Below are 111,054 nucleotides of genomic sequence, written 5' to 3'. Positions count from 1 at the left end.
GACATGATAGATATCATCTCGAGTTTGGCCCGGCACATGCCGGAATGGCGCCAATCCTAGGTCTGCGGGAGTTTTGCGGCCAATGCTGTTGCACGCTAACCTATGCACAAACGGCATAATGGTCGATGTGACGCCAACAGCTATTCGAGCGTGTGCCATTTTGGTGCATGCCTGGAGACCCTTGATGAACCTTGAAAGTAAATGGCTGGAAGACTTCAGTGCGCTGGCCGCTACCCGGAGCTTTTCGCAAGCGGCCGAGCGCCGTTTCGTGACCCAGCCGGCCTTCAGCCGGCGTATTCGCAGCCTGGAGGCGGCGTTGGGTCTGACCCTGGTCAACCGTTCGCGTACACCCATTGAGTTGACGGCTGCTGGCCAGTTGTTTCTGGTGACGGCGCGTACTGTGGTCGATCAGTTGGGCGAGGTACTGCGCCATTTGCATCACCTCGAAGGTGGGCAGGGCGAGGTCATTCAGGTGTCCGCGGCGCACTCTCTGGCACTGGGCTTTTTCCCGCGCTGGATCGCCCAATTACGCAACGATGGGCTCAATATCGCGACACGTTTGGTTGCAACTAACGTTGGCGATGCGGTGCATGCCTTGCGTGAAGGGGGTTGCGATCTGATGTTGGCGTTCTATGACCCGGATGCCGCGCTGCAGATGGATGCGGAAATCTTCCCGTCGCTGCACTTGGGGCATACCGAGATGCTCCCAGTCTGCGCGGCGGACGCGGACGGCAAGCCGCTGTTCGACCTCGAAGGCGAGGGCAGTGTGCCGTTGCTGGCGTACAGCGCCGGGGCATTCCTCGGGCGCTCGGTGAACCTGTTGTTGCGTCAGCGCAACCTGCGCTTCACCACAGTCTACGAGACGGCCATGGCCGACAGCCTCAAGAGCATGGCGCTGGAGGGGCTCGGTATCGCCTGGGTGCCACGGCTATCGGTAAGGGCTGAGTTGGAACGGGGGGAACTGGTGATTTGTGGTGGCAGCCAGTGGCACGTGCCACTGGAGATCCGCGTGTATCGCTGCGCGCTGGTGCGCAAGGCCAATGTTCGATTGCTCTGGCGCAAGCTGGAGCAGGCTGCGGCAAACTGATGTCTTTGTGGGCTTCCTACACCGTTTAGCTGCAAGCGCTACACGATGAAGAGGCGATGGCTGAATGCCGGGCGCTGGCATGACTTGTAGGTTATGTCGACGGCTTCTTCACGCCGCGCCTGTCATTAGGACGGGCGCACTCTTCTGAAAGGATTTCGGAATGCTCTATAAAAAATACGATCTTTACGAAAAGTACGGGGACTTTGACAAGTACGAGAAAAAGCCCGTGTTCATCTACCTGTTCTGCCACGATGATCTCGATGAAGGCTATCGACCGATCATCTACCGCGACTATCTGAAGGACTTGATGTATGAGCTGGAGCAGGTATTCCAGCGTGAAATCATTGTCGAGCTTCACTATGCCATCCCGGGCGTGACCGACTTCAGTTACAAGACCGAACTGGGCAGCGAGCGATCGAGTCTCGATGAGTTCGCCTCGCGCGGAGCAACGTTTGCCCAGGAGAACGATCTGTCCTATCGCCACAACTATCGTTATGGGCTCATCACCCAGGACGGGATCTCCAGCAGCGTGCATGGCATGGCCCAGGTTGGCGGGAATTTTTTCCTGGCGTCCGTCCAGGGTTACCAGCATATCGCTCATGAACTGGGCCATACATTCAACGCCTCACATGAGCATGCGGAAGTGACGTTTGGCATCCCGCCAACACAAACCTACATGCATGAAGCAAACAATCCGCTCTATGCGAAGGACTACAGATTCTCTGACGTCAATCGCGGCCGTATGGCCGATTTTCTCGCATCGGTAGAGTAATACCGGGTACAAAAGCAATGCGCCCTTGCTGCACTGACTAATGGTCGGCAAGGGGGCTTTCTTCTGGCTGCTTTACGGTATACTGCGCGGCCCTTGGCCGGTCCCACCTGCCAATGAATTCGCATAACAAGCCACGCCGGTCGTCCCGCGTGGCTTGTTGTTTTTTGACGCGCCTGAAGGCGCCCAAGAGAAGAGGCTCGACGATGAGTGCACTGGTTGGCGTGATCATGGGCTCCAAGTCCGATTGGTCCACCCTTAGCCACACCGCCGATATGCTGGAAAAACTCGGCATTCCCTACGAAGTGAAGGTGGTCTCCGCCCATCGCACGCCGGACCTGCTGTTCCAGTATGCCGAAGAAGCTGAGGGCCGTGGCATCGAGGTGATCATCGCCGGTGCAGGGGGCGCAGCCCACCTGCCGGGCATGTGCGCTGCCAAGACTCACCTGCCGGTTTTGGGTGTGCCTGTGCAGTCCTCGATGCTCTCGGGTGTCGACTCGTTGCTGTCGATCGTGCAGATGCCAGCCGGTATTCCGGTGGCAACCCTGGCTATCGGCAAGGCCGGTGCGATCAATGCCGCGTTGCTTTCAGCGAGCATCCTGGGGGCCAAGCACCCTCAGTTCCACGCCGTGCTGAAGCAGTTCCGCGCCGAGCAGACAGACAGCGTTCTGGACAATCCAGATCCACGCCAGGCCTGAGGTCACGAGCATGAAAATCGGTGTAATCGGTGGCGGCCAGTTGGGCCGCATGTTGGCCCTGGCAGGCACTCCGCTGGGCATGAATTTCGCTTTCCTTGACCCTGCACCGGACGCCTGTGCTGCGTCGTTGGGCGAGCACCTGCGCGCCGATTACGGTGACCAGGACCACTTGCGCCAATTGGCCGACGAAGTCGATCTGGTAACGTTCGAGTTCGAAAGCGTGCCAGCCGAAACCGTCGCGTTTCTGTCGCAGTTCGTACCGGTTTACCCAAGCGCCGAATCCCTGCGTATTGCGCGTGATCGCTGGTTCGAGAAGAGCATGTTCAAGGACCTGGGTATTCCAACCCCATCCTTCGCCGATATCCAGTCGCAAGCCGACCTCGACGCCGCGGTGGCCAGCATCGGCCTGCCTGCAGTGCTGAAAACCCGTACCTTGGGTTATGACGGAAAAGGCCAGAAAGTACTGCGAACTGCAGCCGATGTAGTGGGTACTTTCGCCGAACTGGGTAGCGTGCCGTGCCTGTTGGAAGGCTTTGTGCCATTTACGGGTGAAGTCTCGTTGATCGCCGTGCGCGCCCGTGACGGTGAAACCCGTTTCTACCCGCTGGTCCACAACACTCACGAGAGCGGCATCCTGCGCTTGTCGGTTGCCAGCAGCGAGCATCCATTGCAGGCGTTGGCGCAAGACTACGCCGGGCGTGTACTGAAGCACCTCGACTACGTGGGTGTGCTGGCGTTCGAGTTCTTCGAGGTGGATGGCGGCCTGAAAGCCAACGAAATCGCGCCGCGGGTTCACAACTCCGGGCACTGGACCATCGAAGGCGCCGAGTGCAGCCAGTTCGAGAACCACCTGCGCGCCGTTGCGGGCCTGCCACTGGGTTCGACCGACAAGGTCGGCGAAAGCGCCATGCTCAATTTCATCGGCGAAGTGCCGGCGGTGGAGCAGGTCATCGCTATCGACGACTGCCATCTGCATCACTACGGCAAAGCCTTCAAGGCCGGACGCAAGGTTGGCCACGCCACCCTGCGTTGTGCCGACAAGGCCACGCTCGAGCAGAAAATCCAGCAGGTTGAAGCATTGATTTCCGCTTGAGCGGAACCTTCCTGCTCCCGCGTCCCTCTGATGGCAGGATGCCAAAGCGCTGACTAGGCTTTGGCCAATGCACGCACTTCAGAGGGATCGCCATGGGCATCATTGGAACTATCTTCATCGGCCTGGTCGTGGGTCTGCTGGCACGCTTCCTCAAGCCAGGCGACGACAACATGGGCTGGATCATGACGATTGTGCTCGGCATCTGTGGATCCGTGGCTGCCACCTATGGTGGCCAGGCCTTGGGGATCTACCATGCTGGCGAGGGGGCAGGGTTTTTCGGCGCGCTGGTCGGTGCGATTGTGCTGCTGCTGATCTTCGGTTTCATCAAAAAGAACTGACGTCAGGCTAGAATGCTCGGCAACTTACGTTCCCCTTGTTGCCGAGTTTTTCATGCGCCGTATTTTCCTGTGTGCTCTCCTGTTTTGCAGTGGCCTGGCCCATGCCGAGTTGCCGGAAACCGACTGGTTGGAGCTGATGCCCAAGTCGGACCAGAAGGCGCTTGAGGAAATGCCCGAAATTGACCACAACTCTCCCGAAGCCAATGGCACGTTCAGCAACAAGGGCGGCTTGAAGCAAAGCAAGGGACTGCCAGCGGTGATGTACTCGAGCAAGACCGTTGCGTCCATGAACGGCAAGCACATCCGCCTGGGTGGCTATCCGGTACCTCTGGAAACCGATGCCAAAGGCAAAAGCACCTTGTTTTTCCTGGTGCCCTACCCAGGTGCCTGCATTCATGTGCCGCCACCGCCACCGAACCAGCTGGTACTGGTGCGTTACCCCAAAGGCTTGAAACTGGACGATATCTACACGCCGTTATGGGTTACAGGCACGTTGACGGTCGAGAAGGTCAGCAACGACCTGGCGGATGCAGCCTATGCGCTGGACGCCGGGCAGGTACGGGTGGTGACGGACGCTGACCTTTGATGGCGTTGGCAAGCCAACGCCCACAGTAGTCCGGGTTTAGAGCGGCTCGCTGCCGATACTCAGGCTCAAGGTGTGACGGGCGCCTGGTGCCAGTTGCACGAGATCGTCCCAGACATTCGCCGTCTCGATGCACAGCATGCGCTGCCAGCCATCGTTGGCCATGTCGATCAGCTCGGCGGCGCGGTCGGTCCAGGGGTTCCAGATGACGGCCGAGCGCGAGCCACTGCTGCGCAACAGGATGCGACGGTTCCAGGCCGGGTCGACAATGCTCAGTTGCTCAGGTGCCTGTAGGTAGATGCGGTCGGTTTCCCCGGCAAAACCCAGGTCGCCCTGTTGGTTGCGCTGCTCCCAGTTGGCCAGCGTTTCGATGTAGTTCAGCCCGGCCACGCCTTCGACCCGAACCTGGCGTACATCACTGACCGCGAAGTAGCTGTGCAGCGCCTGGCTGATGGTGACGGGGTCGCTACCCAGGTTTTCGCTGCACAAGGTCAGGTTGAGTTGCTCGCCCATGACGATGCTCAGGTTCAACGCGACGGTATGTGGCCAGCCGGGCAGGTGGCCCAGGGCTTGCGGCAGGGTGAAGTCGATACGCAGCTCAGTGCTGCTGTTGTCGATGCCCAACAGTTGCCAGTCGCGCCCACGAGCCAGGCCGTGGGCGGGCGCCTCACTGGCCTGGTACATGGCCTGCACGCTTTGCGGGTTGCGCGCCAGGTTGCCAAACCAGGGCCAGCATACCGGCACGCCTGCGCGTACCGATTTGCCCTGCTTGAACAGGGCCTGGTCGCTCAACCACAGCAGCGGCGGCTCGCCAACCCGTTGGTAGCTCAGCACCTGGGCACCCTGCTGGGCGATCAGTAGCTCAGCGCTGTCGCTGGTGATGCGCCAGCAGTTGAGCTCGCCGTGTTTTTCCGACTCTACCTTGGGTGTGGACATGCGTCTGATCTCGTTCGGTTGCCGTAAGGTCGTTGACCTCTCGTCTACCGCCGAGTGTACCGCGCCAGCCGCTCAGCGACGAGGTGGAACCGAGCGGGTGCGACCGCTGCCGTCGATGGCAACGAAGACGAACACCGCTTCGGTGACCTTGCGCCATTCGCTGGACAGCGGATCATCGCTCCACACTTCGACCATCATCTGGATCGAGCTGCGGCCGATCTCCAGGGTCTGGGTATAGAAGGACAGTTGTGCGCCGACGGCGACAGGCACCAGGAAGGCCATGCGATCAATTGCGACGGTAGCCACGCGGCCTCCTGCAACACGGCTGGCCATGGCCGTGCCGGCGAGGTCCATCTGGGCGACCAGCCAGCCGCCATAGATATCGCCGAAACCGTTGGTTTCACGTGGCAATGCAGTGATTTGCAGGGCCAGGTCGCCTTGCGGGATAGGATCTTCTTGTTCGAGTTCAATCATGCCGGGGTAGCCTCTGACCCGTGACGCTTCATTGGTTAGCGCAGTGTGGACGCCTCGACAAACGATTCAGCATACGCACGCTACGCTGCGTTCGCTTTAGCCAGGCGGCGAAAGGAAACTCTGCGAAACCGACTAAGTATATTCAGCGGCGCTTTCGCACAACATCCTCCATAAGGCGTAGCCTTTTCCTGCATGGGGCCAGTATATAGAGCCTCGCGTGCAGCGACGACCATACGGTCACCATTATCTGTCGTGAATGTGTACATCCTGTACGTTTTCAAGCAAATTGCCTCGGATCCAACATTTTTCCCTGGCTGCAACCAGCGCTGTTGCCGCTTTAACCATCAATAAGAGACGCGTCGATGACCTCCGTGCCCACCAGTATCGCGCAGCCCTCGCGGCCGCTGACTCGCAGTGACTACAAGACCTTGTCGCTTTCCGCCCTGGGTGGTGCGCTGGAGTTCTACGACTTCATTATCTTTGTGTTCTTCGCCAAAGTGGTCGGCCACTTGTTCTTCCCCGCTGACATGCCTGAATGGCTGCGCCTGATGCAGACCTTCGGCATCTTTGCTGCCGGCTACCTGGCACGCCCACTGGGCGGTATCGTCATGGCACACTTCGGTGACCTGTTGGGGCGCAAGAAGATGTTCACCCTGAGCATCTTCATGATGTCTGTGCCGACACTGATCATGGGCTTGCTCCCGACCTACGCGCAGATTGGCATGTGGGCGCCGATCCTGCTGTTGTTGATGCGGGTGATCCAGGGCGCGGCCATCGGTGGCGAAGTCCCAGGCGCCTGGGTGTTCGTCTCCGAGCATGTCCCGGCACGCAATACCGGCTATGCCTGCGGCACCCTCACGGCGGGGCTGACCTCCGGCATTCTGCTCGGCTCGCTGGTGGCTACCCTGATTAGCAGCCTCTACAGTGAGCAGGAACTGTCTGACTACGCTTGGCGGATTCCGTTCCTGCTGGGGGGTGTGTTTGGTCTGTTTTCGGTCTATCTGCGTCGCTGGTTGCACGAAACCCCGGTGTTCGCCGAGATGAAGGCGCGCCAGGCGTTGGCCGAAGAAGTGCCGCTGCGTGCGGTGCTGCGTGATCACCGCAGTGCCATCATCCTGTCGATGTTGCTGACCTGGCTGCTGTCGGCGGGCATCATCGTGGTGATCCTGATGACCCCGACCGTGCTGGAGACGGTCTACGGTATTCCCATGACCGTTGCGCTGCAGGCCAATAGTCTGGCCATTGTCCTGCTCAGCTTCGGCTGTGTCGCCGCCGGCATGCTCGCTGATCGCTTCGGTGCCGGGCGGGTGTTCGTGGTGGGCAGCCTGTGCCTGCTGGCCAGCTCATGGGCGTTTTATCACAGCCTGGCGACCCATCCCGAGTGGCTGTTTCCGATGTATGCACTGACCGGGTTGTGCGTCGGCATCGTCGGTGCAGTGCCTTATGTGATGGTACGGGCGTTTCCGCCCGTGGTGCGGTTCAGTGGCCTGTCCTTCTCCTACAACCTGGCGTACGCCATTTTTGGTGGCCTGACGCCGATGGTCGTGACCTATCTGCTCAAGCTCAGCCCCATGGGCCCGTCCTATTACGTGGCCGGTATTTGCACCATTGGTCTGCTGGTGGGTTGCTATTTACTGGCAACGAAGCGCTGAAAGCGCTCTAGCCCAGCAGTCGTTACATTTTGAAAAGGCCTTCCTGCCTGAGTGGTGATGGCCATTCATCTAATTGTCATATTCACTTCATAGAGTGGTCATATGCCCTGCAGATACTGGGGCCCGATTCATCTCAACCCCAATTCCTGCTAGGAGCAAGGCATGAAACTGAAGCGTTTGATGGCGGCCCTGACGTTTGCCGCCGCTGGCGTTGCCACCGCTAATGCGGTTGCCGCTGTTGACCCTGCTATTCCGACTTACGTCAAAACCACTGGCGTGTCGGGCAACCTCTCCAGCGTCGGTTCCGATACCCTGGCCAACCTGATGACCCTGTGGGCTGAAGCCTACAAAAAAGAATACCCGAACGTGAACATTCAGATTCAGGCTGCCGGTTCCTCCACCGCACCGCCTGCACTGACTGAAGGCACCGCTAACCTGGGCCCGATGAGCCGCAAGATGAAGGACGTCGAGCTGCAGGCGTTCGAGCAGAAGTATGGCTACAAGCCAACCGCAATCCCGGTTGCTGTTGATGCCCTGGCTGTCTTCGTGCACAAGGACAACCCGATCAAGGGTCTGACCATGGCTCAGGTCGATGCGATCTTCTCGTCGACTCGCCTGTGCGGTGGCAAGAACGATGTCAAAACCTGGGGTGACCTGGGTGTGACCGGCGACCTGGCCAACAAGCCGGTTCAGTTGTTCGGTCGTAACTCGGTGTCCGGCACCTACGGCTACTTCAAGGAAGAAGCCCTGTGCAAAGGCGACTTCAAGCCTAACGTCAACGAACAGCCAGGCTCGGCTTCGGTCGTGCAGTCGATCAGCAGCTCGCTGAACGGCATCGGTTACTCGGGCATCGGCTACAAAACCGCCAGCGTCAAGACTGTAGCCCTGGCCAAGAAAGAAGGCGGCGAGTTCGTTGAAGACAACGAAAGCAACGCCCTGAACGGCACCTACCCGCTGTCGCGCTTCCTCTACGTTTACGTCAACAAGGCCCCGAACAAGCCTCTGGCCCCGCTGGACGCCGAGTTCATCAAGCTGGTCCTGTCGCAAGCTGGCCAGCAGGTCGTAGTGAAAGATGGTTACATCCCGCTGCCGAAGAAAGTGGTCGACAAGGCCATGGCGGATCTCGGTCTGTCGCACAACGGTAACGTTGCCAAGAAGTAAGTGAGACCCCGGTGAGGGCTGGCCTACGGCTAGCCCTCCCACCCATTCCCGGTCCGAAGCCAGAACTCCTGAGCGGCGGGCTTTTTTGCGTCAATGCACTGTCATGTTTTTGTAATACGGGACCGCTAGGGTGTGCGCATGAATGATCTGGCCAACTCCACCATGACCCAAAATTCTCCCCCCGTGCGGATTGATTTCAATGCGCCCGAGTTGCAACGCAAGCGCAAGATGCGTGCGTTCAAGGATCGCCTGACCCGCTGGTATGTACTGGTAGGCGGGCTTGCCGTGCTGGCGGCGATCACCCTGATCTTTTTCTATCTGGCTTATGTCGTGCTGCCACTGTTTCAGGGCGCCGAGCTGACCAGTAAGAAAGCCATGGAGCCGACCTGGCTGCAGCAGGATGCCGGCAAACCGCTGATGATTGCTCTTGAGGAGCAAAACCTCGTCGGTATGCGTGTGTCCGACAAGGGCCAGGCGCTGTTCTTCGACACCAAGACCGGTGCTGAAATCAACCGCGTCGACCTGCCCGTGCCGGCCGGCACCCAGGTGACTTCGATCAGTACCGACCAGCCGGGTAGCTCGCTGATCGTGCTGGGCTTGTCCAACGGTCAGGCCGTGGTATTCCACCACGCCTACAAGATCACCTATCCGGACAACAAGAAGACCATCACCCCTGGCATCGACTTCCCGTATGGCCAAGAGCCGTTCGTGCTCGACGAGCAGGGCCGCGCACTTGAGCACGTCAGCGTCAACGTCAACGGCGAGACCATAACGGTGGCAGGCTCGCACGGCTCGCAACTGCTGGTGACCCAGCTGACTCGCGAAGAGAACATGATGACCGGTGAGGTCACCAGCGAGCAGAACCGCATCGACCTGCCGCAGATGACCGAGCCGGTGAAGGCGATCTTCATCGACCCGCGTCAGCAATGGTTGTATGTGGTTAACGGTCGCGCCCAGGCCGATGTGTTCAGCCTGCGCGACAAGAGTCTTAATGGTCGCTACAAGCTGCTCGACGATGGCCAGGCCGAGATCACTGCCAGTGCCCAACTGGTCGGCGGTATATCGCTGGTCTTCGGTGACTCCAAGGGTGGCCTGAGCCAGTGGTTCATGGCCCGCGATCCGGATGGCGAGCAGCGCTTCAAGCTGATTCGTAGCTTCCAGATGGGCACTGCACCCGTAGTCCAGATAGACGCCGAAGATCGCCGCAAAGGCTTCATCGCCCTGGACAGCTCGGGCAAGCTCGGCGTGTTCCACAGCACCGCGCACCGCACCCTGCTGGTCGAGCCTGCTGCCGAGGGCGCAGGCATCCTCGCCCTGTCGCCGCGGGCCAACCGCATCTTCATCGAAGAAGGCGGCAAGCTGCTGCCCTTGAGCCTGAAGAACCCGCACCCGGAAGTATCCTGGAGCGCGCTGTGGAGCAAGGTCTGGTACGAGAACTACGACGAGCCCAAGTACGTCTGGCAGTCGACTGCTTCGAACACCGACTTCGAGCCTAAGTTGAGCCTTTCGCCACTGACCTTCGGTACCCTCAAGGCCGCGTTCTATGCGATGATCCTGGCGGCACCCTTGGCTATTGCCGCAGCGATTTACACCGCCTACTTCATGGCCCCAGGCATGCGCCGCAAGGTCAAGCCGGTGATTGAGCTGATGGAAGCGATGCCGACGGTGATCCTCGGCTTCTTCGCCGGCCTGTTCCTCGCACCGTACCTTGAAGGCCACCTGCCGGGTGTCTTCAGCCTCTTCCTGCTGATGCCGATCGGCATCCTGCTGGCCGGCTTCGCCTGGAGCCGCCTGCCGGAATCGCTGCGCCTGCGTGTGCCAGATGGCTGGGAAGCAGCGATCCTGATCCCGGTGATCCTGTTCACCGGCTGGTTCGCCCTGTACATGAGTCCGTTCATCGAAACCTGGTGGTTCGGCGGCGACATGCGCCTTTGGATCAGCAACGACCTGGGCATCACCTACGACCAGCGCAACGCCCTGGTAGTTGGTATCGCCATGGGCTTCGCGGTGATCCCGAACATCTACTCGATTGCCGAAGACGCCGTGTTCAGCGTGCCACGCAGCCTGACCCTGGGTTCCTTGGCGCTGGGCGCCACGCCGTGGCAGACCCTGACCCGTGTGGTCATCCTGACCGCCAGCCCGGGGATCTTCTCGGCGCTGATGATCGGTATGGGCCGTGCGGTCGGTGAAACCATGATCGTGCTGATGGCCACGGGTAACACCCCGGTCATGGAACTGAACCTGTTTGAAGGTATGCGCACCCTGGCGGCCAACGTCGCGGTGGAGATGCCGGAATCGGAAGTCGGTGGCAGCCATTACCGCGTGCTGTTCCTCGCCGCGCTGGTACTGCTGATGTTCACCTTCGTGATGAACACCTTGGCCGAGCTGATTCGCCAGCGTCTGCGCAAGAAATACTCGTCGCTTTGATAGGAAGGTAGAGATCCGTGAAAAAGGATTCCCTCAAAAGCTGGTTCAAGAGCGGCGCCCCTGGCGTCTGGATCAGCGGTGGCGCGGTCGCCATTGCGGTGATCATGACCGTGGGCCTGCTGGCGGTGATCGCCGTGCGTGGCCTAGGCCACTTCTGGCCGGCCGACCTGATCCAGGCCACCTATAAGGTGCCGGGCCAGGCTGATCATGTGGTCATCGGTGAAGTGGTACAGAAGGAAGAGGTGCCGCTGGCACGTTTGAAGGGCGCCGGTCTGCCGGTGCCGGACAACGGCCCGGAGTTCATGACCCGCGAGCTGATCAAGGTCGGTAATCGCGACCTCAATGGCAGCGACTTCACCTGGGTGGTCGGTGACTGGCTGGTGGATCAAACCACCCCCGCCGAACTGATCGCTCTGGAACGCCGCGAGTGGGGCAACTTCTACGGCTACCTGGTCAGCGTCAAGGAAAACGGCAAGGTTGTCGCCGAAGGTCAAGCGGCCTGGGGCGAGCTGCAAGCGCGCCTCAAGCGTGCCAGCAAACTGGCCGGCGACCTGCAGACCCTTGAGAAGAAAGACATCGGTGCGATCAACCATGGCCTGGAGCGCCTGCGCCTTCACAGCCGTAAACTTGAGCTTGATGGCAAGCTGGACGCCGCTGCTCAGGCGGACATGGACGCCGAGCGCGCCGAGCTGGACAGCCGCTACAAGGCCGTTGAGGACCGCTTGGGCGCGCTGCATCGCGAGTTCAGCCGCGACAGTCTGGTTGCCCGTGATGGTAATGGTCGCGAAGTAGAGATCAACCTGGACAAGGTGGTGCATGCCTATCAGCCAAACGGCATGGGTACCTTTACCAAGCTGGGCACCTACTTCGCAAAGGTCTGGGAGTTTTTGAGCGACGACCCGCGTGAAGCCAACACTGAGGGCGGGATCTTCCCGGCGATCTTCGGTACGGTGATGATGACCCTGATCATGGCCGTGATCGTCACGCCGTTCGGCGTACTGGCGGCGGTGTACCTGCGTGAATATGCACGTCAGGGCCCGGTCACGCGCTTGATCCGTATTGCGGTGAACAACCTGGCGGGTGTTCCGGCGATCGTCTACGGTGTGTTCGGCTTGGGCTTCTTCGTCTACGTGCTGGGTGGCTCGATCGACCGGCTGTTCTTCCCTGAAGCCCTGCCGGCGCCAACCTTGGGTACTCCAGGCCTGCTGTGGGCCTCGCTGACCCTGGCCCTGCTGGCCGTGCCGGTGGTGATCGTGGCTACCGAAGAAGGCCTGGCGCGTATCCCGCGTACCGTGCGTGAGGGCTCGTTGGCCCTCGGTGCGACCAAGGCCGAAACGCTGTGGAAGATCGTTCTGCCAATGGCCAGCCCGGCGATGATGACCGGCATGATCCTCGCCGTTGCGCGTGCCGCCGGTGAGGTGGCGCCGCTGATGCTGGTAGGTGTGGTGAAACTGGCGCCGTCGTTGCCAGTGGACGGTAACTACCCGTACCTGCACCTGGACCAGAAGATCATGCACCTGGGCTTCCACATCTATGACGTGGGCTTCCAGAGCCCGAACGTCGAGGCCGCGCGGCCGCTGGTGTACGCCACCGCCCTGTTGCTGGTGCTGGTGATCGCCACCCTCAACCTTTCGGCGGTGTGGATCCGTAACCACCTGCGCGAGAAGTACAAGGCGCTGGACAGCTGATCGACAGCCCCCTGAATTGCAAGTGCCGCCCGGTCGCCGGGCGGTTCGATGAAACGAAATTGATAGCGTATGGAGTCTAACCATGCAGCATGAATCCCACGCCCACGGCATCGATATGTCGGCCCTGGGTCGCGACAAGCAGAGCCTGCGCCTGGCGGAAGAAACCGTGGCCATCGAAGTGCCGGGTTTGAGCCTGTACTACGGCGAGAAGCAGGCACTGTTTGACGTCAGCATGAATATTCCCAAGCAGCGCGTTACTGCCTTCATCGGCCCGTCCGGTTGCGGCAAGTCGACCCTGCTGCGAACCTTCAACCGGATGAACGATCTGGTCGACGGTTGCCGTGTCGAAGGCGCGATCAACCTGTATGGCAACAACATCTACCGCAAGGGCGAGGATGTCGCCGAGCTGCGTCGTCGCGTCGGCATGGTGTTCCAGAAGCCGAACCCGTTCCCCAAGACCATCTATGAGAACGTGGTCTACGGCCTGCGTATTCAGGGCATCAACAAGAAGCGTGTGCTCGACGAGGCCGTTGAGTGGGCGCTCAAGGGCGCCGCACTGTGGGATGAGGTCAAGGATCGCCTGCATGAGTCGGCGCTGGGTTTGTCCGGTGGTCAGCAGCAGCGTCTGGTGATTGCCCGTACCATCGCCGTTGAGCCGGAAGTCTTGCTGCTCGACGAACCGTGTTCGGCACTCGACCCGATCTCCACGCTGAAGGTCGAAGAGCTGATCTACGAACTGAAATCCAAGTACACCATCGTGATCGTCACCCACAACATGCAACAGGCTGCACGGGTATCGGACTACACCGCGTTCATGTACATGGGCAAACTGGTCGAGTTTGGTGATACCGACACCCTGTTCACCAACCCGGCGAAGAAACAGACCGAAGACTACATCACCGGTCGCTATGGCTAGGGCTCAGCGCCTGAACGCCGCCTGACCGTATTCACCGGATGCCCCAAGGATTCTCCATGATCGATAAAGACAGCCTTACCCATCACATCTCCCAGCAGTTCAACGCCGAGCTTGAAGAAGTGCGCAGCCACCTCCTGGCGATGGGTGGCCTGGTCGAGAAACAGGTCAACGACGCGGTGACCGCGCTGATCGAGGCCGACTCGGGCCTTGCCCAGCAGGTGCGTGAGGTGGACGAGCAGATCAACCAGATGGAGCGCAACATCGACGAAGAGTGCGTACGCATTCTGGCCCGTCGACAGCCGGCTGCCTCCGACCTGCGTTTGATCATCAGCATTTCCAAGTCGGTGATTGACCTGGAGCGCATTGGTGACGAATCGACCAAGATCGCCCGTCGAGCCATCCAGCTGTGCGAAGAGGGCGAGTCGCCACGCGGTTATGTCGAAGTACGTCACATTGGCGACCAGGTGCGTAACATGGTTCGTGATGCGCTGGACGCTTTCGCCCGCTTCGACGCCGACCTGGCGTTGTCGGTGGCCCAGTACGACAAGACCATCGACCGTGAGTACAAAACGGCGCTGCGCGAGCTGGTGACTTACATGATGGAAGACCCGCGTTCTATTTCGCGGGTATTGAGCGTGATCTGGGCTTTGCGCTCGCTCGAGCGTATCGGTGACCACGCACGCAACATCGCCGAGCTGGTGATTTATCTGGTGCGCGGCACCGACGTTCGCCATCTGGGCTTGGCAAGGATGAAAGAAGAGGTTCAGGGCGGCGCCGAAAAGGCTAATGTTCCCGGCAAATCGGACGATAAGTAAGACTGCCCCGAGAATGAACGCCCGGCCTTGGCCGGGCGTTTTCGTTTGCGGTCGAGCAAGTGAGGTGGCACCCCGCGAACGCAAGAGAGTCCCGGCGTGACCCGTTTTTGGCAGATGGCCATCAGTCAGCGTTATGCTAGCCGGGGTTGAAAAGGAGTGGCGATGAGTAAAGTCAGTGTTTTGGTGGTGGATGATGCGCCCTTCATCCGCGATCTGGTAAAGAAATGCCTGCGCAATGCCTTTCCCGGCATCGTGACCGAAGATGCGGTCAACGGTCGCAAGGCTCAGGCAATCTTGTCCCGAGAGGCCTTTGACCTGGTGTTGTGCGACTGGGAAATGCCGGAAATGTCGGGTATTGAGCTGCTGACCTGGTGTCGCCAGCAGGAGTCGATGAAGGCGTTGCCCTTCATCATGGTGACCAGCCGTGGCGATAAAGAAAACGTTGTCCAGGCTATCCAGGCTGGCGTTTCGGACTTTATCGGCAAGCCGTTCACGAACGAGCAGTTGCTGACCAAGGTCAAGAAAGCCTTGTCCAAGGTGGGCAAGCTCGACGCACTGCTGTCCAGCGCGCCGACCCGCGCCAACTCCGCGTTTGCCAATGATTCGTTGAGCGCCCTGACCGGCGGCAAGGCCGAAACCGTCAAGCCGACGGCTGCACCCGCGGTTGCCCCAGCCAAGCCGCTGATCAATGCACCCACGCCACAGGCCAAAGCGGCAGCTCCGGCCGGTCGTGGTCAAGGCCAACTGCGCTTGCCAAGTGGTACTCAGCCCTGTGTGATCAAGGCCCTGAGCCTCAAGGAAGCCCTGATTGTGGTGCGCCGCAGTGAGACACTGCCGCAAGTGCTGGAAGGCGCGGTGCTCGACCTGGAGCAGGGCGAAAGTGCTGAAACCGCACGCTTGAACGGCTACCTGCATGCGGTAGCGGCCTTGGAGCCAAGGCCGGACAGCGACTGGTTGCAGATTACGTTCCGTTTCGTCGACCAGGACGCGCAGAAGCTCGACTACGTTTCGCGGCTGATTGCCCGGGGTACGGCGCAGAAGCACTTCACCCCCGGCGCCTGATCCGCCTCGTCGACGCCTGTAGGGCCTGCTGCATGCCCTACAGGTCAGTTCTACCAGGCCATCCTGCGGGTTACCCTGCCGGTAACCCGTAGTGCGGTCAGTCGAGCTTGAGAACCTTGGCCAGCACGATCTTCGGCCCTTTCATCTTTTTGATGATGATTCGCAGGCCTTCGACTTCCAGCACTTCTTCCTCTTCCGGTACCCGCTTGAGGGTCTCATAGACCAACCCGGCGAGCGTTTCGGCTTCGATGTGGTCCAGGTCAACGCCAAGCAGGCGTTCAACCTTGAACAACGGCGTATCGCCCCGCACCAGCAGTTTGCCCGGTTGGTAGGCGAGAATGCCGCGTTCGGCCTTGCGGTGCTCGTCCTGAATATCGCCGACCAGCACTTCCAGTACGTCTTCCATGGTCAGGTAGCCGATGACCTTGCCGTCGGCTTCCTCGACCAGGGCGAAGTGCGCACCGCCCTGGCGGAACTGCTCCAGCAGTTGCGACAGCGGCATATGCCGGGAAACGCGCTCCAGTGGTCGGGTCAGCTCGGCCAGGTTGAAGGACTCCGGAATATGATCCAGGTCGGCCAGTTCCAGCAGCAGGTCCTTGATATGCAGCAGGCCGATAAATTCACCACGCTCCGTGTCATAGACCGGGTAGCGGCTGAACTTGTGTCGGCGGAACATCGCCAGGATGTCCTTGAGGGGGGCGTTGGCTTCCAGGCTGACCATGTCTTCCCGGGAGTTTGCCCAGTCGACGACTTCCAGCTCACCCATCTCGACTGCCGAGGCCAATACGCGCATGCCTTGGTCGCTTGGGTCTTGCCCACGGCTTGAGTGCAGGATCAGCTTGAGTTCTTCACGGCTGTAGTGGTGCTCATGGTGTGGCCCAGGCTCGCCTTGGCCAGCGATCCGCAGGATGGCGTTGGCACTGGCGTTGAGCAGGTAGATCGCCGGGTACATCGTCCAGTAGAACAGGTACAGCGGCACGGCTGTCCACAGCGACAACAGCTCAGGCTTGCGAATGGCCCAGGATTTTGGCGCCAGCTCACCGACCACGATGTGCAGGTAGGAAATGACAAAGAAGGCGCTGAAGAACGAGACCGCCTTGATCACTTCTGGCGACTGCACGCCAACGGCGCCCAGCAGGGGTTCGAGCAGGTGAGCGAAAGCCGGCTCACCGACCCAGCCCAGGCCCAGCGAGGCGAGGGTGATGCCGAGTTGGCAGGCCGATAGGTAGGCGTCCAGCTGGCTGTGTACGGTGCGTAGGATGTGCCCGCGCCAGCCATTCTTATCAGCGATGGCCTCGACCCGGGTCGAGCGCAGCTTGACCATGGCGAACTCGGCGGCAACGAAGAAGCCGTTGAGCAGAACCAGTAGCAGCGCGAAGAGAATCATGCCGAAATCGGCGAAAAGTGAAGCGAGGCTAAAACCAGCGGAAGGGTCCATGATGGATTTTTAAGGGGTCCGTCTTCTGAAGAAATAGAGAGATGCTGCGCCGACTTCTGTCGGCGCAAGTGGGCCAATGTAGCGGCTGAAGGCGCAAATGCCTAGTGGCGCGCGTTCAGGAGGCGTTTTGCAGGGCCAGTTGTGTGGCCGCAAAATGGCAGGTAAAGGTGCTGCCGTGGCCCAGGACACTGCTGATCTCCAGGCGACCACGATGGCGCAGCAGCACATGCTTGACGATTGCCAGGCCCAGGCCGGTGCCGCCGGTATTGGAGGCACGGCTGGAGTCGACCCGGTAGAAGCGCTCAGTCAGGCGCGGTAGGTGCTTGGGGTCGATGCCGATCCCGGAGTCCTGCACGCTCAGGTGCGCACCCTGGCTATCGCTCCACCAGCGGATGCGGATCTGGCCGCCATCCGGGGTGTATTTCACGGCGTTGAAGATCAGGTTGGAAAAGGCGCTGCGCAGTTCTGCTTCGCTGCCTTTGAGGTACACGTCGCCTTCGGTTTCCAGCGTGATGTTCTGGTTGCGTTGCCCGGACAAGGCTTTGGCGTCAGCTTTGATCGACTGCAGCAGGGCATTGATCGCCACCGGTTGGTTGTCCGAGGGGTAGTCGGTGGCTTCCAGCTTGGCGAGCAGCAGCAGGTCGTTGAGCAGGGTTTGCATCCGCCCACCTTGCTGCTGCATCTGTTGCAGCGCCCGTACCCAGCGCGGGTTGACGTCTTCGACGTTGTCCAGCAGGGTTTCCAGGTAACCGGCGATTACCGTCAGCGGTGTGCGCAGTTCGTGGGACACGTTGGCGACGAAGTCCTTGCGCATCTGTTCAAGCTGATGAATGCGGGTGACATCGCGCACGAGCATCAAGTGCTCGTTGTTGCCGTAGCGGGTTATGTGCAGCTGCACGCGCAGGCGGTCATTGATCGGCGAGGGAATTTCCAAGGGTTCAAGGTAGTTCTCCTGTTCGAAGTACTCCTTGAAGCGAGGATGGCGAACCAGGTTGGTGACCGGTTGGCCGCTGTCCTGTGGGGTCTTGAGGCCCAGCAGGGTTTCTGCGGCACGGTTCCACCACTCCAGGTTACCGTCGCTGTCGAGCATGATCACCGCATCCTTCAGTGCGGCGGTCGACTCCTGAACGCGGTCGATGACCGCTTGCAGGCGTCCGCGAACGCGCTGATCGCGACGTTGCAGGTGATAGATGCTATCGAAAACCTCGCCCCACAGGCCGTAGCCATCGGGCGGCGCTTCGTCGACCTGATGCAGCCGCAGCCATTCGTGCAGGCGCAGGAGTTGCTTTAAGGTCCAGCCCAGATAGAGCCCCAGGCCCAGCGCCAGGCTCCATCCATAATAGCCGCTGACAAGGCCTGCCAGCAGGCAGACCGTGATCAACAGCAACATGTGGCGAATCAGTGTGCCATGCCAGTTCTGGTTCAATTAGCGGAACATCCTTTCCAGAGGCAGCTGCGCGCTGCAAGCCGATGCGCGCGTTGACGCTTCAGCTTTTAGTCGAAAAACGGTAGCCGGTGCCACGAACGGTTTGTACCAGATTCTCGTAGGCTTCACCCAGCGCTTTGCGCAGGCGACGAATATGCACATCGACGGTGCGCTCTTCAACGTAGACGTTTCCGCCCCAGACCTGATCAAGCAGCTGACCACGGGTGTAGGCGCGCTCCTGGTGGGTCATGAAGAACTGCAGCAAGCGGTATTCGGTCGGGCCCATTTCGGCAGGTTTGCCATCGATGGTTACGCGGTGGCTGATCGGATCGAGCAGCAACCCACCCACTTCGATGGGCGCTTCGCCGTCACTTGGGCCGGCGCGGCGCAACACGGCTTTGAGGCGTGCCACCAGCTCTCGTGGCGAGAACGGCTTGGTGATGTAGTCGTCAGCGCCGACTTCCAACCCCTGGATCTTGTTGTCTTCCTCACCCTTGGCAGTGAGCATGATGATCGGGATGTCGCCAGTCAGTTCATCGCGCTTCAGGCGTCGGGCCAGTTCGATGCCCGAGGTGCCAGGCAGCATCCAGTCGAGCAGGATCAGGTCGGGCTTGCGGTCGACGATGATGGCATGCGCCTGCTGCGAATTTTCTGCTTCAAGGCATTCATAGCCGGCCATTTCCAATGCAACGGCGATCATCTCGCGAATCGGCGCTTCGTCGTCGACGATTAGAATGTTTCTGCCAACCATGCTTTAACCTCTTACCATTCAGGTGTCTTGGCCCGCATTAGATAACGGAATTATTGCAGTCGTGTGACAGGTCGTGGGCGCTTGCAGCAACATTCTGTTACTGAGCTAGGCTTAAAGCTCACTCCCGAGAACAGAAGGTGGATCCAATGACACGACATACGCTGAACTGGATGGCGCTTTTCACGGTAGCGGCACTGGCCTTGCCGGGGGTGGCCTTGGCCGAATATGCCATGGAAAAGGACGGCATGCTTGTCGATGCACATGGCATGACCCTTTATACCTTTGACAAGGATATGGGGGGCAAGTCGATGTGCAGTGGTGAGTGTGCCAAGAACTGGCCGCCGCTGATGGTCAAGGCCGGCGAGAAAGCCGAGGGTGAATGGACGCAGATCAAGCGTGATGACGGTACGATGCAGTGGGCCTACGATGGCAAGCCGGTGTACACCTTTATCAATGACAAGAAAGCCGGCGATATGTATGGCGACGGTATGAAGGACGTCTGGCACGTGGCCAAACCCTGAGCGCCGCCCAAATGCTGACCGCCCAAGGGCGGTCAGCGTAGTGCGTAGTCGAGCACGATACCGATAAACACCAGCAGGCCGGCCCAGTGGTTGTGCAGGAAGGCCTTGAAGCATGACTCGCGATCCAGTTTGCGGGTCGACCAGTATTCCCAGGCAAAGCACAGTGCCGCTGCCACCAGCCCCAGGTGGAACCAGCCACCGAGGCCGAAACGATTGCCGGCCATCAGCAGGCAGGCCAGTGACAACCCCTGAAGCGTCACAATGATGAACCGATCGGCTTCGCCGAACAGGATGGCGGTGGACTTGACCCCGATTTTCAGGTCGTCATCACGGTCAACCATGGCGTAGTAGGTGTCGTAGCCTACGGTCCAGAGCAGGTTGGCAATGTACAGAAGCCAGGCAATGGCCGGCAGTTCACCGGTCTCGGCGGTGAAGGCCATGGGAATGCCCCATGAATAGGCTGCACCCAGAACTACCTGTGGGTAGTAGGTATAGCGCTTCATGAACGGGTAGCAGGATGCCAGCGCCACTGCGCCGAACGACAGCCAGACCGTGGTGGTATTGGTGCACAGCACCAGTGCGAAGCTTACGCCTACCAGCAGGGCGAACAACGTCAGGGCTTCGCGGCCGCTGATCTTGCCGCTGGCCAATGGCCGTTCGGCGGTGCGTTTGACATGGCCATCGACCTTGCGGTCGGCGAAGTCGTTGATCGCGCAGCCTGCTGCCCGCATCAGGACGACCCCGAGGGTGAAAATCAGCACGTTGGCCAGCGACGGCGAGCCCTTGCCCGCGATCCATATGGCAGACAAGGTCGGCCAGAGCAGCAGGTAGATGCCGATTGGCTTGTCCATCCGGCTCAGTTGGATGAAGTCCCAGGCACGGGGGTGCAGGCGATTGAGGGACTTGAGCAGGCTCAGGTACATCAGCAGTCCTCCTGACGGATATTCGCGGCGTGCCACAGCGCCGGTAGAAAAGTTTCAGCAACCAAAACGCTCAACGCGCCACGGTCGAAGCGAGAACGCCTTGCCCACAGTCGATCACAGGCAGCATCCGGCGGTAGCCAGGCCGAAGGGTAGCGGCATACTTCAATGGCCTGGCGGGTAAACCCGCGATCACAGAACAACAGTTCGCCGAGCGACCGACTGCCAAGGCTTTCCAGGTCCAGCCCATCCTCTTCCAGTGCACTGCGGGCCGCCACGCTGCGGGCGAACACCCAGGGCTGGTCTTGCCCGAGCAAGTACACCTCGCGTACCCAGCCTTCGCTGCCAGGTGCCAGCCCGAGTGCCTGGCACTCATCGTCGCGGAGCGTCTGCCAGCCTTCGCAAAGGGGTGTCACGCAGAATTGATCGGCGGATAATTGAGTCAGTCGACGGGTCAGGGAACCTTGGTCGAACAACCAGTCGAGGGTTGGCGCGTCGACAGAGGCGGTCGGCAGCGGCTGTGGCTGCCAGTACGGAGTAGGCGCTAGCGAAGTTTCGTACGGCACGGTAGGTATGCGGTTACAGGCCAGTGAGGTGGCGAGCTTAGCATGATTGCCCGTTCCGGCTTGCATCGTGGCGTCGCCCTCCAGTACAAAGCCTTCCTGATGGTCGCCACCGCACGTTGCAGAGCGACCACGCCAAGCCTGAGTAGGAACCTTAGCAATGAAAAAGTGGCAATGTGTGGTGTGTGGGCTGATTTACGACGAGGCCGAAGGCTGGCCGGATGACGGTATCGAGCCGGGTACCCGCTGGGAAGATGTGCCTGCAGACTGGTTGTGCCCGGACTGCGGCGTGGGCAAGACCGATTTCGAAATGATCGCCATCGGCTGATCGATTTTTTAACGTACAAGGAAGCACTTCATGACGGCTCCAGTGGTGATTGTCGGTACGGGTCTTGCGGGATACAACCTCGCCCGTGAGTTTCGCAAGCTCGACGGCGAGACGCCGTTGCTGCTGATCACCGCTGATGATGGGCGCTCCTATTCCAAGCCCATGCTGTCCACCGGTTTTGCCAAGCAGAAGGATGCTGATGGCCTGAGCATGGCCGAGCCTGGCGCCATGGCTGAACAGCTCAAGGCGGAAGTGCGCACGCACACCCGTATCAGTGGCATCGATCCAGGGCACAAGAGGGTGTGGATTGGCGAAGAGGCCGTGTCCTATCGCGACCTGATCCTGGCCTGGGGCGCGGAAACCGTGCGGGTATCGGTTGACGGCGATGCGAGCGAGGCGATTTTTCCGATCAACGATCTGGAAGACTACGCACGCTTTCGGGCTGCTGCCGCAGGCAAGCAGCGGGTGCTGATTCTCGGTGCCGGCCTGATCGGTTGCGAGTTCGCCAACGACCTGAGCAGTGGTGGTTATCAGGTCGAGCTGGTCGCGCCGTGCGAACAGGTCATGCCCACCCTGCTGCACCCGGCGGCGGCGCGTGCCGTGCAGGCTGGCCTGGAGGGGTTGGGTGTGCGCTTTCACCTTGGCCCAGTACTGACCCGTCTGCAGCGCGCAGCGGATGGCCTGGAAGCCCACCTGTCCGATGGCCGTGTGATCGCCTGCGACCTCGTGGTATCGGCGGTCGGGTTGCGCCCACGTATTGATCTGGCTGCGGCCGCGGGCCTGGTGGTGAACCGTGGCGTGGTGGTCGATCGTACATTGCGCACCTCGCATGCGAACATCTACGCGCTGGGCGACTGTGCCGAAGTGGATGGGCTCAACCTGCTCTATGTGATGCCATTGATGAGCTGTGCACGTGCCTTGGCCCAGACCCTCGCGGGCACGCTGACAACGGTTAGCTATGGGCCTATGCCGATCACGGTGAAAACACCGGTATGCCCGCTGGTGATTTCACCGCCGCCGCGTGGCAGCGAGGGGCAATGGCAGGTCGAAGGGCAGGGCGCTGACCTCAAGGTGCTGTGCCATGATGCCGATGGGAACCTGTTGGGCTACGCACTGACCGGTACTGCGGTGATGGAAAAACTGGCGCTGAACCGCCAGTTGCCCGCGCTGATGGCGTAAATGCCGGGCGTTTTGTCGGATTTACCTATCCTTTGCCAACACAAAGGTCGCTCAGAGACTGGCGCGGCTTTGGGCGGCGTGCCATTCTCACACCCGTCTGCCGCAGTTTAGAGCCTGCGGCCCCTTGGGCGCTGCTCCCTGGGAGCAGCACGGCATAACAACAAAAAATCCGTCAAAGAGGCTTCACTATGCGTAAACCAGAACTCGCCGCAGCTATTGCTGAAAAGGCTGACCTCACCAAAGAGCAGGCCAATCGCGTGCTCAACGCCGTACTCGAAGAGATCACCAGCGCCCTGCACCGCAAAGACAGTGTGACCCTGGTGGGTTTCGGCACCTTCCTGCAACGCCACCGTGGTGCCCGTACGGGCAAGAACCCGCAAACCGGCGAGCCGGTGAAGATCAAGGCCAGCAATACCGTCGCGTTCAAACCTGGCAAGTTCCTCAAGGACAGCGTCAACCCATGATGCCTCCTGGCAACTGATGCCATGAAAAACGGGTGCCCAGGCGGCGCCCGTTTTTATTTGCCTGCTCCCCGGCTTCTCACTAGCATACGTCGCCTCGGCCGATAGGGTGTATTGGCCGCAACGCGTTTCAGGGAAGAAGCGGCATACGCCTACTGCGTTATATCCCCACAAGACGACCCGCCTATGCGGTCGCTGCTTGCTGCGGGCCTGTCTGTATTCCCCCTGTTCTGCGCCGATTATTTTCCCCTGGCCTTGCCCATGGAGCATTGCGCGGATGTACGTTGATGACGACTACTTCAAGGGCTACCTGGCTGGGTTGGCCGATAGTGACTTGTTCGGTTCACTGGCGATTGCCTGCCTGATCGGCCTGCTGTGTGGCCTGAACCCGCGTTTGTGGCACAGGGCCTGGCTACGGGTGCTGATCCTTGGTTGCCTGGCAACCGTGGTGGCGCTGCACATTGTTGGCACCTACTACATGAACACTCGGGTGGCCTAGATGATTCGCTGGCTAAAGGTAGTGCTCATCTATGGTCTTGCCGGTTTTCTGTTCCTGTTGCTCAACGATTACGGCGTCACGCTGTACAAGCAGCGCTATGGTGGCTTCACCGCCAGAGGGGTGGCAGCGGGCAGCATTGTCTGGTTGGTGTTCTATACCCTGATCGTGTTCAGCACGGTGATTGCCTTGCTGCCTCGCTGGAAACTCAAGGTGTTACTCAACGCCGCGATGGTCGCACTGATTCTGTATTGGCTGTTGCCGGATCATCCGGTGCGGGCCGGGTTTTTCAGCTGCCTGGCCGGTGGTGTGACGTTACTGGCGATAGGCCTTGAGCAGGTGTTTGCCCGTCGTCGGCCATCGGTTGTCCGGCAAAACGTCGATGTGTCAGGGCAGGTGAACACGTGAAGTCTATTGGCCTAAGCCTGCTATGGGCTCTGTTGCCGCTTCTGGCGCAGGCCGAGACACGGCAGTTTCAACTGACACCCAGCTTCAAGGGCGCCACTCAGGTGCAGTTCGAGCGCCTGGCGAGCGACACGGGCACGGGGTGGCAAGGTCAGTTGCAAGGCGCCGAGGGGTTTACTGAAGCGCTGCCAGACAAGTGCCTGCCTGAGCGAGGCAACCCAGAGGTTGTCGATGCCTATACGGTCGACAGCACCAAGCCCTACCTGGTGGTGCTCTGTCGGTGGCCGGTTGATCATTCAGGCTTTGACACCTACGCGATCAAGGGCTGGGAGTACCGCGCCTTCGTATACATCTGGATAGTGGATGCACTGGTCAAGGATGAGGCGGCTTCGCAGGTGTTGTCCGGGTATGAGGGCAATATGGCCATCTACTGGATCAACTACCACTGGTACATCAGCCGACCCTTGGCAACGCAGAAGCTCAAAGAGCGGGTGCAAGGCCGTGAGCGGGACTCGCTGAAGCTGGCGCACAGGATTGTCCTTGAGCGCTTGAAGGCCAAGGACACCGAAGCGGTCAGTAGTTACCTGAGCCTCAGGGTCGCGCAGTTGCTGCGTGATGAACCCCTGACGGTAAGTAACGCACCGCTGTACAACGATCTCGGTTACGCCCTTCAAGAGGCGAGTTGGCAGGCGTCGGCGTATGAGCTGTTCAGCAAGGTCGAGCGCGTGGTGCCTGAGCGCGTGGTGTTGAAACTGAACATCGCCGATGCCCTGTGGGGCTTGTACAAGCCAAGCCAGGCAGCGGGTTACTACACCGCCTACATTGCGGCCATGCAGGCCGCTGGCAAGGAACGGCTGATTCCCGCACGCGCTCTGGAGCGCAGTCGCGGTAATACGCGCTAATCAACCAGGACGATTCAGCTCCCATGACATCCGCTAACTTCATTACTGCATCGTTCCTGGCCATGTTGTGGCTGTGCGCGTTCCCTATCACTGCCGTGGCCGCCCCTGCGGTATGTGCGGCCACGGATTTCACGGCGTTTCTCCGGGCCTTTTCCCAAACGATCGACGTGCAGCGCCAGGCCAGTGCCGGGCGCGTTTTCAGCACGACGCTAGAGGTCGTCGGCGACTCCGCACAACCCAGCGTCCGCGTGTTGCAGGGCGATCAGTTGGCGTTGCCGTTGATGTCGGCCATTACCGATACAGGCATGGCGGGGGTGGAGGTACAACGGATCGACGCCCGTCATGTTCGGGTAGACGACAAGCGGGCAGGCAACGAGGCGATCAAGGCCTACCTGTTTGAGTACGCAGCGTGTTGGACGCTGGTGGCAATGGAGGACTGGTCGGTAGATGAAAGCCGTTTGGCAGTCAGCGGGATGCCGAACATGAGCCGTGTTGAAGAGATCTGCTACCTCAAGAGTGGAATTTTTCAGGGGCTGGGTGGTGTCGAGCGTTATCCACCGACCACCGAGTTCTTTGAAGCGGCACTGCAGAACAAGCTCTGCGCAGCGGCCTCGGGCAATCCACAGGCCAGCCTGGAGGCCGTCAGCCTCGGCTTTTCCGGCATGGCGCCGGCCCTGAGTGCAGAGGTCAGCGAGAAACTGCTGAGCCGCGCGGCGGAAACCCTGCCGGTGGCCGCCGCGTTGCTGGCACAGTTCTACTGCAATGGCACTGACGATACCCGTGACGGGCCGTGCCTGGACCCGGCGAGGGCCGAGGCAATGTTGATCAAGTCGGTAAAAATGGGTGGCTGGGAGACTTTGCCGATTCTTGCCAACCACTATGAGCAAGGCGACTTGCAAGGACGTGACCTGTCGCGTGCTTTGGCGTGCTACCGACTGGCTCAGGAAAAGGGCGTCGAGAGCGCTGACGCCAGCGTGCAACGCCTGACCGACCAAGGTGCCGTGGCAGGGGCGGCGTGTTATTGAAACACCCCGTTTTGGCGGCTTTCAGGACAAATGCCGGGCGCCTTTGTGAAAAGCTGGAAGGCGTATGGTGTTTTCGCAGCGAGACTATAAACTGCTTCGCCAGTCACTTTTTAGCCGAGGCGTGCACATGAAGTTTCGCTTTCTTCTCTGGGCTCTGGGATTGCTCATGGCCAAGGCCAGTCGCAACAACCCGGCGTTCCAGCAGCAACTGACCGACAAGAACCTGGTGTTTCAACTGCAGACCCTGGACGGCAAGGTCGCTCGGCATTTCATCGTCAAGGACCTTCGCGTCAGCAGCAAGGCCGGTACCCATCCGCAGCCGGCGTTTGCGATAGCCTTCAAGGATGCGGCCTACGGCTTCGCTACGTTGCAGGCCAAGAACAAGCAGTTGGCGTTCATGCAGGGGATTCAGGACAAGAGCATTCAGATCAAGGGTAACCCTGCCCTGGTGGTCTGGTTCCAAGGCCTGACCAAGTTCCTGAAACCGAAAAAGCAGGCCTGACCGCCGAGGGCCAGGCCATGTGGTCAGTTCTGGTTGAACTGTGAGGCCAGTTCGCGCAACAGCGACTCGGCTTCAAGTACCTTGTTGACCACATCTTCGGCTTTGCTGCGGCTCATGCCCAGGCGCTCAAGCAACTCATCCGGGATGCTTTCTTCCGGCCCTGAGCCGATGCCGCGGGCGCGCAGCAGGCGAACGGCCAGGCAAACCAGGTTGGGGAATGCAGCGTGGTCACCGTCGTAATGTGGGTCATGCTGGAAGCGCAAGGCCGTGGCCAGTTCGTCCGGCAAGTCCCAGAAACGCATCAGCCAGGCGCCGATCTGTTCGCGGCTGATGCCCAGCAGATGCTTCTCGACATAGCTGTGACACAGGTGCGGGTTGACCTCCAGATGCCGGCAGATCAGTGAGAAATGCGGCGGGAACACATGCGCCAGCAGCAGATAGCCAAAGTTGTGCAGTAGCCCGGCGAGGTAAGTCAGCCCAGCCTCCGGCCGCTCGGCACGAGGCATGGCGCGGGTCAGGCCTTCGATAACGGCTGCGGTGTAGATCGATTGCTGCCAGTACGGTGTGGTCTGTTGTGGGTGATCTTTGGGCAGGCTGAGGGTTTTGCCCAGGGCCAGACCGAGTGCCAGGTTGATCACCAGGTCGAAGCCCAGCACGCGGACGATCGCGTCTTCCACCGAGCGAATCTTGCCCGGTGAAGCGTAGTACGGTGATCCTGCCCAACTGACTACCTGAGCAGCCAATGCCGGATCGGTTTCCACTACGCCGGTGATGTCGTCGATGGTGGCGTTGGGATCGACCCGCAACTTGATGATCTTCTGCGCCGTTTCTGCCAGCGGTGGAATCTCGATGGTCGATTCCAGGCGCTGCTGGATGCGCCGTGCGGTGAAGGCATGGACAGCCTGGGTGATCTCTTCGCGGTCATCATCCGGGCGGTCGAGGTTGGGCTGAATACTGCTCAGCAGTTCGCCGAAGCGCCCGGCACTGGCCTTGCTGAGCATTCTCTTGAACGTGTCACGTTCAATTTCCAGCAGCACGCCGGCTTCACCTGAATGAATCAGCAGGCTCGGCACGTCCAGCAAGCTTTCTTCGTACAGGCAGGGCGAACTGGTAAGGGCCGGAATGCCCGGCAGAATCTTCAGGCCGTGCTTGGCCAGCATCTGCTCCAGGCGTTTCAACGGCACGGCGGCAAGATCACGCCCGGTCAGTTCGGTAAGGCGCTTGAGGTCCAGTAGCTGGTTCTGCGGAAACAACACCATCAGCGCACCGACTGCATCGTCGAGCAATACAGCCTGCACCCGACGCTCGGGCGGCAGCTGTGGGTGCTCGGTCACTTCACGGTAGGCGATATCCAGTTTGTCGAGCAGCAACCGGATAACAGACGGGGCTTGGGGGGTTGCGGCGTCCAGTGCAACTTCAGTCATGGTCTGTATCCAAATTCTTTACAGTCGCGAGAGTATAACCAGCTTGCACCGTGAGCTGGATCGATTCCGTCGGGCGGATTACACCTGGCCATACTGCTGGCCATGGCGCAGCCAGCGTTCGAGCAGCGGGCTGACATGTGTTGGCCAACGAGCCAATAGTGCCTGCGCCGCATCGCGCACAGCAGGCAGCAGGTCGGCGTCACGCATCAGGTCGGCGACCTTGAACTGCAGCAGGCCGGTCTGACGGGTACCCAGCATCTCGCCAGGACCGCGCAGCTCAAGGTCTTTTTCGGCGATGACGAACCCGTCGTTGGTTTCCCGCATGATTCCCAGGCGTTCGCGGCCGATCTGCGACAACGGCGGATGGTAGAGCAGCACACAGTGGCTGACGGCACTGCCACGGCCCACGCGCCCGCGCAACTGGTGCAATTGGGCCAGGCCAAGGCGTTCGGGGTTCTCGATGATCATCAGGCTGGCGTTGGGGACGTCTACGCCGACTTCGATGACCGTCGTCGCCACCAGCAGTTGCAGACGGCCTTCCTTGAATTCGGCCATGACGGCGGCCTTCTCCGCAGGTTTCATGCGCCCGTGAATCAGGCCTACGCGCAATTCGCCCAAGGCGCTGCTGAGTTCTTCAAAGGTGGTTTCGGCGGCCTGGCAGGTCAGCTCCTCGGATTCTTCGATCAGGGTGCAGACCCAGTAGGCTTGACGGCCTTCAGCGCAGGCGGCGCGTACGCGCTCGACCACTTCAAGGCGGCGGCTGTCGACCACCAGTACGGTGTTGACCGGGGTACGTCCAGGCGGCAGCTCGTCGAGGATCGAGGTGTCCAGGTCGGCATACGCGCTCATGGCCAGGGTGCGTGGAATGGGTGTTGCGGTCATGATCAATTGATGGGGGCAGAGCCGGCCACCCACGCCTTTCTGGCGCAAGGCCAAGCGCTGCTGGACACCGAAGCGGTGCTGTTCGTCGATGATCACCAGCGCCAGGTTGTGGAACTTTACTTCGTCCTGGAACAGGGCGTGGGTACCGACCACCATCGGTGCGCCGCCTGCGATCTGCTCCAGGGCCGAAGCGCGTGCCTTGCCTTTGAGCTTGCCCGCCAGCCAGGCGACTTCGATGCCCAGCGGCTCCAGCCAGCGCTTGAAGGTAATGAAGTGCTGCTCTGCCAGAATCTCGGTCGGCGCCATCAGTGCCACTTGGTAGCCGGCCTCCAAGGCCTGCAGGGCGGCGAGCGCAGCAACAACGGTCTTGCCAGCGCCGACGTCCCCCTGAACAAGCCGCAGCATTGGCTCGGGTTGGCTCAGGTCGTAGGCAATCTCGTTGCCGACCCGCTGTTGGGCGCCGGTGGGAGCAAAGCCCAGGTTGGCCAGGTATTGCTGTGGCAGTCGGCTGGCCTTGGGCAGCGCGGGAGCCCGTTGGGCCCTGAGGCTTTCGCGCAGGCGCTGCTGGGATAGCTGATGGGTCAACAGCTCTTCAAAGGCCAGGCGGTGCTGAGCCCAGTGCTGGCCCAGGGCGAGTTCGTCGACGTCGGCATCGGCGGGAGGGTGATGCAGGTAGCGGATCGCATCGTCCAGCGGTGCCAGTTGGTAGTCGCGGGCCAGTTCCTCGGGCAACCAGTCGGGCAGGCTGCGCGGGCCAAGCATCGCCAGGCTCTGTTGGCAGAGCTGGCGCAGACGCTGTTGGGTCAGACCTTCGGTGGTGGGGTAGATCGGTGTCAGGGTCTGTTCCACCGGTGCCGGTTCATCGCCTGTAAGGGCGCGGTACTCCGGGTGGTAGATCTCCAGCCCCGATGCGCCCGGACGAGCCTCGCCGTAGCAGCGCAGGTGCGTTCCGCGCTTGAGGCCTTCCTTCTGCGCATTGCTGAAATGATAGAAGCGCAGGCTCAGCACGCCACTGCCGTCGCCCAGACGCACCAGCAGGCTGCGGCGTTTGCCCATGACCACGTCGGCACCGCTGACCACCCCCTCGATCACGGCGTCCTGGCCAGGGCGCAAGGCCCCGATCGGGACGACCCGGGTGCGATCCTGATAGCGCAGTGGCAGGTGGAAGAGCACATCCTGAAGGTTTTCCAGACCGACCTTGGCGAGCTTTTCCGCCATGGCTTCGCCTACGCCCTTCAGCGCAGTGACCGATACCTTGGACAACTCGGTCATGGCTGCTTACTGGCTGACGGGTGGCTTGGCCACCGAGCACAGGCGGATCGAGTCGGCGAGGATCTCGATAGCCTTTGGCCGCGGGAAGCTCGCACGCCAGGCAATGGCCACGGTGCGAAACGGCGCTGGCGGGCTCAACGGGCGAACTTCAATGATGCCGGGTGCATAGTGATGACTGTGGACCGCCGACAGTGGCAGCACCGAGACACCGAGGCCGGAGGCGACCATATGACGGATGGTTTCCAGCGAGCTGGACTCGACCGTGGTGTGCTTGGCCGCATCGCTGCCCTTGTTCAGGGTGGGACAGGCTTCCAGTACCTGGTCTCGGAAGCAGTGACCTTCGCCCAGCAACAGCAGGCTCTTGTCGTTGAGCAGGCTGGCATCGATGGTTTGCTTCTGCGTCCAGGGGTGCTCGCTGGGCATCAGTACGTAGAACGGTTCGTCGTACAGCGGCAGGGTCAGCACATCGGCTTCATTGAACGGCAGGGCAACGATCACCGCATCCAGTTCGCCATTGCGCAGCTTGTCGCGCAGCACGTGAGTGAAGTTTTCTTCAATGTACAACGGCATCTGCGGGGCGACCCGGTGCAGTTGCGGAATCAGGTGCGGAAACAGGTAGGGGCCGACGGTGTAGATGGCGCCGACCTTCAGCGGTGCAGTCAGCTGATTTTTGCCTGCCTGGGCCAGCTCGCGGATGCCTTGAGCCTGCTCCAGTACTTTCTGGGCTTGCGCGACGATGCTTTCACCCACCGGCGTGAGGCGCACGGCGCTCTTGCTGCGCTCGAAAATCAGTACGCCAAGCTCGTCCTCCAGCTTTTTCACGCCCACCGACAGGGTCGGTTGGCTGACATGGCAGCGTTCGGCGGCGTGGCCGAAGTGCTGCTCCTGAGCGAGGGTGACGATGTAGCGTAATTCTGTAAGGGTCATAACGTGCGTCCAAGAAGTTGCGGCCCCAGCATAGCGGCTGCACTCGATAGACGCACGTTATCAGACTTGCCTGTTTATGACAGGATTACCCGTTCAGCGTCTGTCCAGCGAGTAAACGAATGGGGCAACCACTTCGATACTGCCATTGTTGAGAAGCTCTTTTGGCGGCGCGGGTACCGGTTGAGCCTTGCGGATCATGTCCAGCGTCGCACGGTCCAGCGCTGCACTGCCCGAACCAGCGGCCAGGGAGTAGGACAGAATCCTTCCTTCGCCATCGACCACGAAACGTAGCCGGTTGATGCCTTGCAGCCCACGTCGACGCGCGTCTTCCGGGTAGCGCTTGTACTTGCCCAGATGGCGCAACAGGTCGCTTTGCCACGTGGGCAGGGCGTTGCTGTTGCTCGCGATGCTCGGCTTGGGCGCGGCGGATTGCTGCGCGGGCGCGGTGCTTGGCGGTGTATCGACGGCTTTCTCTTCTGCCGGCTTTTGCTCCACAGGCTCCGGCTTTTTCTCCGGTTTCGGTGGTTGTGGCTTCGCCTTTGGCTTGTCCGGTTTTGGTACGGCGATCTTCGGCTTTGGCGCCTCGGCCAGTTTCGGCATTGGCGGGGCTTCGACCGGTGCCGGTGGCTGTGGCGGTGTCACGACCTTGGGCGGAGGCGGTGGTGCCGGCTCCGGCATCGGGGCCATTGCAACCATCATTGCTGCCGGTGGCAGCTCAATGGCCTGAGGCACCGACCAGTTGAGCATCAGCAGGACGGCAACGGCATGCACCGCCAGCACAATCGCCAGGCTACCGCCGTAACGCGTCAGTTTATGCCGCGTCTTGATCATTTCTTGGCTGCCGTCTCAAGTCCGACCAGGCCGACCTTCAGGTAGCCGGCCGCCCGCAGGGCATTCATCACCTCCATCAGGTCTCCGTAGTCGACGCCTTTGTCGGCCTGGAAGAAGATGGTGGTGTCCTTGTCGCCTTTGGTCTTGGCGTCGAGTACAGCGCCGAGTTGCTCACGCTGAACCTGCTCGTCGCCGACATACAGGTTTTGATCGGCCTTCACGCTGAGGAAGACCGGCTTCTCAGGCCGCGGTGCCGGCTTGGCCGTGGAGGCGGGCAAATCGACCTTGATATCGACGGTGGCCAGGGGCGCTGCGACCATGAAGATGATCAGCAGCACCAGCATCACGTCGATGAACGGCGTGACGTTGATTTCGTGGTTTTCGGCGAGATCGTCGCCGCCCTCGTTAAGATGCAGGCCCATCGCTTACCCCACTTTCACCATGTGTGGCTGAGCGATGCGCTCGCCTGGCTGTTGGTCCAGATCGCGGCTGACCAGCAGCAGTACCTGGGCCGACGCGTCGGAAACCTGTGCCTTGTAGCCGGCGATGGAGCGAGCGAAGACGTTGTAGATGACCACCGCAGGAATCGCTGCAACCAGGCCCAGGGCCGTCGCCAGCAGGGCTTCGGCGATGCCGGGGGCGACCACAGCCAGGTTGGTGGTCTGAGTCTTGGCGATGCCGATGAAGCTGTTCATGATGCCCCAGACCGTACCGAACAGCCCGACGAAGGGGGCAGTGGAGCCGATGGTTGCCAGCACGCCGGTGCCGCTGCTCATGTTGCGACCGCTGGCGGCGACCAGGCGCTCCAGGCGGAAGCTGACACGCTCCTTGATGCCTTCTTTCTCGCGGGTATTGGTCGAAAGGCGCATTTCTTCGAGGGCATCATGGACCAGCAGGTGGGCCAGGGTGCCTTCGGTATTGGCAACGCTGCTGGCTTCCTTGAGGCTCAAGGATTTCTTCAGCAGGGCGATGTCACCCCGCAGGCGACGTTTGGCGCCCATCAGCTCCAGGCCTTTGGCAATCCAGATGGTCCAGGTGATGATCGAGGCAATGGCCAGACCGATCATGACCGCCTTGACCACCACGTCGGCGTTTTTGTACATGCCCCACGGCGACAGATCGTGGGCCATGCCCAGGCTGGTGTCTTCGGCAACGGCTGCTGCACCTTCGCTGGCGTGGTCTTCGAGTGGTGCTACGGCAGGAGTGGCGGATTCGGCAGCTGTTTCGGCGCCAGGCGTGGCGGGTGCAGCAGGGGCAACCGCTGCCGCTGGCGAGCTGTGTTGCACAGCTGGCTCATCGGCCATGGCCGCAGGCGCCAGTACCAGGCTGAACATCAGCGCGGCGATAGTGCGCCAGGCGCGCGACGGGGTTGGCAAAGCGGAAGAAGGGATACGTGTCATGCTGGCCCGACCTGATGAAAAAAAAAGAGGTGGATGCTCTCCAGGCCTCGAGGCAGGCCGAGAACAAATTGGGTTGCCATTATTGCAAGTAATTCTTGTTAGCAAAAGTAATAAAGTAACTTTCTTCCATATTCTCTAGCTACCTATCGATTTTCGCAGATAGGCTGTGGCTTTGATAACCGGAGTTTCGAGATGTCTGCGCCCTCTGTTTTGATTGTCGGTTGTGGCGATGTCGGTGGCCGCCTGGCGACCCAATTGCAAGCTGCGCACTGGCAGGTAAGCGGCCTGCGCAGAAACATCGCGCAGTTGCCTGCAGGTGTCAGTGGAATTGCTGCTGACCTGAGCAATGCGACCTGCCCGCCCGCCTGGCCAAAGGTTGCGCCGGACTATCTGGTCTATTGCGTGGCGGCTAGCCAGCACGATGAGGCGGGTTATCGGGCGGCGTATGTCGATGGCTTGCGGCATGTGCTGGGTTGGCTTGGCGAACAGGGGCAGCAGCCACGACGGTTGCTGTTTGTGTCCAGTAGCAGTGTCTATGCGCAAAAGGATGGGGAGTGGGTTGATGAAACCTCGGTCACTGAGCCTGAGGGCTATTCGGGGCGGCTGATGCTCGAAGCCGAGCAGGTGGCCCTGAACAGCGCCGTACCGGCGACGATTGTGCGTCTGACCGGTATCTATGGCCCTGGGCGTGAGTGGTTGTTGACGCAGGTGCGCCAAGGTTACCGGGTGACCGAGACGCCACCACTGTATGGCAACCGGATTCATGCCGAGGACGCTGCCGGGCTGCTGGCGTACCTGTTGCAGGCGGACAGCGAGGGGCGGGCGTTGGAAGATTGCTACATCGGTGTGGACGACGCGCCAGCACCGCTGTTCGAAGTGGTGGCCTGGTTGCGGGAATACCTGGGTGTCACCCAATGGTCGGAACAGGAGCGCGTGCGGCGCACGGGCAGCAAGCGCTGCCGGAACGCACGAGCACGCTCGCTGGGTTGGGTCCCGCGTTACCCGAGTTATCGGGAAGGCTACGCGGCAATCCTTGCAGGGCGCGATTGACGCGCCCCAGGTTTACTTGCGCTCCAGCAGCCAGCGGCGGGCGCCTGGACGCAGTTCAGGCATCTCGTCGTCGCGTGCCTGGTTGATGGCCTGGAAAATTTCCAGTGTCTTGCCATCACGCTTGAAGATCCACGGGCTACCCTGCTGGTTCTTCTCCAGCCACAGGCTGTCGTACTCGCCGGTCATGGTGGCGCAGTCGCCGTCCAGGCACAGTGCGTAACGGTCCAGGTTCGGCATGCCCTCAAGGCTGCCATTGGGGCTGAACTTCATGGTCGCGCCTTGGCCTGGGCCTTCGACGATTGACCAGTCACCTTTGAGGTAGGCCTCATAGAGGGCCAGTTCAAACGTCGTGCGGGGCGGTGCGTCGAGCTGTGGCTTGTCGGCTTTATGGAAGCGCTGCTCTGGGTCGTTTTCGCTGGCCGCCTGGACCAGTTCGTCGCCATCCAGGGTCAGGCCAATGCTGTAGTTGGGATAAAACACAGCGTTCCAGCCCTTGTCAGCGGGCTGCAGTTTAGCTTCGCTGAGTTCAAAGCCGCTGGTAACCAGGGCCTGGTTGGCGGCGGTATTGATACGCCACTCCAGGTTCGGGCCGTTGCTTTGCAAGGCCTGACGCAGGTTACCGCCTTTGGCGGCTGCATCGATGGCGTTCTGGTTGATCCAGATGCCGTTGAAATCTTCAGGTTTATGACTGGCGCAGCCACCGAGCAGGGCGGCAACAAACGACAGGACGAGCGCGTAGCGCATGGCGGGGTCCTTTCAGGGAAAAGCGATGGCGAACCCTGCAAGGTTCGCCATCTGGAGCATTACTCGAGGACCAGGATCGCGTCCATTTCTACTTGCGAGCCGCGAGGCAGTGCGGCAACGCCGATGGCGGCGCGAGCAGGGTAAGGCTGTTCGAAGTAGCGGCCCATGACTTCGTTGACCTTGGCGAAGTGGCTCAGGTCGGTCAGGAAGATGTTCAGCTTGACGATGTCCTTGAACGAACCGCCAGCGGCTTCGGCGACGGCTTTCAGGTTCTCGAACACCTGGACGGTCTGGGCTTCGAAGCCTTCAACCAGTTCCATGGTTTTTGGATCGAGCGGGATCTGCCCGGACATGTATACGGTGTTGCCGGCCTTGATCGCCTGAGAGTAGGTGCCGATGGCCGCTGGGGCCTTGTCACTGGTGATGACGGTCTTGGTCATGGATGACTCCTTGCTGTTGTCGGGCTACGTGCGCATGCGGGTGATGCGAATCACGCCAGTCAGTGCACGCAGTTTCTTGATCACGCGGGCCAGGTGTACGCGGTCGTGTACGCTGACCACCAGTTGGACCACGCTGATGCGACCATCGCGTTCGTCCATGCTGATTTTCTCGATGTTGCCGTCGGCAGCGTTGACGCTGCTGGCTAGCAGGGCAATCAGGCCGCGCTGGTGTTCCAGTTCGACGCGCAACTCCACATTGAATTCGCCGGTGACGTCCTTGGCCCAGGAGAGCTGGATGCACTTTTCCGGGTTGTGGCGGATTTCGCTGATGTTGCGGCAGTTTTCCAGGTGCACGACCATGCCTTTGCCGGCCGACAGGTGGCCGACGATGGGGTCGCCCGGAATCGGTGTGCAGCATTTGGCATAGCTCAGCACCAGGCCTTCGGTGCCGCGGATGGCCAGCGGGCCTTCAGGGCTTGGCAACTGCTCGCCTTCGCTGGACAGCAGGCGGCGAGCCACGACATAGGCCATGCGATTGCCCAGGCCGATGTCTTCGAGCAGGTCTTCGATCAGTTCCAGGCGGTATTCGCTGAGCATGGCCTGGACGCGTTCCTGAGGAATTTTCTCCAACGCGCTGTCGAAACCATGGAGCACTTTGTTTAGCAGGCGCTCGCCAAGGCTGATCGACTCGGAGCGGCGTTGCAGCTTGAGCGCGTGGCGAATGTGCGTACGGGCTTTGCCGGTCACCACGAAGTTGAGCCAGGCCGGGTTTGGCCGTGCCCCTGGCGCACTGACGATCTCGACGGTCGAGCCGCTCTGCAGTGGCTCGGACAGCGGTGCCAGGCGACGATTGATGCGGCAGGCAATACAGCTGTTGCCGACGTCAGTGTGCACGGCATAAGCGAAGTCGACCGCCGTGGAGCCCTTGGGTAGCTCCATGATGCGGCCTTTGGGCGTGAACACGTAGACCTCGTCCGGGAAGAGGTCGATCTTCACGCTTTCGATGAATTCAAGGGAGTTGCCTGCACGTTGCTGCAACTCCAGCACGCCTTTGACCCACTGACGGGCACGGGCATGGGTACTTTTTGGCTGTTCGTCGTCACTGGATTTGTACAGCCAGTGGGCGGCGATACCGTTGTTGGCCATTTCTTCCATTTCGCGGGTGCGGATCTGGATTTCGATGGGAACACCGTGCATGCCGAACAGCGTGGTGTGCAGTGACTGGTAGCCGTTGGCCTTGGGGATCGCGATGTAATCCTTGAAGCGACCCGGCAGTGGCTTGTACAGGTTGTGAACTGCACCGAGTACGCGGTAGCAGGTGTCGACCTTGTCGACGACGATGCGGAACGCGTAGACATCCATGATCTCGTTGAAGGCCCGGCGTTTGCCGCGCATCTTCTTGTAGATGCCATAGAGGTGTTTCTGTCGCCCGCTGACTTCGCCTTCGATCCCGTCGACCGCCAGGCAATGGCTGAGCGATTCTTCGATCTTGTTGACGAGTTCCTTGCGGTTGCCGCGGGCGCGTTTCACCGCCTGATGGATGCGTGCGGAGCGCATCGGGTACATGGCCTTGAAACCCAGGTCTTCGAATTCCACGCGCACGGCGTGCATGCCAAGGCGGTTGGCGATGGGGGCGTAGATTTCCAGGGTTTCCTTGGCGATGCGTCGGCGCTTCTCGCCGGACAGCACTTCCAGGGTGCGCATGTTGTGCAGGCGGTCGGCCAGCTTGACCAGAATCACGCGGATGTCCCGGGCCATGGCCATGGCCATTTTCTGGAAGTTTTCCGCTTGGGCCTCGGCCTTGGTTTCGAAGTTCATCTGGGTCAGCTTGCTGACCCCGTCGACCAGTTCGGCGACGGTTTCGCCAAATTGCGCTGAAAGCGCTTCCTTGGCGATACCGGTGTCTTCGATCACGTCGTGCAGCATGGCGGCCATCAGGCTCTGATGGTCCATGTGCATGTCGGCAAGAATGCTCGCTACCGCAAGGGGATGGGTAACGTAAGGTTCGCCGCTGCGACGGCGTTGGCCATCGTGGGCTTGTTCGGCGTAGAAATACGCTCGGCGCACCAGGTTGACCTGGTCAGCGCCGAGGTAGGTCGACAGGCGATCGGCAAGGGCATCTATGCTCGGCAACGTACTACCTCCTGCCGATGGCTGGTGCCTTGCGCCGTGCAATGTCGACCAGGCATGAACTTAGACGGCCTCGTTGGCCTCGTCTTCAAATGCGGCAAAGATAGGCTCTTCAACGACCACATCTTCTTGAGCGACGAATTCGTTGTCGACCAGGCCGGCAGCGATTTCACGCAGTGCAACTACGGTTGGCTTGTCGTTTTCCCAGGCCACTTTGGGTTCCTTGCCACCGGTTGCCAGCTGGCGGGAACGCTTGGTGGCGAGCATGACCAGCTCGAAACGGTTATCGACGTTGTCCAGGCAATCTTCAACGGTCACGCGGGCCATGGTATTCCTCGTAGCAAATGCAATAGGCAAGCAGCCCGGATGGGCGAGCGGACTCGGTAGTTTAAAAAATCACCAGCCAATAGGGAAGCGCTGATTTCAGTTCTCGCTCAGGCGGCATGCTTTGGCCGAGAGTTTTAGCGTTAGAGCAGACGATAACCATTTGCGTGGGGTTAGCACAACTCCCTCGTGCTACTCGCCCATCGCCGCGCGCAAGCGTGGGGTCAGTTCGTCGAACAGCGTCTGTACTGAGCGCAGTGCGCGGCAGTCGGGGCGAGTCAGCAGCCAGAGTTCGGTATCGCAGCCGGGCAGGGCATCGCTCAGTCGCTCCACCCCGGGGAGGCTGTCGGCCATGTAGTCAGCCAGCGCTGCGACGCCCAGCCCTGCACCTACCAGTTGGGCGACGGCGGCCATGCTGCTGCAGCGGTAGCGTGGTACCACGCCAGGTAGGTGCTGCTCGCGCCAGACCACCGAGGCATGATCGGACATCGAGTCGTCCAGTGCGATCCAGGGGAGTGATGCCGGAGCCTCGGCCAGGCGCTGGCGATAATCGGCGTGCCCATAAACAAGGTAGGAGGCCGTGCCCAGGCAGCGACCGACCAGGTGCTCGGGGGGTGAGTTGGTCAGGCGCAGGGCGACATCGGCATCGCGTCGGCTGAGGTTGGCGAAGGAGTTGGAGGTTGCCAGCTCCAGCGACAGCGCCGGGTAGGTTGGCATGAAATGGGCCAGCGCCGGCAGCAGCAGGCTGTGCAATACCGCTTCGGTGCAAGTCAGGCGCACGGTGCCGCTGACCACCTGGTCGCCGTGTTCCACCGCCACCTGGGCCGCATCCAGTGCCTGTTCGGCGCGCTCGGCTTGCTCCGCCAGCGCTTGAGCTGTGCCAGTGGGGACGTAGCCCTTGCGGCTTTTATCGAACAGCGCCTTGCCCAGTGAGGCCTCGAGCCTGCGAATCGAGCGAAAGACGGTCGACACGTCCACCTTGAGCAGTTCGGCAGCTTTTGCCAGGGATCGCCCGCGAACCAGGGCGAGCACCAGGGTGAGATCGGTATGGCTGACCTGATATTGCATGAGTGCACTCTTAGCTTGCCGAAATGCCAATGTCTGTTGCGTTGAGGCCATTCTATAGTGAAGCAGCAGCCGCGAATCAACCTCGCCGCCGGCCAGAGTGCCGAGTGCAGCGCACAAGGATGTTCATTCGGCTGTTTCCCACGATGGGAATACTAGAAAAATAAACCAACCATCGACGCCCACAGGGCGCCTGCAACACCCCTTCATATTGTCGCCCGATAAAAATCAAAGGATGCATAGCCATGACGTCGGTCTCCCCGTGCGCCAGCCCTTCCAGCGAGATGAGCGAGTTTCTCCAGGCTTATCCTGAAGTCCAGTTCGTGGACCTGCTCATTTCCGACATGAACGGTGTCGTGCGCGGAAAGCGAATCGAGCGTGCGAGCCTGCACAAGGTTTACGAAAAAGGTATCAATCTGCCAGCGTCGCTGTTTGCGCTGGATATCAACGGCTCGACCGTGGAAAGCACCGGCCTGGGCCTGGATATCGGTGATGCCGACCGTATTTGCTTTCCCATTCCCGGCACGCTGAGCTACGAGCCTTGGCAGAAGCGTCCTACCGCGCAGCTGCTGATGACCATGCACGAGCTGGATGGCACCCCTTTCTTCGCTGACCCGCGAGAAGTGCTGCGCAGCGTGGTGGAGAAGTTCGATGCGCTGGGCCTGACCATCTGCGCCGCCTTCGAGCTGGAGTTCTACCTGATCGATCAGGACAACGTGAATGGCCGCCCACAGCCGCCCCGTTCGCCGATCTCGGGTAAGCGTCCGCAGTCGACTCAGGTCTACCTGATCGATGATCTGGACGAGTACGTCGATTGCCTGCAGGACATGCTTGAAGCGGCCAAAGAGCAGGACATCCCGGCTGATGCCATCGTCAAGGAAAGCGCCCCGGCACAGTTCGAGGTCAACCTGCATCACGTTGAAGATGCGATCAAGGCCTGCGACTACGCGGTCCTGCTCAAGCGTCTGATCAAGAACATCGCCTACGACCATGAAATGGACTCCACGTTCATGGCCAAGCCGTACCCTGGCCAGGCGGGCAACGGTTTGCACGTGCATATCTCGTTGCTGGACAAGAAAACCGGCAAGAACATCTTCACCAGTGATGAGCCCGAGCAGAACGACGCGCTGCGCCACGCCATTGGTGGCGTGTTGGAAACCCTGCCGGCGTCGATGGCTTTTCTCTGCCCGAACGTCAACTCGTACCGGCGTTTCGGTGCCCAGTTCTATGTGCCGAATGCGCCAAGCTGGGGCCTGGACAACCGTACTGTAGCCCTGCGCGTGCCCACCGGCAGTGCTGATGCGGTGCGCATCGAGCACCGTGTTGCCGGTGCTGATGCCAACCCGTACTTGATGATGGCGGCAATCCTCTCCGGCATTCATCACGGCCTGACCAACAAGATCGAGCCGGGTGCGCCGGTGGAAGGCAACTCCTACGAGCAGCTGGAGCAGAGCTTGCCAAACAACTTGCGCGACGCACTGCGCGAGCTGGATGACAGCGAAGTGCTGAACAAGTACATCAGCCCGGACTACATCGATGTCTTTGTCGCCTGCAAGGAAAGTGAGCTGTCAGAGTTTGAAGTATCGATCTCGGATCTCGAATACAACTGGTATCTGCACACGGTGTAAGGCCTGGAGCACACGAACATGACCACCTTGTCCCGCGCGCAATGGGAATCCCTTTTCCAGAACCTGAGCATCGAAGGGCGTGCCTTTATCGATGGTCAGTACCAGGCTGCTGCCTCGGCTGAAACCTTCGAGAGCCTGAGCCCGGTCGATGGCCGTCACCTGGCCAATATCGCCAGTTGTGATGCCGCGGATGCCGAGCGTGCTGTCCTGGCGGCCCGCCGCAGTTTTGAAAGCGGCGCCTGGTCGGGCCTGGCACCGGCCCAGCGCAAGCGTGTGCTGATTGCTTTCGCTGACGCGCTGTTGGCCAACGCCGAGGAGCTGGCACTGCTGGAAACCCTGGATATGGGCAAGCCGATCAGTGACTCGCTCAGCATCGACGTGCCGGGCGCGGCGAATGCCATCCGCTGGAGCGCCGAGGCCATTGATAAGGTCTACGACGAAGTGGCGCCAACGCCGGTCGACCAGCTGGGTTTGGTTACCCGCGAAGCGGTGGGTGTGGTAGTGGCGATCGTGCCGTGGAACTTCCCCCTGATGATGGCCTGCTGGAAGCTCGGCCCGGCGCTGGCCACCGGTAACTCGGTGATCCTCAAGCCTTCGGAAAAGTCGCCACTGACCGCCATTCGCATCGCTCAACTGGCTATCGAAGCCGGTATCCCTGCGGGCGTGCTGAACGTGCTGCCAGGCTATGGCCACACCGTCGGCAAGGCCCTGGCCCTGCACATGGATGTGGACACCTTGGTGTTTACCGGTTCAACCAAGATCGCCAAGCAACTGATGATCTATGCCGGCGAATCGAACATGAAGCGTGTCTGGCTGGAGGCTGGTGGCAAGAGCCCGAATATCGTCTTTGCCGACGCTCCTGACCTGCAGGCAGCGGCTGACGCCGCCGCTTGCGCCATTGCCTTCAACCAGGGCGAAGTGTGTGTGGCGGGCTCGCGTCTGCTGGTCGAGCGCAGCATCAAGGATCGCTTCCTGCCGATGGTCATCGAGGCGCTCAAGGCTTGGAAGCCCGGCCATTCGCTGGACCCGACTACTCGGGTTGGCGCCCTGGTGGACGGCACCCAGCTGGATACCGTGCTGGGCTATGTCGAGGCCGGTGCCGCCGACGGTGCGACGCTGGTCGCTGGTGGCAAGCGCGTGCTGGAAGAAACCGGCGGCGTCTATGTGGAGCCGACGATCTTTGATGGTGTGGACAATGCCATGCGTATTGCCCGTGAAGAGATCTTCGGCCCGGTGCTGTCAGTGATTGCGTTCGATACCGCCGAGGAAGCCATCAGCATTGCCAACGACTCACCGTTCGGCCTGGCCGCAGCGGTCTGGAGCAGCGACCTGTCCAAGGCGCACCGCACGGCCAAGGCCCTGCGCGCTGGTAGTGTCTGGGTCAACCAGTACGACGGTGGTGACATGACGGCGCCGTTCGGCGGCTTCAAGCAGTCCGGTAACGGGCGTGACAAGTCACTGCATGCATTCGACAAGTACACCGAACTCAAGGCGACCTGGATCAAGTTGTAAACGAGGGCTGACAGATGAAGCAGGTTACCCCACTGATTGGCGTCACTGCCTGCCGCCAGCAACTGGAAAAGAATTCCTCGCACACGGCGGGTGACAAGTATGTCGAGGCTGCAGGCTTCGCCGGGATTCCCCTGATATTGCCTGCGCGTGCCGAGCCTGTGGCTGCAGAGCTCGTGCTAGAGCGGTTGGATGGCATTCTTTTTACCGGTTCGCCTTCAAATGTGGAGCCGCATCATTACAATGGCAGCCCCAGCGCGGAGGGAACCCGACACGATGTGTACCGTGATCGCCTGACCCTGCCGTTGTTGCGTGCGGCGATTGCGGCGGGCGTGCCGGTATTTTGCATTTGCCGTGGTTTCCAGGAGCTGAATGTGAGCCTCGGTGGCAGCCTGCATCAACAGGTTCATGAGTTGCCTGGCTACCTGGACCACCGCGAGCCGAAAGACGTTGCGCTGGAGGTGCAATACGCACCGCAGCACTCAGTGAGCGTGCAGCCGGGTGGGCTTTTCGAGTGCTTGGGGCTGCCCACGGTTTTCGAGGTCAACTCGTTGCATGGCCAGGGCATCGAGCGCCTGGCCAGTGGCCTGCGAGTCGAAGCCGTTGCGCCGGATGGATTGGTCGAGGCGGTCACGCTGGATAACGCGCCAGGGTTTGTTCTTGGCGTTCAGTGGCATCCGGAATGGCGTTTTACCGACAACCCTGTCTCGTTGCGCCTGTTTCAGGCGTTCCGCGAGGCTTGTATCGCCCATGCGGCGGGAAAGCGTGTTGAGGTGGCGGCCATTTGAGGCTGTCCGGCGCCCCCGGATGTCATGAATCAAGCAGTGAGCTTTCCATGAGTGAAAGCGGGTGCCTTGCAAGACGCCCATCTAGAACAATACCAATAGCGACGGCAAATACTCATGAGTGAATACACAGAAGCGAGTCGGCCCTCGGGCTCGGCAGAGTCGGCGCAGGCCAGCTCAGGCGCTTCCACCCATCGCAGCAAAGGGCTGGCCAAGGGCCGGCTCGGGCTGCTTGCCAGCATTGTGCTTGGCATCTCCACCATTGCGCCGGTTTATACCCTGACCGGCGCGCTCGGGCCTACCGTGCGCGAAGTCGGCGCACACCTGCCAGCCGTGTTCCTTGTCGGCTTCCTGCCCATGCTGCTGGTTGCGCTGGGCTACCGCGAGCTGAACGCTGCCGAGCCCGATAGCGGCACGTCATTCACCTGGTCTGCCCGTGCCTTTGGTCCGATGATTGGCTGGATCGGCGGTTGGGGGCTGGTCACCGCGACAACCATTGTGTTGTCCAACCTGGCGGGTGTGGCAGTGGACTTCTTCTACCTGTTCCTCGGCCAGCTCAGCGGCAGCCATGAGGTGTCTGCGCTGAGCGATAACCTGTTGGTCAACGTCACCACCTGTTGTGTCTTTATTGCCATGGCCGTGTGGATCTGCTGCCGTGGCATGGGTACTACCATGACGGTGCAGTATGGCCTGGTGGCCTTGCAACTGGTGGTGCTGATCGGTTTCTCCATGGCCGCGTTCGGTGGGTCGCCGACCATACCGCCGCTGCAATTCGACTCAGACTGGTTCAACCCGTTTGGCGTCGAGTCGTTCTCCTCGTTTGCAGCCGGGCTGTCGCTGTCGATCTTCATTTTCTGGGGGTGGGACGTCTGCCTGACTGTGAGCGAAGAGTCGGTGGGCAGTGAAGAAGTGCCTGGCAAGGCTGCCACCTGGACCGTGTTATTGATCCTTGGCCTGTACCTGGTGACCGGTATTGCTACCTTGCAGTTCGCCGGTATCGGTGACATTGGCCTGGGGCTGGGCAACCCGCGCATTCAAGAGAACGTCTTCGCACACCTGGCCGGCCCGGTCATGGGGCCGCTGGCTATCCTGATGTCCATTGCGGTACTGGCCAGTACCGCGGCGTCCCTGCAGTCGACCTTCGTCTCGCCAGCGCGCACGCTGCTGGCCATGGGGTACTACGGTGCCGTGCCTGAGCGATTTGCCAGCATCTGCCCGCGCTCACAGACGCCACGCTACGCGACCATCTGTGCAGGCGTTGCTGCCGGTCTGTTCTACGTCACCATGCGCACCCTGAGTGAAAACGTACTGGCCGACACCATCACCGCGCTGGGGATGATGATCTGCTTCTACTACTCGCTGACGGCGTTCGCGTGCGTGTGGTACTTCCGCGACAGCCTGTTCGACAGCCTGCGTCACTTCATGATGCGCGGCCTGTGCCCCTTCGTGGGCGGTGGGATTCTGTCGGTGATCTTCGTTCAGACCGCCATCGACAGTGCTTCCCCGTCGTTCGGCAGTGGCTCGCATGTCGCAGGCCTGGGCCTGGTGTTCGTGATCGCGATGATCATTCTGTTGCTGGGTATCTTCCTGATGGTGCTGTCGCGCATGCGTGCACCAGCGTTCTTCCTGGGGATGACTCTGCATCGGCAGGCAACGCTGCCCTGCCGACGCTGAGACGGCGCCAATCAGGCGAGCAACTGTTTGAGTAGCTCGCTGTGGCGCTGTTGCTGGCTCTTCTGCTGCAGGCGATTGGCCCTGAAGATCGCCTTGAGGTCTTCAAGGGCCACGGCGAAGTCGTCGTTGATGATGACGAAGTCGTACTCGTTGTAGTGGCTCATCTCGCTGACGGCTTCACGCATCCGACCCTCAATGATCTCATCGCTGTCCTGGCCACGGTTGGTCAGGCGCTGGCGCAGGGCCTGCTGGCTCGGCGGCAGGATGAAGATCGAGCGTGCCTGTGGCATCTGCTTGCGTACTTGTTCGGCACCCTGCCAGTCGATTTCCAGAATCAGGTCGTGGCCTTCGTCCAGGGTTTGCTGCAGCGTGCTCTGCGACGTGCCGTAGAGGTTGCCGAAGACTTCGGCCTGCTCCAGAAAGTCGCCGTGTTCGGTCATGCGGATGAACTCGGCGCGATCGACGAAGTGGTAGTTCACCCCGTTCTCTTCGCCCGGACGCATGGCGCGGGTGGTGTGCGAGACCGAAACGCGAATGCTCGGCTCGGCGTCGATGAGGGCTTTCACCAGGCTGGTCTTGCCGGCGCCGGAAGGGGCCGAGATGATGTAGAGGATGCCGCTGCTGTGGTTCATGGTCGGGGTGGCCTTACTCAATGTTCTGTACTTGTTCACGCATCTGCTCGATCAGGACCTTGAGGTTGACCGCTGCTTGGGTGCTACGTGGGTCGAAGGCTTTGGAGCCAAGGGTGTTCGCTTCGCGGTTCAGCTCCTGCATCAGGAAGTCGAGGCGCCGGCCTGCGGCACCACCGGACTTGAGTACACGGCGTACCTCGGTCATGTGGGTGCTCAGGCGGTCCAGCTCTTCGGCGACGTCGCTTTTCTGGGCCAGTAGCACCATTTCCTGTTCCAGGCGCTGTGGATCGAGTTCGGCTTTCATGTCCGTGAAGCGATCCAGGACCTTCTGGCGCTGAACGGCCAGCATCTGCGGTACCAGGGCACGCAGGGTCGTGACCTCGGTGGCCATGTTGTCCAGGCGTTCGTTGATCAGCCTGGCCAGCTCGGTGCCCTCGCGGTTGCGACCGTTGCGCAGCTCCTTCAGGGCCTCTTCAAACAGGCTCATGGCCTCGATATTCAACGCTTGCGGGTCTGTCGCGTCTGCCACCAGCACGCCTGGCCACGCCAGCACTTCCAGCGGGTTGAGCGCAGCAGGCTGCTTGATCAGGCTGGCGACGGTCTCGGCGGCGGCAACCAGTTGCGCGGCGCGCTCGCGATCAACCTGCAAGGGTTTGCCAGTGCTTTCTTCATTGAAGCGCAACGTGCATTCGACCTTGCCGCGTGACAGGCCCTGACGGAGGGCTTCACGTACCGTGCCTTCAAGGTCGCGGAAGGCATCAGGCAGACGTAAGTGGGGTTCCAGGTAGCGGTGGTTGACCGAGCGCAATTCCCAGATGAGGGTACCTTGGGCGCCAGCGCGTTCGGCGCGGGCAAAGGCGGTCATGCTATGCACCATGGGAAGTACCTCGCAGTAGGTTGAAGGGAAGCCGACAGGCTGCAAAGGCGCAGGATTGTAGCGCAGTGCGAGGTGTGCTCCCAATCCACTGATGTTACAAACACTCTCTGGATTGCCGGAAAAAACCGACCAACGTCTCTGGCTCAAGGCTGGCGCGTACCCTGCGGGTGCATAAACAGCTGTTTCTGCCCTGGGCATGTCCAGCGGAGCCTGGGCGCTCTATAATGCTGGGCAGATTCAAGTCCAGTACAGGTATCCCCTATGAAACGTCCAAGTGGTCGCGTTGCCGATCAGCTCCGCTCGATCCGCATCACCCGCAACTACACCAAGCACGCCGAAGGGTCGGTACTGGTCGAGTTCGGCGACACCAAAGTCGTCTGCACGGTCAGCGTCGAAAATGGTGTTCCCCGGTTCCTCAAAGGTCAGGGCCAAGGCTGGCTGACAGCAGAGTACGGCATGCTGCCGCGCTCCACTGGCGAGCGTAACCAGCGCGAAGCCAGCCGTGGCAAACAGGGTGGCCGCACCCTGGAAATCCAGCGTTTGATCGGCCGCTCGCTGCGTGCGGCGCTGGACATGAGCAAGCTCGGCGACATTACCCTCTACGTCGACTGCGACGTGATCCAGGCCGATGGCGGTACCCGCACGGCGTCGATCACCGGTGCCATGGTCGCGCTGGTCGATGCCCTGCGTGTCGTCAAGAAGCGTGGCGGCCTCAAGGGCGGAGACCCGCTCAAGCACATGATCGCTGCCGTTTCGGTGGGCATGTACCAAGGCGTTCCAGTGCTCGACCTGGACTACCTGGAAGACTCCGCTGCCGAGACTGACCTGAACGTGGTCATGACCAGCGCCGGTGGCTTCATCGAAGTGCAGGGCACCGCTGAAGGCGCGCCGTTCCAGCCCGAAGAGCTCAATGCCATGTTGGCATTGGCGCAAAAAGGCATGAGCGACCTCTTCGAGCTGCAGAGCGCTTCGCTGGCTGACTGAGTGAGGATGGCCTGATGGGCGAACAACCTCTGAATGCATCCACCCCGAGTGCCGATGTGCGCCAGTGGGCGATGTTCTGCCACCTCGCGGCGTTCTGCGGGCTGTTGTTCCCCTTCGGCAACCTGCTGGGGCCGTTGATCATCTGGCAATGGAAGCGTGAGCTGGACCCGTTCATCGATGCCCAAGGTAAGGAATCGCTGAACTTCCAGATTACCGTGACCATTGCCTACGTGATCTGCATCGCACTGTTCATCATATTGATTGGCTTTGCGTTGCTCGGCCTGCTGGTAGTGGCCGCAGCCATCCTGATGATCATCGCTTCGGTCAAGGTCAATGAGGGGCAGGCGTATCGCTACCCCTTTACCTGGCGGGTGATTCAGTAGCGGCAGGGTTGTTGGCTTTTCCTGTGGGATGCAGGCTTGCCTGCGATGGCGTCGGCGGGGTGCCAATGAGTACGCGGCGCCTGCATCGTTGGCAAGCCAACTCCCACAGGGTGTCTTGCGTTATTTTTGGCACATAAAAACGAACCCCCGCTGAAAAGCGGGGGTTCGTTTTTGTGCGTGACCGTTTAAATGGTCAGCGTCCAGTCATAGTCCACGATCAGTGGCGCATGCTGGGAGAAGCGTGGCTGGCGTGGCAGGCGTGCGCTACGCACGAAGCGACGCAGGCCTGGTGTCAGCAACTGGTAGTCGAAGCGATAGCCCAGGTTGAGCATCTCGGCCTGTTCGTTGTCCGGCCACCAGCTGTACTGCTCGCCTTCGCGGCTGACTTCGCGCAGGGCATCGACATAGCCCATGTCGCCGACGATGGTGTCCATCCAGGCCCGTTCCGGTGCCAGGAAGCCCGGGGACTGCTGGCTGTCGCGCCAGTTCTTGATGTCGAGCTTCTGCTGCGCGACATACAGCGAGCCGCAGTAGATGTATTCACGACGCTTGCGACGTTGCTTGTCCAGGTACTTGGCGAAGTCGTCCATCAACTTGAACTTCTGGTTCAAGTCTTCGTCGCCGTTCTGCCCGGAAGGCAGCAGCAAGGTGGCAATACTGACTTTGTCGAAGTCTGCCTGCAGGTAACGTCCGTAGCGGTCGGCTGTCTCGAAGCCCAGGCCGCTGATGACTGCCTTGGGCTGCAAGCGCGAGTAAAGTGCCACACCGCCTTGGGCGGGGACTTCTGCGTCGCAGGCATAAAGGAAGTAGCCATCGAGCTGGAAAGCTGGGTCGTCGAGTTCAAAGGCCGAGGCGCGGGTATCCTGAAGGCAGATGACGTCGGCATTCTGGGCTTGCAGCCAACTGAGCAAACCACGCTCGACTGCAGCCTGAATGCCATTTACGTTCACACTGATGATCCGCATAAATGGCCCCAAAAATCTCGTGCGTGTATGATACCCGAGCTGTACTCAATTAGCTAAATCCGTGGCATCCGGGACTCTACATGCAGCCGTATCAGCGCGACTTTATTCGTTTTGCCATCGATCGTGGGGTTCTGCGCTTCGGTGAGTTCACCCTCAAGTCGGGGCGTACCAGCCCGTATTTCTTCAATGCCGGCCTGTTCAACAGCGGCGCGGCCCTGGCTCAGCTCGGGCGTTTCTATGCGGCGGCGATTGTCGACAGCAAGATTCCGTTCGACGTGCTGTTCGGCCCGGCCTACAAAGGCATCCCGCTGGCTGCAGCGACCGCTGTAGCGCTGGCTGAGCATCACCAGCTCGACGTGCCGTGGTGCTTCAACCGCAAGGAAGCCAAGAGCCATGGCGAAGGCGGCAGTCTGGTCGGCGCGCCACTGACTGGCGACGTCTTGATCATTGACGACGTGATCACTGCCGGCACGGCGATCCGCGAGGTCATGCAGATCATCCAGGGGCAGCAGGCCAAGGCCGCTGGCGTGCTGATCGCACTGAACCGTCAGGAGCGCGGCAACGGCGAGTTGTCGGCGATCCAGGAAGTGGAGCGTGACTTTGGTATCCCGGTGGTCAGCATTGTGTCGCTGACCCAGGTACTGGAGTTCCTCGCTGACGATCCAGCGCTCAAGCAGCATCTGCCTGCGGTCGAGGCGTACCGGGCCCAGTACGGTATCTGAAGCCCATGCGCAACAAAAAGGCCCTGCATTGCAGGGCCTTTTTGCTTCTCTGAGTCGTGTGCCATCAGTTCGGATAGGGATCGTCCACCGCATCGCCTTGGCCGCTGAGTATTTTCCAGCCCTTTTTCGTGTGGGTCTCTGCTGTGTAGTTGGGGCAGGGGGGGAGCGACTTCTTGCTTTGGTTCGAGTAGTGATGGTCGCAGTCGACGCACGCGTAGGTACCTGCCGAGACGTCACTGCCGTAGGGCACGTAATCCTTGTCTGTCATGGATGAACCTCCTTTGTGAAGAGGCATCAGCGTAGCGCGGAAGAAGGTCTGGGTGGCGTAGGAGATTTCCCGCTTGCTTGAGGGAAGTTTCCGGAGTGGTGCGCAAGGAGACGCGGAGGGATCGAGGCCCCACCCCGAGTTGCTCGGGGTGGGCTGAGATTGTTACTCAGGCTTCTGATTGGTAATCAGGGTGCCGACGCCGCTGTCGGTGAAGATTTCCAGCAGGACCGCATTCGGTACCCGACCGTCGATGATGTGCGAGCTGTTGACGCCGCCCTGTACTGCTTCCAGCGCGCAGCGAATCTTCGGCAGCATGCCGCCGTAGATGGTGCCATCGGCGATCAGGTCGTTGACTTGCTCGGTGGTCAGGCCGGTCAGCACGTGACCTTGCTTGTCCATCAGGCCTGCGATGTTGGTCAGCAGGATCAACTTCTCGGCCTTCAGGGCTTCGGCGACCTTGCCGGCGACCAGGTCGGCGTTGATGTTGTAGGACTCGCCGTTGGCACCAACACCAATCGGTGCGATCACCGGGATGAAGTCGCCCTTCACCAGCATGTTCAGCAGGTCGGTATTTACCCCAACCACTTCGCCTACATGGCCGATGTCGATGATTTCAGGCGAGGTCATTTCCGGGGTCTGGCGGGTGACTTTGAGCTTCTTCGCACGAATCAGCTCAGCGTCCTTACCGGTCAGGCCGATGGCGCTGCCGCCATGACGGTTGATCAGGTTGACGATGTCCTTGTTGACCTGGCCACCGAGAACCATCTCGACCACGTCCATGGTTTGTGCATCGGTGACGCGCATGCCATCGATAAAGTGGCTTTCGATCGACAGGCGCTTGAGCAGATCGCCGATCTGCGGGCCGCCGCCATGTACGACCACAGGGTTGATACCCACGGCTTTCATCAGGACCACGTCACGGGCGAAACCGGTTTTGAGCTCTTCGCTCTCCATCGCGTTGCCGCCGTACTTGATCACCAGGGTCTTGCCGACAAAGCGGCGGATATAAGGCAGCGCTTCGGACAATACCTGGGCGACATGGGTGGCGGCATCACGATCGAGGGTCATGCAAAGCTCCAGTGGAACAGTAGTCGGTCAGAACGGTAGTTGCAGGTTGGGTTCAACACGCTTCAGTTGCGCGTGGAAAACATCTTTGATGCGTTGCAGTTCGGCGTCGGTTTCGGCTTCAAATCGCAGCACCAGTACCGGGGTGGTATTGGAGGCGCGCACCAGGCCCCAGCCGTTGGGGTAGTCGACTCGAACACCATCAATGGTGGTCAGGCTGGCTTCGCCCCAATCCGCATCACGCTGCAGTGCATCAATGATGCTGAATTTACCTTCGTCGGTCACTTCAATGTTGATTTCCGGCGTGGAAATATCATTTGGGAAGGCGGCGAACAGGGTTTCGGCGTCGACCGACTCCTTGCTGAGGATTTCCAGCAGCCGCGCGGCGCTGTAAATACCGTCGTCGAAGCCGAACCAACGCTCCTTGATGAAGATGTGTCCGCTCATCTCGCCGGCCAGCAGGGCGCCGCTCTGCTTCATTTTCTTCTTGATCAGCGAATGACCGGTTTTCCACATCAGTGGACGACCACCGTACTGCTCGATCAATGGGCTCAGGCGGCGGGTGCATTTGACGTCGAAGATGATTTCGGCGCCCGGGTTGCGGGCCAGTACGTCCTTGGCAAACAGCATCAGCAAGCGGTCCGGGTAGACGATGTTGCCGGTGTTGGTCACGACACCGACGCGGTCGCCGTCGCCGTCAAAGGCCAGGCCCAGGTCCGCGCCGGTCTCTTTCACCTTGGCGATCAGGTCGACCAGGTTTTCGGGCTTGCCTGGGTCTGGATGGTGGTTCGGGAAGTTGCCGTCCACTTCGCAGAACAGCGGAATCATCTCGCAGCCCAAGGCTTCGATCAGTTGTGGGGCAATGACACCGGCTGCGCCGTTGCCGCAGTCCACAACGACCTTGAGCTTTTTCGCCAGCTTGATGTCGCCAGTGATCTGCTGGAAGTAGCGATCAAGGATCTCGACGCGCTCGACATGGCCTTGGCCATGGCTCAGGTCGTTGGTCTTCAAGCGGGTCAGCAGCGCCTGGATCTGCTCGTTGGCCAGGGTGTCACCGGCGATGACGATCTTGAAACCGTTGTAGTTCGGCGGGTTGTGGCTGCCGGTCAGCATGACGCCGGATTTGCCGGCGAGAACGTTGGCGGCGTAGTACAGGGCAGGCGTAGGCACCAGGCCCACGTCGCTGACCTGGCAACCGGCCTCGGCCAGACCTTTGATCAACTGCTCGACCAGCATCGGCCCGGACAGGCGGCCGTCACGGCCCACTGAAACTTGCGGCTCGCCTTGAGCCAGGCTCTGGGCACCAATGGCCCGGCCAATCCAATAGGCAGTCTCGGCGGTCAGGGTGTCGCCAACCACGCCACGAATGTCATAGGCGCGAAAGATGCTTTCAGGGAGTGTGGGTACCAGTTGTGTCATGTCATTCATCACTGGGGAGCTCCAATCTCAAGGGCGTGCGGTGCAGGCTCAAATTGAGCGCTTTGACAGTGTTTCTGCCAGAGCGTTCGCCAATCCGTTGGGTTGCGTTGGGCAGCCGAGGCTGCCCGGTGGGTCAGTGGCTGCCGGAGTGGCCGAAGCCACCCGCGCCGCGTTGGCTTTCATCGAACGTTTCGACGATGTCGAAATGGGCTTGTACCACCGGCACCAGCACCAGTTGGGCGATTCGCTCGCCAACAGCGATGGTGAATGCAGTCTGGCCGCGGTTCCAGCAGGACACCATCAGTTCGCCCTGGTAGTCGGAGTCGATCAGGCCGACCAGATTGCCCAGCACGATGCCGTGCTTATGACCAAGGCCCGAGCGTGGCAGGATCAGGGCTGCCAGGCCGGGGTCACCGATGTACACCGACAGGCCAGTCGGGATCAGCAGGGTCTGGCCTGGTTCCAGGACGGTGTCTTCCTTGAGCATGGCACGCAGGTCAAGGCCGGCGGAGCCTGGGGTGGCGTACTGTGGCAGCGGGAATTCGTTGCCGATGCGAGGGTCGAGAATCTTGGCTTGTAGAGCGTGCATGCGCGATTAAACCTGGTTAAGACGTTCAGCAATAAAGGCGATCAGCTGACGGGCGATCTTGCCTTTGCTGGTCTGGGCGAAAAGGGTTTCTTGCAGTTGCCGGTCGATCACGCTGCAGGCGTTCTCTTCGCTGTTGAAGCCAATGCTGGGGTTGGCGACATCGTTGGCGACGATCAGGTCAAGGTTCTTGTCCTTGAGCTTGCGTGCGGCGTAGTCGAGCAGGTGTTCGGTCTCGGCGGCAAAGCCGACACTGAACGGACGGTCCGGACGGGTGGCGATGGTGGCAAGGATATCGGGGTTGCGCACCATCTGCAGCAGCAGGCCGTCACCGGTGGTCGGGTCTTTCTTTAGCTTTTGTGGGGCTACGACCTCTGGCCGGTAGTCCGCAACCGCTGCCGAGGCAATAAACAGGTCGCAGGGAATGGCGGCTTCACACGCGGCGAGCATGTCGCGGGCGCTGACCACATCGATGCGGGTCACCCGGTCAGGGGTTGGCAGGTGTACAGGGCCGGTAACCAGCGTGACCTTGGCACCCGCTTCGACCGCTGCTTCGGCCAGGGCAAAGCCCATTTTGCCGGAGCTGTGGTTGGTGATGTAGCGCACCGGGTCGATGTTTTCCTGGGTCGGGCCGGCCGTAATCAGTACATGCTTGCCGGTCAGCGACTCGCGCTTGAAGCATTCGGCGGCATGCCACGCCAGGTCGTTGGCTTCAAGCATGCGGCCCAGGCCTATATCACCACAGGCCTGGCTACCGGACGCCGGGCCGAATACCTGGATCTGGCGGCTTTGCAGCAGTTCAAGGTTGGCCTGGGTGGCCGGGTCGCGCCACATGGCCTGGTTCATGGCCGGGGCGACGGCAACCGTCGCGTCAGTGGCCAGCACCAGTGTGGTCAGCAGGTCATTGGCGACGCCTTGGGCCAGGCGTGCGATCAGGTCAGCGGTGGCCGGTGCGATCAGCACCAGGTCGGCCCACTTTGCCAGCTCGATATGGCCCATGGCGGCTTCGGCGGCCGGGTCGAGCAGGTCCAGATGAACCGGGTGCCCGGACAGGGCCTGCATCGTCAGGGGGGTAATGAATTCAGCACCGCCACGGGTCATGACGACACGGACTTGCGCGCCGTGCTCAAGAAGTCGGCGAACCAGTTCGGCACTCTTGTAGGCGGCGATGCCGCCGCCGACGCCGAGAACAATGCGTTTCCGATACAGCCGCTGCATAGGCTTGCCTTGTCAAATCAGGGTTTGCACGTGCCGATCAGGCTTGTAGGAAGCCAAATCGGCGAAGAAAAAGAGGGGCTAAGATAGCACAGCACTCAAGCCAGACAGCAGTACCCAGTGGGCAGGGAGGTAGCATGAGCATCAAGGATTGGCCGGCCGCGGAGCGGCCTCGGGAGAAGTTACTGGCGCGAGGGGCCACCAGCCTCTCGGACGCCGAATTGCTGGCTATTTTTCTACGAACCGGGGTTCGCGGGCGCAGTGCCGTCGACCTGGCGCGTTACCTGTTACAGCAGTTCGGCAGCTTGCGAGCGCTGTTGGAAGCAGACCTCAGGCGGTTCAGCACCGAGCCAGGGCTGGGGCCTGCCAAGTTTACCCAGTTGCAGGCGGTCATGGAGATGGCCCGGCGCCATCTGGCCGAGCGTTTGCGCCGGGACTCGGTCCTGGAGAGCCCGCAGGCCGTCAAGGACTACCTCAAGGCCGAGTTGCGTCACGAGCCGCATGAGGTGTTCGGCTGCCTGTTCCTGGACAGCAAGCACCGGGTGCTTGCGTTTGAAGTGCTGTTTCGCGGGTCTATCGACAGCGCCAGTGTCTACCCACGGCAAGTGATCAAACGCTCGCTTGCACACAATGCGGCTGCCTTGATCCTGTGCCATAACCACCCGTCGGGGGTTTCGGAGCCCAGCCAGTCCGACGTGATCCTCACCCGGCGGCTCAAGACGGCGCTTGAGCTGGTGGATGTCCGGGTGCTGGATCACTTCATCATCGGCGATGGCGAACCCTTGTCGATGGTCGAGTACGGCTGGTTTTAGCGGGCCACATTCACCTTCGAGAAGTCCTGCCGGCCAAACGGGCTTACCTGATAGCCCTCCACACCCTTGCGGGTGAGGGCAGCAGCAGTTGGGTGCGCCAGTGGCAGCCACAATGCCTGCTGCTGGATCAGCGTCTGTGCCTGCTCGTACAGGCGGCTGCGTACGCTCTGGTCGTTGGTGGTCTTGCCGGCGCTGATCAACTGATCCAGGCGCGGATCGCAATAACGGGCAAAGTTGGTTCCGGACTTCACGGCGGCACAGGAAAACTGTGGGCTGAGGAAGTTGTCGGGGTCGCCATTGTCGCCAGCCCAGCCCATGAACAGCAGGTCATGCTCGCCCGCCTTGGCCCGGCGGATCAGCTCGCCCCATTCGATGACGCGAATCTCGGCCTGAATGCCGATCTTGCCGAGGTCGGCCTGCAACAACTGTGCGCCCAGGCTTGGGTTAGGGTTGAGCAGACTGCCCGAAGGGCGCGTCCAGATCGTGGTGCTGAAGCCCTTCGCCAGGCCAACCTTGGCCAGCAAGCCGCGGGCTTTGTCCACGTTGGTGGGGTAGCCGGGCAGGTCCTTGGCGTAACTCCAGGTGTTGGGCGGGTAAGGGCCGTTGGCGGCGACGGCGGTGTCTTCAAAAACCGCCTTCAGGTAGCTGGCTTTATCGAATGCCAGGTTGATGGCCTGGCGGACTTCCACTTTATCCAGTGGCGGATGCTGGCTGTTGATGGCGACAAAGGCGGTCATGAAGGCATCGGTCTTCTCGGCCTTCAGGTTGTCATCCTTGGCGGCTTCGGCGATGTCCAGTGGCTTGGGCGACAAGGCGATCTGGCATTCGTTGCGCCGCAACTTCTGCAGGCGCACGTTGGCATCGGGGGTGATCGTGAAAATCAACGGGTCGACCGCCGGTTTGCCGGCAAAGTAGTCCGGGTTGGCCCGATAACGGATGTTGGCGTCCTTCTGGAAGCGACCAAAGACAAACGGCCCGCTGCCGATGGGCTGGCTGTTGAGCTTCTCCGGGGTGCCGGCCTTGAACAGTTGGTCGGCGTATTCGGCCGAGTAGATTGAGGCGAAGCCCATGCTCAACGTGGCCAGGAAGGTGGCGTCCGGGTGGTCGAGGGTGAAGCGCACGGTGAGCGGGTCTGGCGCTTCGATCTGCTTGATCAGTTCAGGCAGTTGCAGCGATTGCGCATGGGGGAAGCCGCTTTGTGCAATCTTGTGCCAGGGATGAGCGGGGTAGAGCATGCGCTGGAAGCTGAACAGCACGTCGTCGGCATTCAGTGTGCGACTGGGCTTGAAGTAGGCGGTGCTGTGGAACTTCACTTCGGGACGCAGTTTGAACTCGTAGGTCAGGCCATCACTGGAAACTGTCCAGCGCTCCGCCAGGCTCGGCACCACCTGGCCTTGGGTCGCGTCGAATTCGACCAGCCGGTTCATCAGCACATCGGCTGACGCGTTGGTGGTGGTCAGTGAGTTGTACTGAACCACGTCGAAGCCTTCAGGGCTGGCTTCGGTGCAAACGCTCAGTGCCGCCGCCTGGGCCAGTGCAGGCGCAAATACAGCGGCGAACAGTAACGGTAGAGCGGCAGGACGCATGGGGACTCCTTGGCTGATCGATGGCCCATCTGCCGATGCAGTCTGGAAGTGTCCTACCCTAGTGCGCGCCGGACTAAATGGCTATATCCTTTTTGGCTTATCTTGCGACGAGTGGTCGAGGGTGCTCCAAGCCCACGGCTGTGCTGTTCGCGTATGATTCGTTGCACGGCAATTCGTATCTGCTGTTGTTGTACTCTGGTCTTTCTGGTATAAAGCAGCGCTCTTTTCTAGGGGCCCGGTTTGTCGCGTCTGTGCGTATAACCGATAAGACCCTGAAGAAACACGGCGCCTGGCGCCATAGACTGAGAGATTAAGCGGCCAACCCATGCCGGGTTGGGCATGTGGTTTTAGAGGGCTGAGGCATGTCGAGAGTCTGTCAAGTTACCGGTAAGGGTCCGGTAACCGGGAACAACATTTCCCACGCAAACAACAAAACCCGTCGTCGTTTCCTGCCGAACCTGCAGCATCATCGCTTCTGGGTCGAGTCTGAGAAGCGTTTCGTGCGTCTGCGCGTATCCGCCAAAGGCATGCGTATCATCGACAAGCGCGGCATCGATGCCGTTCTGGTTGACATCCGCCGCAACGGCGCCAAGGTCTAAGGGAGAGAATCATGCGTGAATTGATCCGTCTGGTGTCGAGCGCTGGTACTGGCCACTTCTACACCACTGACAAAAACAAGCGCACCACCCCCGACAAGATCGAAATCAAGAAGTACGATCCTGTGGTTCGCAAGCACGTTGCTTACAAAGAAGCCAAAATCAAGTAATTGATTGGTTTCTCGCCGGTGTCCTTTCAGGGTGCTGGCACACAAAAAACCCGGCCTTCGTGCCGGGTTTTTTGTTGCTGTCATACCTGAACGTTGGGCTTAGGCCTTCTGTTCAAACATCACATAGATTTTACGGCACGGCTCCAGCACCTCCCAGGTGCCCGTGAAACCGGCGGGGATGACAAAGCGGTCGCCTGCCCGCAGGGTTTTTGCCTGCCCTGCGCTGTCACGCAGTACCGAGACGCCCTGAAGGATCTCGCAGTACTCGTGTTCGGTGTAGTTCACTGTCCATTGGCCGACAGCGCCTTCCCATACGCCGGCGGCAAATTGCCCGCAGGGGCTGGAATAGTGGTTGAAGACCGCCTGCTCAGGATCGCCCTTGAGGATTTTCTCTGCTGCAGGGCGGTAACGTTCTGCTTCCGTCATGGCTTGGCTGAAATCGACGATCTGCTGAATCTTCATGGACGGGTCACCCTTATTGTGTTTAATAAACTGCACATCAGTAGGCTTTTTGCCTATTTGTGTCAAATATATTGATAATTTGGGTGCTGCTGGTTTAGGGTGTCTGATGCCGTCGAGCGTCGTATCGCTCCGGCAAAATTTCTGACAGCACCCGTGAGCCCTCGTGCGGTGCTGCACTTCAATAAGAGGAGGAGTTTCGTATGACCACCCTGACTCGTGCGGACTGGGAACAGCGTGCCCAGCAACTGAAGATCGAAGGCCGTGCTTTCATCAATGGTGAATACACCGCCGCCGCATCGAATGCGACGTTCGAGTGCATCAGCCCGGTCGACGGACGCCTTCTGGCGCACATCGCCAGCTGTGATGAAGCCGATGCCCAGCGCGCCGTCGAAAATGCCCGTGCCACCTTCAATTCCGGTGTCTGGTCGCGCCTGGCCCCGGCCAAGCGCAAGGCAACCCTGATCCGCTTTGCCGGCCTGCTCAAGCAGAACGTCGAAGAGCTGGCCCTGTTGGAAACCCTGGACATGGGCAAGCCGATCAGCGACTCGCTGAGCATCGACGTGCCAGGCGCGGCCAATGCACTGAGCTGGAACGGTGAGGCCATCGACAAGGTTTACGACGAAGTGGCCGCTACGCCGGATGATCAGCTTGGTCTGGTCACCCGTGAGCCGGTGGGCGTGGTCGCGGCCATCGTACCGTGGAACTTCCCGCTGCTGATGTCGTGCTGGAAGCTCGGCCCAGCGCTGGCCACCGGTAACTCGGTGATCCTCAAGCCTTCGGAAAAGTCGCCACTGACCGCCATTCGCATCGCTCAACTGGCTATCGAAGCCGGTATCCCTGCGGGCGTGTTGAACGTGCTGCCAGGCTATGGCCACACCGTCGGCAAGGCCCTGGCCCTGCACATGGACGTGGACACCCTGGTGTTCACCGGTTCGACCAAGATCGCCAAGCAACTGATGATCTATGCCGGCGAATCGAACATGAAGCGCGTCTGGCTGGAAGCCGGTGGCAAGAGCCCGAACATCGTCTTCGCGGATGCCCCGGACCTGAACGCGGCCGCACAAGCCGCAGCCAGTGCGATTGCCTTCAACCAGGGCGAAGTCTGCACGGCAGGTTCCCGTCTGCTGGTTGAGCGTTCCATCAAGGATCGTTTCCTGCCGCTGGTGCTTGAGGCACTGAAGGCCTGGAAGCCGGGCAACCCGCTTGACCCGGCGACCACGGTCGGCGCGCTGGTCGACACCCAGCAAATGAACAACGTGTTGTCGTACATCGAAGCCGGTCATAGCGACGGCGCCAAACTGCTGGTCGGTGGCAAGCGTATCCTCGAAGAAACCGGCGGCACTTATGTCGAGCCGACGATTTTCGACGGCGTCAGCAATGCCATGAAGATCGCGCAGGAAGAGATCTTTGGCCCGGTGCTGTCGGTGATCACCTTCGACAGCGTTGAAGAGGCCATCAACATTGCCAACGACACCCCCTACGGGTTGGCGGCGGGCGTATGGACGGCAGATATCTCCAAGGCACACAAGACTGCCAAGGCGCTGCGTACCGGTAGCGTCTGGGTCAACCAGTACGATGGCGGCGACATGACCGCACCGTTCGGTGGCTTCAAACAGTCGGGTAACGGCCGTGACAAGTCGCTGCATGCGCTGGACAAGTACACCGAACTCAAGGCGACCTGGATCAAGCTGTAAGCCTTGCGCGGCCGGGTGCCGCGCGCGTTCAGTGACACGGCCGGGCCTTGCATCGCAGCAAGCCCGGCTGTGTTGTTTGTGCCTGTTTAAAACAACAAAAAGGGGGGCTGTAATGCGCTGGGGTACCTACTTTGCGGTACTGGCGGCAGTGCTCAGTGTTGGCTTGGCGCTAGGCGTGAGCATGCCACTGGTGTCGTTGCGGCTGGAGAGTTGGGGCTACGGTGGCTTTGCCATTGGTGTGATGGCGGCGATGCCGGCAATCGGTGTGCTGTTCGGTGCCAGCCTGGCCAGCCGCCTGGCGGCGTATTTCGGCACCCCCGGGTTGATGCGTCTGTGCCTGTGGGGCGGCGCGCTGTCGATCGGGTTGTTGGCATTGTTGCCCAGTTACCCGGTGTGGCTGGTGCTGCGCCTGTTGATTGGCATGGTGCTGACCATCGTCTTCATCCTTGGTGAAAGCTGGATCAACCAGTTGGTGGTCGAGGCGTGGCGTGGGCGCCTGGTCGCGCTGTACGGCAGTAGCTATGCACTGAGCCAGTTGGCCGGGCCGTTGGTGCTGGGATTTTTGGGGCCGGAGGGTGACTTCGGTTTTTGGGCAGGTGCAGGCCTGTTATTGCTGGCCCCCCTGTTGTTGATCGGGCGCAGTGGTGCGCCGACAACCGAAGCCTGTTCGGTGACCTTGGGTGATCTGGTCTGGTTCTGTCGCAACCTTCCGGTCATTGCCTGGGCCATTTCCCTGTTTGCCGCGTTCGAGGCGATGATTTTGACCCTGTTGCCGGTGTACTGCCTGCAGCAGGGCTTTGGCACTGAAATGGCGCTGTTTATGGTCAGTACCGTCGTGATTGGCGATGCGCTGCTGCAATTGCCGATAGGCGCACTGGCCGACCGCATGTCGCGGCGCACATTGTTCTCGGGGTGCGCACTGGTGCTGTTGATTTCCAGCCTGATGATTCCGCTGCTGCTGCACACCTCGTTGATCTGGCCGCTGTGGGTGCTGTTCGGCGCTAGCGCCGGTGGTTTGTTCACCTTGTCGCTGATCCTGATTGGTGAGCGTTACCGTGACGATGCGCTGGTGCGCGCCAATGCCCACGTGGCTCAACTGTGGGGTATTGGTTGCCTGATCGGGCCTTTGCTGGCTGGCGCTGGCAGCCAGTGGATCAGTGGGCATGCCTTGCCCTTGCTGATGGCCGTTGGCGCGTTTGGCCTGGTGTTGCTGGCCCGGCGACCGAATGCCTTTGAGGTGAAGCTGGCCTCTTAAAGCATGCGTTCCAGGCCGACGGCCTTGCTGATCCAGGCATTGAAACGACGCCATAGGCCGCCTGGCTCGGTTGTCAGGGTGTGCAGCTGGTTGTTGTCCTGCGTGACCCAGACCACGCGACCGTTTTCCAGCTTGGGCTGATAGCTCCGGGCGGGGGCCATGCCTTGAGCTGCCAGGTCGCGGGTGTACTCCGCCAGCTCGGGGCTGTCGACCAGCACGCCGACTTCGGTGTTCCACAACACTGAGCGTGGATCGAAGTTGAACGAGCCGATAAAGGTCTTCTTGCGGTCAATGACAATGGCTTTGCTGTGCAGGCTTGAGTCTGAACTGCCGTGCAGGCGGTACAGCGGATGGCGATGAGGCGCGCCGGGCTGGCGGCGCAGCTCAAACAGGTGCACGCCATGTTCCAGCAAGGCCTTGCGGTAGGGGGCGTAGCCGCCATGAACCGCCGGCACATCAGTCGCCTCCAGCGAGTTGGTCAGCAAATTGACCGAGACACCTGCGTCAGCCCGGCTGGTCAGGTACAGCAGGCCGGTGTCGCGCGGTACGAAGTAGGCCGAGATCAGGATCAGTTCGTGGGCCACGGCATTCAGGTCGGGCGCCAGTTGCGGGGTCATCAGTAACTGTGGGTCGGGTTCTTCCGTGGCCAGTACCTTGTTGGGCGCATCCCACAGCGCCTGGCTATGGGCCCAGATCAACTCGTTGCGCCAGATGTCCAAGCGCGGCTGTGTGCGATAGGCCATCAACCGGTCGTAGAGGGCCTTGCGCTGGGTGCTGGCCGCTTGCAAGGCGCTGTCCAGGCGCTGGCGGGTGCGGCGCAGGTCGTCGGCATCTGGTTGGCGCAGGAAAAAGTCGTTGATCGGCCGGCTCAGGGCACTGTTCCAGTATTGGTCAAAACTATGCCCTAACTGCTCCGCCACCGGGCCGACGCCAAGCAGGTCGATATCGGTGAAGTTCAGGTTGGGTTCGGCGTCGAAGTACTCATCACCCAGGTTGCGTCCGCCGACGATGGCCATGCTGTTGTCCACCAGCCATAGCTTGTTGTGCATGCGCCGGTGTTGCCGCGACAGGTTGAACAGCCGTCCCAGGGTTCGTGTCACACCGGTGCTGCGGCCCAGGTGCAGCGGATTGAAGACGCGCAACTGGATGTTGGGGTGGGCCGTGAGGGTGTCGATCAGGTTGTCCAGGCTATCGCTGGTGGTGTCATCGAGCAGGATGCGCACCCGTACACCACGGTCGGCGGCTTGCAGCAGCTCGCTGACCAGTGCGCGGGTACTCAGGCCGTCGCGGACGATGTAGTACTGCAGGTCGATACTGCTCTGGGCATTGCGAATCAGCTCGGCACGGGCACGGAATGCTTCGCTGCTATTGGGCAGCAGGCGGAAGCCGGAGCGGCCACCGTAGGCTTGGGCCTGGCGCTGGACCGAGCGCCCGAACGCCGAGTCGCTGGCCGGCAGTGCCTGACTGACTTCACGGGGGCTGTCGACACTGGCGCAGCCTGCCAGGGCAAACACCAGCCATAGCAACAGAGGCACGAGCCGAGGGTGGTTCAAAGGGCGATTCCTTAACCGCTCAGGGAGATGAACAGGGCCCGCAAGGGCGGCGCAACGTTACCCTCAGCCTATATCCTCGGCCAGTAGACGAATGGCGGTTTCACCCACTTTGCGTACCGCCGCTTCGATCTCTGCGCTGGGGCGGGCCGCGAAATTCATGCGCAGGCAGTTTCGGTACTTGCCTGAGGCCGAAAAAATACAGCCCACGGCAATTTGTACGCCCTGCTCCAGTAAAGCCCGATTCAGCCGCAGCGTATCGAAACTTTCCGGTAATTCGACCCAGAGCATGAAGCCGCCCTGTGGTCGGCTGGCCCGGGTACCTGCCGGGAAGTAGCGTGTCACCCAGTCGATCATCAGGTCACGGCTGCGCTGGTACTGGCTGCGCATCCGGCGCAGGTGTGGCTGATAGTGGCCACCCTCGATGAAGTCGGCAATCGCCAATTGCGGTTGTGTGGCGGTGCAGCCGGTGCTGATGTACTTCATGTGCAGCACCCGCTCCAGATAACGCCCGGGCGCCACCCAGCCGATCCGCAGGCCTGGGGCGAGGGTTTTCGAGAACGAACTGCACAGCAGCACGCGGCCGTCGTCGTCGAAGGACTTGATGGTGCGTGGGCGCGGGTAGGTATAGGCCAGGTCGCCATACACGTCGTCTTCGAGAATCGCCACGTCGAAGCGTTGCGCCAGGGTCAACAAGGCCCGCTTGCGGGCTTCGGGCATGCTGTAGCCCAGCGGGTTGTTGCAGCTTGGCGTGAGCTGAATCAGCTTGATCGGCCATTGCTCCAGCGCCAGTTCCAGTGCCTCGAGGCTGATCCCGGTGAGCGGGTCGGTGGGGATTTCCAGGGCTTTCATGCCCAGGCCCTTGAGGGTCTGCATGGCGCCGTGAAAGCTGGGTGAGTCGACCGCGACAATGTCGCCCGGCTCGCAGACCGCGCGAATGCTGGCAGACAACGCCTCATGGCAACCCGTAGTGACGACCAGGTCGGCCGCACTGAGGTGGCAGCCGGAGTCGAGCATCAACCGGGCGATCTGCTCGCGCAGGGGCTGGGTGCCGTAGATGGTGTCGTAATACAGGCCGGGCATGTCCTGGCGTCGGCTGAGTTGGGCGAGGCTGCGCAGCAAGGGCTTGAGGGTCGGGCTGTCGACATCGGGCATGCCCCGGCCCAGTTGCACCACGTCCTTGCGCGGAACGCTGCGCATCAGTTCGACGACCTGATCCCACTGGGAGATATCCACCGGGCGTTGTGCGGGGCGACTGATCGCGGGCAGGGCAGGGAGGGATCGGGTGGCGGGCACGAAATAGCCCGATTTGGGCCGCGGTGCCGCCAGACCATGGTCTTCCAGCACCCGGTACGCCTGTTGGACCGTACTGAGGCTGACACCATGCTCGACACTCAAGGCCCGTACAGAAGGCAGGCGATCGCCTGGGCGGTAGAACCCTTGTTCGATACGTGCGCCGAGCAGTTCGGCGAGATTGACGTAAAGCGTCATGGTTCGTTCCTTGGCAATTTTTTGCGATCGTTCCATACAGATAAGGCAAAAATACAGCATTCAGTCGCCGCTTTGCCAATTCTGTATGGGCGTAATAGTTGGACTTTGAATCTGTAATGCTTTTTGCCTGGCGCGCATCATGGCTCCACGCTCGGAACTACTCAGGAGGCAGGCGTGATGAACGGATTAAGCGATGTGCGGCTGAAGATCTACAGCGGTGAGTTGCAGGCGCAACAAACCCCAGACGTGTCTGGTGTGGCGTGTGGCATGGGTCGATGGGCGCTGATGGTGCACCGCTGGCACTCCCGCCGCGAACTGCTGACGCTGGACGCTGAGCAGTTGCGCGACGTTGGCCTGACCCGCGAGCAGGCCCTGCATGAGGGGTTGAAACCCTTCTGGCGTCCTTAGATCAGCTCTTTGAAGCGGTGCCAGAGCATGCCCAGGGCCAGCAGTGGCGAGCGCAGGTGTTTACCGCCGGGGAAGGTGATGTGTGGCACCTGGGCAAACAGGTCGAAGCGGCCGTTGTGCTGGCCGTTGATGGCTTCGGCAAGGAGTTTGCCGGCCAGGTGTGTGGCGTTGAGGCCATGGCCGGAATAGGCCTGCGCGTAATACACGTTGGGTTGATCGTGCAGGCGCCCGATCTGCGGTAGGCGGTTGGCACCGATGCCGATCATGCCGCCCCACTGGTAGTCGATGCGCACGTTGGCCAGTTGCGGGAAGACCTTGAGCATCTTGGGCCGCATGTAGGCGGCGATGTCCTTGGGATCGCGCCCGGAGTAGTGACAGGCACCCCCGAACAGCAGGCGGCGGTCGGCAGACAAGCGGTAGTAGTCCAGCGCAACACGCTGGTCGCAGACCGCCATGTTTTGCGGCAGCAACTGCCGGGCCATGGCCTCGCTCAGCGGCTCGGTGGCGATTATGTAGCTGCCGGCCGGTAGCACCTTGCCGCTCAGTTCGGCGTTCAGGCCATTGAGGTAGGCATTGCAGCCCAGCACCAGGGTGCTGGCGCGGACCGAGCCTTGTCCGGTATGCACGCGAACCTGGCTGCCGTAGTCGATGCGGGTTACGGTCGATTGCTCGAACAGGCGCACGCCCAGGCTTTCGGCAACGCGGGCTTCGCCCAGCGCCAGGTTCAGTGGGTGCAGGTGGCCCGACCCCCTGTCGATCAGGCCGCCGACATAGCGGTCGGAGCCGACCACGCGATGCATCTCTTCAGGTTGCAGCAGGCGCAGTTCATGGCGGTAACCGAACGCGCGCAGTTCCTCGGCATCGGCGGCGAAACCCTCCAGGTCGCTGGGTTTGTTGGCCAGGTCGCAGTAGCCCCAGGTCAGGTCGCAGTCGATGGCATGCTGCTCGATGCGCTGGCGGACGATATCCACAGCCTCCAGGCCCATCAGCTTGAGCTGGCGTACGCCGTCGCTGCCAATTATCGGGGCGAACTGGTCCAGGCCGTGGCCGACACCGCGAATCAATTGCCCGCCATTACGCCCACTGGCGCCCCAGCCGATCTTGTGCGCTTCCAGCAGGACAACACGCATGCCGCGTTCAGCCAGCTCAATGGCGGTGTTGAGGCCTGAAAAGCCACCACCGACCACGCAGACATCGCAGCTCGTCTCGCCCTGCAGCGCCGGGTAGTCCGGCTGTGCAGCGCTGCTGGCCGCGTAGTAGGAGGCGGTATGCAGGGCGCTGGAAGCGGGCTGCTGAACGCGGACGTTCATGTGCGTTATCCTGATTGTTATGTTTGGAAAACTTGACGGAGCATAAGCCGCGCTTTCGCGCAGAGGCAACCGTCAGGCAAAATCGACGCTCACACCGATATTGCGCAGGCCGCCATGAGTTGCAACAGCCACAAGATCCGCTTCCTGCGTGAGCAGATCCCGTCGTTTGAGTGCGTGCCGGGTTGCCATGACTGCTGCGGGCCGGTCACTACGTCGACGGAAGAAATGGCCCGGCTGCCGCGCAAGACTGAAGCAGAGCAGGACGCTGCGCTGGCCGAACTCAACTGCGTACACCTGGGGCCGAACGGTTGCACGGTGTATGAAGAGCGGCCGTTGATCTGTCGCTTGTTCGGTACCACGCCACGCTTGCCGTGCCCGCGTGGCCGCGGCCCCGAGGAACCGATTGATCCCGGGGCCGAGCAACTGATCCACCACTACATCGCCACCACCCGTCAGGTGTTGGTCTGAGCCTCAGTCCGGAATTGGCAGGTTCAGGCTTTCCTTCACTTCTTCCATGACGATGTAGCTCTTCGACTCACGCACATGCGGCAGTTTCAGCAGGATGTCGCCCAGCAGCTTGCGGTAGGAGGCCATCTCCGAAATCCGCGCTTTCACCAGGTAGTCGAAATCACCGGACACCAGGTGGCATTCCAATACGTGGGGCAGTTTGAGCACCGCACGTCGGAATTCCTCGAAGGTATCGCCAGACTTGTAGTCCAGGCTGATTTCAACGAACACCAGCAGGCTGCCCTTCAGGTGTTGTGGGTTCAGCCGGGCGTTGTAGCCCATGATGATCCCTTCACGTTCCAGGCGTCGAACCCGCTCGGTGCACGGCGTAGTCGACAGGCCGACCTTTTCGCCCAGCTCGGTGAAGGAAATGCGCCCGTCCGTTTGCAGGATGCGCAGGATATTGCGGTCGATCTTGTCCAGTTCACGTTTACTTTGATGCTGGGTTCTCATAGGGGATGCCCCTCCGTAAAAGCTGACTCTGCCGAGAATTCTCGCCAAATATAGGCTTTTATATAGTGAAAAGCACTGCCCATACCTTCCTATACTGCGCCCATCTACGCCATTAACAACAAATGTCTGCGGTGCGCCGCGTCGAGGGATACAAACATGCGAGTTCTGGTACTTGGTAGCGGTGTAATCGGAACCGCCAGTGCCTACTATCTGGCCCGGCAAGGTTTCGAAGTGGTCGTGGTCGATCGTCAGCCGGCGGTGGCCATGGAAACCAGTTTTGCCAACGCCGGGCAGGTCTCGCCAGGTTACGCCTCGCCGTGGGCTGCACCGGGTGTTCCACTCAAGGCTATCAAATGGTTGCTGGAGCGCCATGCGCCGCTGGCGATCAAGGCCACGGCAGACATTGACCAGTACCTGTGGATGGCCCAGATGCTGCGCAACTGCACGGCCAGCCGCTATGCCGTGAACAAGGAGCGCATGGTCCGCCTGTCCGAGTACAGCCGTGACTGCCTCGACGAGCTGCGCGCCGAAACGGGCATTGCCTATGAAGGTCGCACCCTGGGCACCACCCAACTGTTCCGTACCCAGGCACAACTGGACAACGCCGCCAAGGACATCGCTGTGCTTGAGCAGTCCGGCGTGCCTTACGAGCTGCTCGACCGTGAGGGCATCGCCCGCGTTGAGCCGGCCCTGGCTGGCGTCACCAATATTCTGGCTGGCGCCCTGCGTCTGCCTAATGACCAGACCGGTGACTGCCAACTGTTCACCACCCGCCTGGCGGAAATGGCCGTCAACCTGGGTGTCGAGTTCCGTTTCGGGCAGAACATCGAGCGTCTGGACTATGCCGGTGACCGTGTGAACGGCGTGTGGATCGACGGCAAGCTGGAAACCGCCGACCGCTACGTACTGGCGCTGGGCAGCTACTCGCCGCAATTGCTCAAGCCGCTGGGCATCAAGGCCCCGGTCTACCCGCTCAAAGGCTATTCGTTGACCGTACCGATCACCGACCCGGCCATGGCTCCGACGTCGACCATTCTCGACGAAACCTACAAAGTCGCGATTACTCGTTTCGACAACCGTATCCGCGTTGGTGGTATGGCTGAAATCGCCGGTTTTGACCTGTCGCTCAACCCGCGTCGGCGTGAAACACTGGAGATGATCGTCAACGATCTTTATCCTCGCGGCGGTGATCTGAGCCAGGCCAGTTTCTGGACCGGCTTGCGTCCGACCACCCCGGACGGTACGCCGATCGTCGGTGCGACCCCGTTCCGTAACCTGTTCCTCAACACGGGCCACGGCACCCTCGGTTGGACCATGGCGTGCGGTTCCGGTCGCCTGCTTGCAGACCTGATGGCCCGCAAAAAGCCGCAAATCAGTGCTGAAGGCCTCGATATTTCTCGCTACGGCAACAACCAGGAGATTGCAAAGCATGGCAGTCCAGCGCCTGCTCACCAATGAGCGCATGAGCCAGATCGTTACCCACAACGGCACCGTCTACCTGGCGGGCCAGGTGGGTGACGACATGAACGCGGGTATCGAGCAACAAACCCGCGAGGCCTTGGCCAACATCGAGCGTCTGCTGGACCTGGCGGGCACCGACAAAACGCGTCTGCTGTCGGTGACCATCTACCTGAAAGACATCGATGCTCACTTCCAGGGCATGAATCAGGTATGGGACACGTGGCTGCCAAAAGGTGTTGCCCCGGCCCGTGCCACGGTCGAAGCCAAGCTGTGCGAGCCTGAAATTCTCGTCGAGCTATCGGTAGTCGCCGCACTGCCGTAACCCATCCCTCACCCGGTGCCGTTGTGGCATTGCGCTACGTGCGAGCACCGGGTTTTTTACTTCTAACCAGACTGCCAGAAGGCTGCCGTCATGCGTCCTGCCCGTGCCCTGATCGATCTTCAAGCGCTGCGTCACAACTATCAACTCGCCCGCGAACTCTCCGGGGCCAAGGCCCTGGCGGTGATCAAGGCCGATGCTTACGGCCATGGCGCGGTACGCTGCGCCCAGGCGCTGCAGGCCGAAGCCGATGGTTTTGCCGTGGCTTGTATCGAAGAGGCGCTAGCGCTGCGTGCGGCCGGTATTCATGGCCCTGTCCTGCTGCTTGAAGGTTTCTTCGAGGCCAGCGAACTGGAGCTGATCGTCCAGCACGACCTCTGGTGCGTGGTGCATGCGCTGTGGCAACTGGAAGCCATCGAAAAGGCCAACCTGAGCAAGCCGATTACCGTCTGGCTCAAGCTCGACTCGGGTATGCACCGCGTCGGTTTGCACCCGAAGGATTATCAGTCGGCCTATCAGCGTCTGCAGGCAACCGGCAAGGTGGCGCGCATTGTCCTGATGAGCCACTTCGCCCGTGCCGACGAACTCGACTGCAGCGCCAGCAACGACCAGGTCGCGGTGTTCCAGGCGGCTCGCCAAGGCCTGAACGCCGAGATCAGCTTGCGCAACTCGCCGGCGGTGCTCGGCTGGCCACAGATCCCCAGCGACTGGGTGCGCCCAGGCATCATGCTCTATGGTTCGACGCCGTTCGAGGTGCAGCAAGCCCAGGCTCAGCGCCTGCAGCCGGTGATGACACTGGAATCGAAAGTCATCAGTGTACGTGAACTGCCGGCCGGTGAGCCGGTGGGCTATGGCGCCCGGTTCATCAGCCAGCGGCCAACCCGTGTCGGTGTGGTTGCGATGGGGTATGCCGACGGCTACCCGCGTCTTGCCCCGACCGGTACCCCGGTGATGGTGGCAGGCAAGCGCAGCCAACTGATTGGTCGTGTGTCAATGGACATGCTTTGCATTGATCTGACCGATGTACCTGAAGCCGGCCTCGGCAGCCCGGTCGAGCTGTGGGGCAAGAACGTCCTGGCCAGCGACGTGGCGATTCAGGCCGGGACCATTCCCTACCAGATCTTCTGCAACCTGCGCCGCGTACCGCTGGTCTATTCTGGCGATTGAGGCAACTGGACGGACTGGCAGTGGGTCGAAGTGTTGTAAATACTGAACGCTGTGCGATGATAACGTTCAATTTCGACCCCATTTGTTCGTTTAGGAGGGCTTAAGCCTTGGACGTCGGTGAACGACTGCAGGCCATACGCAAGCTCAAGGGCCTGTCTCAGCGTGAACTCGCCAAACGCGCGGGTGTCACCAACAGCACGATCTCGATGATCGAGAAAAACAGCGTGAGCCCCTCAATCAGCTCGCTGCGCAAGGTGCTGGGGGGTATCCCCATGTCCATGGTCGAGTTCTTCTCTGAAGAACTGCAGCCGGAAAACCCCACTCAGATCGTCTACAAGGCCAACGAGCTCATCGATATTTCCGATGGTGCGGTGACCATGAAGCTGGTCGGCAAGTCGCACCCTAGCCGGGCCATTGCCTTCCTCAATGAGGTCTATCCGCCTGGTGCAGATACCGGCGAAGAGATGCTCACGCACGATGGTGAAGAAACCGGCATCTTGCTGGAAGGTCGCCTCGAGCTGGTCGTGGGGCTGGAAACCTTCATCCTTGAAGCCGGCGACAGCTACTATTTTGAAAGCACCAAGCCGCACCGTTTCCGCAATCCATTCGATGAACCGGCGCGGCTGATCAGTGCGGCGACCCCTGCCAACTTCTGATAGGCCAGGCGCGGCTTATTGTCGCGTCTAATCCCCTTAGGTCTTTAGGGTTGTTTCAGTGCGGCAGGGTTCTCGTTATACTTGCGACCGCCTGCGAAACCGTGGCCGCGGGCGTGACTAGCCACCATGAGGGTGTACGTGTGAATCTAATCAAGAAAATGCTGGCCGTACCAGCTGCCGTATTGGCCCTTTGGGCAGTCAGCGCTCAAGCTGCGACCAATGACGACATTGCCAAGCGACTGGAGCCTGTTGGTCAGGTCTGCGTTCAAGGCCAGGAATGTAAAGGTATGGAAGTGGCTGCCTCTGCTGGCGGCGGCGGTTCCAAGACGCCTGACGAGATCATCGCCAAGCACTGCAATGCCTGTCATGGCAGCGGCCTGCTCGGCGCGCCGAAAATCGGTGACACTGCTGCCTGGAAAGAGCGTGCGAGCCAGCAGGGTGGCTTGGACGGTATCCTGGCCAAGGCCATCACCGGTATCAACGCGATGCCACCAAAAGGCACTTGTGCCGATTGCTCGGATGACGACTTGAAAGGCGCCATCAAGAAGATGTCTGGCCTTTAAGCCATACGCTTCCCCCGACAAAGCCCGCCGCGTGCGGGCTTTGTCGTTTCTGCGGGATGCTGTATTCCCTGCAGGCGGGCTTACAGGAAGGTAACGACGCCGCCTTCCAGCGATTTGACCCGTGCCAGCGACTCGACGCGGTAGCCTTGGCTGTCCAGTTCGGCACGGCCGCCCTGGAACGACTTCTCGATGACGATACCCAGGCCGGCCACGCTGGCACCGGCCTGCTTGACGATCGAGATCAGGGCCTGGGAGGCTTTGCCGTTGGCCAGGAAGTCGTCGATCACCAGCACGCGGTCGCTGCTGTTCAGGTGACGCGGGCTGATCGCCACGGTGTTTTCGGTCTGCTTGGTGAAGGAGTACACCGAGGCCGTCAGCAGGTTTTCAGTCAGGGTCAGTGACTGGTGCTTGCGGGCGAAGATCACCGGAACGCCGAGCTTCAGGCCCGGTCATTACCGCCGGGGCAATGCCGGAGGCTTCGATGGTGACGATCTTGGTGACGCCCGAGTCGGCGAACAGACGGGCGAACTCGTCACCGATCAGTTGCATCAGCGCAGGGTCGATCTGATGGTTGAGAAACGCATCGACTTTCAGGACCTGATCGGAAAGCACAATGCCTTCTTCGCGAATCTTCTGGTGCAGTGCTTCCACGGCGGTAAATTCCTCGATGTAACAAAAAGGCCCCGGCAGAGTGCCAGGGCAAAGGTGGATTATCTAACGTTTGAGCATGGCGCGGATATCCGCCAATGCGTTATTGCCACGTGCGGCCTTGACCTCGGTCGGGGCATCGTCGAGGCCTTCCCAGACGAGGTCGTCGTCGGGCAGCTCGTCGAGGAAACGGCTTGGTGCGCAGTCGATGATTTCGCCGTACTGCTTGCGCTTGGCCGCAAAGGTGAACGCGAGGGTCTGGCGAGCCCGGGTGATGCCGACATAGGCCAGGCGGCGTTCTTCTTCGATGGTGTCGGCTTCGATGCTGGAGCGGTGCGGCAGAATTTCCTCCTCCATGCCCATGATGAACACGTAGGGAAACTCCAGCCCTTTGGACGCATGCAGGGTCATCATCTGCACACCCTCGGCGCCTTCTTCCTCTTCCTGCTGGCGTTCGAGCATGTCGCGCAGCACCAGCTTGCCGATGGCTTCCTCGATGGTCATGCCACCGTCTTCGTCTTTCTCGAGGGTGTTCTTCAAGGCCTCGATCAGGAACCAGACGTTGCCCATGCGAAAGTCTGCCGCCTTGTCGCTGGAACTGTTCTGGCGAATCCAGTTCTCGTAGTCGATATCCATGACCATGCTGCGCAGGGCCGCGATCGGATCGTTCTGCGCGACCTGCTGGCGTACGCCGTCCATCCAGCGTTTGAAGCGCTGCAGGCGGTCAGTAAAGCGGCTGTCCAGGTGTTCGCCAAGGCCCAGCTCTTCACTGGCGGCGTACATCGAGATCTTTCGCTCGGTGGCGTAGTTGCCAAGCTTTTCCAGCGTGGTCGAGCCGATTTCCCGGCGCGGCACGTTGATCACCCGCAGGTAGGCGTTGTCGTCGTTCGGGTTCACCAGCAGACGGAAGTAGGCCATCAGGTCCTTGACCTCCTGACGGCCAAAGAAGCTGTTGCCGCCGGAGAGCCGGTACGGAATCTGGTGGTGCTGCAGCTTCAGCTCGATGAGCTTGGCCTGGTAGTTACCCCGGTACAGGATGGCGAAGTCGCTGTAGGGGCGGTCGGTACGCAGGTGCAGGCTGAGGATTTCCATGGCCACCCGCTCGGCTTCGGCCTCCTCGTTACGGCAGCGGATCACACGGATCTCGTCGCCGTGGCCCATCTCGCTCCACAGTTGTTTCTCGAAGGCATGCGGGTTGTTCGAGATCAGCACGTTGGCGCAGCGCAGGATGCGGCTGGTGGAACGGTAGTTCTGTTCGAGCATGACCACCTTCAGCGAGGGGTAGTCGTCCTTGAGCAGCATCAGGTTTTCCGGGCGCGCGCCGCGCCAGGCGTAGATCGACTGGTCATCGTCGCCGACCACGGTGAACTGGTTGCGCGTGCCGATCAGCATCTTCACCAGCAGGTACTGGCTGGCGTTGGTGTCCTGATATTCGTCCACCAGCAGGTAGCGCACGCGGTTCTGCCATTTCTCCAGGATGTCGGCGTGTTCCTGAAACAGCTTCACCGGCAGCAGGATGAGGTCGTCGAAGTCCACCGCGTTGAACGCCTTGAGCGTACGCTGGTAATGCGCATAGACGATGGCGGCGGTCTGTTCCTTGGGGTTGCGCGCTTTTTCCAGGGCTTCTGGAGGCAGCACCAGGTCGTTCTTCCAGGCGCCGATCATGTTCTTGATCTCGTCGACGCCGTCGTCCCCGGAGTACTCCTTCTGCATGATGTCGGTCATCAATGCCTTGACGTCGGCTTCGTCGAAGATCGAGAAACCCGGCTTGTAGCCCAGCCGCTGATGCTCCTTGCGGATAATGTTCAGGCCCAGGTTATGGAAGGTCGAGACGGTCAGGCCGCGCCCTTCGCCGCCGCGAAGCAGGGTACCGACCCGTTCCTTCATCTCGCGCGCGGCCTTGTTGGTAAAGGTCATGGCCACGATGTACTGGGCACGGATGCCGCAGTTCTGGATCAGGTGGGCGATCTTGCGGGTGATCACGCTGGTTTTGCCGGAGCCGGCACCGGCGAGCACCAAAAGTGGGCCGCCGACGTAGCTCACGGCTTCTTGTTGCCGGGGGTTGAGTCGGGACATGGGGGAACCTGGGGTCGCCTGAAAATAGCCGGGCATTTTAGCAGGCGCGACGAGATTGTGCCGCGACCGTCTGACAGTGTGACGTAGCACGCGATCTAAATTTGCTGGTTCTGTTACTTTCCCGCAGGATGCGCTGCAACGTATGTGGATGTCGGCAAAGGAATGGCATGTGTTTAAGTGAAAATCATTACTACTAATGATTTAGGATAGGGCATCCCTGCTACTCATCGTCATTTAGACTGCGTCAACGTGCTAAGGAGCCAGCTTGTCTACGCCTGTCGAACCTTTGCGTTTGCTCCTGCTGGCTGATGAGCCTAGCTGGGCCGCGGCGCTGCAACACTGCTTGCAGCCGCTGGCCGGTAGTGCCGTGCTGATCAATGCGCCGAACTGGGAGTCGGTCGACAGCTTGTTTGTCAGTGACCGCAATGCGCTGGTGCTGGCCACTCCTGCGCTGCAACCGGCGCCAGGTCGTTGCGACCTGCCCATGCTGCTGCTGTTGGAAGAAGAACCTGTGCAGCCCCCGCTGGGTGTCAGCGACTGGTTGGTGCGTGAAGCGCTGAGCACCGATACCCTGCGGCGTTGCCTGCGCCATGTGCGTGAGCGTGGCGTACTGGAGGCCACCTTGCAGCGCCTGGCCGAGCAGGACCCATTGACCGGCATCGCCAATCGTCAGGGTTTCCAGACCCTGCTCACCGCACGCCTGGCCGATAACGAAGGTCGCGGTGTCGCCCTTGGCCACCTCGACCTGGACAACTTTCGGCACGCCAACGACGCCTTGGGCCATCAGGCGGGCGATCGCCTGATCCTGCAAGTGGTCGGTCGGCTCAAAAGCCAGCTCGAAGCGGGTGATCAGGTGGCGCGTCTGGGCAGTGATGAATTTGCCCTGCTGATTGATACCCGCCGTGAGCCGCAACGTGCCGAATGGATGGCTGAACGTATCGTCGAAGCGTTGGCCGAGCCTTACTGGATCGACGGTGAAAGCCTCTTGCTAGGCTGCAGCCTGGGCGTCGCGCATGCCCGGTCCGAGGGCGGTGCAGACCCACTGATGTGGCATGCCCATATCGCCATGCAACAGGCCAAGGGCACCCAGGGGTGTACGTTCCATGTGTTCAACGAGCGTATCAATCGCCATGCGCGCAGCCTGGCCGACCTGGAAACCGAACTGCGCCGCGCCTTGCGCCGTGACGAACTGGAGTTGCACTACCAGCCTCGTTTTGACCTGAAGGGTGGCCAGATCGTCGGGCTTGAGGCGTTGGTACGCTGGCGGCATGCCGAGCGAGGCCTGCTGCCACCCAGCGAGTTCGTGCCGCTGGCCGAACAGAGCGGGCTGATCGTGCCGTTGGGGTACTGGGTGATCTCCCGTGCCCTGCGCGACATGCAGGCACTGCGTGAGCATGGGGTGGCCCCTCTGCATATGGCGGTTAACCTGTCTTTCCGCCAGTTCCAGGACAGCCAGTTGCTGGCCACCTTGAGCCGGTTGATCATCCAGCATGAGGTTGATGCGCGTTGGCTGGAGTTTGAGTTGACCGAGACGGCCGTGATGCGCCGTAGCGATCTGGTCAAACAGACCATGGATGCGCTGGGCCGGCTTGGCGTGCGTTTCTCCCTGGATGACTTTGGTACCGGGTTCTCGTCGTTCGTGCACCTCAACAGCCTGCCGATTACCTTGCTCAAGGTGGACCGCAGCTTTGTCGGTGGCATGGAGCAGCGCGAAGAAAACCGCCAATTGGTTCACGCCATGATCAACCTGGCGCACAACCTGAAGCTGGAAGTGGTGGCCGAAGGGGTTGAGACTGAAGAACAGATGGCGTTGCTGCGCAGCTTCGACTGCGATCAGGCGCAAGGATACTTGATCAGTCGTCCGCTCCCGATCGACGAATTGCTGGCCTACCTGACGCAAGGCGCTGCTCCCCTGAAAGCGACTGTGTAGGCGCTGGCCTGCGAGGGTGTCGGTTAAGCGCCTGCAGCGCGCCCGCCAGCCCTTTGACCGGCGGCAGCTGCCAAAGAGGGTGGCAGCTATACGCGGGGTGGTAAACCGGTGGACAGGAACATCCGGCAGGCCCTGAGGCCTCCCGCGTACAGCTGCCATAAAGCAGGGTCTATGGATGTCTACGACCGCTCGGGTTACCACCCCCGAGCGCTGTATGTTCAGCGACGGAGTCAGCCTAGAGGGCAGGGTTTCCGGGGACAAGTCATCACGCATAGACAGACTGCGTAGGGTTTTTCCTGGGATCTAAGATCAGTCAGCCATTTTGCCTTTTCGAATCAATATCTAACATTTGAGTCATTAAAAGACGGTGAGCCAACATACTTGGCGCGTACCTCTCGATACCCTTTCTGTTGGGGCCTTGAGGTATTTGCATTGGGTTGGATATCTGCTAGATATATAACCGTCGTTGATATCGTTTTGACTTTACGCTCGTGTGGCATGGGCAATCCAGCCATGGAGTAGAGGCGAAACCGTCGAAGAGGCTGGAGTTCTCCCGACGGGTTTCAAACAGGATGAACGTTTCAATTGGAGGCACGGATGTCGCCGTTGACTGCGCAACACTTTTCGGGAATTGCGACAGGTCACGTCACCGACAAAGCAAACCCATTTCTCCATTCACCCAATCTTCTGAAGTGTCGACACCGTCTCGATACCGTTTACCGGCGGGTGGCGTTTGTGGCCCAGGCCCATACCAATAATCGCCAGCGTTTTTATGAGTAAAAAGTGCACGTGAGCACAGGGTGCGTTATTGCCTTGGGCTGCGACGTGCGTTGCGTGCGTCGAGGTTAATCGGTTGAGTCTTAACTACATGCTTTTCTAAGGAAAGGAGCGGGGGATGTCAGATTATTTTTTGGGTGAAATTCGCTGGTTTCCGACGAGTTGGGCGCCCAGCGGGTGGCTTACATGTGATGGAAGAGACATGACAATCGCTCAGAACCAGGCCTTGTATGCCTTGCTTGGGACAAGGTACGGAGGGAATGGGGTAACGACGTTCAAGCTACCGGACTTGCGCGGCCGTGCAGCCCTGCACTATAGCGGGGTTCAACCTGATTACATACTTGGAGCCAAGGCGGGTGTTGAAACAGTCGCGCTGACTGTTGCACAAATGCCAGCACATACACATGCCTTCAATGCATCAACGGCAGCGGGAACGGTTCCGCAGCCGAAGAACAATTTTCTGGCGCATGCCGCTGCAGCGGGTGGCGTGCCTGACCCACATCTTTATGGGGCGCCTGGCGCCATGATCCCGCTGAACAATGAAAGTGTATCGGTGTCAGGCAGTAGTGCAGCGCATACAAACATGCAGCCGTTCCTGGTGCTCAATCCTTGTATTGCTGTCTCGGGCATATTCCCGCCACGCAGCTGACGCTAGTTGACCCCAGCATTGAGGAATCAAAGACATGGTTGATTGTTATGTAGGTGAAGTGCGTTTGTTTGCTGGCTCGAGAGTCCCCGACAACTGGCATGCGTGTGACGGCACTCAGCTGTCGATCAGCGGCAACGAGGTGTTGTATTCCTTGATTGGCACGACCTATGGCGGAAATGGGGTGACGACATTTGGGCTTCCTGATCTACGTGGTCGTGTGCCTATCGGGCAGGGGCAGGGAGTTGGCCTGACGCTCAGGTCTGTCGGTGCTGCCGGTGGTACCGAGACAGTGGCCTTGGTCACGTCACAGATGCCAGCGCACTCGCACGTGATCATGACTGCGGGTGCAAGCGCTAGTACTGCCACGCCAGGGCCAGGAATGACCTTGGCCAATACGGATTTATCTATAGCGCAGTACCTCAAGAATGGCGCAGCCTCTTCACAGCAAGTACAGCTGTCTGGTGACACCGTCGCACTTGTGGGATCAGGTCAGGCGCACAACAACGTCATGCCTAGCGCGGTTTTGACGTACATCATTGCCCTGGTCGGTATCTACCCAACACAATCTTGATATCAGGAACGCTCAACATGGATGCTTTTATCGGTGAAATCAGGTCGTTTCCTTATGGATACGTCCCTGACGGCTGGCTGGCCTGTGACGGTACCGTTCTGTTGATACAGGCATACGCAGCGCTGTACTCGCTCATTGGCAACAAGTGGGGAGGGGACGGCAAGCAGACGTTCGCGCTGCCTGACCTGAGGCAGCGCGTGGTCATGGGCAGTGGTGCAGGCCCAAACCTGACCCCCCGTACCTGGGCCGACACGGCCGGGCAGGCAGCGGTAGCATTGACCGAGGCTCAGGTACCCCCCCATAACCACTCAGTGACGGTTAAGTACCCCGTGCTCGCAAGCGCAGCAACCGATATGCAGGCTACACCGGACGCCAATTCATCATGGCTGGCCAGAGCGACGGTCTTGAGTAGTACGCCGCTAGCTTTAATACCGGCCTATGTAGGGGCTTCGAATGTTCAGCTTTCCGGCACGACGTTATCCGTTCAGGGCACAGGAGCCCCCCATGAAAACCGACAACCCTATCTAGCGCTTGATTTCTGCATTTGCTGGAACGGTACTTACCCTAGTTTCAGTTGAGGTGTATGCGCGTGTTGCCCATGGAATATCTGCTGTCGGGCTTGGCATTGCGCGGCGAGAACCCTGACGACAGGCCGTTCCTGGAACGGCTTTTCGTCTCGAACCGAGCTGCGGACCCGGGTTTTGCGGCGTGGCCGGAACAGATGCGGCATACGTTCCTGGCCAGCCAGTTTGATTTGCAGCGCCGTCATTATGCCAACGCCTATGCCGGGGGCGATTTCTATATCGTCGAACACAATGCATGCGCCGTTGGCAGGCTTTGCCTGTTCGGGACGGATCACGATGTACGGGTGGTCGATGTATCCCTGACCCCGGAGAGCTGCGGCATCGGGCTTGGCTCGGCGCTGCTGCGTGCGGTGCAGCGTCAGGCCGGCATGCAGGGCAAGACCGTCAGCCTCAACGTGGAGATGAGCAACCCGGCTCTGCGGCTGTACCGGCGTCTGGGCTTCGAGCAGACCGGCCAGTCAGGTCCCTATTGGCATATGATCTGGCGCCCATCGACAGGAGTACTTTGACGGGCATGTCTTGTATAGCAAAAAGCAATTATGTAGGCTTTAAACCGTTTTTTTGCTGCGGATTGGCTGCAGTAAAACCTGCCAAAGGATACTGGTCGTGACCTCCCACAATACTGTTGATGCAAAGGGCGCCCAGCCCGAGAGCCAGAAAAAAGAGTGGTTTACCCCTGAGGTGCGCGATCAAAGCATTAACAGTCTTACTGAGGCGACCAAGTTCTATTATGCGACCGAGACCTCCGTAACAGTTGGGCCTGTTTCCTAATCTGCTTCCCGCGCAGCCGTTCGGCGAGTGATATCCCTTGGCTTTTGTACGCTAGCGCTTTGTCTCTGAAGTGTTTAAACGGCTGACAGGCATCTACGATGTTCATCACGCCTCTAGCGCTCACTGGCGGCCGGCGCGTTCCTGAGTGATCGCAGCCTAGCCTTTCGTGGATCCGGGCCAAGCAATTTTGAATGAGTTCATTGCTAATACACGTAGGTCCACCTTGGTCGATTATCTTGTTTGTGGGCTCTCTGTCCGTTCCGAGTTGCTGCTGCCCGGCATCGTAAGAGCCGAGGCCCTGGTGAGCGAGCCGGATGTGCTGGTGCAACGGGCAACCGTTCCTTTGCCTTATACGCCAGAGCAGGAGCACGGCCTGAATTGGCGTGTCGACGGTGCCGATGTGTTGTTCCGGGTGCCGGGGATCGTTCGGTTTCTGATTGCCGGTGGCCGACAGGTTGAGTTCGAGCTCGAAGCCTCTGGCCGCGACGACGATGTTGTGCCGTTTTTTCTCAGTACCGTGGTCGGTGTGCTGCTGCATCAACGCCAGCGCCTGGTACTGCATGCGTCCGCCGTTTCTTTCAACGGTCAGGCTGTCGCGATTTGCGGGCCGAGTGGGGTGGGCAAATCCACCTTGGCGGCGGCGTTGTGCGAGGCGGGCTGCAGTTTTGTCAGTGATGATGTATCGGTCATTCACACGGCCACTGCGGGCAGGCCCTTGGTGATTCCGGACGGGCGTCAGCATCGGCTATGGGCTGATAGCGTTGAACGCCTTTCCCTGAACGACCGTCAGGGTGCAGCTGTGCGGGCCAGCCTGCAGAAGTTTCATGTGGATCCGGCCAGTGAAGGCCAACCGGTGCCCGTTCCCTTGCAGGCCATCGTAGTATTGCGTGAGGCGCGGGGGGCGCACCGTCCTGGGCTTGTGCAGCTCTCGTCCGCTGATGCCGTCGCGTTGCTTCGTAATGACGTGTTCCGTGGGCTGTTCGCGTCGCGCCTGGGGCGTGATGCGCAGTTGTTTGTCCAGATAGCCGCGTTGCTAGGGCAGGTTCAGGTGTTTCGGCTTGATCGGCACGCCGATTTTGCTCGGCTTGGCGATGATGTGCGTCTGGTTCTGGGCTGTCTGGAAAGCGCCAAATGACAGCACGCGATCACGGCGTGGTGTGGTTGGCCTCCTTTCCCAAGTCAGGCAATACCTGGTTACGGTTGTTGCTGTCCAATCTGTTGTATGCCGATGAGCAGCCGGTCGATATCAACCACATTACCTTGCCGGGCAACTCGCCCATTAGCCGCCATACCATTGAAGCGCTGACACTTATCGATACCAGCCTGTTGACCCACAGCGAAGTGGACCGGCTGCGACCTCAGTGGGCCCGATTGGCAACAGCCGATGCGACGGAACGCTCTTATATCAAAACGCACGACCTTTGGCGCCTCAACGCTGCCGGTGAGCCCATACTTGGCCGACTCACCCACAGTGTTGCGATGTATGTCGTTCGTGATCCGCGAGACGTGGCCGTATCGCTGTCCCATCATTTCGGCTGTTCGCTCGACAAGGCCATTGGCTATCTGAATGACGGCTCCGGTGACGTGGGCCGTGTTCCGCGCCGGTATGTCGCTCGATTCGACAGCGTCTTGTACAGTTGGAGCCAGCATGTGAGCAGTTGGCTTGAGCAGCGCGAGGTTCCTGTGCACCTGCTGCGTTATGAGGACTTGCTGGCCAATGGTGCGGCAGCATTTGCTGAGGCTGTTGCGTTTCTGGGCCTCGACGTGTCGGCCCAAGCCATAGAACGTGCCGTGCACTTTGCTGCGTTCGATCAATTGCAGCGCCAGGAGCAGACGCATGGCTTTCGGGAAAAGCTTGGCCGAGCCAGCGCGCCGTTCTTCCGCTCGGGGCGGGCGGGGGCGTGGTCCGAGGTGTTATCCCCTGCACAGCAAGAGCGCATTGTGTGCGCCCATCGTCCGCTCATGGAGCGTCTGGGTTACCTATGAGCCGCGCGCGGTAATGGTTTTTATCGGATGACCCATACAATCATGGAGCAGAGAGTTTAATGATCGATACAAGGCTGCTTTCAGAGGGCGTGTTCCAGCGCACCGAAGGGTTGCTCGCGGCTGAGGCGGGTGAAGAGTTGTTGATGATGAGCGTTGATCTGGGCAAGTACTTCAACCTCAATGCGGTTGGCGCCAGGATCTGGGCGCTTCTGGAGAAGCCGCTGATGGTGCAGGCCATGCTTGCTACTTTGCTTGCCGAATACGATGTTACCCCTGAGGTGGCACGCCAGGAGCTGGAAACCTTTCTCGGCGCCTTGCATGAACGCGGTTTGGTCAAGGTCAGCGATGCGTTGGCTGGCTAAATACAGGCGTATGTCCCGCGCCGACCGCTGGCTGACGCTGGAGGCTGCGGTATCGCTCCTGTGCGCGGCGAGCATGCTCAAGCTTTTACCGTTTCGTTGGGTCGCCAGAGGGGCCGGGGAGTTGTCAGGGCAAACGCAGCGGGCTGAAGTGTCGTCGCTGCCGCCCCTGCACCCTGCATTGCCAGGGCAGGTCGGGCGGGCTGTGGTGCGTGCTGCTCGGCACCTGCCATTGACGCTGCTATGCCTGCCCCAAGCCATTGCTGCCCAGCGCATGCTGCGTCGGCGTGGTATCGCCTCCACCCTGCATTTTGGTATGGCGCTCAGCACGGATGGCAGTCGCCGCATGTTGGCCCATGCCTGGCTGACCGTAGGCGAGCAAGGGGTGATCGGCATACCTGCCAGCCAGGGTTTTAGCGAGCTGGCTCGTTTTTCCCAGGAAGCATCTGGCGCCCCCCCTGCTCAGTGATGTTGCAGCAACCAGGCCATGGCGCGCAGCAGCGACATCGGCACAATGGCGCCTGCGCTGGCCATGCGCGTCCGGTTCTCGGCCAGCACAAGGTGTTTTGCATCCTCTACCGTGGGCAGGTGGTCGATGCGGCGCTGTATCGCCTGCAGGTCAAAAAGATCGCCTGCGAGGGGATGGGCGCGCAGTGCTTCCATCTGCGCGTGCAGCGCGTCGCGTTGCGCCGCCTGGATCATAAGTAGTTCGGGAAATGGGCTGAGCTTGTTACGCCGCCAACGAATTTTCTCGGGCAGTACATTGGCCATGGCATCGCGGAACAGGCGTCGTTTCCATCCGCCGCGACAAAACAACGTGCTGGGTAACGACCAGGCGAACTCGACGACCCGGCGGTCCAGTAGTGGAAAAGTAAACGCGATGCCATAGCGCGCACCCATTAACGCCCAGTGTTCGGTCCTGCGTGCCAGGTGCGGCTGTGCCGCCAGCAGTTGCCAGCGATTGCCCACCGCATTGGCGCCGATCCTGATGCCTGGGCCGATGATGCGATGGTCGTCGAGCCTCAACATGTCTTGCAGTTTGTACGGATGAGCCCCGGCGGTAGGCCGCTGGCGCAAGAAAGCGAGGGCGGCGCCCGGTATCAGGTAAGGCAACAATTCGGCGCGTATTGTTCGAAGTGGGGATTGGCCGTGTTCGTTGGCCAGCGCCCGAAACTCTCCGGCCAGGTAGCGCCATTGCCCGCCCAGTAACGCTTCTGCCAGCGCCCCACGACCGTTGTAGGTGGCCCCTTCGTCGCCACCCCAGCCCGACAGCAGGGTCGTCACGCCGTGAGCGGCGGCATGTGCGCAGACCTGGTTATCCGGAAAAGCCGGGTCGCACGGTACCAATTGATCGACATCCATGCGTGGGAAGACAAACGCTGCTTGATTGTCGATCCGGATCGGCTGCCAGGCGATGTCCGGCTCCTGACGCAATACGGCCTCGACGTAATCGCCTTCGCCTTGCAGGTCCAGCCCGGTCAGGCTGCCGGGCAGAAAGGAGTAGCCCAACAGTGGCTGGTTTGCCTGGCGTTGCAGGCGGGCCGCCAGGACTGCCAGTGACGAAGAATCCAGGCCACCGCTTATGTGAGCGCCTACCGGCCTTTCGGCAGGCAAGCGGCAACGCACCGCTTCGCGGACGAGCGTGGCCATTTCTTCGGCGGCCTCTTCCGGGCTGCAGGTACGCTGCCCGCCGAGGGTTGGCTCCAGTCGCCAGTGATGCTGGCGCTCGATGTGCAGCGGCGATACGCGTATCCGCTCGCCCGGTGCGAGCCGTTCGATGCCTCTGAAAAGCGAACGCTCCGGTCCGTGCAAGGCGCCGAGCAGGTCACTCAGGAAGTAGTCCTGATCAAGCTCTCGGGTGACGAAACCGCCAGCGTGGATGGCCCGGGGGAGTGAGCCGAAGGCGAACAGGTTGCCTGGCTGATGGGTGAAGAACAGCGGTCGTACCCCCATGCCATCGCGGGCGCAGGTCATGGTACGCGAACGTGCATCCCAGAGCGCCACGGCAAACTCTCCGAGTATGCGTTTCAGCGCTTCGGTGTGGGGGGCTTCCAGCGCTGCCAGTAGCTGCCTTTCGCCGTCGATCTGTGGTTCGTGTATACGGGCGTCGGCAGCCATCACTGCACCGCTTGCTGCGTGCGGCAACGAGGCTTCCCCCCCACTGAAATCCAGCACTGCCAGTGCGGCAGGCCCTTGCAGAAGGCGGGCGACACTCGGTATCAAGCCTGGCTCGATCATCGCACTCACCATGCGCTCCAGGCATGTGGCCTCGGCTGCTCGGCCATCCAGATGTACAAATCCGCAAATCAGGCGCATGGGTAGGCTTCCAGATGTTCCAGTGCGATGGTGGCAAAGGGCGTATCACCCAGCGCAGTGTCGTCGATCAATTGGTGAAACAAGCATCCCCAGCCGGCGTTGGTTTCGATCAGCACGGGACCGTCAGGCGTTACCGCGACATCCCAGCCCAGAAAGACGAAACGTTCAAACGCTTGGCGATGGGCGCGTTGCACCAGTTCCACACAGGCCTGCCAGTGAGGGATCGTAAGGTCGGTGATGGCCTTGCCCGTCAACGGATGATGCGTAACCACGTCGCCCTTGGCGGTGAGGCTGCGTGTGACCTTGCCGGTTTCTGCATTGATCGCACAGAGGATGGGGCGGCGTCTGCCATGGTGTTCATCGGTGAACAGCATCATCAGTTTTGCGACCACCTGCACCTCGCCTGCCAGGGTGATGCCGGTGACGATGCGCAGTGTTACCAGCGGCCCGTGGGACAGCTCCGCAAGCGTGGGATGGTTGTGCAACCAGGGTTGCACAATGCAATCGCGTTGTCGCCAGTGCTCCACCAGTGCAGTGGGCTGCAGGGTTTGGCCATTGATGTCGCGGTAGCCTGTTGCTTCGCGCAGCCACTGTTGCGCGCCGCTACCCTGGCTGCCGTGTAGGTCCTTGACCCACAGCCTGGCCTGGTCTGGCAGAAACGGGGTGTGCGAAGGGTCTTGTCGCCCTTCGCGGAATACGGCGAGGGTGGGGATACAGGGCAGGGCATGGCGCTGGCAAATGTCAGCGAAGCGCGCCTTGTCCTGAACGTCCGAATGCGAGGCGCCGCGTCGCGTATTCAAGGTGCGTAGCAGGTTTGCCTCGCACCAGTAAAAGTAATCGCCGGCCAGGTGCTGGCGCGATTTATCGGCGAGTCGGTAGCTGTTGAATTCTACTGGCGGCACATTGTGCAGCATTGCCAGGCGCCACATCTGCCACCCCTGCCGAACGCTCTCCCAGGGGCTGCCCGGACGTATGTCCGCTGGTGCTTGGCGCAGGTTGCGTCGGGTTTCCAGCAGGGCACCGATGGGCCAGGCCAGGGTCATGAGGGCGCGCAAGGCCCAGCGCTGCAGCAACGGTCGATGGGCGAAGTATTCAGATCGTGCCACCGAACGAATGCGCCCCATGGGTGTGCGCGAGGAGCGCAGAACCATGAAGGGGAAGCCTCGTTTGCTCAGCCCGAACGCCCGGGCGGCTTTGACCAGGCGTGCCTTACGCATTGGTGCCCGACCCGGCGTGGCGCTGGAAGAGGCCTTTGAACTTGGCGACGATCAACAGAAACAGGTAGGCGACGTTGGTCCGTACATAGCGCCATAGCAAGCGACGGGGCTCCATGAGCAGCCGGAAAAACCACTCCATGCCAATGACTTGCATCCAGCGAGGGGCACGCGGCAGTGTGCCGGAAAGCACATCGAACGAGCCGCCGACCCCCATGCCGATCTTTACGCCAAGGTGCTGCCAGTGTTTCTGCAGTAGCAGCTCCTTCTTCGGGGAGCTCATGCCGATGAACAACATGTCTGCACCGCTGGTGCGAATCGCTTCGACCACATCGGCTTCTTCTTCGGCGCTGAAGTAACCATCACGCACCCCGACAATGCGCAGTTTCGGATAGCGGCCGAGTAAGCGCTGAGCAGTCAGTTGCACCACCTCCCTGCGAGCGCCCAGCAGATAGACAGAAGCCCCGGTTTCCGCTGCCAGGGCGCACAGATCACCCAACAGATCGATGCCCGCGCGGCGTGGTGGGACCGGTATGTCCAGAAGCTTGAGCCCGAGTGAAATGCCGGCACCGTCAATATGCACCCACTCGGCTTCGTTCAGCGCGCCCATCAGCAGCGGTGCGCGACGGGCGTCGACCAGCTTGGCAACATTCAGGCCCTCCAGGTGCAGGCGGCGCTCGCCGGCAAGGGAGCGCTTCGCTTCCTCCATCAGATCGTGTGGGGCGATCAGGTCGAGGGGGCATCCGAGAAAGTCGATCCGACGGTTACCGGGCTGAGTATTCATAGCGCATCCCTGCTGCATAATGTTGTGTTTTGGGCAGGCTGCGCAGTGTGGCACCGCAGAGCAGCCAGAAAGCGCCGGTACCGGAGACTGCCAGTACGTGCTCGGAACTGATCAGGGTCGTGGCGACACCGAGCGACAGCCAGAAAACCGCCAGGGCCATGGGCTCGCGATGCTGGCGATAGCCGCGCCACAAGGCCAGCGCGACGTTGGCATAGAAGTACAGGAAGAGCAGGGCGGCGGGCAGGCCCAATTGAAAGGCGATACTGAAGATGGCCCCTTCACCGCCACCGATGGCCGGGCGGCTTTCTTGTGCGGCGATTGCGCCTTGCTCACCTAACCCGGCTCCCAGCAGCAATACCTTGGGCAAGTCCTGAAGGTTTTTCTGCAAGGCCATCCAGTGACCGATGGTTGAACCATCCTGAAATCGGATGCTGATGAGCACGATGCCGTATGACGCAATGGCAATAGCAATACAGGCACACCCCGCGATCACCAGGCGTGAATACCGGGAGCGGAACAAGGTCGTGCCGGTCATCAGGTAGCCGACCAGCGCCAGGCTGCCCGCGAGCATGGCGCCTCGTGTCCCGGACATCCAGATACCGATGAACATCAGGCCGCACAAGGCAAGGCCGAACCAGCGCGCACGCCGCTCCAACCAAGCGATTGCGGTCAGCGCGACGACGGCGAGGAACATTCCCTGGGCCAAAGGCGAGGCCAGCAGGCCTGCGGCCCGGCGATCCAGCTCGAGGTTGGAGTAGAAATTCCAGGGCAACCCGGTGTCCGGTTGAGCCCCCAGCAGCAAGCCTTTGACATGCAGCATGTAGCTCGGATACGCGAGCGTGTCGATCCAGAAATGGGTGTTTCGTTGTTCCCAGGCGCCGAACAGGGTACTGGCGATGCCCAGCGTTATCAGCAGGGCGGCACAACTGCGCAGTTGCTGGCGTTCCCGGACGCAGTAATAGCCCGCCAGAAAGAACAGCATGGGTATCAGCAGAGTGCCGAATGAGCCGACCAGGATGCCAAAGGAGACGCCGCCGCGATTGAACAGCAGGTACAGCATTGCCAGGCTGCCATAGGCCAGTATTGGCAGCAGCAGGCGCGTCGGCATGCGTACGCTGAGCAGGCAGCAGCCCGCGAGGACGATGACCAGCAGGTCGCGCAGATTGCGCAGCACGCCCGCGCCAGGCCACGCGCCGCCATCATACAGCCAGGCACTGCCAAGGTCGCCCAAGTGGACCCAAAGTATGATGATCACCAGCGCCACGAACCTCATCGGCGCGGCTCCTGACGCTGCCGGGCACGATGTTGGCGCCAGCGCTGCAGCTCGCCGAGCGCGCCAGCTCCGAGCAGGCTCAGGGCCGCACGCTTGAGCATGGCCTTCAGGCGGTCTTTGAGGCCCCAGTCAACCCGTTCAATCCATTGATCAATGGTGTTGACGCTTGCCTTGGCAGCGGGCGCCATGGGGGATTGCACGAGGCGTTCCGGGCGTTTTGCTTCAAGCCACAGCGTACCGGGCAATGCCGTCAGTGGATGAGCGCCGCAGTAGGTGACCTGCAGACCGGCTGCTTCGGCGAGGCGTTGCAGGTTGTCGGCGCAGAAGTAACTCAAGTGAGCCGGGTGCACGAACAAGCGGGTCTGCCAGTCGCTCATCAGGTCCGGCACCTCTATCCATAGCTGTCCGCCTACTCGGAGCGTGCGTGCGGCCTGTTCCAGGAAACCCCGAGGGTCGATCAGGTGCTCCAGGACATGGAACGCTACCAGCGCGTCCAGGTGCTCTGTTGGGAGGGCGGCCAGGTCATTGATGAACGCGACCTGCGCGTGCGCCAGCAAGGCGCCGCGGTGCGACGTGTCCGGCTCGCTGGCCGTCAGTTGCAGGTCTGGGCGCAGCATTGAGGCCTCGCCGAGAAAAGCACCGAAGCCCGAACCCATTTCAAAAAGATGCGCCTTCTGTGGCAGCTTCGGCGCAATCAGCGACAGACGCAGGCGGGCAGTTTCCCGGTCGCCGCGCCAGGCAAAGAAGCGCGTGGTGCTGTGCCAGGGTACTTCCGCCGGAAACAGGCGGCGGTAGGCGCCTTCATAGAACCGCGACAGGCCGGCTTCGGTAAAGCCCGGCGCCAGATAAACCGCCGCACAATGTCCGCAACGCCTCAGTTGCTGGCCTGATCGGGCATAGACCTCCGGCCAGAAATGCCGCTGTGCCTCGGTGCTGCCGCACAGGCGACACTGGCCGCAGTCCGCTGCCAACCCCCAGTCCACGCTGTGCTCACGCATGGAACCTCCGATACCAGAGCGCTACTGACAGTGCCAGCCACAACGTACTGTGCTGACGGGGCTGGGCGAGCTGGGCGCGGAGCCCATCCACGTCGATGAATGCCGCCAGCCCGGAGGGCAGGTCATCGAGCAACTCGCGCCACGGCAAACGACCGACGAGAAACTGTTCGGCATGACCGAAACCGGTGTTCTTCGGCGTTTCGATGATGGCCTCGGGCAGCAGCCCTTTGAAGGCGTCCCGGAGCAGCGCCTTGGAGCGCCCTTCACCCACCCGCGTCAATGCCGGGGTGGCAAAGGCGCGTTGCACCAGGCGATGGTCCATGAATGGGCTGCGCAGTTCGATACCCGCGCTCATGCTGTTGCGGTCGGCAATCCGCAGGCTCATGGGCAGCAGGTTATCGAGTTCATCCTGGCGCAGCCGGGTTTCCAGATTGCTGCGCATGCGTTCTTGCAGGTATTCCAGGCGATGCCGCTGCGACGCCCAGAGTGCCTCGCTCATCAGGCCGACGCTGGGTCTTTTGCGCCGCAGCAATGCCCCCACCGCAGGCAGTGGCAGGTCCCAGACCAGGCGATTCAAGAGCAGGCCGGGCGCGAAAGTGCGGTACCTGAGCAGGCGAATCATATGAAGCAGTTTGCCCGCCTTGAACGCATCCCTCGTCGCCAGGGCGTGGTAACGCGCGGTGTACCCGCCGAACAGCTCGTCGGCGCCTTCCCCGGATAACACGACTTTGTAGCCTTGTTCGCGGATGGCACGGTAGGTTCTGAAGCCGGCAATCGCCGACGGCGTGCTGAACGGCTCGCCCTGGACGCTGACCAAGTTCATTAGCTCATCGGCTGAGGGGATGGGGTTAAAGCGCAGTATTCGATGCAAGGCCGCATGACCACTGTCGCCCATGAACGCTGTGGCTCTGGCCGACTCATCGAATGCCGACTGCACAGCGTCGTGATAGCCGTAGGTAAAGGCGCCCGACAGCCGCTGTCGGTGTTGCTGGCTGGCGCCAAGCGCGACACGCGTGATGATGGAGCTGTCCAGCCCGCCGGACAGCAGGCTGGCCACGGGGACGTCTGCCTGCAGGCGCAGGCGAATTGCATCTTCCACCAGCTCGCGCACTTCGGTGCTCGACAGCGGTTCTGCGCTACCGGGCTCGGGCCAGTCATGATAAGGGGCGGCACTGAAACGCCCGGCTCGGCTCATGCGGCAGACCTGGCCAGGCGGTACCGCCTGAACGCCGCTAAAGAACGTGGCGTTGCCTTGCTCGGAAAAACCGGTGACCAGGAAATCGAACAGTTTCTCTGGGTTAGGGGCTGGGTACCCGCCACGCATTGCAGCAATTGCGCTGATTTCGCTGGCCAGCGTTACGTGGTGCCCATCGTGATGCAGGTACAGCGGTTTCACGCCGAGCCGGTCGCGGCAATAGATCAGATCGCCGCTGGGCGCATCCCATAGCACCGCCGCCCACATGCCGTTGCAGCGAGTAAATACCTTCTCACCCCAGAGGCGCCAGCCCTGTAGCAGCACCTCGGTGTCGCCGTCTGTGACGAACAGGCAGCCCAGTGCGCGAAGCTCTTCGCGCAGCTCGACAAAGTTGTAGATCGCACCATTGAACACCAGCACCGTACCGCTGATCGGGCAGCGCATAGGCTGTTCGGCAGCGCTGCTGGTATCGAGGATGGCCAGTCGGCGATGGCCGAGCAGGGTCGCGGGTGCCTGCTCTACGGTGAGTAGCCCTTCTGCATCCGGACCACGTCGGGCCAGGCTCGCCAGTGCCGATCTGGCCCGTTGTTCCAGGCCGGCGGAGGCGCGGAGCGCGCGTACTGCAATCAAACCGCACATGACAGCTGCTCCGGTGTGTTCATGGGTGAGCGCCTGCGCGGCGGGCGGGCAAATAGCAGGGCATCTGCCGCAGCAGTCCGATCAGGATTGGCAGCAACAGCACCGTGCCGATCGTCATCGCCCAATCGGTTGCGTCGGCAACACACGCGAGCAACGACAGGGCCAGGGTCGTCAGCCCAGCGAGCCCGAAGCGCAGCTTGAGCAGTTTGAGCTGCCAGACCAATATCGCAAGTACGCCTGCCATGCGGGCCCACAGAAGGTAACCGGCGTCGCCTGCCCAAGCGGCGCCGATCTGCAGCAGTGCGCTGCCGGTCATGCCGATCACCAGCAACCTCATCAAGCGACCCTCGAGGCGAGCACTGATGAGCAGCGTGGCGAGAACCCCACTCGATGCCGAGAGCCCCCAAGCGAATATCACGATTGCTGCCAGCCCCAGCCATGGGCGTTGCCCAGTAAACAACGCCAGGTCCTTTATCAGCAGGCCCGCCAGCAACACTGTTGCTGTGCCCCACAGCAACAGTGAGGCCACGGTCAGAATCCGCGCCTGCCCGGGTGCCGTGTTGGCAGTGGGCAGCAGGAGCCGTGCAAGCTGGGCCTGTATCCCTGAAAGGCCGCTGAGCACGTGGTTCAAGATCAGGAAAAACGGCAGGAAAGTTGGTGCCAGTGGTGCCAGCAGAAACGGTGTGAGCCGGTCATGCAGGGTGCCGCATATGCCGATCAGCGAGAGATGGACAGCGGCGCCTATCTGACCTTTGCCCACCAAAGGCAGCCAGAGCTTGAGTTGGCGGCTGCAGATCACATTGACGAGTGCCTGCACCAGATAGCCAAGGCTGACCGATAGCCCGGCGGTGGCCGCCATCGACTGCGCGAGCGTGTCCTGTAACAGGTACCAGAAGAGCAGTGCGGCGGGCCAAGCGACTTGTGTGACCAGCAGACCGGCCAAGCGCCGCCCCTCGGCGATCATTGGCGACGAATAATTGAACAGCGCGAGCAGGCAGGCTGGCGCGGCCCAGAGCAGGTACTCCTGGCTGGCACCCTCACTGCCCCATAGCTGCCAGCCGAGTGCGCTGGCGGCCAGCAGCGCGGCGGTAGCGGCCAACCGATGTCCCAAGGCATATCGCCAGGTGTGTTGCCAGTCGGGCGAGTTGCCGGATTCGCGCAGGAACAGTGACGAGTAGCCAAGGTCCGCCAGGAAAATCAGCGTAACCAGCAGCAGGTGGGCGAGTCCGGTTTCACCGTATTGCGAAGGGCCCAACAGGTACAGCAGGCGTAACTGGAACAGGAAATTGGCCACTTGGCCCAGCGCGTACGTCGAGGCCGCGAAGAGCAACGGCTGGCTGATCGACCCTGCCTTGGGGTGTCGAGCGTGTTTGCCAGGCGTCGGTTGAGCGGGCTCTTGAGAGGCGCCTGGATTCACTGCGCACTGTCCGGAAACACGACCCTTCGCAAGGCTTCATCGAAGCGCAAACGTGGCTGCCAGCCAAGCAGTTCCAGCGTGCGGCCGGGATCACCGAGTTGGCTGGGGCGGTCGACTCGGCGCTTGCGCGCCGGGTCAACTTCAACCGTTACCGGCATGCCGAGAATCTGGCCCAGTTGCCGGACCAATTGCTCTACGGAGTGCTCCACGCCAGAACACAGGTTCAGGGTATCGAACGGAACATCGTGGCGAGGGTCGAGCAGCATGGCGATCAGGCCGCGAGCGATGTCGTCAGCGTGCAGGTAGTCGCGCCTTGGGGTCAGGTTCCCCAGGCGCACGCGCCCATCGCTTGCACTGCGCAGTTGTGCCAGCACTTCGGGAATCAGGTGCCCATTGGGATCGTCATGGCCAATGGCGTTGAAGATCCTGGCTGCTCGGCCCACGCGTTGGCCGCGGCTGGCCCAGAACTTCAACTGTTGTTCGTTGCTGTACTTGGACAGGGCATAGTTGTCGCAGGGCGCCAGCGGGCTGGTGAGTTCTGCCAGCGGGGCTTCCTGCCAGGCATAGACGGCGCCGCTTGACGCAATCACGATGCGCCTGATATCTGCCTGCTCCGCGGCGGCCAGTAATCGCTCGGTACCGACGACGTTGACGTCAAGGCAGTGAGCGCGTTGGGTTTCGCAGGTGGGAATGTGATGCACCGCTGCCAGGTGGATGATGGCATCTGGACGAAACGCGTCCAGCAGGGCTGTCAGTGTTTCGCTGTTGCACAGATCGCCGCACACCGCCAGGGTGGCTTCGTCCGGCATCGGCAGGCCGCTCGACAGGTTGTCCAGCACCGCAACTTCGCCGCCGGCCTCGCGCCATTGTCGGGTAACGCGACGCCCCAGCATACCGGCTCCACCGGTGACCAACAGGCGCATCATGAGCGCACCTCGACGATCAGTCTGCGACGCAGGGGGCGTGGCAGCCAGGTCAGGATTTCACGATCCCGGTGCAACAGGGCATGGATCGCCAACAACAGCGACAGCCCCGCAAACAGCACCCCGAAAACGATCAGGCCGACCACGACGGGGTTGCGTGCCGTTACCAGCACACTGGAAAGCGCCGAGCGTGTCTTGATGCCGATGGCCTGCTGCCGGGCCTCGGCCAGCGCCAGCTTGAGGCTCATGTCCTGGACTGCCTCTTGAGCAACAGTTGGCAGTTGCGGGTTGTCGGCGAGCAGTTTGTTTCGGTTCTCGCGTAACCTGTCGATGATCTCCTCCCCGGAGGAGACATTGCGGACGGTCTGGTCCATGCCCGTCAGCAATTGTGTTGTCCAGTCGAGCTTTTCCAGCTCACGACGGAGCTTGCGCGATTTGGCTTGCAGCTCGGAAACGGTCGCTTCCAGCGCCACGATCTGCGGCAATGGTGCGAGGTACTTGCCGCCACCGTCGCTCACCGACACGACGGTGTTGGCCTCCATGTGTCGCAGTTCGGGGTAACGCTCCAACAGTCGGCGCATATCTTCGATACGTTGGCGGTACTGCTCGATGTCGAAGTCTGTTTGCAGCAAGTCGAGGTGCAACTGCGGGCGCCGGGCAAGTGCCTGCTGGCCTTCACGGATCAGGCCTATCAGGCTGTTGGCCAGCAAGGCTTCGCGCACATGTCGGGTTAGCAGCTCAAAGGTACGGCTGGCCTGCGCGTCATCGCGCGCCTGTACTGACAGGCTCAGGCCCAGGCCCCGGGTCTTCTGGAGTTCGGCGACCGGTACGTCGCGCAGATCGTCTCTGTTCAGTGCCGAACGGTAGAGTACCGTACGGGCCCAATACGCCGGGTTTAGCGCCATTCGCTTGAGTTGAGGAGGTGTTGATCCGCCATCCGCATCGCTAAAAGACTTCGCCACCCAGCGTTCGTCCCACAGGAACGACTGAGTTTGTCGCCATTCTTCAAGCGAAATATCGGGAACTTCAACTAAGGCCGTTACGTTATACAGGGGGCGTTGGGCAACCCACCACGCTGCGCACACCGACAGGACCAACGCTGGTAGCAACAGTAACCGGCCGAAGCGTTGGTAGAAGCGCAATACACGCAGGAACAATTCGCCGAGTGAAGTTTCGTCATCCTGAGGCCGCTGCGGGCCCTGTGCTGCTGTCGAGTACATGCATCCAACCTGAAGGGAACGCTGATGGCCTCCTGCCGTCCGTCCGCTATCCGGTCGAACACCCATGCTGTCGAGGTGTTGTGAATTTGCCATAGCCTGCAGGCTGTTGCAATTGGCCAGCATTTACGCCTGCATTTAGTTAATCGAGACCGCTTTTTCAGGCCTTCGCAGGTGCTTCTGGATAGGGTACTTGCGCGACATGGCCTCTTCGGGCACGGTTTCGTTCTTTAATCTTCACGGATGGATATCAATGCCGGTGCCTCGAGCCTTTTCCCTGCTCACCGATCTGCGCACGCTTGACCAGCGCCTGGTGACGCTGTCTTGCCCGTCCTGTGGGTTAAATGATCCGCATCCGGTCTGGCGCCGGGATCGTTATTTTTTGCGAGTGAATCTCTCGGTATGCCGTGGTTGTGGTCTGGTGTACTTGGCGCGCGGGCTGCAGGGGGACGTTCAGGCGTCGTTCTATGAACAGGTCTATCCGCGTCTGATGGCCCAGCCACCTTCGGACAAGATGCTCTGGAACTATCGCCTTATGGCAGGCTATCGGCACAGTGAGATTACTTCGGTCATCGGTGCCGTTGAGTCGGTGCTGGATGTGGGGGCCGGCCTTGGGTTTTTCCTCGCGGCGTGTCGCAGCAATGGCTGTGAGCAGTACTTGGGCCTGGAGCCTGGCGGACCGCAGCGCGATCATGCGGTACACACGCTGGGGTTGGGAGACAAGGTTCGCGCGCAAGGGCTGAATGCAAGCACTCGGTTGCCGTTCAAGCCGCAACTGATCACCTTGTTTCATGTCCTTGAGCACCTGGAAGAGCCTGGCAAGGCGCTTCAATGATTAGCCGGGCTCATTGATCCGCAAGGGTGGCTGGTCATTGAAGTACCCGATATGGGTGCCAATTGGCCTGGGCTGGGCTTGTGGCAAATTCATGTTTCCCACCGTAGCTATTTTTGTGCGCAAACCCTTGAAGCACTGCTGCGCAATAATGGCTTCTCGGTGCATCGCATCTGCCGTGAGGCTCATGGCATTTATGAAGGCAACTTGCGGGTCTATGCCAGGCCTGGTGCTCAGGCAGTTACCTCTGCGCCGTTAACCCCGCAACGACTGACCGAACTGACCGCGCATATTCACAGGCAGATTCGGCCCTTGAGTCTTCGCAATGGCTATCCGCGCGCGGCCGTGCGCCTTGGCAGGTTGTCACTGAAAGGCCGTTGAGCCCGGCCCCGTGCCTTGCACTGGCTCAGAGAGGCGTTCGTGCAATGGCTGATGGCGCCGCACGGCCATTGGGGCGGCTATTCAACGAAACCGTCTAGCGAGTCGGTAAAGGCGGATTAAGGGATAGAGAAAGGACAGGGCCGGTGGCAGCGTCATCCAGTTACTGTCCTTGTCGGTCGGGCTCAGCCAGCCACTCAATGCATGCAAGCGCCCGCTCAGGCTGTCCTGCAGGGCAATGTCCATGGACACCCGTTTCAAGGGGCCAAGGCGTTGAGCCACTTCATCGTCGGACAGTGATTCACGAATCGCCTCCAGCGCCAGCGCGGCCATGATGTGGCTGGCCCGACAAGGGCGGCGCACCCGCTGGAGTGGAGCGGCTACTGGCGTGCCGAACAATGTGTCGAGCAGCGTGAGGCAGGTATCCAGCATCGCGCAGGTGCCCGTTCGCTGAATCTCGCGGGCAACGCGCTGCATGTCCAGATCGGGTCGTTGCAGCAGGGCGTGAATATCCATCAGCCAGATCAGTCTGCGAAAGCAATGCTGGTTTGCATGCGCGATGAGGTAAGGCAGAGCATGGATGGGGTCGAGGCTGGCCACCCGGGTGCCTTGCAGGTCAACCTCCTGAGCCATCCCCTGGGTGTCCGCGATCAAGTGTCGGTGGCGCAGCAGCCGACGGTGCAATTCGACACGCGGGCGACGTTCCCGGTGCAGCAGGACCAACTCGTGGGTGCCTCTGGCAAGTGGCAGGCGCTGCCCTGGCGCAGGCGCGTACCCCTGCTGTTGCAATACCTCAAGCGCTGCCGGCCACTGCTCCTCGCTGAGCAGGATGTCCAGGTCTACGCCACCACGTGTGCTGAGCGCGCCGTGAGCCTGAACGGCCAGTGCCGGGCCCTTTAGCGCCAGCGGCTGCAAGCCGCGTGCTGTCATTGCCGGGATCAGGTTCTGGAGCGTCGCACCCAGTTGCAGGGCTCGCAATGCAATGCGTCGCTGTTCCTGGGTGAGTGCCGTTGAGTGCGTCCGGTCGAGGGCTTCGACGCGCGTGCGATCGAGCAGGCCTGCAACACCATGGTGTCGTACAAAAGCGTTGAGTGCCTGGCTGTCTACCTCTGCGACGGGCTGGCCGAAGCCCATCAACCAGAGGGTGGCGCGCAACAGTGCGTCGTTGGACGGTACATTTTGGAGGTGAGTGCGAGGTATCTCGCTGCTTGCAGCAGGGGAACGATGAGTGGGCATGATTGGTGTGGATATCCATCCTTGGTGGGGGCGCGGCCCATTTCCAATGGGAGGTTGGCAACTCAATCAAGCATCTGTAGCGTAGTGCCATCAACGAATAGGGATATTACCCGATGAAGTCGTCGGTTTGGCGGGGATCTTTCTCGGAGCACCTCACCGCGTTGCGTCAGCACTTTGGCGATGAAGCGGTAGATGTACGTCACGAGCTGTTCTACCTCGCTGCAGGAAAAACGTCCTTGGCGGCGGGGCTGCGAGCCTTCGGCGCTTTACTGCGCGATGCCTGGCTATTGTTGCTGCGCGCAGGCCCTGGTTTGCCGGTTTCTGCAGGGCGACAGGCGATTCTGCTGACCACGCTTCATGGCGCCAGTGGCTGGGGTACGCTGGAGCGTAGCCTGCCAGCGCTTGCATTGGCTGGGTATGAGCGGCTGATACTGGCTCACCCACGGTTATCCTCCAAGGCTTTCCCATCGAATCTGCAGGTTGCGCGCCCCGCACGGGCTGGCGTAGCCGATCTGTTATCTAGCTTGCGTGTTCTCGTCGACACCCTGTTGTTGCGGCGCCCGCTGTTACTGGCCTGCTGCCTGGCCCGGCGTCGGCTGTGGCAGGGCAGTCTCAGGCGGACGCTGGCCAATAGCCGCGGCGTGCTGTTGCTGCACAATGACTTCGACCTGATGAGCCGGGCGGCGATCAACAAAGGCCTGCCTGCCATTTGCTTGCAGCACGGCGTGCCTACCGATGAATTTTTTCCCACCCGTGCGGACTGGTACCTGATCTGGGGAGGTAGCAGCCGTCAGGCGTTCGATGCAGTCGACAGCCGGTCCAGCCGTCTTGTCGAGGACGCACTGGGCCGTGGCCAGGTACCGCTACGTGTGCTTGAGGCGCCAGACGGGCTTGCCTTGCTGTCGCAAACTCATGCGTACGTGCTGGGGGACCGAATTGATAGCGCGTTGCGCGAGTTTGCCGATGCCCTCTTGAAACGTGCCCCGCAGGCGAGGATCCTCCTGCATCCATTGGAACGCGAGCCTTATACGGGGCCCGCGGCGCTGGCGACCCGGCATCCTCCGCACCCGGAATTGCAGCCCGGTGCGTGTGCGCCTCGCCTGGTCATGGGCTATTGCTCCACGGCCATGCTGGATGCGGCGTTGGCAGGGCATTGGGTGGTCGCGCTGCAACTCCCGCTCGAAGGTAATCATGCGGCCCGCAGCGTACTGGCCGCCCCATTGCGTGCCGATACGGCCGAGCAGGCCGTGGCTGTTTATAGGCGCTTGCGCGAGGATGCCGAGTTTCGTCGCGAGGCGGCCGAGGCGCAGGCCCAGTGGTTGCGCGCCAGTTTTTCCAGCCAGTCCGGAGGGCTCACAGGGTTGCTTGAACGAATCGACCAGCCGTCGTCTGCGGCGTGTACGCAGTGATGCGCGTACTCCATGTCAGTAAGGAATTCCAGCCGTTGTCCAGCGGTGTGGCGCGCCACATCCAGGGGCTCGTCCAGGCAATGCAGGAAAATACCGAGATTGAACTGCACATTCTGGCCCCGACAATTGATGCGGGCGCTGCCCCCTGTCGCGTGCAGCAAGGTGGGTACAGGCACCTGTGGGCGGCGGTTGGTGCCAGTGACCTGGTGCATGTCCACGGTGCCCGCACCCCGTTCGCTGCGTCTGCCGCGTTTCTCGCGTGGCTGCGCGGTGTGCCGGTGGTCTACACGCCGCACTGTTACTACGACACGGGGACGCCGTGGCGCCGAGCGCTCAAGGCGCTCTGGGACAGCACGATAGAGCGGGCTTTGGTGCGCGCTGCCGGTGTGGTGGTGCTACTGCATGAGGGTTGGGTCGCCGATCTGGCCCGGCGCGGCCTGCATCCGGCCAGTGTGATGATCGTACCCAACTGTATCGAGGGGCGGCGTCAGGCCGTCTCGGCTGGCGTCGACCGCCTGGAGGGCGCACCTGCGTTGTTGTCTGTTGGGCGGCTTGACCCGGTCAAGCGCCTGGACGATGTAATTGCTGCGTTGGCCACGCCGCCGCTCGCGCAAGCGGTGCTGCATATCATCGGGCGAGGCGAGGACCGCGCCCGGCTCGAAGCCTTGGTCATGCAGTTGGGCCTTGCCTCACGCGTGCGTTTCCATGGCTGGCAGGATGACGCTGTCAGTGAACAGATGATGGCAGGCTGTGATGCGATGGTCCTGGCCTCGGAGCGCGAAGGCATGCCTACCGTGGTATTGGAGGCGCTGCTGGCCGGGGTGCCGATTGCCTGCTCGGATATCGAGGGCTGCCGCTCCATCACCGACGCGGTTGGGTGGGGCGAGGTGTTCGCGGTTGGCGATATTGCTGCTTTGAGCGAATGCCTTTCTCGCACGGCCCGCAGCGCTGTGCCGGATACCGTCATTGAGGCGGTCAAGGAGGGTTTTACCTGGCAACGCAAGGCGCCCGAGCTGGCCGCCTATTACGCCCGCCTGGTTACGCCGCGTCGAGCGGTGAGCTCATGAGTATCAACAAGCCTGTGGCGTTGTTGCAGATTCCATCACGTGCCCTGGGCTTTGTCAGGCAGTGCGGCGCAAGCAGGGCAAGCCTTGCTTCGATGCTGTTGCTGCTGCTGGGCAAGGCGAGCATTGACGCGTTATCCGCCCTGCTGTTGGCAGGCGTCCTTGCCCTCATGCTTCCTGTGGGCCGACCTATGGGGGGCTGGTATGCACAGGTAGAAGCCTTCTCGTATGGTCCATTGCACGGTGTGTTGTCGCCAATGCTGTTGCTGGTGGCGATCCTGGTGCTGTGCAAGGGTATTTTGACGCCGCTGCTGTTGTGGATGCGTGGCTGGTTGATCGACCAATGGACGCTGCTGGTGTCGATGAGTGTCCTAGAGCGAGAGCTGGCTCCGGGTGTTCGGCAACGGCAGGAAACCCATGCGCAGAGCAGCAATGTTGCGGTCAATTTTGTGGTGCCAAGGATCGTGATGGGGGCCATTCTGCCGAGCCTCGACCTGCTGACGGAAGCTCTGCTGATTGGTGTCCTGCTGAGTGTCTTGGTGGCGCTGGAGCCTGTTGCCACGTCGATGATGGTTGTGGCCTTGCTGGTTGCGCTCTGCATTGGCAACGTCGTGTCACGCCTACTGATGGGCGCTCGAGGCGACCTGAAATTCAGGCATCAGACCTTGATGCAGCGCTGGGTGACCGACAGTGTCGCCTGCCTGCGGGAGATTCGGCTCTACCAGCGAGTGCCTGCGGTTCTCGCCCGGTATCGTCCGGTCGCCAGGCATTTCTCCAGAGAGAGTGCCCGTGAGCGGACATTCATGGACATCCAGTCGCCGGTTATGGAGCTGTTTTTCCTGCTGGTCCTTGGCAGTGCTGTATTGGTGGCCAGCGAGGGTTCCGGGCAGGCGGACTTCCATTTGCTAGCACTGTTTTCGGCAGTGGGGCTGCGTTTGATTCTTGGCTTCCGACGCATCACGAGCATTTTGCAAACCTTGAGGTTTGTTCGTCCTGCCTTGGCGCAACTGACCGCAGTAGCGCCGCGTGCAGCCAATGAGGCGCTCATCGCACCGTGTGAGGATGAATCACAAAAGCAATTGCTGCTCTGTGAGTCGTTGCAATACCGCTATCCCGGTGCTGGCCAAGACGTTATCTGTGGTTTGAACCTCTGCCTGCGCAAGGGTGAGTGGACCGGTCTGGTCGGTGAGTCCGGGGTCGGGAAGTCGACGCTGGTTGACCTGCTGATTGGCGCGTTACAGCCCCTCCAGGGCCGTATCCAGTGGTTCAGTGCAGGGCGTGCGCACGCTGGCATTGGCTATGCCGGTGCATCAACGACGCTGATCCCCGGGACGTTGCGTGATAATGTCAGTTTTCTGGGCGAGTACTGTACTGACCAGCAATTAGTGGAAGCGCTTCACATCGCGGATATCGGGTCGTTGCTCGAACGCCTGCCAGAAGGGCTGGATACACCGGTGGAGGTTTTCGAACAGCGGATTTCCAGTGGTGAGCGGCAGCGCATCGGGCTGGCGCGCGCCTTGCTCCACGCTCATTCGTTGCTGATCCTTGATGAGGCAACGGCGTCCCTGGATCAATCGACTGAAAGTCGTTTTTTAGAGGGGCTGCGCACTGCGCGGCCGGGCCTGGCGGTGTTGCTGATCACGCATCGCTTGACGGTCTTGCGCTACACCGACCGCAGCCTGCTGATGGTCAATGGCGCACTGGATGAGTTCATTCCCGATCCACACATGATTCAGGCTACAGGACAGTTGGGGCATAAGGATAAATGCATATAGCATTCGTATTGGGCACTCGCCCCGAGATCATCAAGCTGTCTTCGTTGATATCTGCCTGTATCCGTGACGGTGTGCGATACACCTTGATCCACACCAATCAGCATTATGCCGCGGCCATGGATCGTCTGTTCTTTGAAGAGCTTGGTTTGCCTCGTGCGCATTTCAACCTGGGCGTGGGGTCTGGCCCCGCAGGCTTGCAACTGGCCCGGATGATGATGGGCATCGAGCCGGTGTTGCAGGAAGTGAAGCCTGATTGTGTCATCGTCCAAGGGGACACCAACAGTGCATTGGCAGGTGGGCTTGCCGCCAGCAAGGCCTGTATTCCGGTCGGTCACGTGGAGGCAGGGTTGCGCAGTTTCGACCGGAGTATGCCGGAGGAAACCAACCGGGTGCTGCTGGATCACCTGTCCAGCTTCTGGTTCTGTCCGTCGCCCCTGCAGGTTGAGCTGCTGGCCAGAGAGGGTATTGAGGGCCCGAATGTGCTCATTACCGGTAACACGGGTAATGACGCGACGCTGCTTCATGCGCGCGCGGCTGCCGAACGATCCGTCATCCATGAGCGACTGGGTTTGCAGCACGACAACTACCTGTTGCTGACCTGTCATCGACCTTCCAATACCGACGACCCTGCGCATTTTGCGCAGTTGATGCAGGCGGTGCAGTGCCTGGCTGAAGAGCAACAGCGGCAGGTGGTGTTTCCCGTCCACCCGCGGCTCGACCAGCGGCACTGGAAGGTGCTGCAGGGTATGTCGCGTATCCGCACCATTGATCCGGTGGGTTACCTGGACATGCTGGCCTTGCTGCAAGGCGCAGCCTTGGTCTTGACCGACAGCGGTGGGTTGCAGGAAGAGGCGTGCGTACTGCAGCGGCGCTGCCTGATACTTCGCCCCAACACTGAGCGCCCGGAAAGTCTGGAAACCGGTGGTGCCCGCCTGGTTTCCCATGTGGGTGCCAACAGCCTGGTCGAGGCGGCACAAGCACTGTTCAAGACGCAGGTGACCTGGAAGAACCCGTTTGGTGATGGCAATGCCCATCGACAGATTCTTGATGCCTTGATGGGCCAACTCAATGTCGAGGCGGCGCTGCGCCCAGGGGCATTGCCTCGGCCGGTCGTGTCTTGAGCGCCATCGTCAACCCATGGTTCAACCGTATCGTTCCACCAAAGCTGAGTCGAACATGACCAACGAAAGTGATGAGTCCAGTGGGAATGGATTTGCATTGTTACTGACCGGCCTGTCAGGCGCGGGAAAGTCGAGTATCGCCAGGCATCTGGTTGAGTACCTGCAGCAAGAGGCAAAGCGCCGGGTTACATTGCTGGACGGTGATGAAGTGCGTAAGCACCTTTGTGCCGGGTTGGGATTCTCAAGAGAAGACCGCATGACCAACGTCCAGCGTTTAGCGTATGTCGCTTCTGAAGTGGTCAAGCACGAGGGGATAGCGGTGTGCGCCGTCATCGCGCCCTATGCGCAGAGCAGGATTGCAATGCGTGAAATGGTTCAGCGATATGGGCGTTTCTACGAGGTTTACGTCAATACGCCTATTGGCGTCTGCGAATCCCGTGATGTCAAAGGGCTCTACGCAAAGGCAAGGTCGGGCGAAATCCAACTGTTTACCGGCATAACAGACCCGTACGAAGCTCCCGTGCAACCCGATCTGGAAATTGATGCGAGTGTCGGATCGCCCTTGGCGTCGGCTCATCAGATCGTTGATTTCCTGATGCGCATCAGCAAGGACCGACAACTTTTGTCCAGACGCTGAACGCCTGTGTCCTGTCGGTTGTCCACAGCGAACGGCGTTGTCAGTTGGCTGGGCAGCGGCAGGCGTCAGCGTACTTGTCGAACAATGGGGGTGATGAAGGTTGGGCGGTGATGCTTGCCCTGGTGGCGCAAGGCCGACCCTTTGGAGCCAAAGGGTAAGGAAAGATGGCGCACTCGGCGGGATTCGAACCCACGACCCCTGCCTTCGGAGGGCAGTACTCTATCCAGCTGAGCTACGAGTGCAACGCGGGCGCCATGATACCCATCTCACCTGTCGGCGTCCATCGTCAGAATCTGTAGTCGATTTCGCACACTGAAGGGGCTATAAGTGACGTTGATCCGAAAAAAGGTTCTTTGAGCAGCTTTTTGTTCTTTTTTTCGAACAGCCTATTGTCCTTTAACCCCTTTAATCCTAGGATTCGTTTGAGATTTCAAACGCTCTTGCGTGGTGCCTGATCCTGCGACGGTGGTTTCGTGGGCTGGCCCGGTGTGTGAATTCCTGACGGCAGCCCCACCTGAGGGCTCCTTTTTTACAATCAACAATTCGCTCCGTGTGCGCACGGTGCTGTTAAGGACGCCGACATGCAGCTTAAAGACGCCCAGTTGTTCCGCCAGCAAGCCTATATCGATGGTATCTGGCTGGACGCGGACAACGGTCAGACGATCAAGGTGAACAACCCGGCAACGGGCGAAATCATCGGCACCGTGCCGAAGATGGGCGCCGCCGAGACCCGCCGTGCCATTGAGGCCGCCGACAAGGCGCTGCCAGCCTGGCGCGCACTGACCGCCAAAGAGCGCGCTGGCAAGCTGCGTCGTTGGTTTGAATTGATGATTGAGCACCAGGATGACCTGGCGCGCCTGATGACCACCGAGCAGGGCAAGCCACTGGCCGAAGCCAAGGGCGAGATCGCCTATGCCGCTTCCTTCATCGAGTGGTTCGCTGAAGAAGCCAAGCGCGTTTACGGCGACACCATTCCTGGCCATCAGCCAGACAAGCGCCTGATCGTCATCAAGCAGCCAATCGGTGTTACTGCCGCGATCACCCCGTGGAACTTCCCGGCGGCGATGATCACCCGTAAAGCCGGCCCAGCCCTGGCCGCCGGTTGCACCATGGTGCTCAAGCCTGCTTCGCAGACCCCTTACTCGGCCCTGGCCCTGGTTGAGCTGGCGCACCGTGCCGGCATTCCGCAAGGCGTGCTGAGCGTGGTGACCGGCAGCGCTGGCGACATCGGCAGCGAGCTGACCGGCAACCCGATCGTGCGCAAGCTGTCGTTCACCGGCTCGACCGAAATCGGTCGCCAGCTGATGGCCGAATGCGCCAAGGACATCAAGAAGGTTTCCCTGGAACTGGGCGGTAACGCACCGTTCATCGTGTTCGACGACGCAGACCTGGATAAGGCCGTTGAAGGCGCGATCATCTCCAAGTACCGCAACAACGGCCAGACCTGTGTCTGCGCTAACCGTATCTACGTGCAGGATGGTGTCTACGATGCCTTCGCCGAGAAGCTGCGTGCAGCGGTCGCCAAACTGAAGATCGGCAACGGTCTGGAAGAAGGCACCACCACTGGCCCGCTGATCGACCACAAGGCTGTGGCCAAGGTCCAGGAGCACATTGCTGACGCCGTTAGCAAAGGCGCCAAGGTACTGACCGGTGGCAAGCTGATCGAGGGCAACTTCTTCGAGCCGACCGTACTGGTCGACGTACCGAAGACGGCTGCTGTGGCCAAGGAAGAAACCTTTGGCCCGCTGGCACCGCTGTTCCGTTTCAAGGACGAAGCCGAAGTCATCGCCATGTCCAACGACACCGAATTCGGCCTGGCCTCGTACTTCTATGCCCGCGACATGAGCCGTGTGTTCCGTGTTGCTGAAGCGCTGGAATACGGCATGGTCGGTATCAACACCGGTTTGATCTCCAACGAAGTCGCACCGTTCGGCGGCATCAAGGCTTCGGGCCTGGGCCGTGAAGGCTCCAAGTACGGCATCGAGGACTACCTGGAAATCAAATACCTGTGCATCAGCGTTTGATCGCCGGTTAACGTTTTACCTCTGCCAGCGAGGCGCGAGAGTGACGCCTCGCTGGCCTTTTTAGACACAAGCCGATACCTGGCGCCCCGGATCCTGTAGCAGTCGATCAGCGCATGCTGTGGCAGTTGAACCCCGGTCGCCCAAGCCTTGAAACTACGCCACTGTGTGGCGAATGAGGACATGTTCATGAGCAACAAGACCAACGAATCCTTGATGCAACGCCGTGTAGCCGCCGTCCCGCGCGGTGTTGGCCAGATCCACCCAATCTTCGCTGACAGCGCGAAGAACGCCACTGTTACCGACGTTGAAGGTCGCGAGTTCATCGACTTCGCTGGCGGTATCGCGGTACTGAACACCGGTCACGTGCACCCGAAAGTCATCGCCGCTGTTGAAAAACAGCTGCACAAGCTGACTCACACCTGCTTCCAGGTACTGGCCTACGAGCCGTACGTTGAAGTGTGCGAGAAGATCAACGCCAAGGTTCCAGGCGACTTCGCCAAGAAAACCCTGCTGGTCACCACCGGTTCCGAAGCCGTTGAGAACGCCGTGAAGATCGCCCGTGCCGCCACTGGCCGTACCGGCGTGATCGCGTTCACCGGCGCGTACCACGGTCGTACCATGATGACCCTGGGCCTGACCGGTAAAGTCGTGCCTTACTCGGCTGGTATGGGCCTGATGCCAGGCGGCATCTTCCGCGCACTGTACCCATGCGCACTGCACGGTGTGAGCGTCGACGATTCGATCGCCAGCATCGAGCGCATCTTCAAGAACGACGCTGAGCCAAAAGACATCGCCGCGATCATCATCGAGCCAGTACAGGGCGAAGGTGGTTTCTACGTTGCGCCTAAAGAGTTCATGAAGCGTCTGCGCGCCCTGTGCGACCAGCACGGCATCCTGATGATCGCTGACGAAGTACAGACCGGCGCTGGCCGTACTGGCACCTTCTTCGCGATGGAGCAGATGGGTGTTGCCCCAGACCTGACCACCTTCGCCAAATCCATCGCTGGTGGTTTCCCACTGGCCGGTGTTTGCGGCAAGGCCGAATACATGGACGCTATCGCCCCAGGCGGCCTGGGCGGCACCTATGCCGGTAGCCCGATCGCATGTGCCGCTGCTCTGGCCGTGATGGAAGTGTTCGAAGAAGAGAAACTGCTGGAGCGCAGCAACGCTGTTGGCGAGCGCCTGGTTGCTGGCCTGCGCAAGATTCAGGACAAGTACCCAGTGATCGGTGACGTGCGTGCCCTGGGCTCGATGATCGCCGTTGAAGTCTTCGAAGGTAAGGACTCCCACGCGCCAAACCCTGCTGCCGTTGCTCAGGTTGTAGCCAAGGCACGCGACAAGGGCCTGATCCTGCTGTCGTGCGGCACCTACGGCAACGTCCTGCGTATCCTGGTTCCGCTGACCGCGCCAGACGCACAGTTGGACAAAGGCTTGGCAATCATTGAAGAGTGCTTCGCCGAACTCGCGTAAACTGTGACGCGCTAAAGAAAAACCCGCTTCGGCGGGTTTTTTTTATGCCAAAGGAATGGGCGGCGTACTAAGGTAGCCAGCAATGGACATCTTGGAGGGTGCAGTGGATTGCATGCAGACGTTTTCAGGAGAACCGTATGACTGTTGCAGATTCACCCGGCCAGCCCTGTGTGTTGATCGCCGAAGGCGACCCATGGGTACGAGACATGCTGACTCAGGTGTTGCTGGATGTGCGCTGTGATGCGTCCCTGCAGGTGTGCGCTGATGGTCATGAGGCGCTCTCTGCGCTAGCCAGCCAGCCTGACCTGATCATTGCCTCGCGTGAATTGCCCGGGCTGGATGGTCTTGACCTGCTGCGCTCGGTGCGCGCCAAGCGCCGTCAGCCGCCGTTGCCGTTCATTTTGTTGAGCAGCCGTAGCGACAGTGCCAGTGTGCGAGAGGCCTTGCCGCTGGCGCCTACCGCGTACATGAGCAAACCCTTGAACATGGATTCGCTGCGTCAGCGTCTGGAGCAGTTGTTGCTTTCGGCCGGTGCGCCCGTTGCCTGTTCTGTGCCGTCGCTGCCCGCCAGCATGACATTGACGCGTTTTCTTGAGGACCGCCGCGCTACCGCTGACGGTGGCCCGCTGCTGGCCGATGTTCAGAAAGCGGTCAAGCGCAGCCTGAAGGCACCGGGTTTGAACCTGAAGGTCCTCGAGGAAGAGATCCGCACCGATCCGCAGATCACCGCCGTGTTGATTGCAGCGGCCAACAGCGCTGCGGTGCATCATGACGGGCAGGTGCAGTCCTTGTTGCAGGCCCTGAACAAACTGGGCTCGACCCAGAGCATGAACCTGATTCTCGGCCTTGCGCTCAAGCGCAGCGCCAAGCTCGATGATCCACTGCTGTCTGGCTATGCCGAGCGTTACTGGGCGCTGTCGTTGCATACGGCAGAGTATGCCCGCACCCTGGCGCGCATCCTTGAGCTGGATGAGGAACGCTGTTACTGCGCAGGTTTGCTCCATTGCCTGGGTGAGTTGGCGGTGTTGCGCTGTATGCAGGAATGGCGCCTGGCCGGTGGTGAGCTGGACGAAGCCAGTGTCGAGTTGGCCCTGTCTCAATCGGCGGCGGCCTATGGCTCGGCACTGCGTACACGCTGGCGCCTGCCGCTGGAACTGCGTGAGTTGATCGCGGTGGGGTGTACCACCTTGGCGGTGGGGTCTACTCGCGGGAAGCCTTGGTCATGAACCTGGTCGGGCAACTGGTGCACTTGCCCGCCGAGGCGTCGCTGGACGCCATCGTCGAGAGCAAGGCAGCACGCCTGCTCAAGGTTGGCGCAAGCGAGTTGAGGCGTTTGCGCAAGGGGTGAGTGCCTGATTGCTGTCGGCTGCGCTGGCGCGCCAGCGCTCAGCCTAGAACAATCTGGTTCTTGCCTTGTCGCTTGGCCTGGTACATCGCCGCATCGGCACGGGCGAACAGGCTGTCGAGGGTTTTGTCGGTATCGACAATGCCGGTCAGCCCTTGGCTGACGGTTACCCCGAAGGTTCGATCTTCGTGACTGAAGCTCAGGCGTTGGATCTCGCGTTGCAAGCGCTCGGCAATGTGCTGTGCCATTTCCGGCGTGCAGTCCGGGAATATCGCCGCAAACTCTTCGCCGCCGATTCGTCCGAACAGATCACCGCGGCGCAGGACGGCTTTGCCGCTGTCTGCGATACGTAGCAGCACCTGGTCGCCGGTCGGGTGGCCATAGGTATCGTTTATCTGTTTGAAGTCATCAATGTCCAGCAGCAGGAAGCACAGGGCGGTGTCATCCTGGCGGGCCTTTGCAAAGGCGCTGCGGGCACAGTCGAAGAAGTGCCGGCGATTGCTGCTCTGGGTCAGCACGTCGGTCGTCGCCAGGCGTTGCAGTTCACCTTCAAGCTGCTTTTTTTCAGTGATGTCTTCGGCGATACCGACCACGATTACTCGCTGATCGCCGTCAGTCTGTTGGTTGATGAAGCACTTGTCACTGAGCCAGCGAAGCTGGCCGTCGGCTGTCAGGATGCGGTACTCGCGGTTTTCCACGGCACCTTTGACCAGTACTTCGGCAAGGCTGCGTTCGGCGTACTCCAGATCTTCCGGGAAAACGCTGTTGCGCCACGCGTTGTAGTCGGCCAACAGCAAGTTGGCGGGGCGACCGAAGATACGCTCGTACGCCGGGCTGACGTAGAGCACCTTGCGGCTTTCCCAGTCAAAGGCCCAGAGCACGGCATTGACGCTGTCGAGCAGCGAGCTGAACAGCTGTTCGCGTTCGCTCAGGCGAGCCACTTCACCTTGAGCATGCATCAGGTCCAGCAGGGTCTGAGCGGCCTCGGGCGGTGGGTGTTGGGGCATGGAGGTGGGCGTGTGCTTGACCATTGGCGCGCAGCTTCTCAAAAGGCAAGGGCGTGCGGCCACGACCCGGCCCGCCACGCGGACGATATGCTTGTAAGAGCTGGAAAGTGTGCTGAAGTTCCGGTCGGCGCGCCCTTGGGAAGGGCGCGCCGATCAACGGCATCAGGCCAGGGCGGGGCGTAGCGAGTAGGTTTTCAACTGGGCAGCGAATTCGCGTAGCGACTGGATGCCGCTGGCTTCGGCTTCATGTACCCAGTCCTTTATTGCGGCCAGCATGTCATGGCCGTTGGCGCTGGTGCGAGCCCAGATCTGTTGCAGTGCCAGACGCTTTTCATAGATGGTGCGCAGTGTCTGGCTGTGCTCGAGCATGCTCTGGATGTGCAGGTGATGGCGGTCTTCCAGCAGGCTGGTTTCACGAGACAGCAAGCGCTTGGCGCGGCGGAACTGATGACGCACCGAGCCGTCGACCCGTGCCAGCTCCTGTTTGACCAGCGGACCAATTACCAGCTTGCGGTACTGCGCCATGATCTGGAAACGGTTGTTGAGGATGGCCATGGCGGTGTCCATGTCCAGTTGGCCCTTGCCTGCAACCCGGTGGGCGATGGGCGCGACACGTTGCACCTTGGCCAGCCCCAGCAGGCTGAACAGCTTGATCCAGGCCCAACCCATGTCGAATTCCCAGCGTTTGACCGAGAGCTTGGCCGAATTCGGGTAGGTGTGGTGGTTGTTGTGCAGTTCTTCGCCACCAATGATGATGCCCCACGGCACCAGGTTGGTCGCGGCGTCGCGGCACTCGAAGTTGCGGTAGCCGACGGCATGGCCAAGGCCGTTGACCACGCCGGCGGCCCAGAACGGAATCCACATCATCTGCACGGCCCAGATGGTGATGCCGATGGTGCCGAACAGCAGCAGGTCGATGATTGCCATCAGGGCGATGCCGCCCAGCTTGTAGCGCGAGTAGAGGTTGCGCTCGATCCAGTCCTCTGGGCAGTTCTTGCCATAGATACGCAGGGTTTCCGGATTGCGTGCCTCTTCCCGGTAGAGTTCGGCCCCTTTGCGCATCACCGTGGACAGGCCCTTTACGACCGGGCTGTGCGGGTCGTCGACGGTTTCGCACTTGGCGTGGTGCTTGCGGTGGACGGCGGTCCACTCACGGGTGTTCTGTGCGGTGGTCAGCCACAGCCAGAAACGGAAGAAATGCTTGAGCCCGGCGTTGAGTTCCAGCGCGCGGTGAGCGGAATAGCGGTGCAGATAAACCGTGACGCTGACAATGGTCACGTGGGTCATCAGCAGCGTGACTGCCAGCAGTTGCCAGGCGGATAAATCGAGTAAACCGTTGTACCACATAGCCGGGTTGGCCCTCGTAAAGCGAAGAAAACAGCAGGTGACATTATCCTTCGCAACATAAATAAAACCAGTCGGCCTTTTTGATAGACGGTCGCTGGATGTTTCTGTCCTATAATGCGCCAACTTTTGATCTGGGCTGCCCAAACACACTATGTCTGTTTCTGCACGAGATGCCCTGCGCACGGCTGCGCTCTACCTGGTGTTATCAGTCCTGTGGCTTGGGCTGTCTGACCAAATATTAAGCAGTCTTTTCGATGATCCTGCCCAGTTGTTGCAATGGCAGATGGTCAACGCCCTTGTGTGGGTGTTCTGCAGCACCCTGTTGATCTTCTATTCGCGTGTGCGCCTGTTGAAGTTCATCGGCGTCGGTGCCCGTTTACGCCGCGAAGACCGGGAGCGCCTGCGAATGGCTGCTGCCGTCTTCGACAGCACCCTTGAGGGGGTGCTGGTGACCAACCGCCAGGGCTTGATCGTGCATGTAAACCGCGCGTTCATGCGAATTACCGGCTACCAGAAAGAGGAAGTGATCGGTCACCGGCCGAACAAGTTCAAGTCGGGTCGACATGGTTCGCAGTTCTACCAGGAGATGTTCGCGGCCCTCGCGCAAAAGGGCGAGTGGAGCGGCGAAATCTGGAACCGACGTAAAAGCGGCGAGGTCTACCCGCAGTGGCAAACCATCTGCGCGATTCTCGACGATAGCGGTTTTGTGAGCCACTATGTCGCTGTTTTCAGCGATATTAGCGCAATCAAGCACACGGAGCGCGAGCTGGCCTACCTGGCGCATCACGACCCGCTGACCAGCCTGCCCAATCGCCTGCTGTTCAATGACCGTACCGCCCAGGCGCTGGCGGCGGCGCAAGCCAACAAGCGCGGATGCGCCCTGTTGCTGCTCGACCTCGATCACTTCCAGAGTATCAACGACAGCCTGGGGCACAATATTGGTGACCAGTTGCTCAAGTCTGTTGGCGAACGCCTCAAGGGCGTGATCGGCGAAGGGGTGACGCTGGCGCGTCTGGGGGGCGATGAGTTCGCGGTGTTGCTGGAGAACTGCTCACAACTTGGCCAGGCGGCGGTGATGGCGCAGAGCATCATCGATGGCATGAAAGACCCTTTTGAGCTGGATAATCATCGTCTGTTCACCAGTGTGAGTATCGGTATAAGCCTGTTCCCCAGTGATGCACTCAGTGCCGAGCAGTTGCTGCGTAATGCCGACTCGGCCCTGTTCAAGGCCAAGGGCAATGGTCGTGCAGGTTATGCGCTGTACACCGAAGAGCTGACTGCCCACGCTCAGCAGCGGGTGGAAACCGCCGCCGAATTGCGCCGGGCGCTGGAGCAGGAAGAGCTGCGGGTGTACTACCAGCCGGTGCACGACCTGAGCAGTGGGCGGATGATTGGTGTCGAGGCGTTGGTGCGTTGGCAGCATCCGCAACGTGGCCTGGTACCTCCTGGAGAGTTCATCCCGATTGCCGAGCGCACGGGTTTGATCTCCGATATCGACACCTGGGTCATGCGCCAGGCCTGCCTGCAGATGGTTCAATGGCAGCGCGAGGGCAAGACCCTGGACTTTATTGCGGTGAACGTTTCCAGCCGTTTGTTCGTGCACCGTGACCTCTACCAGTATGTCGCCCAGGTGCTGCACGAAACCCAACTGGCGCCGGCCTTTCTGGAGCTTGAAGTGACCGAAAGTGCGGTCATGGAAGACCCTGAGGTGGCGCTTGAGCAACTGCATCGCTTGCGTGAGCTTGGCTTGCGCCTGGCCATCGATGACTTTGGTACGGGCTATTCCTCGCTGCTGCGCCTCAAGCGCCTGCCGGTGCAGAAGCTGAAGATCGACCAGGGCTTTGTGGCCGGTTTGCCGAGTGACGAAGACGACATGGCGATTGTCCGGGTAATCATTGCATTGGCTCGAAGCATGGGTATGCAGATCCAGGCTGAAGGCATCGAGCATGCCGAGCAGTCGCAATGTCTGCTGGAGCAGCAGTGTGACCTGGGGCAGGGCTATTGGTATGGCCGTCCGGTTCCGGCGCAGCAAGTGCGTTGGTAAACCCTGTGCATCGCCGGCAAGGCCGGCTCCTGCATGCGTTGCAGCACCCGTAGGAGCCAGCCGCGCTGGCGATAAGTACTAACAGTTATATAAAAATTCTTAAATAGTATTTTTAAGAATATTCAGCCCTCTCTAAGATTGCCCTCAAGCCAGCGCAGTCGCTTACATCCCCTGCTACTGCACGGCACCCTTTAGCCACAGGAGTACGGGTTATGAGCGCATCGTTGCGTAGCGTTGATGGACAGGACGAAGCCACCATTCTGCGGGAAATCCAGAGCGCGCTGCGCGATCTGCGGTTCGGCGCGGTGGAGATCACTGTTCATAACGCCCAAGTCGTCCAGATCGAACGCAAGGAAAAATTCCGGTTGCAGAACGCCAGCAACAAGGCGAGCTGAAGCCTCGTAGCAACCTGCCAACACATTAGAAGAAAAGCCAACGTCAGGAGCTTCACCATGTCCATTCGCCGTTATGCTCTGGCTGCTCTCGCCAGTGCCGTTTTTGCCGGTTCCGCCATCGCCAAGGACTACGAGCTGCTGAACGTGTCCTACGATCCGACCCGTGAGCTGTACCAGCAGTACAACGCCGAGTTCATCAAGCACTGGCAGCAGGCTCACCCGGACGACAAGGTGAAGATCCAGCAGTCCCACGGCGGTTCGGGCAAACAGGCTCGCGCGGTCATCGATGGTCTGCGCGCCGACGTGGTCACCCTGGCCCTGGCGGGCGACATCGATGAAGTCGCCAAGCTCGGCAAAGGCTTGCCG

Annotated in this window: 108 protein-coding genes, 1 tRNA gene and 3 pseudogenes (2 of these 112 only partly in view); 64 read left to right on the top strand and 48 right to left on the bottom strand. The window is 60.7% G+C overall.

Annotation, left to right across the window (positions count from 1 at the left end):
- Positions 1-5, bottom strand: partial view of an aspartate ammonia-lyase gene (gene aspA, locus ACZ9H3_RS15155; protein ID WP_065758110.1) — the start only. Its footprint begins 1,420 nt before the window's first position; 5 of the gene's 1,425 nt are visible here — the first part of the coding sequence; its start codon is at positions 3-5; the stop codon falls past the left edge of the window.
- Between the two features lie 179 nt (positions 6-184).
- Between aspA and ACZ9H3_RS15150 the strand changes: the two genes are divergently transcribed.
- The 6 genes from ACZ9H3_RS15150 (at position 185) to ACZ9H3_RS15125 (ending at position 4,571) form a co-directional block, all read left to right on the top strand.
- A complete protein-coding gene (locus ACZ9H3_RS15150; protein WP_099776390.1) occupies positions 185-1,087 on the top strand; it encodes a LysR substrate-binding domain-containing protein in 903 nt (300 codons plus the stop codon).
- 160 nt (positions 1,088-1,247) lie between these two features.
- Complete coding sequence (locus ACZ9H3_RS15145; protein WP_330522478.1) at positions 1,248-1,859, top strand: zinc metalloprotease; 612 nt, start codon at positions 1,248-1,250, stop codon at positions 1,857-1,859.
- Positions 1,860-2,062: 203 nt separating this feature from the next.
- The gene (gene purE, locus ACZ9H3_RS15140) at positions 2,063-2,554 is read left to right on the top strand and encodes a 5-(carboxyamino)imidazole ribonucleotide mutase (protein ID WP_065758113.1); all 492 of its coding nucleotides are present in this window, start codon (positions 2,063-2,065) and stop codon (positions 2,552-2,554) included.
- A gap of 10 nt (positions 2,555-2,564) precedes the next feature.
- Positions 2,565-3,647 carry a 5-(carboxyamino)imidazole ribonucleotide synthase gene (locus tag ACZ9H3_RS15135; protein WP_065758114.1) on the top strand — a complete coding sequence of 361 codons (1,083 nt, stop codon included), beginning with the start codon at positions 2,565-2,567 and terminating at the stop codon, positions 3,645-3,647.
- Positions 3,648-3,739: 92 nt separating this feature from the next.
- Positions 3,740-3,985 carry a GlsB/YeaQ/YmgE family stress response membrane protein gene (locus tag ACZ9H3_RS15130; RefSeq protein ID WP_065758115.1) on the top strand — a complete coding sequence of 82 codons (246 nt, stop codon included), beginning with the start codon at positions 3,740-3,742 and terminating at the stop codon, positions 3,983-3,985.
- Positions 3,986-4,037: 52 nt separating this feature from the next.
- Positions 4,038-4,571 (top strand): DUF3299 domain-containing protein, encoded by a 534-nt coding sequence (locus tag ACZ9H3_RS15125; RefSeq protein ID WP_065758116.1) that lies wholly within the window; start codon positions 4,038-4,040, stop codon positions 4,569-4,571.
- Positions 4,572-4,607: 36 nt separating this feature from the next.
- Here ACZ9H3_RS15125 and ACZ9H3_RS15120 read toward each other — a convergent pair whose 3' ends face one another.
- Together ACZ9H3_RS15120 and ACZ9H3_RS15115 are read right to left on the bottom strand one after the other, a co-directional pair.
- The gene (locus tag ACZ9H3_RS15120; RefSeq protein WP_330522476.1) at positions 4,608-5,504 is read right to left on the bottom strand and encodes a D-hexose-6-phosphate mutarotase; all 897 of its coding nucleotides are present in this window, start codon (positions 5,502-5,504) and stop codon (positions 4,608-4,610) included.
- Between the two features lie 72 nt (positions 5,505-5,576).
- A complete protein-coding gene (locus tag ACZ9H3_RS15115; RefSeq protein ID WP_065758118.1) occupies positions 5,577-5,978 on the bottom strand; it encodes an acyl-CoA thioesterase in 402 nt (133 codons plus the stop codon).
- A gap of 362 nt (positions 5,979-6,340) precedes the next feature.
- On the opposite strand from ACZ9H3_RS15115, the gene ACZ9H3_RS15110 reads away from it, so the two are divergent.
- The 7 genes from ACZ9H3_RS15110 (at position 6,341) to ACZ9H3_RS15080 (ending at position 15,699) form a co-directional block, all read left to right on the top strand.
- The gene (locus tag ACZ9H3_RS15110) at positions 6,341-7,630 is read left to right on the top strand and encodes an MFS transporter (protein WP_065758119.1); all 1,290 of its coding nucleotides are present in this window, start codon (positions 6,341-6,343) and stop codon (positions 7,628-7,630) included.
- A gap of 162 nt (positions 7,631-7,792) precedes the next feature.
- Entirely contained in the window at positions 7,793-8,791 is a 999-nt protein-coding gene (locus tag ACZ9H3_RS15105) for a phosphate ABC transporter substrate-binding protein PstS (protein ID WP_099776383.1), read from the top strand.
- A gap of 138 nt (positions 8,792-8,929) precedes the next feature.
- Entirely contained in the window at positions 8,930-11,218 is a 2,289-nt protein-coding gene (locus ACZ9H3_RS15100) for an ABC transporter permease subunit (RefSeq protein ID WP_099776381.1), read from the top strand.
- A 17-nt stretch (positions 11,219-11,235) separates the two neighbouring features.
- Complete coding sequence (gene pstA / locus ACZ9H3_RS15095) at positions 11,236-12,906, top strand: phosphate ABC transporter permease PstA (protein WP_099776380.1); 1,671 nt, start codon at positions 11,236-11,238, stop codon at positions 12,904-12,906.
- 82 nt (positions 12,907-12,988) lie between these two features.
- A complete protein-coding gene (gene pstB / locus ACZ9H3_RS15090; RefSeq protein ID WP_065758123.1) occupies positions 12,989-13,822 on the top strand; it encodes a phosphate ABC transporter ATP-binding protein PstB in 834 nt (277 codons plus the stop codon).
- A 56-nt stretch (positions 13,823-13,878) separates the two neighbouring features.
- Positions 13,879-14,637 (top strand): phosphate signaling complex protein PhoU, encoded by a 759-nt coding sequence (gene phoU, locus ACZ9H3_RS15085; protein ID WP_065758124.1) that lies wholly within the window; start codon positions 13,879-13,881, stop codon positions 14,635-14,637.
- Positions 14,638-14,799: 162 nt separating this feature from the next.
- The gene (locus tag ACZ9H3_RS15080; protein ID WP_065758125.1) at positions 14,800-15,699 is read left to right on the top strand and encodes a response regulator; all 900 of its coding nucleotides are present in this window, start codon (positions 14,800-14,802) and stop codon (positions 15,697-15,699) included.
- Positions 15,700-15,796: 97 nt separating this feature from the next.
- Here the strand turns inward: ACZ9H3_RS15080 and ACZ9H3_RS15075 are convergent, their stop codons facing one another.
- The 3 genes from ACZ9H3_RS15075 to phoB all read right to left on the bottom strand — a co-directional run bounded on the left by ACZ9H3_RS15075 (position 15,797) and on the right by phoB (position 19,314).
- On the bottom strand, positions 15,797-17,137 hold the full coding sequence (locus ACZ9H3_RS15075; protein WP_065758126.1) for a hemolysin family protein: 1,341 nt from the start codon (positions 17,135-17,137) through the stop codon (positions 15,797-15,799).
- 115 nt (positions 17,138-17,252) lie between these two features.
- Positions 17,253-18,527: a phosphate regulon sensor histidine kinase PhoR gene (phoR, locus tag ACZ9H3_RS15070; protein WP_256587647.1), complete on the bottom strand. Its 1,275-nt coding sequence runs from the start codon at positions 18,525-18,527 to the stop codon at positions 17,253-17,255.
- 97 nt (positions 18,528-18,624) lie between these two features.
- Complete coding sequence (gene phoB, locus ACZ9H3_RS15065; protein WP_065758128.1) at positions 18,625-19,314, bottom strand: phosphate regulon transcriptional regulator PhoB; 690 nt, start codon at positions 19,312-19,314, stop codon at positions 18,625-18,627.
- A gap of 146 nt (positions 19,315-19,460) precedes the next feature.
- Between phoB and ACZ9H3_RS15060 the strand changes: the two genes are divergently transcribed.
- Complete coding sequence (locus ACZ9H3_RS15060) at positions 19,461-19,835, top strand: COG4315 family predicted lipoprotein (protein WP_330522473.1); 375 nt, start codon at positions 19,461-19,463, stop codon at positions 19,833-19,835.
- A gap of 32 nt (positions 19,836-19,867) precedes the next feature.
- Here the strand turns inward: ACZ9H3_RS15060 and ubiA are convergent, their stop codons facing one another.
- A complete protein-coding gene (gene ubiA / locus ACZ9H3_RS15055) occupies positions 19,868-20,758 on the bottom strand; it encodes a 4-hydroxybenzoate octaprenyltransferase (protein WP_065758130.1) in 891 nt (296 codons plus the stop codon).
- The gene (locus ACZ9H3_RS15050; protein WP_330522472.1) at positions 20,758-21,321 is read right to left on the bottom strand and encodes a chorismate--pyruvate lyase family protein; all 564 of its coding nucleotides are present in this window, start codon (positions 21,319-21,321) and stop codon (positions 20,758-20,760) included. Before ACZ9H3_RS15050 ends, ubiA begins: the two co-directional genes overlap by 1 nt.
- 157 nt (positions 21,322-21,478) lie before the next feature.
- Between ACZ9H3_RS15050 and ACZ9H3_RS15045 the strand changes: the two genes are divergently transcribed.
- The 8 genes from ACZ9H3_RS15045 to ACZ9H3_RS15010 all read left to right on the top strand — a co-directional run bounded on the left by ACZ9H3_RS15045 (position 21,479) and on the right by ACZ9H3_RS15010 (position 26,616).
- Positions 21,479-21,646, top strand: coding sequence for a rubredoxin (locus ACZ9H3_RS15045; protein ID WP_099776373.1), 168 nt, complete (start codon positions 21,479-21,481; stop codon positions 21,644-21,646).
- 30 nt (positions 21,647-21,676) lie between these two features.
- Positions 21,677-22,825 (top strand): NAD(P)/FAD-dependent oxidoreductase, encoded by a 1,149-nt coding sequence (locus ACZ9H3_RS15040; RefSeq protein WP_476221345.1) that lies wholly within the window; start codon positions 21,677-21,679, stop codon positions 22,823-22,825.
- Positions 22,826-23,013: 188 nt separating this feature from the next.
- The gene (locus tag ACZ9H3_RS15035; protein WP_065758133.1) at positions 23,014-23,289 is read left to right on the top strand and encodes an HU family DNA-binding protein; all 276 of its coding nucleotides are present in this window, start codon (positions 23,014-23,016) and stop codon (positions 23,287-23,289) included.
- A 274-nt stretch (positions 23,290-23,563) separates the two neighbouring features.
- On the top strand, positions 23,564-23,785 hold the full coding sequence (locus ACZ9H3_RS15030) for a hypothetical protein (RefSeq protein ID WP_099776369.1): 222 nt from the start codon (positions 23,564-23,566) through the stop codon (positions 23,783-23,785).
- A complete protein-coding gene (locus tag ACZ9H3_RS15025; RefSeq protein WP_476221342.1) occupies positions 23,786-24,190 on the top strand; it encodes a hypothetical protein in 405 nt (134 codons plus the stop codon).
- Positions 24,187-25,089: a hypothetical protein gene (locus tag ACZ9H3_RS15020; protein ID WP_476221340.1), complete on the top strand. Its 903-nt coding sequence runs from the start codon at positions 24,187-24,189 to the stop codon at positions 25,087-25,089. Before ACZ9H3_RS15025 ends, ACZ9H3_RS15020 begins: the two co-directional genes overlap by 4 nt.
- A gap of 23 nt (positions 25,090-25,112) precedes the next feature.
- Entirely contained in the window at positions 25,113-26,114 is a 1,002-nt protein-coding gene (locus tag ACZ9H3_RS15015) for an SEL1-like repeat protein (protein ID WP_476221338.1), read from the top strand.
- A gap of 127 nt (positions 26,115-26,241) precedes the next feature.
- Complete coding sequence (locus ACZ9H3_RS15010) at positions 26,242-26,616, top strand: helicase (RefSeq protein ID WP_065758164.1); 375 nt, start codon at positions 26,242-26,244, stop codon at positions 26,614-26,616.
- A 23-nt stretch (positions 26,617-26,639) separates the two neighbouring features.
- On the opposite strand, the gene ACZ9H3_RS15005 is transcribed toward ACZ9H3_RS15010, so the two are convergent.
- The 6 genes from ACZ9H3_RS15005 to exbB form a co-directional block, all read right to left on the bottom strand.
- On the bottom strand, positions 26,640-28,040 hold the full coding sequence (locus ACZ9H3_RS15005; RefSeq protein ID WP_099776361.1) for an aminoacyl-tRNA deacylase and HDOD domain-containing protein: 1,401 nt from the start codon (positions 28,038-28,040) through the stop codon (positions 26,640-26,642).
- A 78-nt stretch (positions 28,041-28,118) separates the two neighbouring features.
- Entirely contained in the window at positions 28,119-30,194 is a 2,076-nt protein-coding gene (gene recG / locus ACZ9H3_RS15000) for an ATP-dependent DNA helicase RecG (RefSeq protein WP_065758135.1), read from the bottom strand.
- Between the two features lie 6 nt (positions 30,195-30,200).
- Positions 30,201-31,121 carry a hydrogen peroxide-inducible genes activator gene (locus ACZ9H3_RS14995; protein ID WP_065758136.1) on the bottom strand — a complete coding sequence of 307 codons (921 nt, stop codon included), beginning with the start codon at positions 31,119-31,121 and terminating at the stop codon, positions 30,201-30,203.
- A gap of 93 nt (positions 31,122-31,214) precedes the next feature.
- Positions 31,215-31,952: an energy transducer TonB gene (locus ACZ9H3_RS14990; RefSeq protein ID WP_065758137.1), complete on the bottom strand. Its 738-nt coding sequence runs from the start codon at positions 31,950-31,952 to the stop codon at positions 31,215-31,217.
- Positions 31,949-32,374, bottom strand: a complete 426-nt coding sequence (gene exbD, locus ACZ9H3_RS14985) for a TonB system transport protein ExbD (protein WP_099776357.1) — start codon at positions 32,372-32,374, stop codon at positions 31,949-31,951. The genes ACZ9H3_RS14990 and exbD overlap by 4 nt, the downstream gene beginning before the upstream one ends.
- Positions 32,375-32,377: 3 nt before the next feature.
- Positions 32,378-33,352: a tonB-system energizer ExbB gene (gene exbB, locus ACZ9H3_RS14980; protein WP_476221334.1), complete on the bottom strand. Its 975-nt coding sequence runs from the start codon at positions 33,350-33,352 to the stop codon at positions 32,378-32,380.
- A 192-nt stretch (positions 33,353-33,544) separates the two neighbouring features.
- Here exbB and ACZ9H3_RS14975 point away from each other — a divergent pair, with 192 nt between their 5' ends.
- Positions 33,545-34,402 carry an SDR family oxidoreductase gene (locus tag ACZ9H3_RS14975; protein ID WP_102052720.1) on the top strand — a complete coding sequence of 286 codons (858 nt, stop codon included), beginning with the start codon at positions 33,545-33,547 and terminating at the stop codon, positions 34,400-34,402.
- A 12-nt stretch (positions 34,403-34,414) separates the two neighbouring features.
- Here the strand turns inward: ACZ9H3_RS14975 and ACZ9H3_RS14970 are convergent, their stop codons facing one another.
- The 5 genes from ACZ9H3_RS14970 to ACZ9H3_RS14950 all read right to left on the bottom strand — a co-directional run bounded on the left by ACZ9H3_RS14970 (position 34,415) and on the right by ACZ9H3_RS14950 (position 39,108).
- Positions 34,415-35,146 (bottom strand): hypothetical protein, encoded by a 732-nt coding sequence (locus ACZ9H3_RS14970; RefSeq protein WP_099776352.1) that lies wholly within the window; start codon positions 35,144-35,146, stop codon positions 34,415-34,417.
- 59 nt (positions 35,147-35,205) lie between these two features.
- The gene (locus ACZ9H3_RS14965; protein ID WP_043861567.1) at positions 35,206-35,586 is read right to left on the bottom strand and encodes a RidA family protein; all 381 of its coding nucleotides are present in this window, start codon (positions 35,584-35,586) and stop codon (positions 35,206-35,208) included.
- 24 nt (positions 35,587-35,610) lie between these two features.
- Positions 35,611-37,719 (bottom strand): bifunctional GTP diphosphokinase/guanosine-3',5'-bis pyrophosphate 3'-pyrophosphohydrolase, encoded by a 2,109-nt coding sequence (gene spoT, locus ACZ9H3_RS14960; protein WP_099776350.1) that lies wholly within the window; start codon positions 37,717-37,719, stop codon positions 35,611-35,613.
- Between the two features lie 60 nt (positions 37,720-37,779).
- On the bottom strand, positions 37,780-38,043 hold the full coding sequence (gene rpoZ, locus ACZ9H3_RS14955) for a DNA-directed RNA polymerase subunit omega (protein WP_065758143.1): 264 nt from the start codon (positions 38,041-38,043) through the stop codon (positions 37,780-37,782).
- Between the two features lie 189 nt (positions 38,044-38,232).
- Positions 38,233-39,108, bottom strand: a complete 876-nt coding sequence (locus ACZ9H3_RS14950; RefSeq protein WP_065758144.1) for a LysR family transcriptional regulator — start codon at positions 39,106-39,108, stop codon at positions 38,233-38,235.
- A gap of 242 nt (positions 39,109-39,350) precedes the next feature.
- Between ACZ9H3_RS14950 and ACZ9H3_RS14945 the strand changes: the two genes are divergently transcribed.
- From ACZ9H3_RS14945 to ACZ9H3_RS14930, 4 genes are all read left to right on the top strand, one after another.
- Complete coding sequence (locus ACZ9H3_RS14945) at positions 39,351-40,733, top strand: glutamine synthetase family protein (protein WP_065758145.1); 1,383 nt, start codon at positions 39,351-39,353, stop codon at positions 40,731-40,733.
- A gap of 18 nt (positions 40,734-40,751) precedes the next feature.
- Positions 40,752-42,245 carry an aldehyde dehydrogenase gene (locus ACZ9H3_RS14940; RefSeq protein ID WP_476221329.1) on the top strand — a complete coding sequence of 498 codons (1,494 nt, stop codon included), beginning with the start codon at positions 40,752-40,754 and terminating at the stop codon, positions 42,243-42,245.
- Positions 42,246-42,259: 14 nt separating this feature from the next.
- The gene (locus ACZ9H3_RS14935; protein ID WP_476221327.1) at positions 42,260-43,030 is read left to right on the top strand and encodes a gamma-glutamyl-gamma-aminobutyrate hydrolase family protein; all 771 of its coding nucleotides are present in this window, start codon (positions 42,260-42,262) and stop codon (positions 43,028-43,030) included.
- Positions 43,031-43,144: 114 nt separating this feature from the next.
- The gene (locus ACZ9H3_RS14930; protein ID WP_065758148.1) at positions 43,145-44,701 is read left to right on the top strand and encodes an APC family permease; all 1,557 of its coding nucleotides are present in this window, start codon (positions 43,145-43,147) and stop codon (positions 44,699-44,701) included.
- Positions 44,702-44,712: 11 nt separating this feature from the next.
- Here ACZ9H3_RS14930 and gmk read toward each other — a convergent pair whose 3' ends face one another.
- Positions 44,713-45,333 carry a guanylate kinase gene (gene gmk / locus ACZ9H3_RS14925; RefSeq protein WP_099776343.1) on the bottom strand — a complete coding sequence of 207 codons (621 nt, stop codon included), beginning with the start codon at positions 45,331-45,333 and terminating at the stop codon, positions 44,713-44,715.
- 13 nt (positions 45,334-45,346) lie between these two features.
- Complete coding sequence (locus tag ACZ9H3_RS14920; protein ID WP_099776341.1) at positions 45,347-46,210, bottom strand: YicC/YloC family endoribonuclease; 864 nt, start codon at positions 46,208-46,210, stop codon at positions 45,347-45,349.
- A gap of 261 nt (positions 46,211-46,471) precedes the next feature.
- On the opposite strand from ACZ9H3_RS14920, the gene rph reads away from it, so the two are divergent.
- Positions 46,472-47,194 carry a ribonuclease PH gene (rph, locus tag ACZ9H3_RS14915; RefSeq protein ID WP_065758151.1) on the top strand — a complete coding sequence of 241 codons (723 nt, stop codon included), beginning with the start codon at positions 46,472-46,474 and terminating at the stop codon, positions 47,192-47,194.
- A 14-nt stretch (positions 47,195-47,208) separates the two neighbouring features.
- The gene (locus ACZ9H3_RS14910) at positions 47,209-47,577 is read left to right on the top strand and encodes a DUF4870 domain-containing protein (RefSeq protein ID WP_065758152.1); all 369 of its coding nucleotides are present in this window, start codon (positions 47,209-47,211) and stop codon (positions 47,575-47,577) included.
- Positions 47,578-47,762: 185 nt separating this feature from the next.
- On the opposite strand, the gene ACZ9H3_RS14905 is transcribed toward ACZ9H3_RS14910, so the two are convergent.
- Positions 47,763-48,542 (bottom strand): exodeoxyribonuclease III, encoded by a 780-nt coding sequence (locus ACZ9H3_RS14905; RefSeq protein WP_065758153.1) that lies wholly within the window; start codon positions 48,540-48,542, stop codon positions 47,763-47,765.
- Between the two features lie 80 nt (positions 48,543-48,622).
- Here ACZ9H3_RS14905 and pyrE point away from each other — a divergent pair, with 80 nt between their 5' ends.
- A complete protein-coding gene (pyrE, locus tag ACZ9H3_RS14900; protein WP_065758154.1) occupies positions 48,623-49,264 on the top strand; it encodes an orotate phosphoribosyltransferase in 642 nt (213 codons plus the stop codon).
- A 64-nt stretch (positions 49,265-49,328) separates the two neighbouring features.
- Here the strand turns inward: pyrE and ACZ9H3_RS14895 are convergent, their stop codons facing one another.
- The 5 genes and pseudogenes from ACZ9H3_RS14895 to coaBC all read right to left on the bottom strand — a co-directional run bounded on the left by ACZ9H3_RS14895 (position 49,329) and on the right by coaBC (position 53,820).
- Positions 49,329-49,532, bottom strand: a complete 204-nt coding sequence (locus tag ACZ9H3_RS14895; protein WP_330522461.1) for a hypothetical protein — start codon at positions 49,530-49,532, stop codon at positions 49,329-49,331.
- Positions 49,533-49,694: 162 nt separating this feature from the next.
- On the bottom strand, positions 49,695-50,600 hold the full coding sequence (gene argB / locus ACZ9H3_RS14890) for an acetylglutamate kinase (protein WP_065758155.1): 906 nt from the start codon (positions 50,598-50,600) through the stop codon (positions 49,695-49,697).
- Positions 50,601-50,627: 27 nt separating this feature from the next.
- Positions 50,628-52,007: pseudogene (locus ACZ9H3_RS14885) on the bottom strand (phosphomannomutase/phosphoglucomutase); the annotation flags it as partial.
- 142 nt (positions 52,008-52,149) lie between these two features.
- Entirely contained in the window at positions 52,150-52,605 is a 456-nt protein-coding gene (gene dut / locus ACZ9H3_RS14880; RefSeq protein ID WP_065758157.1) for a dUTP diphosphatase, read from the bottom strand.
- Positions 52,606-52,611: 6 nt separating this feature from the next.
- Positions 52,612-53,820 carry a bifunctional phosphopantothenoylcysteine decarboxylase/phosphopantothenate--cysteine ligase CoaBC gene (gene coaBC / locus ACZ9H3_RS14875; RefSeq protein ID WP_065758158.1) on the bottom strand — a complete coding sequence of 403 codons (1,209 nt, stop codon included), beginning with the start codon at positions 53,818-53,820 and terminating at the stop codon, positions 52,612-52,614.
- A gap of 134 nt (positions 53,821-53,954) precedes the next feature.
- Here coaBC and radC point away from each other — a divergent pair, with 134 nt between their 5' ends.
- Entirely contained in the window at positions 53,955-54,629 is a 675-nt protein-coding gene (gene radC / locus ACZ9H3_RS14870; RefSeq protein ID WP_476221320.1) for a RadC family protein, read from the top strand.
- On the opposite strand, the gene ACZ9H3_RS14865 is transcribed toward radC, so the two are convergent.
- Positions 54,626-56,215: an ABC transporter substrate-binding protein gene (locus ACZ9H3_RS14865; RefSeq protein WP_065758160.1), complete on the bottom strand. Its 1,590-nt coding sequence runs from the start codon at positions 56,213-56,215 to the stop codon at positions 54,626-54,628. The genes radC and ACZ9H3_RS14865 overlap by 4 nt on opposite strands.
- Before the next feature lie 362 nt (positions 56,216-56,577).
- Between ACZ9H3_RS14865 and rpmB the strand changes: the two genes are divergently transcribed.
- Together rpmB and rpmG are read left to right on the top strand one after the other, a co-directional pair.
- Positions 56,578-56,814 carry a 50S ribosomal protein L28 gene (gene rpmB, locus ACZ9H3_RS14860; protein ID WP_010225868.1) on the top strand — a complete coding sequence of 79 codons (237 nt, stop codon included), beginning with the start codon at positions 56,578-56,580 and terminating at the stop codon, positions 56,812-56,814.
- A gap of 11 nt (positions 56,815-56,825) precedes the next feature.
- On the top strand, positions 56,826-56,981 hold the full coding sequence (gene rpmG, locus ACZ9H3_RS14855) for a 50S ribosomal protein L33 (protein ID WP_013793373.1): 156 nt from the start codon (positions 56,826-56,828) through the stop codon (positions 56,979-56,981).
- 99 nt (positions 56,982-57,080) lie between these two features.
- Here rpmG and ACZ9H3_RS14850 read toward each other — a convergent pair whose 3' ends face one another.
- On the bottom strand, positions 57,081-57,443 hold the full coding sequence (locus tag ACZ9H3_RS14850) for a cupin domain-containing protein (protein ID WP_102052713.1): 363 nt from the start codon (positions 57,441-57,443) through the stop codon (positions 57,081-57,083).
- A gap of 200 nt (positions 57,444-57,643) precedes the next feature.
- On the opposite strand from ACZ9H3_RS14850, the gene ACZ9H3_RS14845 reads away from it, so the two are divergent.
- The gene (locus ACZ9H3_RS14845; protein ID WP_476221315.1) at positions 57,644-59,137 is read left to right on the top strand and encodes an aldehyde dehydrogenase; all 1,494 of its coding nucleotides are present in this window, start codon (positions 57,644-57,646) and stop codon (positions 59,135-59,137) included.
- Positions 59,138-59,249: 112 nt separating this feature from the next.
- The gene (locus ACZ9H3_RS14840; RefSeq protein ID WP_065759773.1) at positions 59,250-60,392 is read left to right on the top strand and encodes an MFS transporter; all 1,143 of its coding nucleotides are present in this window, start codon (positions 59,250-59,252) and stop codon (positions 60,390-60,392) included.
- Here the strand turns inward: ACZ9H3_RS14840 and ACZ9H3_RS14835 are convergent.
- Together ACZ9H3_RS14835 and ACZ9H3_RS14830 are read right to left on the bottom strand one after the other, a co-directional pair.
- Positions 60,389-61,945 carry a phospholipase D family protein gene (locus tag ACZ9H3_RS14835; protein WP_099776332.1) on the bottom strand — a complete coding sequence of 519 codons (1,557 nt, stop codon included), beginning with the start codon at positions 61,943-61,945 and terminating at the stop codon, positions 60,389-60,391. The genes ACZ9H3_RS14840 and ACZ9H3_RS14835 overlap by 4 nt on opposite strands.
- 63 nt (positions 61,946-62,008) lie before the next feature.
- Entirely contained in the window at positions 62,009-63,433 is a 1,425-nt protein-coding gene (locus tag ACZ9H3_RS14830; protein ID WP_476221312.1) for an aminotransferase-like domain-containing protein, read from the bottom strand.
- A 177-nt stretch (positions 63,434-63,610) separates the two neighbouring features.
- Here ACZ9H3_RS14830 and ACZ9H3_RS14825 point away from each other — a divergent pair, with 177 nt between their 5' ends.
- Positions 63,611-63,841 (top strand): DUF1127 domain-containing protein, encoded by a 231-nt coding sequence (locus ACZ9H3_RS14825; protein WP_065759770.1) that lies wholly within the window; start codon positions 63,611-63,613, stop codon positions 63,839-63,841.
- Here the strand turns inward: ACZ9H3_RS14825 and ACZ9H3_RS14820 are convergent.
- The gene (locus ACZ9H3_RS14820) at positions 63,838-65,151 is read right to left on the bottom strand and encodes an NAD(P)/FAD-dependent oxidoreductase (protein WP_476221310.1); all 1,314 of its coding nucleotides are present in this window, start codon (positions 65,149-65,151) and stop codon (positions 63,838-63,840) included. The two genes, ACZ9H3_RS14825 and ACZ9H3_RS14820, sit on opposite strands and share 4 nt — an antisense overlap.
- A 114-nt stretch (positions 65,152-65,265) precedes the next feature.
- On the opposite strand from ACZ9H3_RS14820, the gene ACZ9H3_RS14815 reads away from it, so the two are divergent.
- On the top strand, positions 65,266-65,619 hold the full coding sequence (locus tag ACZ9H3_RS14815) for a YkgJ family cysteine cluster protein (protein WP_065759768.1): 354 nt from the start codon (positions 65,266-65,268) through the stop codon (positions 65,617-65,619).
- Positions 65,620-65,622: 3 nt separating this feature from the next.
- Here the strand turns inward: ACZ9H3_RS14815 and dadR are convergent, their stop codons facing one another.
- On the bottom strand, positions 65,623-66,111 hold the full coding sequence (dadR, locus tag ACZ9H3_RS14810) for a transcriptional regulator DadR (RefSeq protein WP_042121505.1): 489 nt from the start codon (positions 66,109-66,111) through the stop codon (positions 65,623-65,625).
- Positions 66,112-66,267: 156 nt separating this feature from the next.
- Here dadR and dadA point away from each other — a divergent pair, with 156 nt between their 5' ends.
- From dadA to ACZ9H3_RS14785, 5 genes are all read left to right on the top strand, one after another.
- Positions 66,268-67,569 (top strand): D-amino acid dehydrogenase, encoded by a 1,302-nt coding sequence (dadA, locus tag ACZ9H3_RS14805; protein ID WP_065759767.1) that lies wholly within the window; start codon positions 66,268-66,270, stop codon positions 67,567-67,569.
- Positions 67,541-67,894, top strand: coding sequence for a RidA family protein (locus ACZ9H3_RS14800; protein ID WP_065759766.1), 354 nt, complete (start codon positions 67,541-67,543; stop codon positions 67,892-67,894). The genes dadA and ACZ9H3_RS14800 overlap by 29 nt, the downstream gene beginning before the upstream one ends.
- Before the next feature lie 90 nt (positions 67,895-67,984).
- Positions 67,985-69,058, top strand: a complete 1,074-nt coding sequence (gene alr / locus ACZ9H3_RS14795) for an alanine racemase (protein ID WP_102052709.1) — start codon at positions 67,985-67,987, stop codon at positions 69,056-69,058.
- Between the two features lie 107 nt (positions 69,059-69,165).
- Entirely contained in the window at positions 69,166-69,714 is a 549-nt protein-coding gene (locus ACZ9H3_RS14790) for a cupin domain-containing protein (protein WP_065759764.1), read from the top strand.
- Positions 69,715-69,854: 140 nt separating this feature from the next.
- On the top strand, positions 69,855-70,277 hold the full coding sequence (locus tag ACZ9H3_RS14785) for a c-type cytochrome (RefSeq protein ID WP_176717423.1): 423 nt from the start codon (positions 69,855-69,857) through the stop codon (positions 70,275-70,277).
- A gap of 80 nt (positions 70,278-70,357) precedes the next feature.
- On the opposite strand, the pseudogene xpt reads toward ACZ9H3_RS14785, so the two are convergent.
- A pseudogene (gene xpt / locus ACZ9H3_RS14780) lies at positions 70,358-70,928 on the bottom strand (xanthine phosphoribosyltransferase).
- Positions 70,929-70,991: 63 nt separating this feature from the next.
- Positions 70,992-73,001 (bottom strand): DNA helicase Rep, encoded by a 2,010-nt coding sequence (gene rep / locus ACZ9H3_RS14775; RefSeq protein ID WP_476221304.1) that lies wholly within the window; start codon positions 72,999-73,001, stop codon positions 70,992-70,994.
- A gap of 265 nt (positions 73,002-73,266) precedes the next feature.
- On the opposite strand from rep, the gene ACZ9H3_RS14770 reads away from it, so the two are divergent.
- From ACZ9H3_RS14770 to ACZ9H3_RS14730, 9 genes are all read left to right on the top strand, one after another.
- Entirely contained in the window at positions 73,267-74,931 is a 1,665-nt protein-coding gene (locus ACZ9H3_RS14770) for a putative bifunctional diguanylate cyclase/phosphodiesterase (RefSeq protein ID WP_476221302.1), read from the top strand.
- Between the two features lie 895 nt (positions 74,932-75,826).
- Positions 75,827-76,357, top strand: a complete 531-nt coding sequence (locus ACZ9H3_RS14765) for a phage tail protein (RefSeq protein ID WP_476221300.1) — start codon at positions 75,827-75,829, stop codon at positions 76,355-76,357.
- A gap of 34 nt (positions 76,358-76,391) precedes the next feature.
- Complete coding sequence (locus ACZ9H3_RS14760) at positions 76,392-76,928, top strand: phage tail protein (protein WP_330522451.1); 537 nt, start codon at positions 76,392-76,394, stop codon at positions 76,926-76,928.
- A 17-nt stretch (positions 76,929-76,945) separates the two neighbouring features.
- Positions 76,946-77,506 (top strand): phage tail protein, encoded by a 561-nt coding sequence (locus ACZ9H3_RS14755; protein WP_330522450.1) that lies wholly within the window; start codon positions 76,946-76,948, stop codon positions 77,504-77,506.
- Positions 77,507-77,526: 20 nt separating this feature from the next.
- Entirely contained in the window at positions 77,527-78,021 is a 495-nt protein-coding gene (locus ACZ9H3_RS14750; protein WP_330522449.1) for a GNAT family N-acetyltransferase, read from the top strand.
- 563 nt (positions 78,022-78,584) lie between these two features.
- The gene (locus tag ACZ9H3_RS14745; RefSeq protein WP_476221297.1) at positions 78,585-79,418 is read left to right on the top strand and encodes an AAA family ATPase; all 834 of its coding nucleotides are present in this window, start codon (positions 78,585-78,587) and stop codon (positions 79,416-79,418) included.
- Entirely contained in the window at positions 79,415-80,269 is an 855-nt protein-coding gene (locus tag ACZ9H3_RS14740; protein ID WP_476221295.1) for a sulfotransferase domain-containing protein, read from the top strand. Before ACZ9H3_RS14745 ends, ACZ9H3_RS14740 begins: the two co-directional genes overlap by 4 nt.
- 59 nt (positions 80,270-80,328) lie before the next feature.
- On the top strand, positions 80,329-80,631 hold the full coding sequence (locus ACZ9H3_RS14735) for a PqqD family peptide modification chaperone (RefSeq protein WP_476221293.1): 303 nt from the start codon (positions 80,329-80,331) through the stop codon (positions 80,629-80,631).
- 10 nt (positions 80,632-80,641) lie between these two features.
- Positions 80,642-81,097, top strand: coding sequence for a lasso peptide biosynthesis B2 protein (locus ACZ9H3_RS14730; protein ID WP_476221291.1), 456 nt, complete (start codon positions 80,642-80,644; stop codon positions 81,095-81,097).
- Here ACZ9H3_RS14730 and ACZ9H3_RS14725 read toward each other — a convergent pair.
- The 9 genes from ACZ9H3_RS14725 to ACZ9H3_RS14685 are packed head-to-tail and all read right to left on the bottom strand — an operon-like array spanning position 81,091 to position 92,607.
- Positions 81,091-82,944, bottom strand: a complete 1,854-nt coding sequence (locus ACZ9H3_RS14725) for an asparagine synthetase B family protein (RefSeq protein ID WP_476221289.1) — start codon at positions 82,942-82,944, stop codon at positions 81,091-81,093. The two genes, ACZ9H3_RS14730 and ACZ9H3_RS14725, sit on opposite strands and share 7 nt — an antisense overlap.
- Positions 82,935-84,161 carry a sugar-transfer associated ATP-grasp domain-containing protein gene (locus tag ACZ9H3_RS14720; RefSeq protein WP_476221287.1) on the bottom strand — a complete coding sequence of 409 codons (1,227 nt, stop codon included), beginning with the start codon at positions 84,159-84,161 and terminating at the stop codon, positions 82,935-82,937. The genes ACZ9H3_RS14725 and ACZ9H3_RS14720 overlap by 10 nt, the downstream gene beginning before the upstream one ends.
- Positions 84,154-84,942, bottom strand: coding sequence for a WecB/TagA/CpsF family glycosyltransferase (locus ACZ9H3_RS14715; RefSeq protein ID WP_099776305.1), 789 nt, complete (start codon positions 84,940-84,942; stop codon positions 84,154-84,156). Before ACZ9H3_RS14715 ends, ACZ9H3_RS14720 begins: the two co-directional genes overlap by 8 nt.
- Entirely contained in the window at positions 84,923-86,215 is a 1,293-nt protein-coding gene (locus ACZ9H3_RS14710) for an O-antigen ligase family protein (protein ID WP_065759747.1), read from the bottom strand. The genes ACZ9H3_RS14715 and ACZ9H3_RS14710 overlap by 20 nt, the downstream gene beginning before the upstream one ends.
- The gene (locus ACZ9H3_RS14705; protein ID WP_476221284.1) at positions 86,212-87,213 is read right to left on the bottom strand and encodes a class I SAM-dependent methyltransferase; all 1,002 of its coding nucleotides are present in this window, start codon (positions 87,211-87,213) and stop codon (positions 86,212-86,214) included. The genes ACZ9H3_RS14710 and ACZ9H3_RS14705 overlap by 4 nt, the downstream gene beginning before the upstream one ends.
- Positions 87,206-89,047 carry an asparagine synthase (glutamine-hydrolyzing) gene (gene asnB / locus ACZ9H3_RS14700; protein WP_476221282.1) on the bottom strand — a complete coding sequence of 614 codons (1,842 nt, stop codon included), beginning with the start codon at positions 89,045-89,047 and terminating at the stop codon, positions 87,206-87,208. The genes ACZ9H3_RS14705 and asnB overlap by 8 nt, the downstream gene beginning before the upstream one ends.
- A gap of 19 nt (positions 89,048-89,066) precedes the next feature.
- A complete protein-coding gene (locus ACZ9H3_RS14695; RefSeq protein ID WP_476221280.1) occupies positions 89,067-90,464 on the bottom strand; it encodes a hypothetical protein in 1,398 nt (465 codons plus the stop codon).
- Positions 90,461-91,390 (bottom strand): NAD-dependent epimerase/dehydratase family protein, encoded by a 930-nt coding sequence (locus ACZ9H3_RS14690; protein WP_476221278.1) that lies wholly within the window; start codon positions 91,388-91,390, stop codon positions 90,461-90,463. Before ACZ9H3_RS14690 ends, ACZ9H3_RS14695 begins: the two co-directional genes overlap by 4 nt.
- Entirely contained in the window at positions 91,387-92,607 is a 1,221-nt protein-coding gene (locus ACZ9H3_RS14685) for a hypothetical protein (RefSeq protein WP_476221276.1), read from the bottom strand. Before ACZ9H3_RS14685 ends, ACZ9H3_RS14690 begins: the two co-directional genes overlap by 4 nt.
- 250 nt (positions 92,608-92,857) lie before the next feature.
- Between ACZ9H3_RS14685 and ACZ9H3_RS14680 the strand changes: the two genes are divergently transcribed.
- Both ACZ9H3_RS14680 and ACZ9H3_RS14675 read left to right on the top strand, forming a co-directional pair.
- Positions 92,858-93,439, top strand: a complete 582-nt coding sequence (locus ACZ9H3_RS14680) for a class I SAM-dependent methyltransferase (protein WP_476221274.1) — start codon at positions 92,858-92,860, stop codon at positions 93,437-93,439.
- Between the two features lie 51 nt (positions 93,440-93,490).
- Positions 93,491-93,817 (top strand): hypothetical protein, encoded by a 327-nt coding sequence (locus ACZ9H3_RS14675; RefSeq protein ID WP_476221272.1) that lies wholly within the window; start codon positions 93,491-93,493, stop codon positions 93,815-93,817.
- A gap of 81 nt (positions 93,818-93,898) precedes the next feature.
- On the opposite strand, the gene ACZ9H3_RS14670 is transcribed toward ACZ9H3_RS14675, so the two are convergent.
- Positions 93,899-94,969: a nucleotidyltransferase family protein gene (locus ACZ9H3_RS14670; protein WP_476221270.1), complete on the bottom strand. Its 1,071-nt coding sequence runs from the start codon at positions 94,967-94,969 to the stop codon at positions 93,899-93,901.
- Between the two features lie 194 nt (positions 94,970-95,163).
- Between ACZ9H3_RS14670 and ACZ9H3_RS14665 the strand changes: the two genes are divergently transcribed.
- Genes ACZ9H3_RS14665 through cysC form a run of 5 tightly spaced genes read left to right on the top strand, consistent with a single transcriptional unit; the run spans position 95,164 to position 101,056 of the window.
- Positions 95,164-96,459 carry a hypothetical protein gene (locus tag ACZ9H3_RS14665; protein WP_476221268.1) on the top strand — a complete coding sequence of 432 codons (1,296 nt, stop codon included), beginning with the start codon at positions 95,164-95,166 and terminating at the stop codon, positions 96,457-96,459.
- Entirely contained in the window at positions 96,459-97,526 is a 1,068-nt protein-coding gene (locus ACZ9H3_RS14660; RefSeq protein ID WP_065759738.1) for a glycosyltransferase family 4 protein, read from the top strand. The genes ACZ9H3_RS14665 and ACZ9H3_RS14660 overlap by 1 nt, the downstream gene beginning before the upstream one ends.
- Positions 97,523-99,298 (top strand): ATP-binding cassette domain-containing protein, encoded by a 1,776-nt coding sequence (locus ACZ9H3_RS14655; protein ID WP_476221266.1) that lies wholly within the window; start codon positions 97,523-97,525, stop codon positions 99,296-99,298. Before ACZ9H3_RS14660 ends, ACZ9H3_RS14655 begins: the two co-directional genes overlap by 4 nt.
- Complete coding sequence (wecB, locus tag ACZ9H3_RS14650) at positions 99,289-100,419, top strand: non-hydrolyzing UDP-N-acetylglucosamine 2-epimerase (protein WP_330522433.1); 1,131 nt, start codon at positions 99,289-99,291, stop codon at positions 100,417-100,419. The genes ACZ9H3_RS14655 and wecB overlap by 10 nt, the downstream gene beginning before the upstream one ends.
- 55 nt (positions 100,420-100,474) lie before the next feature.
- Complete coding sequence (cysC, locus tag ACZ9H3_RS14645; RefSeq protein ID WP_065759735.1) at positions 100,475-101,056, top strand: adenylyl-sulfate kinase; 582 nt, start codon at positions 100,475-100,477, stop codon at positions 101,054-101,056.
- 165 nt (positions 101,057-101,221) lie between these two features.
- On the opposite strand, the gene ACZ9H3_RS14640 is transcribed toward cysC, so the two are convergent.
- Positions 101,222-101,298: transfer RNA gene (locus ACZ9H3_RS14640), tRNA-Arg, on the bottom strand.
- Positions 101,299-101,637: 339 nt separating this feature from the next.
- Between ACZ9H3_RS14640 and gabD the strand changes: the two genes are divergently transcribed.
- From gabD to ACZ9H3_RS14625, 3 genes and pseudogenes are all read left to right on the top strand, one after another.
- A complete protein-coding gene (gabD, locus tag ACZ9H3_RS14635) occupies positions 101,638-103,080 on the top strand; it encodes an NADP-dependent succinate-semialdehyde dehydrogenase (protein WP_065761378.1) in 1,443 nt (480 codons plus the stop codon).
- 186 nt (positions 103,081-103,266) lie between these two features.
- Entirely contained in the window at positions 103,267-104,550 is a 1,284-nt protein-coding gene (gene gabT, locus ACZ9H3_RS14630) for a 4-aminobutyrate--2-oxoglutarate transaminase (RefSeq protein ID WP_065761379.1), read from the top strand.
- Positions 104,551-104,687: 137 nt separating this feature from the next.
- Positions 104,688-105,898: pseudogene (locus tag ACZ9H3_RS14625) on the top strand (response regulator).
- A gap of 38 nt (positions 105,899-105,936) precedes the next feature.
- On the opposite strand, the gene ACZ9H3_RS14620 reads toward ACZ9H3_RS14625, so the two are convergent.
- Entirely contained in the window at positions 105,937-106,926 is a 990-nt protein-coding gene (locus ACZ9H3_RS14620) for a GGDEF domain-containing protein (protein WP_454240358.1), read from the bottom strand.
- A gap of 138 nt (positions 106,927-107,064) precedes the next feature.
- Entirely contained in the window at positions 107,065-108,249 is a 1,185-nt protein-coding gene (gene desA / locus ACZ9H3_RS14615; protein ID WP_099776284.1) for a delta-9 fatty acid desaturase DesA, read from the bottom strand.
- A gap of 151 nt (positions 108,250-108,400) precedes the next feature.
- Between desA and dibA the strand changes: the two genes are divergently transcribed.
- The 3 genes from dibA to ACZ9H3_RS14600 all read left to right on the top strand — a co-directional run.
- Positions 108,401-110,293: a phosphodiesterase DibA gene (gene dibA / locus ACZ9H3_RS14610; RefSeq protein WP_330522430.1), complete on the top strand. Its 1,893-nt coding sequence runs from the start codon at positions 108,401-108,403 to the stop codon at positions 110,291-110,293.
- A gap of 212 nt (positions 110,294-110,505) precedes the next feature.
- Positions 110,506-110,688 carry a sulfur starvation response protein OscA gene (gene oscA, locus ACZ9H3_RS14605; protein ID WP_065761641.1) on the top strand — a complete coding sequence of 61 codons (183 nt, stop codon included), beginning with the start codon at positions 110,506-110,508 and terminating at the stop codon, positions 110,686-110,688.
- A gap of 57 nt (positions 110,689-110,745) precedes the next feature.
- Positions 110,746-111,054, top strand: partial view of a sulfate ABC transporter substrate-binding protein gene (locus ACZ9H3_RS14600; RefSeq protein WP_102052497.1) — the 5' end (the start) only. 699 nt of this gene lie beyond the right edge of the window; only the first 309 of its 1,008 coding nucleotides appear in the window; it begins with the start codon at positions 110,746-110,748; its stop codon lies off the right edge, out of view.

The sequence above is a fragment of the Pseudomonas sp. TE3910 genome (assembly GCF_056279025.1).
The sequence above is the reverse complement of the archived record's forward strand: the minus strand, read 5'-3'. Positions and strand labels throughout refer to the sequence as shown.

Coding starts and splice junctions, on each gene's coding strand:
- ACZ9H3_RS15150 (WP_099776390.1), top strand. CDS start 185: ATGAACCTTGAAAGTAAATGGCTGGAAGACTTCAGTGCGCTGGCCGCT.
- ACZ9H3_RS15145 (WP_330522478.1), top strand. CDS start 1,248: ATGCTCTATAAAAAATACGATCTTTACGAAAAGTACGGGGACTTTGAC.
- purE (WP_065758113.1), top strand. CDS start 2,063: ATGAGTGCACTGGTTGGCGTGATCATGGGCTCCAAGTCCGATTGGTCC.
- ACZ9H3_RS15135 (WP_065758114.1), top strand. CDS start 2,565: ATGAAAATCGGTGTAATCGGTGGCGGCCAGTTGGGCCGCATGTTGGCC.
- ACZ9H3_RS15130 (WP_065758115.1), top strand. CDS start 3,740: ATGGGCATCATTGGAACTATCTTCATCGGCCTGGTCGTGGGTCTGCTG.
- ACZ9H3_RS15125 (WP_065758116.1), top strand. CDS start 4,038: ATGCGCCGTATTTTCCTGTGTGCTCTCCTGTTTTGCAGTGGCCTGGCC.
- ACZ9H3_RS15120 (WP_330522476.1), bottom strand. CDS start 5,504: ATGTCCACACCCAAGGTAGAGTCGGAAAAACACGGCGAGCTCAACTGC.
- ACZ9H3_RS15115 (WP_065758118.1), bottom strand. CDS start 5,978: ATGATTGAACTCGAACAAGAAGATCCTATCCCGCAAGGCGACCTGGCC.
- ACZ9H3_RS15110 (WP_065758119.1), top strand. CDS start 6,341: ATGACCTCCGTGCCCACCAGTATCGCGCAGCCCTCGCGGCCGCTGACT.
- ACZ9H3_RS15105 (WP_099776383.1), top strand. CDS start 7,793: ATGAAACTGAAGCGTTTGATGGCGGCCCTGACGTTTGCCGCCGCTGGC.
- ACZ9H3_RS15100 (WP_099776381.1), top strand. CDS start 8,930: ATGAATGATCTGGCCAACTCCACCATGACCCAAAATTCTCCCCCCGTG.
- pstB (WP_065758123.1), top strand. CDS start 12,989: ATGCAGCATGAATCCCACGCCCACGGCATCGATATGTCGGCCCTGGGT.
- phoU (WP_065758124.1), top strand. CDS start 13,879: ATGATCGATAAAGACAGCCTTACCCATCACATCTCCCAGCAGTTCAAC.
- ACZ9H3_RS15080 (WP_065758125.1), top strand. CDS start 14,800: ATGAGTAAAGTCAGTGTTTTGGTGGTGGATGATGCGCCCTTCATCCGC.
- ACZ9H3_RS15075 (WP_065758126.1), bottom strand. CDS start 17,137: ATGGACCCTTCCGCTGGTTTTAGCCTCGCTTCACTTTTCGCCGATTTC.
- phoR (WP_256587647.1), bottom strand. CDS start 18,527: ATGTTGCTGTTGATCACGGTCTGCCTGCTGGCAGGCCTTGTCAGCGGC.
- phoB (WP_065758128.1), bottom strand. CDS start 19,314: ATGGTTGGCAGAAACATTCTAATCGTCGACGACGAAGCGCCGATTCGC.
- ACZ9H3_RS15060 (WP_330522473.1), top strand. CDS start 19,461: ATGACACGACATACGCTGAACTGGATGGCGCTTTTCACGGTAGCGGCA.
- ubiA (WP_065758130.1), bottom strand. CDS start 20,758: ATGTACCTGAGCCTGCTCAAGTCCCTCAATCGCCTGCACCCCCGTGCC.
- ACZ9H3_RS15045 (WP_099776373.1), top strand. CDS start 21,479: ATGAAAAAGTGGCAATGTGTGGTGTGTGGGCTGATTTACGACGAGGCC.
- ACZ9H3_RS15040 (WP_476221345.1), top strand. CDS start 21,677: ATGACGGCTCCAGTGGTGATTGTCGGTACGGGTCTTGCGGGATACAAC.
- ACZ9H3_RS15035 (WP_065758133.1), top strand. CDS start 23,014: ATGCGTAAACCAGAACTCGCCGCAGCTATTGCTGAAAAGGCTGACCTC.
- ACZ9H3_RS15030 (WP_099776369.1), top strand. CDS start 23,564: ATGTACGTTGATGACGACTACTTCAAGGGCTACCTGGCTGGGTTGGCC.
- ACZ9H3_RS15025 (WP_476221342.1), top strand. CDS start 23,786: ATGATTCGCTGGCTAAAGGTAGTGCTCATCTATGGTCTTGCCGGTTTT.
- ACZ9H3_RS15015 (WP_476221338.1), top strand. CDS start 25,113: ATGACATCCGCTAACTTCATTACTGCATCGTTCCTGGCCATGTTGTGG.
- ACZ9H3_RS15010 (WP_065758164.1), top strand. CDS start 26,242: ATGAAGTTTCGCTTTCTTCTCTGGGCTCTGGGATTGCTCATGGCCAAG.
- ACZ9H3_RS15005 (WP_099776361.1), bottom strand. CDS start 28,040: ATGACTGAAGTTGCACTGGACGCCGCAACCCCCCAAGCCCCGTCTGTT.
- recG (WP_065758135.1), bottom strand. CDS start 30,194: ATGACCGAGTTGTCCAAGGTATCGGTCACTGCGCTGAAGGGCGTAGGC.
- ACZ9H3_RS14995 (WP_065758136.1), bottom strand. CDS start 31,121: ATGACCCTTACAGAATTACGCTACATCGTCACCCTCGCTCAGGAGCAG.
- ACZ9H3_RS14990 (WP_065758137.1), bottom strand. CDS start 31,952: ATGATCAAGACGCGGCATAAACTGACGCGTTACGGCGGTAGCCTGGCG.
- exbD (WP_099776357.1), bottom strand. CDS start 32,374: ATGGGCCTGCATCTTAACGAGGGCGGCGACGATCTCGCCGAAAACCAC.
- exbB (WP_476221334.1), bottom strand. CDS start 33,352: ATGACACGTATCCCTTCTTCCGCTTTGCCAACCCCGTCGCGCGCCTGG.
- ACZ9H3_RS14975 (WP_102052720.1), top strand. CDS start 33,545: ATGTCTGCGCCCTCTGTTTTGATTGTCGGTTGTGGCGATGTCGGTGGC.
- ACZ9H3_RS14970 (WP_099776352.1), bottom strand. CDS start 35,146: ATGCGCTACGCGCTCGTCCTGTCGTTTGTTGCCGCCCTGCTCGGTGGC.
- ACZ9H3_RS14965 (WP_043861567.1), bottom strand. CDS start 35,586: ATGACCAAGACCGTCATCACCAGTGACAAGGCCCCAGCGGCCATCGGC.
- rpoZ (WP_065758143.1), bottom strand. CDS start 38,043: ATGGCCCGCGTGACCGTTGAAGATTGCCTGGACAACGTCGATAACCGT.
- ACZ9H3_RS14950 (WP_065758144.1), bottom strand. CDS start 39,108: ATGCAATATCAGGTCAGCCATACCGATCTCACCCTGGTGCTCGCCCTG.
- ACZ9H3_RS14945 (WP_065758145.1), top strand. CDS start 39,351: ATGACGTCGGTCTCCCCGTGCGCCAGCCCTTCCAGCGAGATGAGCGAG.
- ACZ9H3_RS14940 (WP_476221329.1), top strand. CDS start 40,752: ATGACCACCTTGTCCCGCGCGCAATGGGAATCCCTTTTCCAGAACCTG.
- ACZ9H3_RS14935 (WP_476221327.1), top strand. CDS start 42,260: ATGAAGCAGGTTACCCCACTGATTGGCGTCACTGCCTGCCGCCAGCAA.
- ACZ9H3_RS14930 (WP_065758148.1), top strand. CDS start 43,145: ATGAGTGAATACACAGAAGCGAGTCGGCCCTCGGGCTCGGCAGAGTCG.
- gmk (WP_099776343.1), bottom strand. CDS start 45,333: ATGAACCACAGCAGCGGCATCCTCTACATCATCTCGGCCCCTTCCGGC.
- ACZ9H3_RS14920 (WP_099776341.1), bottom strand. CDS start 46,210: ATGGTGCATAGCATGACCGCCTTTGCCCGCGCCGAACGCGCTGGCGCC.
- rph (WP_065758151.1), top strand. CDS start 46,472: ATGAAACGTCCAAGTGGTCGCGTTGCCGATCAGCTCCGCTCGATCCGC.
- ACZ9H3_RS14910 (WP_065758152.1), top strand. CDS start 47,209: ATGGGCGAACAACCTCTGAATGCATCCACCCCGAGTGCCGATGTGCGC.
- ACZ9H3_RS14905 (WP_065758153.1), bottom strand. CDS start 48,542: ATGCGGATCATCAGTGTGAACGTAAATGGCATTCAGGCTGCAGTCGAG.
- pyrE (WP_065758154.1), top strand. CDS start 48,623: ATGCAGCCGTATCAGCGCGACTTTATTCGTTTTGCCATCGATCGTGGG.
- ACZ9H3_RS14895 (WP_330522461.1), bottom strand. CDS start 49,532: ATGACAGACAAGGATTACGTGCCCTACGGCAGTGACGTCTCGGCAGGT.
- argB (WP_065758155.1), bottom strand. CDS start 50,600: ATGACCCTCGATCGTGATGCCGCCACCCATGTCGCCCAGGTATTGTCC.
- dut (WP_065758157.1), bottom strand. CDS start 52,605: ATGCACGCTCTACAAGCCAAGATTCTCGACCCTCGCATCGGCAACGAA.
- coaBC (WP_065758158.1), bottom strand. CDS start 53,820: ATGCAGCGGCTGTATCGGAAACGCATTGTTCTCGGCGTCGGCGGCGGC.
- radC (WP_476221320.1), top strand. CDS start 53,955: ATGAGCATCAAGGATTGGCCGGCCGCGGAGCGGCCTCGGGAGAAGTTA.
- ACZ9H3_RS14865 (WP_065758160.1), bottom strand. CDS start 56,215: ATGCGTCCTGCCGCTCTACCGTTACTGTTCGCCGCTGTATTTGCGCCT.
- rpmB (WP_010225868.1), top strand. CDS start 56,578: ATGTCGAGAGTCTGTCAAGTTACCGGTAAGGGTCCGGTAACCGGGAAC.
- rpmG (WP_013793373.1), top strand. CDS start 56,826: ATGCGTGAATTGATCCGTCTGGTGTCGAGCGCTGGTACTGGCCACTTC.
- ACZ9H3_RS14850 (WP_102052713.1), bottom strand. CDS start 57,443: ATGAAGATTCAGCAGATCGTCGATTTCAGCCAAGCCATGACGGAAGCA.
- ACZ9H3_RS14845 (WP_476221315.1), top strand. CDS start 57,644: ATGACCACCCTGACTCGTGCGGACTGGGAACAGCGTGCCCAGCAACTG.
- ACZ9H3_RS14840 (WP_065759773.1), top strand. CDS start 59,250: ATGCGCTGGGGTACCTACTTTGCGGTACTGGCGGCAGTGCTCAGTGTT.
- ACZ9H3_RS14830 (WP_476221312.1), bottom strand. CDS start 63,433: ATGACGCTTTACGTCAATCTCGCCGAACTGCTCGGCGCACGTATCGAA.
- ACZ9H3_RS14825 (WP_065759770.1), top strand. CDS start 63,611: ATGAACGGATTAAGCGATGTGCGGCTGAAGATCTACAGCGGTGAGTTG.
- ACZ9H3_RS14820 (WP_476221310.1), bottom strand. CDS start 65,151: ATGAACGTCCGCGTTCAGCAGCCCGCTTCCAGCGCCCTGCATACCGCC.
- ACZ9H3_RS14815 (WP_065759768.1), top strand. CDS start 65,266: ATGAGTTGCAACAGCCACAAGATCCGCTTCCTGCGTGAGCAGATCCCG.
- dadR (WP_042121505.1), bottom strand. CDS start 66,111: ATGAGAACCCAGCATCAAAGTAAACGTGAACTGGACAAGATCGACCGC.
- dadA (WP_065759767.1), top strand. CDS start 66,268: ATGCGAGTTCTGGTACTTGGTAGCGGTGTAATCGGAACCGCCAGTGCC.
- ACZ9H3_RS14800 (WP_065759766.1), top strand. CDS start 67,541: ATGGCAGTCCAGCGCCTGCTCACCAATGAGCGCATGAGCCAGATCGTT.
- alr (WP_102052709.1), top strand. CDS start 67,985: ATGCGTCCTGCCCGTGCCCTGATCGATCTTCAAGCGCTGCGTCACAAC.
- rep (WP_476221304.1), bottom strand. CDS start 73,001: ATGTCCCGACTCAACCCCCGGCAACAAGAAGCCGTGAGCTACGTCGGC.
- ACZ9H3_RS14765 (WP_476221300.1), top strand. CDS start 75,827: ATGTCAGATTATTTTTTGGGTGAAATTCGCTGGTTTCCGACGAGTTGG.
- ACZ9H3_RS14760 (WP_330522451.1), top strand. CDS start 76,392: ATGGTTGATTGTTATGTAGGTGAAGTGCGTTTGTTTGCTGGCTCGAGA.
- ACZ9H3_RS14755 (WP_330522450.1), top strand. CDS start 76,946: ATGGATGCTTTTATCGGTGAAATCAGGTCGTTTCCTTATGGATACGTC.
- ACZ9H3_RS14750 (WP_330522449.1), top strand. CDS start 77,527: ATGGAATATCTGCTGTCGGGCTTGGCATTGCGCGGCGAGAACCCTGAC.
- ACZ9H3_RS14740 (WP_476221295.1), top strand. CDS start 79,415: ATGACAGCACGCGATCACGGCGTGGTGTGGTTGGCCTCCTTTCCCAAG.
- ACZ9H3_RS14735 (WP_476221293.1), top strand. CDS start 80,329: ATGATCGATACAAGGCTGCTTTCAGAGGGCGTGTTCCAGCGCACCGAA.
- ACZ9H3_RS14730 (WP_476221291.1), top strand. CDS start 80,642: ATGTCCCGCGCCGACCGCTGGCTGACGCTGGAGGCTGCGGTATCGCTC.
- ACZ9H3_RS14725 (WP_476221289.1), bottom strand. CDS start 82,944: ATGCGCCTGATTTGCGGATTTGTACATCTGGATGGCCGAGCAGCCGAG.
- ACZ9H3_RS14720 (WP_476221287.1), bottom strand. CDS start 84,161: ATGCGTAAGGCACGCCTGGTCAAAGCCGCCCGGGCGTTCGGGCTGAGC.
- ACZ9H3_RS14715 (WP_099776305.1), bottom strand. CDS start 84,942: ATGAATACTCAGCCCGGTAACCGTCGGATCGACTTTCTCGGATGCCCC.
- ACZ9H3_RS14710 (WP_065759747.1), bottom strand. CDS start 86,215: ATGAGGTTCGTGGCGCTGGTGATCATCATACTTTGGGTCCACTTGGGC.
- ACZ9H3_RS14705 (WP_476221284.1), bottom strand. CDS start 87,213: ATGCGTGAGCACAGCGTGGACTGGGGGTTGGCAGCGGACTGCGGCCAG.
- asnB (WP_476221282.1), bottom strand. CDS start 89,047: ATGTGCGGTTTGATTGCAGTACGCGCGCTCCGCGCCTCCGCCGGCCTG.
- ACZ9H3_RS14690 (WP_476221278.1), bottom strand. CDS start 91,390: ATGATGCGCCTGTTGGTCACCGGTGGAGCCGGTATGCTGGGGCGTCGC.
- ACZ9H3_RS14685 (WP_476221276.1), bottom strand. CDS start 92,607: ATGTACTCGACAGCAGCACAGGGCCCGCAGCGGCCTCAGGATGACGAA.
- ACZ9H3_RS14680 (WP_476221274.1), top strand. CDS start 92,858: ATGCCGGTGCCTCGAGCCTTTTCCCTGCTCACCGATCTGCGCACGCTT.
- ACZ9H3_RS14675 (WP_476221272.1), top strand. CDS start 93,491: ATGGGTGCCAATTGGCCTGGGCTGGGCTTGTGGCAAATTCATGTTTCC.
- ACZ9H3_RS14665 (WP_476221268.1), top strand. CDS start 95,164: ATGAAGTCGTCGGTTTGGCGGGGATCTTTCTCGGAGCACCTCACCGCG.
- ACZ9H3_RS14660 (WP_065759738.1), top strand. CDS start 96,459: ATGCGCGTACTCCATGTCAGTAAGGAATTCCAGCCGTTGTCCAGCGGT.
- ACZ9H3_RS14655 (WP_476221266.1), top strand. CDS start 97,523: ATGAGTATCAACAAGCCTGTGGCGTTGTTGCAGATTCCATCACGTGCC.
- wecB (WP_330522433.1), top strand. CDS start 99,289: ATGCATATAGCATTCGTATTGGGCACTCGCCCCGAGATCATCAAGCTG.
- cysC (WP_065759735.1), top strand. CDS start 100,475: ATGACCAACGAAAGTGATGAGTCCAGTGGGAATGGATTTGCATTGTTA.
- gabD (WP_065761378.1), top strand. CDS start 101,638: ATGCAGCTTAAAGACGCCCAGTTGTTCCGCCAGCAAGCCTATATCGAT.
- gabT (WP_065761379.1), top strand. CDS start 103,267: ATGAGCAACAAGACCAACGAATCCTTGATGCAACGCCGTGTAGCCGCC.
- ACZ9H3_RS14620 (WP_454240358.1), bottom strand. CDS start 106,926: ATGGTCAAGCACACGCCCACCTCCATGCCCCAACACCCACCGCCCGAG.
- desA (WP_099776284.1), bottom strand. CDS start 108,249: ATGTGGTACAACGGTTTACTCGATTTATCCGCCTGGCAACTGCTGGCA.
- dibA (WP_330522430.1), top strand. CDS start 108,401: ATGTCTGTTTCTGCACGAGATGCCCTGCGCACGGCTGCGCTCTACCTG.
- oscA (WP_065761641.1), top strand. CDS start 110,506: ATGAGCGCATCGTTGCGTAGCGTTGATGGACAGGACGAAGCCACCATT.